This is a genomic window from Serratia sp. YC16 (assembly GCF_009707615.1).
Taxonomy (GTDB): domain Bacteria; phylum Pseudomonadota; class Gammaproteobacteria; order Enterobacterales; family Enterobacteriaceae; genus Serratia; species Serratia surfactantfaciens.
The window spans coordinates 569,530-683,947 of sequence record NZ_WLYN01000001.1 but is presented as its reverse complement, the minus strand read 5'-3'; the positions used below and the strand labels follow the sequence as shown (position 1 = coordinate 683,947).

Genomic DNA, 114,418 nt, shown 5'->3' with positions numbered 1-114,418 from the left:
CTGGCGGCAAATGAAAAGGGGCAAAGCGCGGTCAACGCTGCGCTGCCGGGCGGTAATAGAGCGCCGAGACGGTGTCGGCCACGTAGCGGGCCTGATGGCGGGCGTCGTCCAGCGCGCGATGCGGCATGCCTTCGAATGGGCGGGTCTTTTTCGGGTTAAAGCCGTGCAGTTCCGCCAGCGTGATCACCGTGCGCACGTCCTGTGTATCCCAGAATTTCCACGGGCAGGGCATTTCCAACTGCTGGAAGGCGTGTTCGAGGATCGCGCAATCGAACTCTTTGCCGTTGCCCCAGACTTTCACCGTGTCGGTGCTGTTCATATGGATAAAGCGGCTGAGGCTGCTCAGCACGCGTTTCAGGCTCTCGGTGCCGCCGAAGGCCTGCTTGCGCGCTTCATCGGACTGTTTCGCCCACCAGGCGACCGTATCCAGGCTGATGGTTCTGCCCGGTTGGTCTTTCTGACTGCTGACGGCGATTTCGAATTCGGCGCCCAGTTCCCCGGTGCGGGGATCGAAAAACACTGCCGCAACCACCAAAATGACGGCGCTGGGTTTTATATCCAGGGTTTCAATGTCTAACATCAGATGGTGCATCGGCGTTTCCGGTGGTGGGTGAGGTTGCCTAATCTTACTACAGAACGTGCGTTGATGCGGCTGGTGCGCACATGAAATCCTTTTAAAGCGCCGCGTTCAGGTTATGATGCTCGGGATACTCTTGTCTGGTTGGTCGCTATCGGTGAGAACGCTTATCTTTATTTTGTGCATGGTCGGCTACTTGCTGTTGCTGGGCTACCTTAGCGTGTTCGTCACAGACAAGATCTGTGAGAAGGCGGGTAACTACACCAAAATATGCCGCATCGTAGACATATCCGAGCCTCATATCCCCAAATAACGCCCTGTTTACCCCAGATAGTCGGTGGTAATCAGCGGGGTCAGAATCGCCGCCAGCGCCGTGAGCGCAGCCCACTGACGCCAGCCCAACCGCGCCAGCCAGTCATGCCGCTGCGGGGGCGTGGCCAGTTGCCCGACGGCCACGGAGCCGGTCAGCAACAGCGTCAGAATCAGCAGTACCAGGCTGCGGCTCAGCAGCGTAAACTCGACATGCAGCACATTGGCGTAATACAGACGCATCAGAATAAAATAGCTCAGCAAGATCCAGGCGAAAATGACGTTTTTCTTGAGCACCTGCTGCAGCATCAGCGCGAGGAACAGGCTGTGAAACAGCGACAGCAGCGGGGCTTCGAACGGATGCCGAACGCAGACGTTGTAAACCGCCATGTAGATGTTAAAAACCAGCAGGATATAGACTACGTAAATATACCAGCCGTAGATCACTTTAAGTTTTTTTGAGTTCGGCGGCAGGGAGAGTGCGTCCGGTTTCATTAAGGCCTCCTGATGACGCCACGCAAATGTTGCGAATGAGGGCGGTGCGCCGGCATCGTAATTTAAAATCCACAGGGTATATATCACCCGGGCGCTAAATGACGATTAAACACAGGATCGGCTTTATTTCCGCGTTGGCCGGGAACTCTTTTTCGCGCTCGGGGTCGATTGACGTGCGAATGTTCGGCGGTTTTTACATCACAGCGAAAGACGTAATACATTGATATGAAAGATTATAAAAACACTTCGGGTACAAAGATCCTGCTGCTGTTCAGCCTGGCGTTTTACACCCTGTTGCCACCGTTGTTGACGGCGGCCGTATTCAACCGTTTCAATCTTAATCCGTTCGCGATCGTCAAATTTTTTCACTTTAACCCGTTTTTGGCCGATCGGGGCATACCCGGTTACCAGACCTTCTGCTACTTGCTGATGCTGTGGTTGGGGGTGAATATTTTGCTGTGGTTGCTGGTATGGGGGGCGGTGCGGATGTATCGGCGCTGGCGAACGCCGCGCGGCTGATATTTTACCAAACGGAAAAAGTTGCGCAGGGAAATGACTTTACATTTAATAATGAGACGTATTATCATCCGTTTCGCCGGTGAGGGGAAAAGGGTTGTCTCCTTCTGTGCCCCCCAAGCCGGCACGACATTGCTCACATTGCTTCCAATTTTTTCATGCCAGCCTTCGTGCTGGCGTTTTTTTATTCCACGCCAGCAGCCGCAACCGCGGCGATCAATCTATTTTCATGAGCAGGCTGTTTAAAGCGAAAGCGCAGCGAGGCGTTAGAACAGCGAAAACAGCAACACGACCGGCAGACTCAACGGCCAGGTCAACCCGATGGTCAATGCGCTGATGCATCGAATCTTGACGGTGTCCCTGCTAACCAGATAGGTGAAAACCATAGAAACTAACAGACCAATAAAATAACAGTATTGCGTTGCAACCCACAGCGACGACATGAAACCCGATCCCAGTTGTATTTTTACGCGCGAATTCTAGGAGCTTGGCGGACGATAATCAATGACCCACGGCCGTTAATTCAAACCTTTATCCATAAGAATACATAATTTATTTCTATAAAGAACGTAGGGTTATTAACAGCTTTCTGTTTATTTCGAAAAGAAATCAACAATATAGTTACCGGTAACATTGATGGGTGAACAAGCCCGCACCAGAGTGAGACACGGTTAGGCAAGAAAAGGGGCGGTGAGTCACAGAGGAACGCGGTGAAACTGTAATTGATAAAAATTTATGATGTATTTGCGAAGGGCTTGGGTGAGAGGAAGCCGGGTTCGGTGGGCGCGTGTTCTTGCAGGTGCAGGGGGGCGTGTTGTTGGATGAAAGCATGACGCGATTCGGCGGTTTTGAGCGCACCGTGCGGATGCGCTGCCTGCCAGTCAGGAAGGGGCGTGGGTAGCCGCCGTAGGTTTAATGAATGTTAAGACCGTAGACGAACAGCCACGAAAACAGCAGCGCCAGCAGGCACGTCATCAATACGATGGAGATCATTTCCTTCACAACTTCATTCCTTTTCCCGGTGATTCAAATTTACTTCTCTTTGTTTTTGCGCGAGATTTTAGATCGTCATGGGTAAAAATCCTAGTTTTAATCCCATCTTTCGCTCGGCCATTGCGGCCTGCGCCGCTGCGGCCGTTCACGGCGATGCCGGAAAATCGGGCGTGTTAACCCGTCGTAGCTATTGTCGAACGTCGCGAGGCTGACTATATAAAATGGGGAGTGCACGCAGCGTCGCTGGCAGTACGGCGCCTGCGTAAAGGGCGCCTGCCTATCGGTGTACCGCGCTTCCCTATGAGATAAAGGAGTCGGCAATGAGCTTAAAACCAACTATCGTGCTGGTACATGGATTCTGGGGCGGTGCGGCGCACTGGAGTAAAGTCATTATCGCGTTGTCGCGCAGGGGATATTCGGCGATCCATGCGGTGGAAATGCCGCTAACGTCACTGGCCGAAGATGCGGAGCGCACGCGCAAGATGGTCGCGCAACAAGCGGGGCCGGTCTTGTTGGTCGGGCACTCTTACGGTGGGGCGGTGATCACGGAAATGGGCAACCAGCCCAACGTGATTGGGCTGGTCTATATCGCCGCGTTTGCGCCGGATGCCGGTGAAAGTCCCGGCGGCATTACGCAAGAACATCCTCCGGCGGCAGTCGCGAATTTGGCGCCGGACAGCGACGGTTACCTGTGGATCAAGGCCGACAAGTTCCATGAAAGCTTTTGCCAGGATCTGACTGCTGACGAGGCGCTGGTGATGGCGGTGGCGCAGAAGGCTCCGCTGGCCGGCACCTTTGGCAACGCTATCGGCGACCCCGCCTGGAAACATAAACCGTCATGGTATCAACTCTCCAGCGACGATCGCATGATAGCGCCGGAGAATCAGCGGCGAATGGCGCAGCGGTTGCAGGCCAGGAAAGTGTTGACCTTGAATGCCAGTCACGCCTCGCTGGCCTCCCACGCCGATGAGGTGGCGAGGTTGATTGACGAAGCGGCCGGTTCGAAATAACGCCAGGGCGGGAATGTTATCCGGGCTGTAAAGCGGTTCTGGTGGCAAATTGTTTCTGCGCATCCTGTTTGCGCCGGGTGAAAAACCGGCGCAAGCAGGTTGGCCGTCAGGGATAAACAGGGATATCGCTATCGTAGCTAATTATTAACAGCGCAATCAACACCACGACGGTGGCAATAATGGCGTAGATTTCCGCCTTGCGCATATCGCCCTAGCGTCCGTTAACGCCGATCATTTCGATGGCTGCGCGGTGCAACCGCTGGAAATAATCATCGGGTTGCTTTTCCGCCTCCTGAACAAGACAGCTGAGCAGGTTCTGTTTGGTTATCGGTTTGTTGGCGATCAGCGCCAGCAACACGCTTTTGCCGAGCAGGCAGCATATTTGCTTATGGTATTCGTCAACATCGTGCTGGTTGAGGCCATAGAGGGTGTAATCGATCATGATGTCTAACCTGCTGACCGGTAAAAGCCCGCCACGGCGGACAGAGAAGCCATAGAAAAATAAAGTAAGGCAAATTTCGCTTAGGAAAGGGCTTAAGCGATAAGATAACGATAACTGAATGGGAATATTCCCATCAAGCCGTGCGGACGCGGCGGCGAATGTTTAGGAATAACCTCAGAAGAAAGAATAATAGGCAGCGCCATTCGGGATAACGCGGCTTATTATTTCTCGGATGGCGGTCAAAAATTATACGCTCAGGCTCGGCGATATATCATGGCGAAAAAGAAACAGCCGGAAAACGTGGTTCTCCGGCTGTGGTGGCGTTATTGCAGATTATTCAAACGGTCTGTTTGCGAAACAGTTCGCGGAATACCGGATAGATATCGTCCGGTTCACGGATATGCTGCATGGCGAAGTTGTCGAATTTCGCCTGTAGATCCTCGTATTCGCGCCACAGCGTTTGGTGGGCGCGACGGGTGATTTCGATGTAGCTGTAGTAACGCACCATCGGCAGGAGCTTCTTCGCCAACAGCTCATGGCACAGCGGTGAATCGTCTGCCCAGTTGTCCCCGTCAGACGCCTGCGCGGCGTAGATATTCCACTGCGCCGGGTCGTAACGCTCTTCGACCACTTCACTCATCAGCTTCAGCGCGCTGGAGACAATGGTGCCGCCGGTTTCCTGCGAATAAAAGAACTCCTGCTCGTCCACTTCTTTCGCCTGAGTGTGATGGCGGATATACACCACGTCGACGTTTTTGTAGGTTCGGCTCAGGAACAGATAAAGCAGAATGTAAAAACGTTTCGCCATGTCTTTGGTGGCCTGATCCATCGAGCCGGACACGTCCATCAGGCAGAACATCACCGCCTGGCTGGAGGGCTCCGGCCGGCGCTCGTAGTTTTTGTAACGCAGGTCGAAGGTGTCGATAAACGGCACGCTTTCGATTTTCTTGCGCAGCTCGGCAATCTCTTTACGCAGCCGCTCCTCTTCCAGCAGTTGCACCGGCTCGGTGTTTTCCAGCTGGGTCAGCGCGTCTTCCAGCTCGTGCAACGCGCGTCTTTTGCCGGCGGTCATGGCGGTACGCCGCGCCAGCGAATTTTGCAGTGAACGTACGACGCTGATGTTGGCCGGCACACCGTTAGCGGTATAACCGGCGCGATGGGTTTTGAACTCGGTCAGCTGTTTGTACTGGTTCTTTTTCAGGTTGGGCAGGGCGAGATCTTCGAACAAGAGATCGAGATACTCATCTTTGGAGATCTGAAAAACGAATTCATCCTGGCCTTCACCGTCCTGGCTGGCGTTACCCTGGCCGCCGCCACCGCCCGATCCGCCCTGAGGCCGCTCGACGCGATCGTTCTGCACAAAGTGGTCGTTGCCCGGGTGAACCCGATGGCGCGTGCCACCGCGCCCCTGATGAAACATCGGTTCGTTGATATCGTCAGTGGGGATGGATACCGACTCCCCGCTGTCCACGTCGGTGACCGAACGCTTGTTGATGGCTTCGGCAATCGACTGTTTGATTTGCGACTTGTAACGGCGCAAGAAGCGCTGGCGATTCACCATGCTCTTGTTTTTGCCGTTCAGCCGTCGGTCAATGAAATAGGCCATACTTCCCCCAAACGACGTTGCCAACTCTTCATGTCCCAACCGCGACAGCGCAATGTGCAGCCCCTCCGTGGGCTGCGCTGCTACGGCCATGACTGCGGACATGGCCCTGATAATGCCGCTTACCTGAGGCGTTATGAGGATTTTCTGACCCGCAGATACCATTCACACAGCAGGCGCACCTGCTTGCGGGTATAACCTTTCTCCATCATGCGATCGACGAAGTCGTCGTGTTTTTTCTGCTCGTCCGTCGAGGTTTTGGCGTTGAACGAGATCACCGGTAACAGCTCTTCGGTATTGGAGAACATTTTCTTCTCGATCACGGTGCGCAGCTTCTCGTAGCTGGTCCAGTTCGGATTGCGGCCGTTGTTGTTGGCGCGGGCGCGCAGCACGAAGTTCACGATTTCGTTGCGGAAATCTTTCGGGTTGCTGATGCCGGCCGGTTTTTCAATTTTTTCCAGTTCGGCGTTCAGGGACTCGCGGTCGAACAGTTGACCGGTGTCGGGATCGCGATACTCCTGATCCTGGATCCAGAAGTCTGCGTAGGTCACGTAGCGGTCAAAAATGTTTTGGCCATATTCCGAGTAGGATTCCAGATAGGCGGTCTGGATCTCTTTGCCGATAAACTCGGCGTATTTCGGGATCAGATAGCCTTTCAGGTGTTCCAGGTATTTCTCCGCCAAATCTTGCGGGAACTGCTCGCGTTCTATCTGCTGCTCCAGCACATAGAACAGGTGAACCGGGTTAGCCGCCACCTCGGCGTGATCGAAGTTGAACACCCGCGAGAGGATTTTAAAGGCAAAACGGGTGGAGAGGCCGTTCATGCCTTCGTCAACCCCCGCATAGTCGCGGTACTCTTGATAGGACTTGGCTTTCGGATCGGTGTCTTTGAGGCTTTCGCCGTCGTACACGCGCATTTTCGAGTAAATGCTCGAGTTTTCAGGCTCTTTCAGCCGCGACAGCACGCTAAAGCGCGCCAGCGTTTCCAGGGTGCCCGGCGCGCACGGCGCGTGGGTCAACTCGCTGTGATCCAGCAGCTTATCGTAGATCTTGATCTCTTCCGACACGCGCAGGCAGTAAGGCACCTTGACGATATAGACGCGGTCGAGGAACGCTTCGTTGTTCTTGTTGTTGCGGAAGGTCACCCACTCGGATTCGTTGGAGTGCGCCAGAATAATGCCGTTGAACGGCAGGGCGGAGATGCCTTCGGTACCGTTGTAGTTGCCTTCCTGGGTTGCGGTCAGCAGCGGATGCAGCACCTTGATAGGCGCCTTGAACATCTCGACGAATTCCATAATCCCCTGGTTGGCGCGGCACAGGGCGCCGGAGTAACCGTAGGCGTCCGGATCGTTCTGCGCGTGGTTCTCCAGTTTGCGGATATCCACTTTACCGACCAGCGCCGAGATGTCCTGGTTGTTTTCATCGCCCGGCTCAGTTTTGGCGATGGCGATCTGTTCCAGAATGGAAGGGCGCACTTTCACCACTTTAAACTTGGTGATGTCGCCGCCGAACTCATGCAGACGTTTCGCCGCCCACGGCGACATGATGGTGCCGAGGTAGCGACTGGGGATATTGAACTCTTTTTCCAGGATCGTGGCGTCTTCCTGCGGATTGAACAGGCACAGCGGATGATCGTTGACCGGGCTGCGTTCGCCATTGGCGCTAAGGGTATAGATAGGCACGCGCTGCATCAACGCCTTCAGACGTTCCGCCAGCGAGGATTTACCGCCGCCCACCGGGCCCAGCAGATAAAGGATCTGTTTCTTCTCTTCCAGGCCCTGCGCGGCGTGTTTCAGGTAAGAGACGATCTGTTCGATGGCCTCTTCCATGCCGTAGAACTCTTCGAAGGCCGGATAGCGTGCGATCACGCGGTTGGAGAACAGGCGCGACAGGCGTGATTCTAGCGCAGTGTCGACCATCACAGGTTCACCGATAGCCATCAGCAGACGTTCGGCCGCGTTGGCATAGGCACTGCGATCTTGCCGGCAAATGGTAAGAAATTCCTGCAGTGTGAACTCTTCGTCCTTGGCAGCTTCATAGCGCTGGCGATAGTGGTCAAATATGTTCATGATGCCCGTCCTTTCGTTATTAGCACAGGTTAAAGAGAGCGTGTGATAGTGTTCTGGCTCCCGAAAGATGAGAATACGCCTAAGTACAGCAACCCGTATGCCAACTTGGTGCGCTTATTATCGCGAGTTGCGCTGTATGCCACTGGGCTCAGGATAAATTCACCTTCTGATTTAAGCTTAGTTTGCTTGCCGGAAAATTTCCTGCCGTAGAAAAAGCTTTTTTTAAGTCATATCAATGACTCAGTTATTACTCTGGGAGCCAAATGCCTTGTCTGGCGCGGCCTGCGGCTTGAATCGTCATCGTTCCGCCATGATTAATTCATAATTCCGCTATAAGTTATTCGATCTTGGTCGTTTTCTATTGTAAAGATTAGGCGCGTAACTAAATTTTCACATAAACTGTTGCGGCTATTAACCCTGTAATTTATGGAAAAAGAACCAGTGAAGATTTCAAAACTCAAAACGCTAGCAATTATCGCTTCCGCAATGGTTTGTGCGCAAAGTGCTCAGGCGGGAACCTGGTCACTCGGCGCTGCCGCGCTGGTTAGCCCGGACGCGTATCGTGGTTATCAGGACCGCGTTTATCCGGTGCCCGTCATCGACTATGAAGGTGACGACTTCTACTTCCGTACGCTGACCGCCGGTTACTACCTGTGGAAAGATCAGGAAAACCAGCTGAGCATCATGGGCTACTACACGCCATGGGGCTACCGTCCGGGCGACAGCGACGACGATCGCATGAAGCGTCTCGACAAGCGCCGCGGCACGCTGATGGCTGGCCTGGCCTATTCGCACAACGCCGAGTGGGGTACCCTCCGCACCACCTTTACCGGCGACACGCTGAACAACAGCAACGGGCTGGTGGGCGATGTGGCCTATCTGTACAAGTTTGATCTGGACGCGCTGACGCTGGTACCGGGCGTAGGCGTGATGTGGAACAGCAAGAACCAGAACAAATATTACTACGGCGTCAGCGCCAATGAATCCCGTCGCAGCGGCCTTGACAGCTACACCCCGGGCGATAGCTGGGCGCCGTACCTCGAGCTGAGCGCCAATTACCAGATCAACAAGAGCTGGAACGCCTTCTTCGTCGGTCGCTATGTGAAGTTGTCGGATGAAGTGAAAGACAGCCCGATGGTGGATAAATCCTACACCGGTTTGTTGATGACGGGTGTGAGCTACACCTTCTAATCATGCATTGCACGATTATTGTGCATCGCGTGCATCAAAAAGGGGCGCTGGCGCCCCTTTTGCACATCTGTAGTGCGCCGCCGCGCTCGGTGTATTAGGCCTTCTTGCGGCTGCGGAAGGTGACGCCCAATCGAGCAGGTTGTTCGCCGGCGGCGATCAGCGGTTTGCTCACGCGCCCGGTCTCTACGCAAACCATGGTCTTGTAACCGTCGTTCGGCATGTCCCCCATGCTGCAAGAGAGCTCTACGCCGGGGTTCCAGGCGATAACGTCGCTCATATGGTGGTGGTGAACCTCGATGGTGCGAGCGAGCGCCGGATCGCGGATCAGGCTGAAGGCCTCGGGGCGGGTATAGACGCGGTCGGTTTGGCCGACGAAGGTCACTTCACCGGTCTGGCGCGCTTCGGCGCCGCCCGCCACCTTATCGATATACGGCTCGCCCAGGCCCGCTACGCTGACTCGATCGATGTCGCCGACCTGGAAGTAGCTGTGCAGCGCCGCAGTGGCTTGATAATCGCCGTGCGATTCCAGTTCGATCTCGCACTCTGCACCCAGCTTGAAGCGGGCGATCAGCGTGAAGGCGTGCGGCCACAGTTTGCGGGTCTGTTCGTTGTCTTTCAACGTAAAGGTCAGGATGACGCCGTTGTCATCTTCATCGTGCGCCGTCAGGCTCCAGGGCTGGTTGCGGGCAAAACCGTGCGAAGGTTGCCCGGCTGGGCCGAACCACGGCCAGCAGATCGGCACGCCGCCGCGGATGGCCTTGCCTTTAGCGAAAGGGGTATTGCTGCTGAGCCAAATCACCGGCTGCTCGCCGCTGGGCTGCCAGGCCAGCAAATGGGCGCCCTGCAGCGCGACGGCTGCGCGCACTTTCGGATGCGACACCACAACCACACCCAGCTCGTCGAGTTGACGTTGGCTGATGTAAGGAGAAATCTGTTCGGAAACGGGCAGGGTGAAAATTTTCTCGTTCATTTCATTACCTTATTGTTTGCCGGAGAGACAAATAAAAAAGGGCGACAAAAATGTCGCCCTTATTATCAGCTTAACATCATGCCATTACTTGGAGATGTGAGCGATCAGATCCAGAACCTTGTTGGAATAACCGGTTTCGTTGTCGTACCAGGAAACCAGTTTCACGAAGTTGTCGTTCAGTGCGATACCGGCTTTGGCATCGAATACGGAAGTCAGCACTTCGCCGTTGAAGTCGGTGGAAACCACGTCGTCTTCAACATAGCCCAGAACGCCTTTCATCGAGCCTTCAGCGGCGTCTTTGATGGCTTTCTTGATTTCTTCGTAGGTAGCCGCTTTTTCCAGACGCACGGTCAGGTCAACAACGGATACGTTAGGAGTTGGTACGCGGAACGCCATACCGGTCAGTTTGCCTTTCAGCTCTGGCAGAACCACGCCAACCGCTTTCGCTGCGCCGGTAGAAGAAGGGATGATGTTCTGGGATGCGCCGCGGCCGCCGCGCCAGTCTTTGTGGGACGGGCCATCAACGGTTTTCTGAGTAGCGGTGGTCGCGTGAACGGTGGTCATCAGGCCTTCAACGATACCGAAGTTGTCGTTGATGACTTTAGCCAGTGGCGCCAGGCAGTTGGTGGTGCAAGAGGCGTTGGACACGATGTCCTGGCCAGCATATTTGTCAAAGTTAGCGCCGCGCACGAACATTGGGGTCGCATCTTTGGATGGGCCAGTCAGAACGACTTTCTTAGCGCCAGCGGTGATGTGTTTACGTGCGGTTTCGTCGGTCAGGAAGATACCGGTCGCTTCAGCAACCACGTCAACGCCCACTTCGTTCCACTTCAGGTTAGCCGGGTCTTTCTCTGCGGTAACACGGATGGTTTTGCCGTTAACAACCAGGTGGCCGTCTTTAACTTCTACCGTACCGTTGAAACGGCCGTGAGTAGAGTCATACTTCAGCATGTAAGCCATGTACTCTGCGTCCAACAGGTCGTTGATTGCAACGATCTCGATGTCAGAACGCTCTTGAGCAGCACGGAAAACAATGCGACCGATACGGCCAAAACCGTTGATACCTACTTTGATAGTCATATATTCCACCAGCTATTTGTTAGTGAATAAAAGGTTGGTTGTAAAATTACAAAAACCTTACCCAGCGTCAAGCGGAATCGTGTCAATTCTTGCGGCAAGTCAAACCGGAAGGGTGGTTTTGCACGCTTATTGCACAGTCCATTTGCGCTCGGCCTTATCCGTTATATGGGGACAAGCCGCCAAGTATAAAGTCAGCATGCGCAAGATGTGTGATCGTTATCACATATCATCGTGACGTGGCCTTTATGGGCTACAGTTTAGGCCAAAAAACCCTGCAGCGGTGTTAATTTTTTGTTATTATTAATCATTGTTTTCGTTGACATTATCCACATTCAGAGATAAGCACAAATGGCTAAAGAGACAACCCCCGGTCATCCGGTCACGGAACTGAATGAAATCCAACGTTATGTGACGCAACAGCGCGGCACCGAAGCGCCGTTCAGCGGCAAATTGCTGCACAATAAGCGTGAGGGCGTGTACCATTGTCTGTGTTGTAACCAGCCGCTGTTCTATTCCGAAACCAAATACGATTCCGGCTGCGGCTGGCCGAGCTTTTATGAGCCGGTTTCCGCCGATGCGATTCGTTATCTCGATGATAACTCTCATAATATGCATCGTGTTGAAATCCGCTGCGGCCACTGCGACGCGCACCTGGGGCACGTTTTCCCCGACGGTCCGCAACCGACCGGCGAGCGTTACTGCGTCAACTCCGCTTCGCTGAGCTTCACCGACGGTGAGAATGGCGACCAAACGGCCGGTTAAGTGGTAATTTAACCAACAAAATCGATTCAGCTAATTATTCATCCGTAAGCGAGAAGGGCTCTGATGGACGTGAAAGATCTGATTGCGGCGATGACGCCCGAGATATACCAGCGCCTGGTGCAGGCGGTTGAGCTGGGCAAGTGGCCGGACGGCGTGGCGCTGACGCCTGAGCAGAAGGAAAACAGCCTGCAGGCGGTGATGCTGTGGCAGTCGATGAACAACGTCGATCCGCAGCACATGAGCATCGGCACCGACGGGCAGATCGTGATGAAGAGCAAGCAAGAACTGAAGCAGCAGTTCGTTGCTGAGCCGCTGGTCAAACTCAAACCGCAGTAAGCTGTTCCTAAAGCGGGGCGATGTCGCCATCGCCCCGTCGATTTACCGTTTCTCGCTCTTAATCCCCAGCGATTCCGCCAGCTGTTGCGCCAGCCGGTTGTTGTCGTCCGCGCCGTATTCCCAGAACATCGCACCGCCCAATCCCTGGCTTTTGATGTATTCGGCTTTGATGGCCACCGAACGCGGGTTCTCGTAGGAGATAGCGAACAGCGGTTTGCCTGTGGCGGATTGCAGCGTCAGATAAGGCACTTTGGCGTCGTCATCCCAGTGCTCGCGGAAACGGCGCTGCGGATCGTTGAGCAGTTTGCTGACGATGTCGTGGTATTTAAAGTAAGTGTCTTTGCTGAGATCCAGCCCCAGCGCGTTGAACAGAGCGGTTTCTCGCGCACTGAAATAAGGCTGCGTCACCGGATGTTTGGCGGCGTCCGGCTTGTCCCAGTCGATGCCCGCTTCGGTCGCTCGTTTCGGCACCCGGCCATAAAAACCGATACCGAGGTTCATCTGCGCCGGTTTTAATCCGGCGGCAAGATAATGTTTTACCACGGAATCGGCGCTGTAGCGGTCGGCGGCGGCCACGGTTGGCCAGCGCTTTGAATCGTACAGGTTGGCATTGAAGTACTGCGTGCCGTAAGCCATGTCATAGGTCATCAGATTGATGTAGTTGAGGTGAGGGGCAATGCTTTTCACATCGACCCATTCCTGCGGGCTTTTGACGTTGGCACCGACGGCGATGGTCAGTAGTTTACCTTTACCCAGCGCCTGGTGAAGCTCTTTCAGCAGCAGGGTGAAGTTGTCGCGGTCTGCCGGCTGGCTTTCCACCAGCCCCCAGGCGCCGTTCACCGGGTATTCCCAGTCCAGGTCGATGCCATCCAACTGATGCTGTGCAATCACCTGCAGCGCGGAGCGGATGAATATCGCCCGGTTTTCTGCGGTGGCGGCCGCGCCGGAGAAGCCGCGAGCCCCCCAGCCGCCGACCGACAACAGGACTTTCAACTCGGGGTTCTGTTTACGCAACACCGGCAGCCGTTGCAGATCGGCCGTTACCTTCGGCGACAGGTAGATCTGGTGCCGGCGCGCGGGATCTTTCAACGCCGCATTGGTTTCATCCTTCTCACCGTTGTAGATCAGGCCAAACGAATAGTTGAGGTGGGTGATTTGCGTCACGTCCAGTTTGTCGATATCACCGCCGGGGCCGGCGGTGACGTCGCCACCGCCGTTGAAGTAGCCGACGGAGAGATAGCCTGCCTGCGCCGAGCCGACGCCGGCCATAGCCAACTGCACCGCTGCCAGCAAAGGCAGCAGTTTTCGGGTTAATTTCATGTTTGTCTCCTTGGGTCGGCAAGGCCGACCGTACCGCCAGCGGCGGTCACAATAAAGCCGGGCTCAGCGAGCCCCGGATGCGTATAACCGATTGACGTCAAAAGCGTCGCAGTCATAACAGCAAAAGCGTCTGTCGGTCACAAGCGGCTGGCGGAGAAGAAGGGCGGTATTGTGAGCGGCGTCGATATTTTCGCCGCCGCGCAAAAAGGGCGCCGATGGCACCCGAGAGGATTTAGCTGGCGAGGAACTGTGACAGGGTAACCAGTTGTGCGCCGGCGTGCGCCATGTCCTGCAGCGCCTTTTCGCTGTCGCCCGGCTGCAGATTAACGCCGCGGCAGCCGTCGACGATCACTTGCGTTGGATAGCCGGCAGCCAGCGCATCCAGCACGCTGAACTTCACGCAGTAATCGGTCGCCAGGCCCATGATCGCCAACTGTCGGACACCCTGCGATTGCAGCCAATCGTGCAGTTCGGTCTGCGCCCGGTGGCCGTTATCGAAGAACGCGCTGTAGCTGTCGATATCCGTATCCTGTCCTTTGCGAAAAACGGCATCGATGTGTTGCCGCTGCAACTGGGGATGAAAATCGGCGCCGTGGCTCCCTTGCACGCAGTGCACCGGCCACCACACCTGCGGCAGGCCTTCCAGCTCGCCGAGGGTGCCGACCTGCGCATGTGAATTCACCGCAAAGCTGCGATGATTGGCCGGGTGCCAGTCCTGGCTGGCCACCACCGGCTCACCGCGCGCCAAACAGGCGGCGATCGCCCGATTGGCGACCGGAATGACGGCGTCGCCCTCCGTGACCGCCAGCGCGCCGCCGGGGCAGAAATCGTTTTGCAGATCGATCAACAACAAGGCCGTTTTCATCGCCACTCCCTAGGTCAGTGGATTAACCGTTGATGCTCAGTTCGCCGCGCAGGTCTTGCTGCATCAGCGTGCGGATTTGTTCCGGCGTCAGCGGCTGGCTCAACAGATAGTGCAGTTTGGTCAGTGCGGCCTCCACCGTCATGTCGAAACCGCTGATCACCCCGGCGTGCGCCAACGCGTTGCCGGTGGCGTAGCCTTCCATATTGACGCGCCCGGAGATGCACTGCGTCAGGTTGACCACCACGATGCCGCGTTCGGACGCCGCGCGCAACTCGTCGATCAGCTCGGCTTTCTGCGGCGCGTTGCCGACGCCGTAGGAACGCAGGATAAGCGCTTTGACCGGCTGCAGCAGGAAGTTGCGCACCACCGCGCCGGAAATGCCCGGATAGATGGTGACCACGCCGATCGGCTGCGGCGTGATGTCGTGCACTTGCAGCGCGCCGTCACACGCCGGACTGTCGATGCCGTGCTGGCGGCGAATATGGATGCCGGCTTCCAGCAGCGGCGGCAGATTGGGGGAAGCGAAGGCGTCGAAGCCGTCGGCGTGCGCTTTGGTAGTGCGGTTGCCGCGGAACAGCTTGTTGTTGAAGAACAGGCTGACTTCATTCACCGGATGGTTGGCCGCCAGATACAGTGCGTTCAGCAGATTGGTTTGGCCATCGGAACGCAGTTCCGCCAGGGGAATTTGCGAACCGGTGACGATCACCGGTTTGGCCAGGTTTTCCAGCATAAAGGAGAGCGCCGAGGCGGTGAACGCCATGGTGTCGGTGCCGTGCAGGATCACGAAGCCGTCGTAGCGGTCGTAGTTCTGTTTGATATCGTCGGCGATGTGTTGCCAGTCTTCCGGCGTCATGTCCGAAGAGTCGATGAGCGGCGCATATTCATGAATGGTGAAATCCGGCATCTCCGGCCGATGGAATTCGGGCATCAGCGCCAGCTGGCGCTGCAGGTGGCCGGAAACCGGGATATAGCCGTGATCGGAACGCTGCATGCCGATGGTGCCGCCGGTGTAGGCGACGTAAATGGATTTCTTTTGCATGGTCATGATTTTAACAAAGATAAGATGGGCTGAATTATAGGGGCATGGCGGCAGAAAAAAAGCCCGGCGATGGCCGGGCTGCAGAATTATTTGTTAGCGGACTTCTCCGCAGGTCAGGCAGATCGCATAGCGGTTTTGCGGATCGTTCAGGTTATTGAACAAGCCCGGCTGTTCTTTCACCGCGTTGGCGACCGACGCCAGCGGGGCGGGCAGCATGGCCTGAATCGCCGCCGGCAGCATGCCGTGAATGGAAACGCCGAACTGGCTGAGCACCATATCGCTCAGGCTTGGGGTGTCGACGAACCAGTCGAGCTGCCACTGTTGCAGTTTCGCCAGCTCGGCGGCTTTCTTCACCGCGTCGTCGAAATCACCTAACTGATCGACCAGGCCGTTGGCCTTGGCGTCGCTGCCGAGCCACACGTGGCCTTGCGCGATTTGGTCAACCTGTTGCGGGGTCATCTTGCGCGATTTGGCGACCAGATCGAGGAAGTTCTTATACCCGTTTTCGATGTTCAGCTGCATCATCTGCGAGAACTCCTGCGGCAGCGCCTTGGTGACCGCGATGTCGGCCAGCGGCGAGGTCGCCACGCCGTCGGTGTGCACGCCCAACGTATCAAGGGTTTTCTCGTAGGTGTTGATGATGCCGAAAATGCCGATGGAGCCGGTCAGCGTGCTCGGGCTGGCGATGATGTAGTCGGCCGGCGTCGAGACCCAGTAGCCGCCCGATGCGGCCATGCCGCCCATGGAAACTACCACCGGCTTGCCGGCGGCGCGCACGGCGGCCAGCTCGGAGCGGATCACTTCGGACGCGCTGACGCTGCCGCCAGGGCTGTTGACGCGGAACACCACGGCCTTGATGGCCGGATCCAGGCGCGCCTGACGCAGTTCGGCGGCGGTGGTGTCGCCACCGACGTTGCCCGGCGTCTGCGGGCCGTCCATGATGGCGCCGTTGGCGAACACCACGGCGATCTTGCCGCCCTGGTTGGCATCCGGTTTCGGCTGGTAATCATAGATGCTGATGGCGTTGAAATCGTTCGCCTGTTTGTCCCAGCCAAAGGTTTTGACCAGCTGATTTTCAATCGCGGTGCGCGACGCCAGCTCATCCACCAGCTTATTGTCCAGCGCATAGCGGGCGGTATCGCCACCGGCAGCCTGCAGGCCGCTCAACACGCCGGCCGCGCCCGGGAACAGCTGCTGCGGCGTCAGTTGACGGTTGGCTGCCACGGTCTCCAGGTAATTCTGCCACAGGCCGCCAATCCAACGGCTGTCCGCTTCACGCGCCGCCGGCGACATATCGTCGCGGATCAGCGGTTCTACCGCCGATTTATAGGTGCCGACGCGGAAGATATTGGTGGTGACCTTAAGCATGTCCAGCAACGACTTGTAGTACAGGTTGTTGGTGGCAAAGCCGTGCAGATCGACCGCGCCCTGCGGCGACAGGTAGACCTTGTTGGCGTAGCTGGCCAGGTAGTACTGCGTCTGGTTGTAGCTGTCGCCGATGGCGAAGATCGGTTTGCCGCTGTCGCGGAATTCGCGCAGCGCCTTGCCGATATAACGTAGCGACGGCTGATCGGCGCCGGCGAAGTCATTCAGCTGCAACACCATGCCGGTAATGTTTTTGTCGTCTTTGGCCTTGCGGATGCTGTCCACCACGTCGAACAGCGAATTCTCCTGCAGACGGCTGCTGGAGGCGCCCAAGAGTTCGCGGCCCCATTGCCGCACCCGGTTGTTGACCGAAGGCTGATCGACCACTACGCCGCTTAAATCGACCAGCAGTGCGCCGCGCGCCGGAGCCGTCGAGGTGGAAGAACTTTGGAAGGATAGATAGATGCCGACCACAACCAGGATCAGCAATACCAGGAACAGGTTAAGGATCAGTTCCCTGATAAAATTCAGCAGACGCCATGTCCACCGGAAAATGCCGGCAATAATTTGCCACAATGTGCGCATGTGCTCTCCAACAAGAGTCGAGAATGTTCCGCTATCCTAATGAGCGGCCGGGTAAATGTCAGCTTTAAATCGTGGCACACGGACGCTATCGCCGAGGCTGTAACTCGTCGTTTAGCTATGTTAACGTGGCCGGAATGAAAATTGTTATCAGGAGTTTACGATGGATGCTCTGGATCTTTTATTGAATCGCCGCTCGGCTTCGCGCCTGGCGGAACCGGCGCCGGCGGGGGAAGTGCGCCAAAATATCATCAACGCGGGCCTGCGTGCGCCCGATCACGGCGCGCTGCAGCCGTGGCGTTTCGTGATGATCGAGAATCAGGGTCTGGAGCGCTTCAGCCAGCTGCTGCAGGCGGCGGCGAAGCAGGATCAACTGGACGACGCGGCGATCGAGAAGGCCACTAAAGCGCCGTTCCGCGCGCCGCTGATCATCACCGTCATCGCGCACTGCACCGAAGAGACCAAGGTGCCGCGCTGGGAGCAGGTGGTTTCCGCCGGTTGCGCGGTGCAGGCGATGCAGATGGCGGCGCTGGCGCAGGGCTTTAACGGTATCTGGCGCACCGGCGCCTGGACCGAGCATGCGCTGGTGCGCGAAGCCTTCGGTTGCCGCGAGCAGGACGAGATCGTCGGCTTCCTCTATCTGGGTACGCCGCAGCTGAAGGCCGCCACCAAGGTGACGCCGCCGAACAGCGCGCCTTTCGTCAGCTATTTCTGAGTTTGTTCCCCGCGGGGCGCGGTGAAAATGCGCCAAACCCCGCAAAATCGCATGGTTTCTGAGCAGGCCGTTCGCTTATCGGCGGCCCGCTCTTATCAATCCCCTCGGCAAGCGCTACCCTATGTTATCTTGAGTGCCGTTATCGAAGGGAGTGGACTATGACATCGCCAGCGATCCGTTTAACCCAGTACAGCCATGGCGCTGGCTGCGGCTGCAAAATCTCACCGAAAGTTCTCGAAACCATCTTGCACAGCGAGCGGGAAAAATTTGTCGATCCGCGCCTGCTGGTCGGCAATGAAACCCGCGACGACGCGGCGGTGTACGACATCGGCAACGGCGTCGGCATCATCAGCACCACCGACTTCTTCATGCCGATCGTCGACGATCCGTTCGATTTTGGCCGCATCGCCGCCGCTAACGCCATCAGCGACGTATACGCCATGGGCGGCAAACCGATCATGGCGATCGCCATTCTCGGCTGGCCGATCGCCAAACTGCCGCCGGAGGTGGCGCAGCAGGTGATCGACGGCGGGCGTTTCGCCTGCCAGCAGGCGGGGATCGCGCTGGCCGGCGGCCACTCCATCGATGCGCCGGAGCCCATTTTCGGCCTGGCGGTCACCGGCGTGGTCAATACCGAGCGGGTGAAGAAAAACAGCGCCGCACAGGCCGGGGCGAAACTCTATCTGACTAAACCGCTCGGCATCGGCGTGCTGACGACCGCCGAAAAACAAAGCAAGCTGCGCCCGGAGCATCAGGGCCTGGCGACGGAGGTGATGTGCCGCCTGAATAAACCGGGCGCCGACTTTGCCGAAGTGGCGGGCGTCACGGCGATGACCGACATCACCGGCTTTGGCCTGTTGGGCCACCTGAGCGAAGTTTGTCAGGGCTCCGGTCTGCAGGCGACGGTCTGGTTCGATCGGGTGCCGAAACTGCCGGACGTCGAGGCGTACATCGCCGAGGGCTGCGTGCCGGGCGGCACCGGGCGCAACTTCGACAGCTATGGCCATCTGGTGGGTGAGATGAGCGACCTGCAACGCCAGCTGCTGTGCGATCCGCAGACCTCCGGCGGCCTGCTGTTGGCGGTGCTGCCCGAGGCGGAAGCGCAGGTGTTGGCGATTGCCGAGCAGCATGGCATCACGCTCAACGCCATCGGCGAGTTGCATGCGGCCTCGGCCGGTAAGCCGCTGATCGAGGTCGAGTAGTGTCCAACGTGCAAGGAAGGCCGGACAGCGACGATTACCCACGCATTTTCCTGCAGGACGTGCCGCTGATTGACGTGCGTGCGCCGATTGAATTCCAGCAGGGCGCCTTCGCCCAGGCGCTGAATTTGCCGCTGATGGTCGACAGCGAGCGGCAGGCGGTCGGTACCTGCTATAAGCAGCATGGCCAGCAAGCGGCGATTGCGCTCGGCCACAGTCTGGTGAACGGCAAACTGCGCGAACAGCGCACTACCGCCTGGCTGACGGCCTGCGCAGAGCGGCCCGCAGGCTATATTTACTGTTTCCGCGGCGGGCTGCGCTCGCAACTGGTGCAGCAATGGTTGCATGAGGCCGGCGTGGACTACCCGCGCATCGTCGGCGGCTACAAGGCGCTGCGCAATTATCTGCTCGGCGTGCTGGCGCAAAGCGCCGAGCTGCCGATGGCCCTGGTCGGCGGCAATACCGGTAGCGGCAAGACGCTGCTGGTCAACGAACTGGCCGACGGCGTCGATCTGGAAGGCGCGGCGCGCCATCGCGGTTCATCTTTTGGCCGAACGCTGGCGGGCCAGAGCTCGCAGATAGATTTTGAGAATCGTCTGGCTGTGTTATTGCTGAAAAAACAGCATGGTGGCAGCCGCCGTTGGGTGCTGGAAGACGAAGGGCGGATCATCGGCAGCAACAATCTGCCGTTGCCGTTGTTCAATGGCATGCAGCAGGCGCCGGTAGCGGTGATCGACGATCCGTTCGACATTCGCCTCGCGCGCTTGCAAGCTGAATATATCGACGGCATGCGCGAACAGTTCGAACAAACCTATGGCGCAGAAGAGGGTTGGCGGCAATACAACGACTATTTGCACCATGGCCTGTTCGCCATACGCCGTCGTCTGGGGCTGGAGCGTTTCCAGCAGTTGACGCTGCGACTCGAAGCGGCGTTGCGGATACAGCGCCTCAGCGGCCAGGGCGACGCGCACCGCGAATGGTTGGCGCCCCTGTTGCAGCAGTACTACGATCCGATGTATTGCTATCAGTTGGAAAAGAAAGCCCAGCGGATCGTCTTCCGCGGGAACTATGCAGAAGTAAGAGAATTCTTGATGACGTTCAGCCAGAAAAACGGTGAATAATGCGACTGTTCATAGCCGAGAAACCGAGTTTGGCGCGCGCCATTGCCGACGTATTGCCCAAGCCGCATCGCCGCGGCGACGGTTATATCGCCTGCGGCAACAACGATGTGGTGACCTGGTGCGTCGGTCATCTGTTGGAGCAGGCCCAGCCTGATGCCTATGACAGCCGCTATGCGCGTTGGTCGTTGGCGGATCTGCCGATCATTCCTGAAAAATGGCGATTGCAGCCGCGCCCTTCGGTCAGCAAACAGCTCAATGCGATTAAAAAGTTGCTGCTCGAAGCCGATGAAGTGGTGCACGCCGGAGACCCGGACCGCGAAGGGCAGTTGCTGGTGGATGAGGTGCTGGACTATCTGGATTTGACGGCAGAAAAGCGCCAGAACGTGCGCCGCTGTCTGATCAACGATCTCAACCCGCAGGCGGTGGAGCGTGCTGTCGAACGCCTGCGCGACAACCGTGATTTCATTCCGCTGTGCGTGTCCGCACTGGCGCGTTCGCGCGCCGACTGGCTCTATGGCATCAATATGACCCGCGCCTATACGCTGCTGGGCCGCAATGCCGGTTACGACGGCGTGCTGTCGGTGGGCAGGGTGCAGACGCCGGTGCTGGGGTTGGTGGTGCGGCGCGACGAAGAGATAGAAAACTTTGTGCCGAAAGACTTCTTCGAGGTCAAAGCGCATATCGTCACGCCGAAAGAAGAGCGCTTTGTGGCGCTGTGGCAGCCCAGCGAATCTTGCGAGCCTTATCAGGATGAAGAGGGGCGTTTGCTGCATCGGCCGTTGGCGGAGCACGTGGTTAAGCGCATCGAAGGCCAACCGGCCCTGGTCACCGCCTATAACGATAAACGGGAATCAGATACCGCACCGCTGCCATTTTCGCTCTCTACGCTGCAAATCGAAGCGGCCCGGCGTTATAACCTCAGTGCGCAGCAGGTGCTGGATGTTTGCCAGCGGCTGTATGAAACCCACAAATTGATCACCTATCCGCGTTCCGACTGCCGTTACTTGCCGGAAGAGCATTTCGCCGGCCGTCACGCGGTGCTAAACGCAATCAGCGTACATCAACCTGAGCTGTACCCGCAGCCGGTGATCGACAGCGATCGCCGCAACCGCTGCTGGGACGATAAAAAGGTCGATGCCCACCACGCCATTATTCCCACCGCCCGCGCCGGCAAGGTCAACCTGACGCAGGATGAGCGGAACGTGTATGGGCTGGTGGCACGTCAGTACTTGATGCAGTTTTGTCCGGATGCGGTATTCCGCAAATGCGTGATCGAGCTGGATATCGCCGGCGGCAAATTTATCGCCAAGGCGCGTTTCCTGGCGGAAGCCGGCTGGCGTACGCTGTTGGGCAGCAAGGAGCGCGACGAGGAAAACGAAGGTGCGTCGCTGCCGGTGGTGGCTAAAGATGATGAGCTGCTGTGCGAGCGCGGTGAAGTGGTGGAACGCCAGACCCAGCCCCCACGGCCGTTTACCGACGCCAGCCTGCTGTCGGCCATGACCGGCATCGCGCGGTTCGTACAAGATAAAGCGCTAAAGAAAATCCTGCGAGCGACCGATGGTTTAGGGACGGAAGCGACGCGAGCGGGGATCATCGAATTACTGTTCAAGCGGGCGTTTCTGTACAAGAAGGGGCGCTATATTCACTCCAGCGAAACCGGGCGCGCGTTGATTCACTCGCTGCCGGATCTTGCTGCTCGTCCTGATATGACGGCCAACTGGGAGGCTACGCTGACGCAAATCAGCGAGAAATCCTGTCGTTATCAGGACTTTATGCAGCCGTTGGTCGGCACGCTGCAAGAGCTGATTTATCAGGCCAAGCAGAGCCGGGCGAGCATGGCGTTTCGTGGATTGCCACCGCCGCCTGCCAGCGGGGGCAAAAAACGCAGAAAAAGCGCCGGTAAGGCGCAGGAGAAGAGTGAATGAAGCACGGACTCATGGGATTGCTGGCCGCCGCTGCGCTGGCGTTTTCCGGCCAGGCCGCCGCCAACCGTGGCGATGTGGACGTGGTGTTGCCGGTCTCTCCAGAAATCTGGGGTACGGCGAAAAACGGCGTCAATCCGCCGCCGGCGCAGCCCTGCAACCGTTGCTGCGTCTACCAGAATCAAAACTATTCCGAAGGCGCGGTGCTCAAAGTGGAGGGGGAAGTGCTGCAGTGCGTGCGTGAGCCCAACACCATCGGCACCAACCCCTTGATTTGGGTGCGCCTGAAGAAGTGACGATGTAACCTATTGCCGCGCTCAGCGTGCATCGCTTTGCGCGGCGATATAGTCCGCCAGCAGTGGAACGTCGGCGGGCGCCAGAGTGAATTCCTGTGCCTGTTGCGGCGTGACCCAGACCAGCGCCGAGTGGCAACGCTGTTGCAGTTCGCCGGAGAAATCCACGACTCGCCAGGCGTGCAGCCGGATGACGCGTTCGCCTTGCTGCCACTGATTGCTGCCCACGTAGGCGTCGACACGGGCGCAAATCCCCAATTCTTCATCCAGCTCGCGCGCCAGCGCCTCTGGCTGGCTCTCGCCCGGCTCAACCTTGCCGCCGGGAAACTCCCACAGACCGGCCTGATCGCTGCCTGGGCCGCGCTGGGCCAGCAAAATGCGGCCGTTCTGTTCCAAAATAGCGGCTACCACGTCGATAATTTTCATTGGCTTCACAAAGTAAAACCCCGGCGAGCGCCGGGGTGATGGGTTACAGCGTAAATTCCGCCCAAACCGGCGCGTGGTCGGAAGGTTTCTCCATGCCGCGGGTTTGATAGTCGATGCCGGTGGCGATGCAGCGCGAAGCCAGCGGGGTGCTGGCCAGCAGCAGATCGATGCGCAGGCCGCGGTTGTCGTCGAAGCCTTTTGAGCGATAGTCGAACCACGAAAACTCGTCATTGCGTTCCGGGTTGGCGTGGCGATAGGTGTCCACCAGGCCCCAGTTCAGCAGGCGATCCATCCATGCGCGCTCTTCCGGCAGGAAGGAGCACTTACCTGTACGCAGCCAGCGTTTACGGCTGTCTTCGCCGATGCCGATGTCATAATCGCTGGGGCTGATGTTCATGTCGCCCATGATCAACACCGGGGATTCCGCCGACAGCTGTTGCTCCAGATAGTTTTGCAGGTCCTGATAGAAACGCGTTTTAGCCGGGAACTTGATCGGGTGGTCGCGGCTTTCTCCCTGTGGGAAGTAGCCGTTAATCACCGTCAGCGTACCCTGCGGGGTCGCCAGATCGGCCATGATGATGCGACGCTGCGCATCTTCTTCATCGGTCGGGAAGCCGCGGCGTACAGCCAACGGTTCCGCTTTGGTCAGCAGCGCCACGCCGTAATGGCCTTTTTGCCCGTGATAGAACACGTGGTAGCCGTGCTGGCTGACTTCTTCCAGCGGGAACATGTCGTCGTGAACTTTGGTTTCCTGCAGACCGATCACGTCGGGCTGGTGCTGCTCGATAATTGCCGCCAGCTGGTGCGGACGCGCGCGCAGTCCATTGATATTAAAAGAGACAAACTTCATGAGCGGTGCCGTTTTCACGAGAAAAATGTGCTGTGATAGTAGCAGAGTTTGGCGGGAAATGTAACGCAGACAGCGGCGGGCCCGCTGACTGCGCAGCCGGTTATTTCGCCCAGCGGTCGTAATTTTTAGGCTGATAGTCGTCAAACTGTTGCAGCAGCGTTTGCGCCGATTCGCTGATGTGCAGCGTACCGAGATAGTCGTGACGCATGAAACCCTGATCGGCGACATGTTCGAGGAACTGGCTCAGTGGGCGGTAAAACCCGTTAACGTTCAGCAGGCCGACCGGTTTGTTGTGATAGCCGATCTGTCCCCAGGTCCAGATTTCAAACAGCTCTTCCAGCGTGCCGATGCCGCCGGGCAGGGCGATAAAACCGTCCGCCAACGCCGCCATACGGGCTTTGCGCGTATGCATGTCAGGCACCACTTCCAACTCGGTCAGGCCGCGATGCGCCGTTTCCGCTTCAACCAGGCGCTCAGGGATAATGCCGACAGCTTCACCGCCTGCGGCCAGCACGGCGTCCGCCACGATGCCCATCAACCCTTTTTTGCCGCCGCCGTAGATCAACCGGCGCCCCTGTCCGGCCAGCAGTTGCCCCAGTTGACGGGCCTGCTCGGCATAAGCGGGGTTGACGCCTTCGCTGGCGCCACAAAAAACGCAAATATTGTTTCGCATCCACCTGTTCCTTACTGCACTAAAGAAGCCAGTGGTATAGCGAATTGTCGGCCGGAGTTCAAGTTACTGCTGGGAGTGTGGAGATAAAACATCAAGGTGAAAGCGGCGATAAAGGGAGATAAATTGAGTTTATTGATACGAGAGCTATTCACCCTGCGGGCCGCGCTGAAGCGCGTTGTCTCACTGCGTGAGACTCGAACCTTGTCGAAGCTTCTCATCCTTCCCCAGTACGGAGTATTATGGATGTGATGTGCTTTAAGTGGGTTTTGGAGTTTTGTGCAAGGAATGGTGGTGGGGGAAGGATTCGAACCTTCGAAGTCAGTGACGGCAGATTTACAGTCTGCTCCCTTTGGCCGCTCGGGAACCCCACCATGATATTCATGGATTTACTGATTTTTTAAGGAATGGGCTAAATTCCTGTTGTGTGCTTCTAAGGATTACTGCACTAAAGCACGTTGTCTCGCTACGCTCGGCTCGAACCTTGTCTAAGCTTCTCATCCTCCCCCTCGGCGTATAATGAGATTTCAGCTTTCGCTTCAAGTTCATCAACAAAGAGAAGATGGTGGTGGGGGAAGGATTCGAACCTTCGAAGTCAGTGACGGCAGATTTACAGTCTGCTCCCTTTGGCCGCTCGGGAACCCCACCATGATATTCATGGATTTACTGATTTTTTAAGGAATGGGCTAAATTCCTGTTGTGTGCTTCTAAGGATTACTGCACTAAAGCACGTTGTCTCGCTACGCTCGGCTCGAACCTTGTCTAAGCTTCTCATCCTCCCCCTCGGCGTATAATGAGATTTCAGCTTTCGCTTCAAGTTCATCAACAAAGAGAAGATGGTGGTGGGGGAAGGATTCGAACCTTCGAAGTCAGTGACGGCAGATTTACAGTCTGCTCCCTTTGGCCGCTCGGGAACCCCACCATGATATTCATGGATTTACTGATTTTTTAAGGAATGGGCTAAATTCCTGTTGTGTGCTTCTAAGGATTACTGCACTAAAGCACGTTGTCTCGCTACGCTCGGCTCGAACCTTGTCTAAGCTTCTCATCCTCCCCCTCGGCGTATAATGAGATTTCAGCTTTCGCTTCAAGTTCATCAACAAAGAGAAGATGGTGGTGGGGGAAGGATTCGAACCTTCGAAGTCAGTGACGGCAGATTTACAGTCTGCTCCCTTTGGCCGCTCGGGAACCCCACCATATTACATGGCTATTTAACTGGCCTTGCTTGCGAGAGCGCTGTCTCGGTAAGCGGGGCGCATCATATCAAATGAAGCGGATGTGTAAAGCATTGAAATGCAGAAAATGAATCGTTTGCCGTTTTTTTATTCTTGGCGGTGCATCCCTGAACGAAATGCACCGATTTATTGAGCGATTACAGAATAACGGTGCGATTGCCGTAGACGAAGACACGCTGCGCCAGTACCTGGTACAGCGCGCGGCTGAGCACATTTTTCTCGACGTCGCGGCCGGCGCGCATCATATCCTCGGCGGAGTAGGTGTGATCGACGTGGATCACGTCCTGCATGATGATTGGGCCTTCGTCGAGATTGTCGTTAACGTAGTGGGCGGTGGCGCCGATGATTTTCACGCCGCGCTCGTAGGCCTGGTGATAAGGACGCGCGCCGATAAACGCCGGCAGGAACGAATGGTGAATGTTGATCACCTGATTCGGATAATGTTGTACGAAGGCCGGCGTCAGTACGCGCATATATTTGGCCAGCACTACATAATCCGGCTGATATTGATCGATCCTGACCGTCATTTCGCGGTCGTGCTGTTCGCGCGTCAGGCCTTCGTGGCTCACCAGGTGGAAAGGAATGTCGAAACGCTCCACCAGCGATTGCAAGGTGTCGTGGTTGCCGATCACGGCGGCGATTTCAACGTCGAGACCGCCATAGGCGCTTTTCATCAATAGATCGCCCAGGCAGTGGGCCTCTTTGGTGACCAGCACCACGATGCGCCGGCGTCCGGTGCTGTGCAGCTCGCGCAGTGAACCTTCCGGCAGCGCGCTGTCCAGATCGGCCAGCAGCGTGTTGTCGTTGAAAATGCCTTCCAGCTCAGTGCGCATGAAGAAACGCCCGGTGCGGTGATCGACGAACTCATTGTTCTGGACGATATTGAGTTCGTGCTTGTAACAAATGTTGGTGATCTTGGCGATCAGCCCTTTGGCGTCCGGGCAGATGGTGCGTAACACTTTCCGTTGTACATTTTGGTGTGGCATGAGCTTGGGGATCCTGTCTGAACTGAATGGCCTGTCTGCGCAGGCATAAACGTGAAGCGCCGGCCGGCTAGCGCCCGCAGCACTTCTTATATTTTTTCCCAGAGCCGCAGGGGCAAATTGCATTTCTGCCGGGCTGGGGTTGGGTACCGTCGATATAATACCAACGTTGATCGCGGCGAAGGAAGCGTGAGCGCTCATGCATCGCCTTAGGGGCACCGCTGTCACCGTCGGTAAAACGGGCGATGAATTCGACGAAGCCCTCATCCGCTTCATGGCCGGCTTTCTCTTCCACGATCGTCAGGCCCAGCCATTCGGTGTTTTTAAAACTGTCGACGATGGCATTGCGCCACGCTTCGGCGCCGCAATCGGGGTGCCAGGTGGCGATCAGATAGTCGACGTTATGATTAACGTAGGCGGTGAAGCGTGAACGCATCAGCTGACCCGGGGTCGGCGCCGGCTGGCTGCCATTGATAAAAAGGGCGCAGCACGCGTTGTAGGTCAGTCCGCTGCCGCATGGGCATGATTCGGGCAAAATAACTCCTGAAAGACGAGGCAGAAAATGAATTTAGCGCATATGTTACCTAACAATATTCGTTGGTGACAATCTACCCTGAAAGCAGAGGCAACCCTTTACCGAGAGGATGGCGCTATGCGGCAAATCAAGATCGGACTGGCGCTGGGGGCAGGCTCGGCCAAAGGCTGGGCCCACATCGGCGTGATTAATGCGTTAAAGAAACTGGGGATTGAGGTCGATATCGTTGCGGGTTGCTCTGTCGGTGCGCTGGTGGGCGCGGCGTTCGCCAGCCATCGTTTGCCGGCGATGGAGCAGTGGGTGCGGTCGTTCAGCTATTGGGACGTGATCCGGTTGATGGATTTTTCCTGGCAGCGCGGCGGTTTGCTGCGCGGCGAACGCGTATTTAATGCCGTCGGGCAGCTGTTGAAGATCAATGACATCGCCGAGTGTGCGCTGAAGTTCGGCGCCGTGACGACCAACCTCAGCACCGGCCGCGAACTGTGGCTGACCGAGGGCGATATTCATCAGGCGGTGCGCGCTTCTTGCAGCATGCCCGGCCTGTTGGCGCCGGTGTGGGCCGACGGCTATTGGCTGGTGGATGGCGCGGTGGTGAATCCGGTACCGGTGTCGCTCTGCCGGGCGCTCGGCGCCGACATCGTCATCGCTGTCGATCTGCAGCATGACGCGCATCTGATGCAGCAGGACCTGTTCTCGGTACGCGGCGAGGACCAAAGTACGGATGATGCCCCCGCAGGCAATTGGCGCGGGCGTCTGCGAGAGCGGGTTGGCAGAATGCGGCAGCGCAAACCGACGACGGCGCCGACGGCGATGGAGATTATGGGCACGTCGATTCAAATGTTGGAAAATCGTTTGAAACGCACGCGGATGGCGAGCGATCCGCCGGACGTCTTGATCCAACCTTTCTGTCCGCAGATTTCGACGTTGGATTTCCATCGCGCCGAAGAGGCGATCGAGGCGGGGCTGCTGGCGGTGGAAAAACAACTGGATCGGTTGTTGCCGTTGATAAAAAATAGATAATTCTCGGTTCTCGGTTGGCAATGCACGGTCGGTCTGTTTCAGACGAGCATAAGTGACCTTTTTGAGCCACTATTACACTATGGAAAGGGACGAGGCTCGGCTGATGGCATTACCACTCACTCACAAGCGCATCTTGATCGTGGAGGACGAACAGGTGTTTCGTTCCGTGCTGGTCGGGTACTTGACCTCGCTGGGCGCAGAAACCGGCGAAGCGACCAACGGTTTACAGGCGCTGAGTGCCGTGGATGATTTCAAGCCGGATCTGATTCTGTGCGATCTCGCGATGCCGGAAATGGGCGGCATTGAATTTGTCGAGCACCTGCGCCTGCAGGGGGGGCAGATCCCGGTGCTGGTGATCTCGGCGACCGACAAGATGGCTGACATCGCCAAGGTATTGCGGCTGGGCGTGCAGGATGTGTTGCTGAAGCCGCTGACCGATCTGAATCGCCTGCGTGAAGCGGTGCTGGCGTGTTTATATCCCAATATGTTCACCTCCCAGGCCATTGAAGAGGTCGAGCTGTTTCAAGATTGGGATGCGTTGAGCAAAAATCCTTCCGAAGCGATTAAATTGCTTAAACAGCTGCAGCCGCCGGTACAACAGACCATTGCGCATTGCCGGATCAATTATCGGCAGTTGACCACGGGAGAGAATCCCGGCCTGGTATTGGATATCGCAGCGCTGTCAGAAAAGGATCTGGCGTTCTATTGTCTGGACGTCACCCGCGCCGGCGATAATGGCGTATTGGCGGCGTTGCTGTTGCGCGCATTATTTAATGGATTGCTGCAAGACCATCTGGCTAATCAACAACATCGCTTGCCGCAAATGTCGGCATTGTTAAAGCAGGTTAATCAATTATTGCGACAGGGGAAATTGGAGGGGCAATTCCCCCTGTTGCTGGGATATTATCACGCCGAAAATAAAAACCTGATTCTGGTTTCCGCCGGGCTGCACGCCAACGTCAATACCGGCGACAATCAAATTCAGCTGAGCAACGGCGTGCCGCTGGGTACGCTGGGCGCCACCTACATGAATCAGATCAGCCAACGCTGTACTGCCTGGCAATGTCAGGTATGGGGGAGCGGGGGCCGATTGCGGCTGATGCTCAGCGCTGAATAATCGGTGCCGAGTGGCGAGATCTTAAGCTATTCACTTATCGGTAATTAAACCGTTTATTTATTCCCCCGATTATCAGAGCGGGTAATAGTCCTAAATGTTTTCTATTTGTGTTCTGGCTAATGCTCGGCGCGCATAAGCTGGTATACTCCGAAGGTTTTTTTATATCGAGCCCAAGCTCATAAAATGAGCGCTTTAGCTTTAAGAGAGGAAATAATGCCTGCTGTAAATCGCAAAGTCAGAAAAGCCGTGATCCCGGTTGCAGGCTTGGGTACGCGGATGTTGCCGGCCACCAAAGCCATTCCAAAAGAAATGTTGCCGCTGGTTGATAAACCGCTGATCCAATACGTCGTCAATGAGTGCATTGCGGCAGGGATTAACGAGATTGTGCTGGTCACTCACTCCTCCAAGAACTCGATCGAAAACCATTTTGATACCAGTTTCGAGCTGGAAGCGATGCTGGAAAAACGCGTCAAGCGTCAATTGCTGGATGAAGTTCAGTCGATCTGCCCGAAAGGCGTTACCGTGATGCAAGTCCGTCAGGGGAACGCGAAAGGTTTGGGGCACGCAATCATGTGCGCTTACCCGATGGTGGGCGATGAGCCGGTCGCCGTGGTGTTGCCGGACGTGATCCTCGACGAATACAGCGCCGATCCGAAAAAAGACAATCTGCGCGAGATGTTGCAGCGCTTCGAAACCACCGGCGTCAGCCAGATCATGGTTGAACCCGTGCCGCATAAGGATGTCGGAAACTACGGCGTAGCCGACTGCAAGGGCGTCGATCTGCAGCCTGGTGAAAGCGCGCCGATGGTCAGCGTGGTCGAGAAGCCGTCACCGGATAAAGCGCCTTCCAACCTGGCGATCGTCGGTCGTTACGTGCTGTCCGCCGATATTTGGCCGCTGCTGGCGAAAACGCCTCCGGGCGCCGGCGATGAAATTCAGCTGACTGACAGCATCGAAATGTTGATGCAGCAGGAAACGGTGGAAGCGTATCACCTGAAAGGCGTGAGCCATGACTGCGGCAACAAGCTGGGTTATATGCAGGCGTTTGTAGAATACGGCATGCGTCATGCCAGCCTGGGCAAAGAATTTTCTCAGTGGCTGCAACAGGTTGTTGCCGCTGACAAGAAGTAATTGAATGATCTTTCGTCTTAATTTGAAAAACTAGGATTTTCACATGAAAGTAACAGTTTTTGGTATTGGCTATGTGGGTCTGGTGCAGGCCGCCGTGCTGGCTGAAGTCGGCCATGACGTGATGTGCATCGACGTCGACGAACGAAAAGTCGAAAACCTGAAAAAAGGTAATATCCCGATTTTTGAACCGGGTCTGACCCCGCTGGTGCAGCAAAACTATGAGGCCGGCCGCCTGCATTTCACCACCGATGCCAAAGCGGGCGTGGCGCACGGGAATATCCAGTTCATCGCCGTCGGTACGCCGCCGGATGAAGACGGTTCCGCCGACCTGAAATATGTCACTGCGGTGGCTCGCACCATTGCCGAGCACATGACCGATCGCAAAGTGGTGATCGACAAATCCACCGTACCGGTCGGTACGGCGGACAAGGTGCGCCAGGTGATGGCGGAAACGCTGGCGAAGCGCGGCAGCAATGTGCCGTTCGACGTGGTGTCTAACCCGGAATTCCTGAAGGAAGGCGCGGCGGTGGCAGACTGCATGCGTCCTGAGCGCATCGTCATCGGCACCGATAATAAAGATGTGATCGAACCTATTCGCGAGCTGTACGAACCGTTTAACCGCAATCACGATCGCATGATCATGATGGATATCCGCAGCGCGGAGCTGACCAAATACGCCGCTAACTGCATGCTGGCGACTAAAATCAGCTTTATGAACGAAATGTCCAATCTGGCGGAAATGCTGGGCGCAGATATCGAAAAAGTGCGTCAGGGCATCGGTTCCGACTCTCGCATCGGTTATCACTTCATCTACCCTGGCTGCGGTTACGGCGGCTCGTGCTTCCCGAAAGACGTGCAGGCGCTGATCCGCACGGCGGAGCAGATCGGTTACCAACCGAAGCTGCTGCAGGCGGTTGAGCAGGTCAACTACCAACAGAAAGACAAGCTGAACAGCTTTATCAAAGACTACTTCGGCAGCGATCTGAAGGGCAAAACCTTCGCGCTGTGGGGCCTGGCGTTCAAGCCGAATACCGATGACATGCGTGAAGCCTCCAGCCGCGTGCTGATGGAGCAACTGTGGGCCGCCGGCGCCACCGTTCAGGCTTACGATCCGGAAGCGATGAACGAAGTCCAACGCATCTATGGCCAACGTGATGACTTGAAGCTGATGGGTACCAAAGAGGCTGCGCTGCACGGCGCCGATGCTCTGGTGATCTGCACCGAATGGCAGAATTTCCGCGCACCGGACTTCGACGTGATCAAAAGTGAACTGAAGCAGCCGGTGATCTTCGATGGACGTAACCTGTACGATCCGGAGCGTTTGGAAAATCGCGGCTTTACCTACTACGCGATTGGCCGCGGCGCCTCGATTAAACCGGTTATTTAAGGAGTGGGCATGAAATTCCTGGTTACAGGCGCCGCAGGGTTTATTGGCTATCACGTTGCAGAGCGTTTGTTGACCGCCGGTCATCAGGTTGTCGGCATTGATAACCTGAACGACTATTATGACGTGGGCCTGAAAATGGCCCGTCTGGACAGACTGGCGGATAAGCCGGGATTCCGCTTTATTAAGCTGGATTTGGCCGATCGTGAAGGTATGGCGGCATTGTTTGCCGAGCATCAGTTCCAACGAGTCATTCATTTGGGAGCTCAGGCCGGCGTGCGTTATTCGTTGGTCAATCCGTTGGCTTATGCGGATGCTAACCTGATCGGCCATTTAAACGTTCTGGAAGGTTGCCGTCATAATAAAGTTGAGCATTTGCTCTATGCCTCTTCCAGTTCGGTATATGGCCTGAATCGCAAGCTGCCGTTTGCAACCGAAGATTCGGTTGATCATCCGGTATCACTGTATGCGGCAACTAAAAAGGCCAATGAGCTGATGTCGCACAGTTACTCCCATTTATACGGTCTCCCTACGACGGGGCTGCGCTTCTTTACCGTTTATGGTCCTTGGGGGCGTCCGGATATGGCGCTGTTCAAGTTTACCAAGGCTATATTGGCGGGGGAGAGCATCGATGTATATAACCACGGTGAAATGCACCGTGACTTTACTTACATCGATGATATCGCTGAGGCGATTGTACGGCTGCAGGCGGTTATTCCGCAGGCAGATCCGTCATGGACCGTTGAACAGGGATCGCCGGCGACCAGTTCCGCGCCGTATCATGTTTATAATATCGGCAATAACACGCCTGTTAAACTGATGGAATATATCCGTGCATTGGAGCTGGCATTGGGGGTGACTGCCCGTAAGAATATGCTGCCGATGCAACCTGGCGACGTGATGGATACCAGCGCGGATACGGAAGAGCTTTATCGTGACATCGGTTTTAAACCGGAAACCAGTGTTGAAGAGGGCGTAAAGCGCTTCGTTGACTGGTATAAGGCATTCTATCAGGTTCAATAATTGAACGTGGGTGTAAATGCGATAAAGGGGCCTTAGGGTCCCTTTTTTTCACTGAAATTTCATGCTAGAAGGAAAAGCGAATTAGGATATTTACTAAAAGGCGAGAGAGAGCGGGAGTCGAACGATAAGCTTTAAAATGAAAAGGCCCCCCGAAGGGAGCCTTTCAGATACGGACTGCGTCGCTATTACAGCAGGAAATCGTCCAGAGATTTACCTTGCTCTTCGATAGCTTTCTTGATCACCGCAGGAGTACGGCCTTGACCGGTCCAGGTTTTCAGTTCGCCGTTTTCGTCTTTATATTGGTATTTAGCCGGGCGTGCTGCGCGTTTTGCTTTACCAGCAGCCTTGTTGGCAGCCATAGTTTGCAGCAGTTCATTCGGGTCGATACCGTCAGCAATCAGCATTTCGCGGTATTGCTGCAGTTTACGAGTGCGTTCTTCGATTTCTGCTTGAGCCTGGCTGTCTTCTTCGCGACGTTCGTTCACAACAACTTCCAGTTTCTCGAGCATTTCTTCCAGCGTTTCCAGCGTGCATTCTCTTGCCTGGGCGCGCAGAGTGCGGATGTTGTTCAAAATCTTTAATGCTTCGCTCATTGTCCTAGTCTCAAATTATATTGGTGGGGGGCGTCTCGATAATAATAGAGTGCTCTTTTCTTTTCTGCAATAGCCAAATTGACATGAATACTCAAATTTACCTTTAAAGAAACCGTTAATCGGATCCGGACGACTAATAATAGGAAGGGCTGTTAACTATTACCCTCATCTTGCTTAAGCCAAAATTTCAGCAGACATGCTTTAAAAGATACGTGCCGCAAGGCTTTCCTCGATAAGTTATCGCCGCAATTTATATCAATATTACAATGAGTTCTGTGGGCTTAATCACGTCGTGGCACTGCAGACATTGTAAACAATAGGGGTATATTGGTAAAGATCACGTCAGGAAACGTCGGGGGGCTTGTGAAGGTGATTAAATGCCCGATATTGGCCGCAGTATAATAGCCAGAGCTGCCGTCACGGCTGCCGCGCCTGCGGTGGGTAAAGGGCGGCTGTGCATTAATGTGCGATAACCATTAGCAAGAATTAATAGTGATGACAGGCATACATTATCCTGTAAATAGCTGTAAAAAGAACATACCGACAGAACGATATGTTTCGCTTGAAAGCGCATTATTACGGCGAACGCAATATTCACTCGCTTTGGGCTGAGCCCGGGGCCGGGTTATGGTACACTTGCCGTCCTAATCAACATTTGAATATTTCTTATACCATCGGAGTTGCGGGGCCATGGCTCAACTTTATTTTTATTACTCTGCGATGAATGCCGGCAAGTCCACCGCGCTGCTACAGTCTTCATATAACTATCAAGAGCGTGGTATGCGCACGCTGGTGTTCACTGCGGAGATCGATCATCGCTTTGGCGTGGGCAAAGTCAGTTCGCGCATCGGCTTATCCTCGCAGGCCCAGCTTTATAACAATGACTCGATGTTGTACACCATGATTCAGCAAGAGCATCAGCAGCAGCCGGTGCACTGTGTGCTGCTGGACGAAAGCCAGTTCCTGACCAAAGCACAGGTTGAACAATTGTGCGACGTGGTGGATCAACTGGACATTCCCGTATTGTGTTACGGCTTGCGAACCGATTTTCTCGGCGAACTGTTTATCGGCAGCCAATATTTACTGGCCTGGGCCGATAAGCTGGTGGAATTGAAAACCATCTGCCACTGCGGGCGCAAAGCCAATATGGTGTTGCGGTTGGATGAGAATGGCAAGGCGATGCACGCCGGCGAGCAAGTGGTGATTGGCGGTAACGAGAGCTATGTCTCTGTCTGCCGCAAGCATTATAAAGAGGCGATTCACTCCCTGGAGTAGGGCCGAAAACGTCGCCAGGGCCGGCTGAGGCGCTTTGGCGGCGGGGTCAGAAAAACAGCGCGTCAGGCGCAATAAAAAACCCGCCGTTCGGCGGGTTTTTTCATCGGTTCACGGAACCGTTATTTCTTGGACTTTTTTACCGCAGCTTTGGCAGCTGCCGGTGCTGCCGCTTCCTCTTCTACCGTTTCACTGAATTCGCGGCCGTAGAAGGTATCCAGCATGATTTGCTTCAGTTCGGCAATCAGCGGATAGCGTGGGTTGGCGCCGGTGCACTGGTCGTCGAAAGCGTCTTCCGACAGCTTGTCGACCTTCGCCAGGAAGTCCGCTTCCTGCACGCCCGCCTCACGGATGGAGGTTGGGATGCCCAACTCTGTTTTCAGCTCATCCAGCCAGGCCAGCAGTTTCTCAATCTTCTGCGCGGTGCGGTCGCCCGGTGCGCTCAGGCCGAGGTGGTCAGCGATTTCAGCGTAGCGACGGCGCGCCTGAGGGCGGTCGTACTGGCTGAAGGCCGTCTGCTTGGTCGGGTTGTCGTTCGCGTTGTAGCGAATGACGTTGGAAATCAGCATCGCGTTGGCCAGGCCGTGCGGAATGTGGAACTCCGAACCCAGTTTGTGCGCCATGGAGTGACAAACCCCGAGGAAGGCGTTGGCGAAAGCGATACCGGCGATGGTGGCGGCGTTGTGCACGCGTTCACGGGCAACCGGGTTTTTCGCGCCTTCTTTGTAGCTGGCCGGCAGATACTCTTTCAACAGTTTCAGCGCCTGCAGCGCCTGGCCGTCGGAGTATTCGTTCGCCAGCACCGACACGTAAGCTTCCAGCGCGTGGGTCACCGCATCCAGGCCACCGAAGGCGCACAGGGATTTCGGCATGTTCATCACCAGGTTGGCGTCGACAATCGCCATGTCCGGGGTCAGCGCATAGTCGGCCAGCGGGTATTTCTGTCCGGTGGCGTCGTCGGTCACGACCGCGAACGGTGTGACTTCTGAACCGGTACCTGACGTGGTGGTGATGGCGATCATTTTCGCTTTCACGCCCATTTTCGGGAATTTGTAGATACGCTTGCGGATGTCCATGAAGCGCAGCGCCAGATCCTCGAAGTGGGTTTCAGGATGTTCGTACAGCACCCACATGATTTTCGCGGCGTCCATCGGCGAACCGCCGCCCAGCGCGATGATGACGTCCGGTTTGAAGGAGTTCATCTGCTCGGCGCCTTTACGCACGATGCTCAGCGTCGGATCGGCCTCTACTTCGAAGAACACTTCGGTTTCGATGCCGTGTGACTTCAGAACCTTGGTGATCTGGTCGGCATAGCCGTTGTTGAACAGGAAACGGTCGGTCACGATGAAGGCGCGTTTCGCCCCGTCGGTCGCCACTTCTTCCAGCGCGATAGGCAGCGAGCCACGGCGGAAGTAGATCGATTTCGGAAGTTTATGCCACAACATGTTTTCTGCTCGCTTCGCTACAGTTTTCTTGTTGATCAGGTGTTTAGGTCCGACGTTTTCAGAGATGGAGTTACCACCCCAGGAACCGCAACCCAGCGTCAGCGAAGGCGCGAGTTTAAAGTTGTACAGGTCGCCGATGCCGCCCTGAGAAGCCGGGGTGTTGATCAGGATGCGAGCCGTTTTCATTTTATCGCCGAAGTAGGCGACGCGAGCCGTTTGGTTATCCTGGTCTGTGTACAGGCAGGAGGTGTGGCCGATACCGCCCATGGCGACCAGTTTTTCGGCTTTGGAGACCGCGTCTTCGAAGTCTTTGGCGCGGTACATCGCCAGGGTAGGCGACAGTTTTTCATGCGCGAAAGGTTCGGTTTCGTCGACCAGTTTCACTTCACCGATCAGCACCTTGGTGTTGGCCGGCACTTTAATGCCTGCCATCTCGGCGATTTTCGGCGCGGATTGACCCACGATGGCCGCGTTCAGGCCGCCGTTTTTCAAAATGATGTCCTGCACCGCTTTCAGCTCTTTACCCTGCAGCAGGTAGCCGCCGTGGGAGGCGAAGCGTTCGCGCACCGCATCATAGACGGAGTCAACGACGATGACCGACTGCTCGGAGGCGCAGATGACGCCGCTGTCGAAGGTTTTGGACATCAGGATAGAGGCGACCACGCGTTTGATGTCTGCGGTTTCGTCTACTACCACCGGCGTATTACCGGCACCTACGCCGATCGCCGGTTTGCCTGAGCTGTAGGCGGCTTTCACCATGCCCGGGCCACCGGTGGCCAGGATCAGGTTGATGTCAGGGTGGTGCATCAGCTGGTTGGACAGCTCGACGGTAGGCTGATCGATCCAACCGATGATGTCTTTTGGCGCACCGGCGGCGATAGCGGCCTGCAGCACGATATCGGCGGCTTTGTTGGTGGCATTCTTCGCGCGCGGATGTGGCGAGAAGATGATGCCGTTGCGGGTTTTGAGGCTGATCAGCGCTTTGAAGATCGCGGTAGAAGTTGGGTTGGTGGTAGGGACGATACCGCAAATCAGGCCGATAGGTTCGGCGATGGTGATGGTACCGAAAGTGTCATCTTCAGACAGGATGCCACAGGTTTTTTCGTCTTTATAGGCGTTGTAGATGTACTCGGAAGCGAAGTGGTTTTTGATCACTTTGTCTTCGACGATACCCATTCCGGATTCTTCCACGGCCATTTTGGCCAACGGGATACGGGCATCAGCAGCGGCGAGGGCGGCAGCGCGGAAGATTTTGTCCACTTGCTCTTGAGTGAAGTTGGCATATTCGCGCTGGGCTTTTTTGACACGTGCGACAAGCTCGTTCAGTTCAGCGACATTCGTTACAGCCATAATGCTCTCCTGATAATGTTAAACTCTTTCAGTAAATAAGCCGTGCGAGCCACTAGTATAGTCATAACGCGGATAAACGGTGATTCGAATACCGGGGATTTCCCGCGTTATTTCTTCGCATGCTGCTGATTTGCTTAAAGAGCTTTACCCTACGCCAACCGGAGGGGCAGGCAGTGAGGAGAACGGAACCGGCGATGTGGCCACCTACTTTGTTCTACTCCCTGACTACGACTAAGAGCTTACCCACTGTTGGGTAGTTTATTTGTGATCTAAATCATGAAAAGTGCAAGCTGACACCTTTCAGCTTGCTGGTGTTGGGAATCATTCTTGATAACTGTGAGCGGTGACTCTTTTTTCAACATAAAAAATCAAAAGGCCATACATCACTTTAACAAAGGGCATTTGTTTCGTCTCATAACTTGCTGGCAGTCAAAAATGCTGCTCGGGCCGGATGGATTACCCGCGCCAATTCCATTACATTAGCGCGCATAGGCAGCACACCTTTTCATAGCGATTAATGCGGAGCCATCTGTGGGCCAATCTCTGTTGGATCTTTCCGGCTTTATCAAGTTCTTTGTCGGTCTGTTTGCGCTGGTCAACCCGGTCGGCATTTTGCCGGTGTTTATCAGCATGACCAGCTACCAGGCGGAAGCCGGGCGCAACAAAACCAACCTGACCGCCAACCTGTCGGTCGCCATCATTCTGTGGACGTCGTTGTTCCTGGGTGAAGGGATCTTGCGCATGTTCGGCATCTCTATCGATTCGTTTCGCATCGCCGGCGGTATTCTGGTGGTGACCATAGCCATGTCGATGATCAGCGGCAAGCTGGGGGAAGACAAACAGAACAAGCAGGAAAAATCGGAGAGCGCGATCCGCGAGAGCATCGGCGTGGTGCCGTTAGCGCTGCCGCTGATGGCGGGGCCGGGGGCCATCAGTTCCACCATCGTCTGGAGTTCCCGCTATCACAACTGGCAAAGCCTGCTCGGCTTCACGGTGGCGATCGCTTTGTTCGCATTTTGTTGCTGGCTGTTGTTCCGTGCCGCGCCGCTGTTGGTACGCTTGCTGGGGCAGACCGGCATTAACGTAATCACCCGTATCATGGGCCTGTTGCTGATGGCGCTTGGAATCGAATTTATCGTGACCGGCATTAAGGCGATATTCCCCGGTCTGTTGTGATAGCCGCGTTTAGCCGCGTCTCGCCTATTGGCGCGGCTAAAGTTAATTTTAAAATTTAAATTATTTATTAGTTCGCATTATTATAGTGCATGGAGTGAATAAAATTTAAGCCGTTGCACTCTTATGTTGCATAAATCTCATGTTGCTGCTCAAAAAAAACGCTAAGCATTATTTCAAACACTTTTCCTTCCCCATTTCTGCCATTTTTGCCCCCGTTCAACGGTCAAGCTGTTGTTAAATTAATCACATCATTCTGTGGGGCTTGTCTCACTTTCATCCAGGTGTTATTAGTGATTAACCGCCCCATTGGCAGGTGTTTGTTCTTTGAATGGCCAGATTGTTAACTGAATGTTTCTTTGTGTGGCGGTGAGATTGCACTAACGGTTTCAAATGAAATGGTTTTTGTTTTTTTATCTTTAAAATCAAAGTCATGAGATTGCCTTTACGCGGCCCCGATCTCAGGGGGCGGACGAGGCTTGGTGCGATAAAAGAGAATTGCTTAACATTTTCGTAAAATTTATTGGCTATGGAATTTGGCTTCTGCTAATTTCCGAGCAACTTTCCCGTGGTCAATTAACTGAAATGCGCCACAAAAACGGGAATGATTTTTGCTGGTATCCGTTTATTTAGAATTCTTATAAACACTTCACAAACTTCGATAAGCGATGCTTGTCGGTGAAAAGGAGCCTCGATTATGCAGCAAACCCTGAAGCGCACTTCTTTGACCTTGTTGATTAGCGGCGCGTTGAGCGTCGGCGCCGTAAATAGCAGTTTGGCGGCTGAGGTTCCAGCCGGCGTCCAATTGGCGCAGCAGCAGAATATTGTGATTAACAACGGCAGCGAAGTGGCTTCATTGGATCCGCATAAGGTCGAGGGGGTGCCGGAAAGCAATATCATTCTTAACCTGCTGGAAGGGCTGGTGAGCACCGACGCCAACGGGCATGTGGTGCCGGCGGCGGCGACCCGCTGGGAAAATCAGGATTATCGGCAGTGGACCTTCCACCTGCGCCCTGGCGCGGTGTGGAGTGACGGCAGCCCGGTGACCGCGCAAGACTTCGTCTACAGCTGGCAGCGTTTGGCCGATCCGAAAATCGCCTCGCCGTACGCCAGCTATCTGCAATACACCAAGGTCGAGAATATCGACGACATCCTGACCGGCAAAAAGAGCCCGCAGACGCTCGGCGTCAAGGCGTTGGACGACCAGACGCTGCAGGTGACCCTGAGCGAGCCGGTGCCGTATTTCATCAGCATGCTGAGTCACACGTCGCTCAAGCCGGTCAAGCGCGCGGTGGTGGAGAAATTTGGCGACAAATGGACGCTGCCCGCCAACTATGTCGGCAACGGCGCTTACCGCCTGAAAGAGTGGGTGGTGAACGAACGCATCGTACTGGTGCGCAGCCCGAGCTACTGGAATGACAAGCAGACGGTGATCAATCAGGCGACCTTCCTGCCGATCGCTTCGGAAGTCAGCGACGTCAACCGCTTCCGCAGTGGCGAGATCGACATCACCAACAGCGCCATCCCGCCGTATCTGTACGTCAAAATGAAACGCGAAGTGCCCGAGCAGCTGCACGTTAACCCTTATCTGTGCACCTTCTATTACGAGCTCAATAACCAGCGGGCGCCGTTCACCGATCCGCGCGTGCGCGCGGCGGTGAAAATGACGCTGGATCGCGACATCATCGCCAACAAGATCATGGGCCAGGGGCAGATCCCGGCCTACAGCTTTACGCCGACCTTCACGGAAGGCGCCAACTTCACTCAGCCGGCCTGGGCCGGCTGGAGCCAGGAACAGCGCAATGCCGAAGCCAAAAAACTGCTGGCGGAAGCGGGCTACAGCGACGCCAAACCGCTGAAATTCTCGCTGTTGTACAACACCTCCGATCAAAACAAACAGCAGGCGATCGCCGCCGCGTCGATGTGGAAGAAGAATCTCGGCGCCGACGTCACGCTGCGCAATCAGGAGTGGAAAACCTCGCTGGAAAGCCGCCATCAGGGGCAATACGACGTGGCGCGCGCCACCTGGTGCGGGGATTACAACGAACCGAGCGCCTTCCTGAATCTGGTGTTGTCCAACAGCAGCATCAATACCGTGTTTTATAAGAGCCCGGCGTTCGACGCCATCATGGCCGCGACGTTGAAGGCGCCGGATGAAGCTGCGCGCGCCGCGCTCTACCAGCAGGCGGAAGCGCAGCTGGATAAAGACTCCGCGTTGATCCCGGTTTATTACCGCGTCAGTGCGCGATTGATCAAACCGACGGTGGGCGGGTTCACCGGCAAAGATCCGCTGGACTATACCGACGTTAAGAATCTGTACATTATCAAGCAGTAAAAGGGGTATTCCTCGCGTCGAACCGCAGAGGAATATGGGGGAAGGCCGGCCGCCGCATTCGTTCCGCGGCGGCGGTAAAACAGAGTCCGCTAACGGGCAACGCAGGCTCCACGGAGAGCCTGTGATAATAAAAACTGGAGTCGATAAGCATGACCAACATCACGAAGAAAACTCTCATTGCCGCTGGCGTTATCGCCGCGCTGGGCATCACAGCAACCGCGGGCGCTTTCGCCGCTGACGTTCCTGCGGGCGTGCAGCTGGCCGACAAGCAAGAAATCGTCAAAAACAACGGTTCCGAAGTGCAGTCGCTGGATCCGCATAAAATCGAGGGCGTGCCGGAAAATAACGTCACCCGCGATCTGATGGAAGGCCTGGCGAACAACAGCCCGGACGGTTCTATCGTGCCAGGGGTTGCGGAAAGCTGGGATAACAAGGATTTCAAAGTCTGGACCTTCCACCTGCGTAAAGACGCCAAATGGTCCAACGGCAAGCCGGTGACGGCGCAAGATTTCGTCTACAGCTGGCAGCGCGTGGTCGATCCGAAAACCGCTTCGCCTTACGCCAGCTATCTGCAATACGCTCACGTAGAAAACGTCGATGACATCATCGCCGGCAAAAAAGACAAATCGACGCTGGGCGTGAAGGCCATCGACGACCACACCTTCCAGGTAACCTTGAGCGAGCCGGTGCCTTATCTGGTTGAAATGACCCCGCACTACGCCATGAAGCCGGTTTATAAAGACGCGGTGGAGAAGTTCGGCGAGAAGTGGACGCTGCCGGCCAACTACGTCAGCAACGGCGCCTATAAACTGAAAGACTGGATCGTCAACGAACGCATCGTGCTGGAGCGCAACCCGGAATATTGGGACAACGCCAAAACCATCATCAATAAAGTGACGTTCCTGCCTATTTCGTCGGAAGTGACCGACGTTAACCGCTACCGCACCGGTGAAATCGACATGACCTACAACAACATGCCGATCGAACTGTTCCAGAAGCTGAAGAAAGAGATCCCGAAAGAGGTGCACGTCGATCCTTATCTGTGCACCTATTACTACGAAATCAACAACCAGAAGGCGCCGTTCACCGATGCGCGCGTGCGTGAAGCGCTGAAGCTGGGCATGGACCGCGACATTATCGTCAACAAGGTGAAAAACCAGGGCGATCTGCCGGCCTACAGCTTTACGCCGCCATACACCGACGGCGCCAAGCTGACCCCGCCAGAGTGGTTCGGTTGGACGCAGGAAAAACGCAACGAAGTGGCGAAGAAACTGCTGGCGGACGCCGGCTACGGCCCGGGTAAACCGCTGACTTTCTCCCTGCTGTACAACACCTCCGACTTGCACAAGAAGCTGGCGATCGCCGCCGCCTCCATCTGGAAGAAAAACCTGGGCGTGGACGTGAAGCTGGTGAACCAGGAGTGGAAAACCTTCTTGGATACCCGCCATCAGGGTACCTATGACGTGGCGCGCGCCGGCTGGTGTGCCGATTACAACGAGCCGAGCTCGTTCCTGAACATGATGCTGTCCGACAGCAGCAGTAACACCCCGCACTACAAGAGCGCCGAGTTCGACAAGCTGATGGCGAACGTGTTGACCGCGAAGACCAAAGACGAGCGCGCCGATCTGTATCAGAAAGCGGAAGTTCAGCTGGATAAAGATTCCGCCATCGTTCCGCTGTATTACTACGTGAACGCCCGTTTGGTGAAACCTTACGTCGGTGGCTACACCGGCAAAGACCCGCTTGATAACGTGTACGACAAAAACCTGTACATCATCAAGCATTGATACGGTAAGAGCCGGCGGCGCAGCCGCCGGCCCATGTTGAGAATAATAAGCCGTCATCAGGCTGTCGCACAGGGTTAGGGCAATGCTTAAATTTATACTTCGTCGCTTGTTGGAAGCGATCCCGACACTATTTATCCTTATCACCATCTCATTCTTCATGATGCGTCTGGCGCCCGGCAGCCCCTTTACCGGGGAGCGCGCTTTGCCGCCGGAAGTCATGGCCAATATCGAAGCCAAATATCATTTGAACGATCCTATCTGGAAACAGTACGGTCATTATTTGGCGCAGCTTGCGCAGGGAGACTTCGGCCCATCCTTTAAATACAAGGACTATTCGGTCAACGATCTGGTCGCCAGCTCGTTCCCGGTTTCCGCCAAACTCGGCCTGGCCGCATTTTTGCTGGCGGTGGTGCTGGGCGTTAGCGCTGGCGTTATCGCCGCGCTGAATCAGAACACCAAATGGGACTATACGGTGATGGGGTTCGCCATGACCGGGGTGGTGATACCCAGTTTCGTGGTGGCGCCGCTGCTGGTGCTGATCTTCGCCATCACGCTGAAATGGCTGCCGGGCGGTGGCTGGAACGGCGGTGCGCCAAAGTTCATCATCTTGCCGATGGTGGCGCTGTCGCTGGCCTATATCGCCAGTATCGCCCGTATCACGCGCGGCTCGATGATCGAAGTGCTGCACTCCAACTTCATTCGCACCGCGCGCGCCAAAGGCTTGCCGATGCGCCGCATCATTTTCCGCCATGCGCTGAAGCCGGCGCTGTTACCGGTGCTGTCCTACATGGGCCCGGCCTTCGTCGGCATCATTACCGGTTCGATGGTGATCGAAACCATTTATGGTTTGCCGGGGATCGGCCAGCTGTTCGTTAACGGCGCGCTGAACCGCGATTACTCCCTGGTGCTGAGCCTGACCATTTTGGTGGGCGCCCTGACCATTCTGTTCAACGCGATCGTCGATGTGCTGTATGCGGTCATCGATCCGAAAATCCGTTATTAATCTGGAGCACGCGAATGATGTTGACTAAAAAGAACAGCGAAGCTCTGGAAAACTTCAGCGAGAAGCTGGAAGTGGAAGGGCGCAGCCTGTGGCAAGACGCGCGTCGGCGCTTTATGCACAACCGCGCGGCGGTCAGCAGCCTGTTCGTACTGGCGCTGATCACGCTGTTTGTGGTGCTGGCGCCGATGCTGTCGCAATTTGCCTATGACGATACCGACTGGGCGATGATGTCCGCGGTGCCGAGCTTCGAATCGGGGCACTATTTCGGCACCGACTCCTCCGGGCGCGATCTGCTGGTGCGCGTGGCGATCGGCGGGCGCATCTCGCTGATGGTCGGCGTGGCAGCGGCGCTGGTGGCGGTGATCGTCGGCACTCTGTACGGCGCGATGTCCGGCTATCTGGGCGGCAAGATCGATTCGGTGATGATGCGCTTGCTGGAGATCCTCAACTCCTTCCCGTTCATGTTTTTCGTGATCCTGCTGGTGACCTTCTTTGGCCAAAATATCCTGTTGATCTTCGTGGCGATCGGCATGGTGTCGTGGCTGGATATGGCGCGTATCGTGCGCGGCCAAACCCTCGGTTTGAAGCGTAAGGAGTTTATCGAAGCGGCGCTGGTGTGCGGCGTCTCCACGCGCAATATCGTGCTGCGGCATATCGTGCCGAACGTGCTCGGCGTGGTGGTGGTGTATGCGTCGCTGCTGGTGCCGAGCATGATCCTGTTCGAATCCTTCCTCAGCTTCCTGGGGCTGGGCACGCAAGAGCCGCTCAGCAGCTGGGGCGCCTTGCTCAGCGACGGCGCCAACTCAATGGAAGTTTCACCGTGGTTGCTGCTGTTCCCGGCGGGTTTCCTGGTTGTCACTCTGTTCTGTTTCAACTTTATCGGCGATGGCCTGCGTGACGCCCTCGACCCGAAAGATCGTTAAGGAGTGCAATCATGAGCACCATTGAACATCCTGAGTTGCAAACCGGCGTCGGCGTCAAAACCTCGCCGCTGCTGGACGTGAAAGATCTGCGCGTCACGTTCACGACCCCAGACGGCGACGTGACGGCGGTGAACGATCTGAACTTCGATCTGCGCGCCGGCGAAACGCTGGGCATCGTCGGTGAATCCGGTTCCGGCAAATCGCAGACCGCGTTCGCCCTGATGGGGCTGCTGGCCAGCAATGGCCGCATCGGCGGATCGGCCAAATTCAACGGCCGCGAAATCCTCAACCTGCCGGAAAATCAGCTCAACAAGCTGCGGGCAGAAGAGATTTCGATGATCTTCCAGGACCCGATGACCTCGCTTAACCCTTATATGCGCGTTGGCGAGCAGCTGATGGAAGTGCTGATGCTGCATAAGAAAATGAGCAAAAGCGAAGCCTTCGAAGAGTCGGTGCGCATGCTAGACGCGGTGAAAATGCCGGAGGCGCGCAAGCGCATGCGCATGTATCCGCACGAGTTTTCCGGCGGCATGCGCCAGCGCGTGATGATCGCCATGGCGCTGCTGTGCCGGCCGAAGCTGCTGATCGCCGACGAGCCGACCACCGCATTGGACGTGACCGTTCAGGCGCAGATTATGACATTGCTGAACGAGCTGAAGCGTGAGTTCAACACCGCCATCATCATGATTACCCACGATCTGGGCGTGGTGGCCGGCATCTGCAACAAGGTGCTGGTGATGTACGCCGGCCGCACCATGGAATACGGCAGCGCGCGTGAAGTGTTCTACCAGCCGAGCCACCCGTACTCTATCGGCCTGTTGAACGCGGTGCCGCGTCTCGACGCTGAAGGCGAGGCGTTGCTGACCATTCCCGGCAACCCGCCGAACCTGCTGCGGTTGCCGAAAGGCTGCCCGTTCCAGCCGCGCTGCCCGCATGCCATGGAACAGTGCGCGAGCGCTCCGCCGTTGGAGCAATTTGGGGAAGGGCGCCTGCGCGCCTGCTTTAAACCGGTGGAGGCGTTGGTATGACAGCGGTAACCGACAAGAAAGTGCTGCTCGAAGTGGCCGATCTGAAAGTGCACTTCGACATTCATGACGACAAGCAGTGGTTCTGGCAACCGCCGAAAACCCTGAAGGCGGTCGATGGCGTTACGCTGCGGCTGTTCGAGGGCGAGACCCTCGGCGTGGTCGGCGAATCCGGCTGCGGCAAATCCACCTTCGCGCGCGCCATCATCGGCCTGGTGAAGGCCACCAGCGGGCGCGTCGCCTGGTTGGGTAAAGATCTGCTGGGCATGAGCGACGCCGACTGGCGCAAAACCCGCAGCGATATTCAGATGATCTTCCAGGATCCGCTGGCTTCGCTCAACCCGCGCATGACCATCGGCGAGATCATCGCCGAGCCGCTGCGCACCTACTACCCGAAAATGCCGCGTCAGGAAGTGAAGGACAAGGTCAAGGCGATGATGCTGAAGGTCGGCCTGCTGCCTAACCTGATCAACCGTTATCCGCACGAGTTCTCCGGCGGCCAGTGCCAGCGCATCGGCATCGCGCGTGCGCTGATCCTCGAGCCGAAGCTGGTGATCTGCGACGAGCCGGTCTCCGCGCTGGACGTGTCGATTCAGGCGCAGGTGGTGAACCTGTTGCAGCAGCTGCAGCGCGAGATGGGCCTGTCGTTGATCTTTATCGCCCACGATTTGGCGGTGGTAAAGCACATTTCCGATCGCGTGCTGGTGATGTACCTGGGCCATGCGGTGGAGCTGGGCACCTATGACGAGGTGTACCACAATCCGCAGCACCCTTACACCAAGGCGTTGATGTCGGCGGTGCCGATCCCGGATCCGGACAAGGAGAAGGAAAAACAGATCCAGCTGCTGGAAGGGGAACTGCCTTCGCCGATCAACCCGCCGTCAGGCTGCGTGTTCCGTACCCGCTGCCCGATCGCCGGGCCGGAGTGCGCCAAAACGCGTCCGCTGCTGGAGGGCAGTTTCCGCCACGCGGTTTCCTGCCTGAAGGTCGACCCGCTGTAATGTGCCGTTAGCCGGCAACAAAAAGCCCCGCTGACTGAGCGGGGCTTTTTTTATCCGAGACGCCAGCGGCGAATCACTCTTTCCACAGAATGTGGCACAGCTTGTGGTCTTTCTCGCGGCAGATCAGCACGCGAGCGAACACGTCATTGATCGGCTCGCCGTCGCTGTCCGCCAGACCGATCACCACTTCGGCGAAGAAGTCCGGGTTCAGGTCGTAATCCACGTGCTCGCTCCAGTCTTCGGAGGGATCGTACAGTTCGGCGCCGCCGCGCTCTTCAAACTGCAGATTGAACAGCAGAATATCCGCCGGATCCAGATTGTCGCCGGCCAATTCAAGGAAGATATCGTAGGCCTGTTCCAGCGTTTCGTCTTCGGTAAGGCGGTTATTCAAATCCATAAAAAAATCCTGATAACAAATGATTTGGCGCTATTAAAGCACGCTCGCCGCGGCTTTTACAGCAGCGGGCTGAAAAAGTAGAACAGGCGCTCGACCAGGCGATGCCAGAACGGCCGCTTCAACCACTCTTTGGCGTTCAGCAGCTTGGAGCGGGCGATGTAATCTTCCTGCACGCAGGCCAGATCGCTGCCGAAGCCGTCGTCGTCGATCACCAGCGTGATTTCGAAGTTCAGCCACAGGCTGCGCATATCCAGATTGACGGTGCCGACCAGGCTGAGCTGGCCGTCCACCAGGACGCTTTTGGTATGCAGCAGGCCGCCTTCGAACTGATAGATTTTCACGCCGGCTTCCAGCAGCTCGGAGAAGAACGCCCGGCTGGCCCAGCGCACCATCATCGAATCGTTGTCGCGTGGCACGATGATGCTGACCTCGACGCCACGTAGGGCGGCGGTGCAGATGGCGTGCAGCAGATCGTCGCTCGGTACGAAATACGGCGTGGTCATGATCAGCTGCTCGCGCGCGGAATAGACCGCGGTCAACAGCGCCTGGTGGATCATCTCCTCGGGGAAGCCGGGGCCGGAGGCGATCACCTGAATGGTGTGGCCGCTCTCCTGCTCGAACGGCATGATGTTGACGTCCGGCGGCGGCGGCAGAATGCGCTTGCCGGTTTCAATTTCCCAGTCGCAGGCATAGACGATGCCCATGGTGGTGGCCACCGGGCCTTCCATGCGCGCCATCAGATCGATCCATTGGCCGACGCCCGCATCCTGCTTGAAGTAACGCGGGTCGACCATGTTCATGCTGCCGGTATAGGCGATGTAGTTGTCGATCAGCACCACCTTGCGGTGCTGGCGCAGATCCATGCGGCGCAGGAATACGCGCAGCAGATTGACCTTCAGCGCTTCGACCACTTCGATGCCGGCGTTGCGCATCATCGCCGGGTAGGGGCTGCGGAAGAATTGCAGGCTGCCGGCGGAATCCAGCATCAGGCGGCAGTGTACGCCGCGTCGGGCGGCGGCCATCAGCGACTCGGCCACTTGATCGACCAGGCCGCCGGGCTGCCAGATATAGAACACCATCTCGATGTTGTGGCGCGCCAGTTCGATGTCGCGGATCAACGCTTTGAGCGTGTCGTCGGTGGTGGTGAGCAGCTGCAGCTGGTTGCCCTTGACGCCGTCGATGCCCTGGCGGCGGTTGCACAGCTGGAACAGCGGCTCGGCGACCTCGCTATACTCGGTGGCGAAGATGCGGCGGCTCTCTTTCAATTCCTTCAGCCAGCGTGCGGTCGACGGCCACATGGCTTTGGCGCGCTCGGCCCGGCGTTTGCCCAGGTGCAGCTCGCCGAAGGATAAATAGGCTACGATGCCGAACAGCGGCAGAATATAGATAACCAGCAGCCAGGCCATGGCGGAGGGAACCGCACGGCGTTTCATCAAAATGCGCATCGTCACGCCGGCGATCAGCAGCCAGTAGCCGAACACCATGAGCCAACTGATTACGGTATAAAATGTTGTCATAAAGGCGAAAAATCCCGTTCGCAAACCACCAATGATGAGTGTACGCACAGATCGGTCAAGGCGAAACCTTTTATCGGCGCTTATGTTACATAAATATGATGAAGTTAAGGCACTTGCTGAAAATGAAAGGGCGGCTTTTGCCCGTGTGGCGTCCGCTGTGCCGCCGATAACGGCGACTTGGATCATGAGCCGAAAGGGCTATAATGCCCGCGGTTGGCATTAGACGAACGAGTGACGGAATTATGAGACGCAGTAGAAATGAAGTGGGCCGCTGGCGCATGTTGCGGCAGAGCCAACGCCGCCGGCATCGCTGGCTGGAGCGCCAGTCGTGCAGCAATCGCCATATCATCCGGGTGCGCCGCCGCCTGGACGATCAGCACCGGCGCGCGCTGCTGTTTGCGGTATCCTGCGAGTGGTAAAACGAAAACAGTCCCGTGAGGGACTGTTTTGTCATGGCGCCTGGGTTATTTGCCCAGATAGGCGTTGAGCATCCAGACCTGTTTTTCCTGTTCTTTGATGTAATCGCTCATCAGCGACGCGGTGCCTTCGTCGCCGGCATCGGCCGCCACCGTCAGCAGTTCGCGCTGCTGTTGCAGCAAGATTGAATACCCTTCCAACAGGCCGCGCAGCGTGCCTTTATCATCGGTCACGTTGGTGTGTTCCTTGATATCGGCGGTTTTCAGATAGTCGCTGTAAGCGTGACGCGGCTGCGAGCCCAGCGTCAGAATGCGTTCCGCCAGCTCATCCACCTTGGTCAGCAGATCGTTGTAAGTTTCTTCGAATTTTGCGTGCAGCTCAAAGAATTGCGGGCCGGTAATATTCCAGTGATAGCCGCGCACGTTCATATATAGCACCTGATAATTCGCCAACAGCGCATTCAGCGCTTCGGCGAGTTTTGCCGATTGTTTACTGTCGAGGCCGATATGGGTTTTCGCTGCTTTCTTCGCCGTTGCCATAATAATCTTCTCCTGATTATTCGTTCCAAGGATAGACAGAATTCATTTCCATAGCTGTTACAGTAACCGGATTTATCGCAGGGTTAAACACGATATCAGTCATCATTGCCATCGCTCAAACCGATGGCGATAAATCCGTCGAGCAAATTGCCGAATCAGTGTACGCAGGATCCGCAGGCGAAAAAAGCCGCTTTTATCGGTTACTTGCGCAGCGCCAGTTTTACCGCGCCGGCGCCCAGCGCCATCAACAGTGCGGCGGCGATCAACACCGTAATAAATGCGCGATCGAAGGCCAAACGCGCCAGCTGGGTCAGCTGCTGCGCGCGATCGGCCGCCATCCCGGCCGCCAGACGCAACGCTTCGTCGATGCTGTCGTAGGCCAAATCGCTGACCGGCAGTTCCGCCGGCAGCGCCAGACTGTGGCTGTAAACCGCCGTCATCAGCCCGCCGAGCAACGTTACGCCCAGCACGCCGCCCAGCTCATAGGAGACGTCCTCGATCGATGCGGCCATGCCGGATTTCTCCTCCGGCGCATTCAACATGATGGCGGTGGACGCGGCGGTGATCACGCCGCCGAGGCCAAAGCCCACCAACGCCAGGCTCACCAGCTGTGGCGCCATGCCGCTCTGGGACAGCAGGGCGAGGGCGGCGATGCCGAAAGCGGTCAGGGCGAAACCGCCGAGGATGATGCTGCGTTCGCCGTAGCGCGGCAACAGCAAACCGGCCATCGGCCCCGCCAACGCCGAAGCCAGCGGGATCGGCAAGATAAACAGCGCCGCCTGCAGCGGACTGAGGCCGAGCACCAGCTGCAAGCGTTGGCTGAGTACCAGCTCGACGCCGATCAGCGCCACCATCGACAGCAGCGCTACGCCGATGCCGCCGGCGAACAGCCGGTTGCGGAACAGGGAGAAATCGATCATCGGATTGGCGCTACGCTGCTGGCGGCGCACGAACATCGCCAGGAACAGCGCGCCGATCAGGGCCGCCGCGATCAAGGCGCCGATGTCTGGCGCCGGCTTGCTCAGCTCTTTCAGCGCGTAGATAGCGCCGACCAGGCCGATCATGATCTGTACCGAACCGACGATGTCAGAAGGGCGCGGGTTATCGCCGCCGCAGCGCGGGATCAGTTTCCACGCCAGCGGCCAGACCAGCAGCACCACCGGCACGTTGATCAGGAACACCGAACCCCACCAGAAATACTCCAGCAACAGGCCGCCGACCACCGGGCCGATGGCCGCGCCGCCGGAGGCCACCGAGGCCCAGATGCCGATCGCCAGCGCGCGCTCGCGTTCGTCGGTAAAGACGTGGCGCACGATGGACAGCGTGGCGGGCATCATCATCGCCGCGCCAACGGCGAGGAACACCCGTGCGGCGATCAGCCACTCGGCGGTTGGCGAGAAGGCGGCGCACAGCGAAGCGACGGCAAACACCGGCAGCCCGGCGAGAAACAGCCGCTTATGGCCGATGCGGTCGCTCAGCATCCCGGCACCGGGCAACAGTCCGGCCACCACCAACGGGTAGGCGTTGACGATCCACAGTTTCTGCGAGGCGCTGGCGTCCAACGCCTGGGTCAAGCGCGGCAGCGCGGTATATAACACCGTCATATCGATAACGATCAGGAAAAGGGCGCTGGCGATCAGGGCCAGGATCAGCCAGCGGTTCTTGGCGTACATAAGTCATTCATCCACTAAAGTGGGCGGCGCGAAGGCGCCGCCATTCCGGTAACCCTCCGGCGGCGCCGGGTGGTATACTGGTTGATAATATATATCCATACGTTCGTATTGAAAAGAAGGGTTTCTTAATGGGACGTCAACGCAGCATCGATCGCGATAAGGTTTTGGACACCGCCGAAGAGATCGTCGCCACTCAGGGCGCCGCCGGCTTGACCATCGACGCCGTCGCCAAAGCGATGGGGATCTCCAAGGGTGGGGTGCAGTATTGCTTCGGTAGCAAGGACGCCTTGATCGACGCCATGTTCGATCGCTGGGGCAGCGCCTATGAAGCGCTGTTCGCGGATATCGCCGGCGAGGACCCTTCGCCACAGACCGGCGTGCGGGCGCATATGTTGGCGACCCAAAGTTCGGATCAGACCGCCAGCGCCAAGGCTGCCGGGCTGATGGCGACGCTGATTCAAACGCCGGAGCATCTGGCGAGTACGCGCGAATGGTACCGCAGCCGCATCGCCGGACTCGATTTGGCGAGCGAAGAGGGCAAACGCGCGCGCCTGGCGTTTCTCGCCACCGAAGGCGCTTTTATGCTGCGTTATTTCGGTTTGATGGATATCGACCAGGCGGAGTGGGAAACGATGTTCGCCGATATGCAGGCGTTGATACTGGCGGACGGAGATAAATAACGAATGAATTAAGCGGCAGGTGTCAGCCTGCCGCAGGATAAGCCCGATTATTTATAGGCTATCGCATTGATGGTTTCGAAGGTGGTTTTGCCCTCGCGGCCAATAATGACGTAATACTTGCCGCCTTTTTCGTCCACCGCTTTCGACAGGCGCGCGTGATCGATCCCCACGGTGTCGTCGCCGTCTTGCGAAATGGTCACCGGACCAATCTCGGTATGTTTCGCCGCCTCTTCCCGGGTGATTTCAATCGCCGCCAGCGATGAGAAAGAGGTGAACGCCAGCAGTGCCAAGAGATATTTAGTTGCCTTCATAATTATTCCTTTTCGATTCGAAAATAAAAATGACCCGTAACTGCATCTGAACTACGGCTAAAGTGTAGATCAGCGGCGGCGGTTTGCTCTGCGGCGGCAATAATAAATCGCCGCTGACGGCTGCGCCTATCACACTGATAGTTAGTCAATGGGCAGCGGCAGGCGTATGTTTATCGAACAAGATATTCCCTCGAAGAACCTTTAAGCCAGCCACTCCGTGCTGGCTTTTTTTTGTTTACGTGCGGGCAGGCCCCCGGAGAGGGGGGCGAAGGGTTATTTACGGGCATCCAACAGCGATTGGGCATTCTCTGGGGTGACGACGGTCCACGGGATGTAGTAATGCTTCTGCGTGCCGCCTTCCCATTTCAGATCCTTGGCGTATTGTTTCCAGATATCCGACTGTGGTTGATAGCTTTCACCTTTCACGGCGCGCAATGCGACGTCGATGGAACCCTGCATCTGGCCTTTGGCGTCTTGCAGGATGGAGACCATTTCACCGGCCTGCACCGCATGAATCGCGTCGGAAACACCGTCCACGCCGGCGATCGCGAAGTCCTTCACATTCAGGCCGGCGCCTTTAATCGCTTCAATCGCGCCCAGCGCCATCTCGTCGTTCTGGCCAATCACGCCGTTGATTTTACCCCGATGTTTCTGCAGCCAGTTTTCCATCAGCGGCTGCGCTTCAGCGCGCGACCAGTTGGCCGTTTTGCGTTCAAGTACGGTGACCTGGCCGGCGCCGCACTCGGCAATCGCTTTGTCATTGCCCTTGCCGCGCTGGATCTCGCCGCTGCCGCCTTTCGGGCCTTCGATAATCACCACGTTCACCTTATGGTTCTTGCAGTCGAGTTTGTCCAGGACGGCTTTGGCCTCGAGATAGCCCCCCAGCTCATCGTTAGACACCACTTCAGAGGTCATCGCGTCCGTGTTCAGACGCGCGTTGGTGACCACCACCGGGATTTTGGCTTCGTTGGCATTGGTGACGATATCGATATTGGCCTCAAAATCCATGGGGTTGACGATAATGGCGTCGGCGCGCGTCTGGATCGCGGTGGCGGCCTGATCGTTTTGCACCGATGCATCATAGCGCCCATCGTAGAAGGTCAGCACGGCTTCGCCGCTTTTCACCGCCGGGTGTTCCTTGCCGAATCTTTCCATCAATTGCACGAATTCGGCTTTGTTGCCGTACATCAATACCGCGATTTTAACCGGGGCCGCCTGAGCAGCCGACAGGCTGCCGAACATCATGGCAGAGGCAAACAACGCTATCTTGGTCTTATTCATGGTTTTCTCCTGGTAGAGTTGGGTCTGATGTTATTAATCGCGCTGTTGCTTACGCGATGGGTCGAGCAAGACGGCAAGAACGATCAATGCGCCTTTGATAATTTGTTGGTAATACGATTGCACGCCAAGCAGATCGAGGCCGTTATTCATCACCCCGATGATCAGCACGCCGAAGAAGGTGCCGACCAGCGTACCGACGCCGCCCGCCATGCTGGTGCCGCCGATCACCACCGCGGCGATGGCGTCCAGCTCATAGCCTGCGCCGGCGTTGGTTTGCGCCGAACCGGTGCGCGCGGTGAGGATCAAACCGGCGATGCCGGCCAGCGCGCCGCACAGCGTATACACCAGTATCTTGATACGAGTGACGTTAATCCCTGAGGTGCGTGCGCTTTTCGGGTTGCCGCCGACGGCGTAGATGTAGCGCCCGAAGAGGGTTTTATTCAGCACCAGCCAGGCGAGGGCGAACAGCACGATGAAGATGATGACGGGCACAGGAACGCCGCCGACATAACCATTGCCCAACCAGCGGAAATCGCTGTTCAATTGCGAAACCGGATTGCCGTTGGTAGTCAGCATGGTTAAACCGCGCGCCGCAGAGAGCATGCCCATGGTGACGATAAAGGGTTGCAGCCGGTAGCGGGCTAACACGGTGCCGTTCACCAGGCCGCAGACGATGCCGATGCCCAGCGCCACAATCAGCGGTGCCATGACGGCGGTCGCGGTATCGCCGATAGCCAATCCGCTATTGTTGGTGGCGAAACGGGCGGCGACGATCCCGCTTAACGCCAACACCGAACCCACGGAGAGATCGACGCCGGCGGTGATGATGACGAAGGTCATGCCGATTGCCAGAATGCCGTTGATCGAGACCTGGCGCAGGACGATCAGGGTGTTTTCATTGCTGAGAAAATAATTGCTGCTCCAGGCCCCCTGGGCGACCTGATATTCGCCAATCAGCGCCACGGTCAGGCACAGGGCGAAAAAGGCGATGATAATGCCGTATTTGTGCATACGGCGCTTATTGCGGGTGAAAAATGACATTCCTGGTGATAAGGAGTGGGCGCTGCTCATTGTTATTCTCTCTCTGTTAAACCGCGAGTTTCATCAGTGCTGCCTGAGTCGCATGGGTTGCCGAAAGCTCGCCGGCCGACTGCCCGTCACGGAACACCAATATGCGATCGCTCATGCCTATGATTTCCGAAAGTTCGGAGGAAACCATGATGATCCCTTTGTTTTGCAAGGCGAATTCCGACATGAATCGATAGATCTCTTTTTTGGCGCCGACGTCGATGCCGCGCGTCGGCTCGTCGAGCAGCAAAACCTCCGGATCCAGCAGCGCCCAGCGGCCCAGCACCACTTTTTGCTGGTTGCCGCCGCTCAGGTTGCCCACCGGCTGCTCGCCGTCGTGGGTTTTAACGTTGAAGCGCTGGATCATGTCGCGGGTACGCGCTTGCTCCCGTTTCTCGCTGACAAATCCCATCCGGCTGATGTCGGCGAAAGAGGCGATATTGATGTTTTCGCTGACGGAGCGGCACAGCACCAGGCCGGTTTCCTTACGGTCTTCCGTTACATAGGCGATACCGCTGTCGATGGCTTCGCGCGGGGAGTGACGGCTCAGCGTTTTGTCGCCCAAGCGAATCGTGCCGCTGTCGGCATGCTGAACGCCGAAGATAAGATCGAGGAACTCGCTGCGGCCCGATCCCACCAGGCCGTAGATGCCCAGGATTTCGCCGTGCTTAAGCTGCAGGCTGATATCTTTGATCTTGTCGCGCCAACACAGGTTGTTAACTTCCAGCAACACCGCCTCGCCGGGTTGATTGAATTTGGCGAACTCGCTGTCGTACTCGCCGCCGATAATGTGTTCGATCAGCTGTTCACGGGTAATGTCGGCGATATAGCCTTCATGGATGTAGGCGCCATCGCGAAAAATGGTGTAGCTGTCCGCGATCTGGAAGATCTCTGACAAGCGGTGAGACACATAGATAATGCCTTTGCCTTTCGCCGCCAGTTGCTGCAGCGTCTGAAAGATTTTCTGCGCATCTTCTTCGCCAATCGCCGAGGTGGGCTCATCCATGATGATGATGTCGGCATTGGCATGCGACAGCGCCTTGGCGATCTCGACCAGCTGTTGCTCGGCGACGCTCAGATTGCGCATCTTTTCCCGGGCGTCGATCTTGAAATCCAGTTCATTGAGCAGGCTGGTCGTGCGCTGGTTGAGCGTCGCGAAGTCGACGAACCCCAGGCGCCTCGGCTCGCGGCCCAGCCAAATGTTCTCGGCCACCGTCAGGTCCGGGATCGCGCTCAACTCCTGTTGCACAATGGCGATGCCGGCGTTGAGGGCATCGCGGGGATGATCAAATTCGCAGCGTTGGCCATGGATAAAAATGTCGCCGCCATCGGGTTGAATAAAGCCCATCAGAATGCTGAGAAAGGTGGATTTACCCGCGCCGTTGCCGCCGCACAGGGCATGGATGGACCCGCGCCGCAGGCAAAACTCTGCATTTTTAAGCGCCACGACCGGGCCAAAGGCTTTCCTGACGCCGCTGACTTCCAGCAGGTAGGCGGGGGCTGACGTATGGGGATCTTGCGTCACAGTTGCACCTCCGGGTAGGTTCGTTGCAAACGCTGCAGGTACCGTTGATAAAGCGTCTCGTATTGCGTTTGTCGGTCGGCGTTTGGCGTCGCGCGCGTGGCTTCATCCAGTGAAACGAAGCGTTGGCACAGTTCAGCCAATAATTCGGCGGCGCTCTGGTTCGGGCGATCGGCCAACGATGTCGCCCACATCGCCTGAATGGCGCCGCCCAACGCGGCGGTCTCTTTGACTTTCAGACAGACCACCGGGCATCCCATCACGTCCGCGACGATTTGTCGCCAGGCGGCGCTGCGGGCGCCGCCGCCGGTGAGACGGATCTCGCGCGTTTCGATGCCCTGGCGGCGGAACAGCTCGATGCCATAGCGCAGGCCGTAGGTGGCGCTCTCTACTACGGCCAGGCAGAGGTTGGCACGGGTAAAATTGTCGCTATCCAGGTTATGCAGGCTGGCGCGCGCGTGGGGCAGCGGCGGAACGCGTTCGCCGTTGAAGAACGGCAGCATCTCGACGCCGCCGGCGCCCGGTGCGGCCTGCGCCAATAGGGCGTTGAAGCCGGCAAGATCTTCGTCCAGCAGCGTTTGCATCGCGGTGGTGGCCGAGGTGACATTCATGGTGCATATCAACGGCAACCACCCGTTGGTGCTGGAGCAGAAACCGGCAATCATGTCCGACTCCGCCACGACGGGCGCGGCGGACCAGGCGAATAGCGTGCCGGAAGTGCCCAGGCTCAGGGTGACGGCGCCGGCCTCGATGTTGCCGGCGCCGATGGCCGCCATCATATTGTCGCCGCCGCCGGTCGAGACCCTGGCGGTGGGGCTGAGGCCGAGCTTTTCCGCCGCGACAGGGCGCACTGTGCCGATGCAGCATTCCGCGCTTTTGAGCGGCGGCAGGGCTTGCCACAGGCGGCCGCTGTCGTCGATGAGATCGACGGCGGTTTTGCTCCAGCTGCGGGTGCGCACATCGAGCAGCCCGGTGCCGGAGGCGTCGCCGTATTCCGCCACGCGTTCCCCGGTCAGCCAGAAGTTTAAATAATCATGGGGCAGCAGCACGGTGTGCAGTTTTGCCCAGAGCGCCGGGTGGTGCGTCTTGAACCAAAGGATTTTCGACGCGGTGTAACCGGTGGCGACCCGCAGACCGAGTGTTTCCAGCGAGCCGTTGGCGCCGCCGAGCCGCTGCAGCAGCCGTTCGTTTTCCTCTGCGGTTTCGGTATCGCACCACAGCTTGACGCTGTGCAGCACGTTGCCTTGTGCGTCCAGCGGCACGAAGCCATGCTGCTGGCCCGAAACCCCCAACGCGTTAATCTCCCGTGCGTCGACGCCGGCGTTGGTCACCGCTTGTTGAAACGCGATGATCAGCGCGTCAACCCACCAGTCGGCCTCTTGTTCGCGCCGGCCGTTGGAATGGCTGATGAGGCGGTGAGGGGCGCTGCCCTCACCGAGGATCACGCCCTGTGCGCTGTCGACAATCACGACTTTCGTGCCTTGCGTACCGCAGTCTATGCCAGCATAGAGCGTCATAGGTTTACTCCATCTCCAGCATGATTTTGATGTCTGAGGCATGCCCCGCCGCCGCGCGTTCGAAGGCGGCCACGCTGTCGGAGAACTTGTAGGTCTGACTGATTAAAGGCTGGACGCGCAATTTGCCGCTGCTCAACAGCCGCAGCGTGCGCGGATACATGTTGGCGTAGCGGAAGATGGTCTTGAAGGTAATTTCCTTGGCCTGCGCCGCGACGATATCCATCGGCGCAGCGTCGATCGGCATGCCGACCAGCACCGCGGTCGCGCCCGGCGCCGCATGCTCAGCCAGCGTTGCGATAGCCGGTTTTGCGCCGCTGCATTCAAACACGACATCGGCGCCGTTGCCGCTGGTGAGCGCGGCCACTTTCCCCGCCAGGTCGCCGGTTTTGATATTGACGGCGTGCAACCCTTCGTAGCTGGCCGCCACCGCGAGTTTCTCGTCAAACAGGTCGCAAATAATGACGTCCGAACAGCCGCCCGCCAGTGCGGCAAGGGCCGTTACCACGCCGATCGGCCCGGCGCCGATCACCAGCGCGATGTCGCCGGGTTTAATCCCGGCTTTGGTGGCCGCTTGCATACCGATAGCCAAGGGCTCAACCATGGCGCCTTCAGCAAAACTGACGTTGTCCGGCAATTTGAACGTGAACGCGGCGGGGTGGATGACGGTTTCGCGCAGGCAGCCGTGCACCGGCGGCGTTGCCCAGAAGCGAACGGCCGGGTCAAGGTTGTAAATACCGGCGCGCGTTTGGGGCGAGTTGAGATCGGGAATGCCGGGCTCCATGCAAACGCGATCGCCGACGCTGAGGTGAGTGACATTTTCGCCAGTCGCAAGCACCACGCCGGAAGCTTCATGGCCGAGCACCATCGGGGCGTTAACCACGAACGGGCCAATGCGGCCATGCTGGTAATAGTGCACATCGCTGCCGCAGATACCTACGGAATGAATTTTAATCTGCACATCATCGGGCCCCAGCGCCTCGGCCAGCTGGACGTCCTCAATAGCGATTTGCCCCGCCTTGGCCAACACTAATGCTTTCATATTGCCTCCTGGTGAATCATTTTTATGGTAACGATATCATTTCAATGCGGCGATAGTGGGCCAAAGCGGGTGGTTAAACTGTGATCAATGTTGGAATTGCTCGACGAGAGTTAATTTTGCTGGGGGGTTGTTATTCAATATGGAGATGGCGGTCACAAAACCGGCGGGGCAATGACGGTTTTAATATCGGCGTGTTGATATCGATACCGTTACTTTGCAGGGAAAATGATGAACAAACAACAAAACGCCAAAGCCGCCACGCTGGAATATTTGCGCCAGGCGGACATTGTCCTGACGAAAGACGAGCAGCAACGTATTGAAATTGCAACCTTTGGTCTGGCTGACTATCCCGTGTCGGGATTGCAGCTGCTGACTTACGTCAACTCCCCCCGGTATTGTGCGAAAGAGTTGGTGCTCTTTCCGGGGCAGACCTGCCCAGAGCATTTGCATCCGCCTTTCGCCGGCACGCCCGGTAAGCAAGAGACTTTTCGTTGCCGTTGGGGGGAGGTATTTCTGTTTGTCGATGATGAAAACCTGACGCCCAACGATCGCGGCGGTGAGTTGGCATGTCGGGTGCCCGCAGGGGCGGAGCAGTGGTATACCTGCGATCGCTATATCCTTCTGCGGCCGGGTGAGCAATACACCATCGCCCCCAACACCCGGCACTGGTTTCAGGCGGGAAAGCAGGGCGCGGTGGTCTCCGAGTTCTCTTCCGAGAGCCGCGACGAGCTGGATATTTTTACCGATCCGCGCATTAACCGCCTTGCAGGCGTAAACCATTAGCGCCATGGGCAAAGTTCTGTCATGATGCCGAGAATGGTACAAAATGATATCTTCAAGCTAAGGAGCTGCATTTGGCAGTGGATCGAGGACGGAAAGCGACGCTGGCCAGCGTCGCCGCACAGGCGAATGTCAGCAAAATAACCGCTTCGCGGGCGTTTTCACAGCCGGACAAGGTCCATCCGGAAACGTTGAGGAGAATTCGCGAGACTGCCGCCGAACTCGGTTACGTGGTCAATGCCGCCGCGCGCAATCTGCGAGCGAAAAGCAGCAGAACCATCGGTATCGTCAATCCTGATATGGCCAACCCATTCTTTGGCGGCCTGACGCGCCTGATGACGCTCGAAGCGCAAAAAATGAGGTACGACACCCTGGTGTTCGACTCCTATGAGTCTCAGGAAAGCGAAGACAGAATCATCGACAAACTCATTGGCTACAACGTCGATGCGATCATTCTATCGGTCATTTCCAACGATCATTTGTACCAGCCTTCCTATCTGAAACGCTTGGAAACGCTCAATATCCCGGTGGTGCTGATCGATAGGGAATTGGACAGCCGCCATTGCAGCGGGGTGTATATCGATAACCTGGACTGCGGTCTCCAGGCGGGGCGTTGGCTGCTGGAACAGCAGGCGCAGCGGGTAGTGGTGGTCTCCGGGCCGGAGAATTCCAACGTGGCGCGTGACAGGGTCACTGGATTGCAAGCGGCTTTGCAAGGCAAAGTGGCGTCGCTGGAAGTGCTGTACGCCGATTTCTTTATGGATGTCGCCTGGCAAGAGACGAGCCGTTGGCTGGCCAACAACCGCGCCCCGGACTTTTTCGTCGGCTGCAACAACCAAATCTCCCTGGGCATCATCAAGGCCTGCATCGAACATCGGCTGCCGTTGATGCAGGAGGTGTCGCTGTTCAGCATCGATGAGGTTTCGCATGCCGGGATCTATGGTTTTCATTTCCCTTGCGTGTCGCATGATTTGCAGGAGATCGCCTGGCAGGCGTTGAATCTGGCGATTCGCCGCATTGCCGATCCTGAGATCAAGCCGGGCAAGGTGGTGGTGCGGGGCAAATTAGTCATCTGACGGCTGCCGCCTTTGTATGAGCGATAAATGCAACAGAAAGAGGCGGTACACCAGATAGACCGCTATGTTCGCGGGTCAAGAGCACAACATCCCTGCTATTGATGCAAGGTTCATCCACTCATAGAGTTACTTGGCTGTATATAAATACAGTAAAACTATGAGGATAACATGATGAATACTTGCCCTGATATCGCCACGCTACGAAACACTCTGCCTACCGCTGCAGGCGAATTGATCGCTGTGACTGCATACTACGGCGATTGGAACGTCAGCAATCGCCAGCCAACCGGTGGTGGCACCTTCGTCGCCAAAGCACAATCGACAGCGATGGATGACGGCGGTATGTTCATCCGCCCCAACGCCGGTTGGTTATGGGTACGCGTCCTGGATGTTGCCGGTACGGTGTCGCCCTATATGTTCGGTGCGAAAGGTGATGGTATTTCAGAGGATGCCGCTGCAATTCAGGCTGCTCACGACTATGCCAGTTCGCAGGCTGTCTCCAGCGGCTCACGCGTGTTGAAAAACGGTAATCTGCAGTTCGGTAGCGGGCAATTCAAATGCACGAAAACGCTGAACCTGGATTTGAAAACTGTTGATTACGATTTTTCCGGTGCGTTGCTGGATTTTAGCGCCATGACTCCGGGCGATAACGTCAAGCGGAAAGCCGCCATTCAATGGCAAAACAGCGCCGGATATACCCAAGGTAATCTCAGCGTGAAAAATCTGCGCATGATGGGACCTGGCCCCAATTCCTTTGTCGATGGCATGACGTTTTCTACTTCATTCTCGGCAAACTATGGACGCAATTCGTTGACCTTTATTGGCGGCGGTATCGAAGGTTTTGCTTATGGCATTACCGGCACCATCGATTTCTACTTTCTGCGTATGTACGGCTTTAGTTTCAATCACTGCGACATTTGCTACTACTTCCCGGACAATACTTTCAATTCCGGCGAAGAGATGAACTTCCACAGTTGCGTCTTCGGTCAGAGCAACTGTGGCGTGAAATTGATGGGAGGGTATAGTTATTTCTTCAACTGTTCCTTCGATTACATTTACGGTAAAAACGGGCCGCAAACCCCAACCAGTCATGTCGGAAAGTATATGCATATCGAGGGGGGGCAACATATTTTCCGTGATTGTCACGTTGAAGGTTATGGACCGCAAAATTACATCCTGAATATCCCGGATGCCAAAAGTTGCAAAGTCAACGTTATCGGCGGTCTGTTTACCTTCAAAGCCGGCGGCAGCCCAACGACCTATCCGACAACCTCCAATCCCTTCTATGTCGGCAGTCTGGCTAGGGTAGTCTTTGATAAGGTCAATATTGGCGAGATGCAGCAAGGCGGTGATGCTAACGTCAGCGGCTGGATTGATGGCACAGGTTCTGTCTCGCTGCACAACACGCAACTGCCCATTTCCTGGCCTTATCTGTTAACTCAGGTGCGAACCGATACCGCCGTACAGGACAATTGGCTGGATGGCACGACGTATAGCAACGGTAGCGACAAATGGACTGAGGAAGTTTGGGTTCTGCCGCCGGGAGGCGTTAATACGGTGCGTAAATCTCGCTACGGGTGGGGTACGACTAACAGCACCAATTTCAGCCTTATTCGCCAGGCCGGTTTCGTTTCATTGGGGCGCAACGCGGCCGCTGGTAATGGTGTGTTCCAGGCGGTGCTGGGAACCATCAGCCTGAAAGGTTACGGCAGCGTTATTCACCATGTTCGCGCCAACACTTACGCGGGTGATGGGCAACTCTGCCAGGTCAAAATCCTATGGGCGAAGCTGCGTGAATATGGTCCGCAACAAGACGTGGAACCCCAAATTCTCAAGCAGCAAACCGGTCACGTTTACACCTATCAATTTAGCGGCAATGAATCCGATCTGAAGAGCGTTATCATCCCAGGCCAAATGCAGGGTTATCCTACGCAGCCTCCCGCCTTCGAGCGAGCGCCGGACTGGGCTACGCACGCTTTCTTGCTTATTGACGTCACCGAAATGAAAAGCAACTTTGACCTGCGCATTACGGATGTTTACCTGCGACAGGTCTGACGCAGTTTCCTAACATTGACCGGTTCACGACATGTCGCACATCCCGTTATTACGGGGGGGTGCGACATGGAATGAGGACGGATCTTCAGTCCGCACCCAGCCCAAACAGCGCAGCCGCATTGCGATCCAAAATGGCGCTCGCTTCTTCCTCCGGCAATCCGGCACGCCGGATGTAGTCCACCGTGGTTTGAAACAGCTCGCCCGGCTGGAACGGAAAATCGGTGCCGAACAGCAGCCGCTCGGTGCCGAATGTCGCTGCTGCCGCTTGCAACGCAGGCACCTGATCGTGTCCTACCGTGTCGTACCACATGCGCAGGGCGGCGCGGCTCGGGGGTTCCGGCGTATCCGGCGCTTCCCACGCGACGGTTTGGTCGAGGCGTTCCAGCGTCATTGGCAGCAGGCCGCCCAGATGCGGAACGATGATTTTCATCTCCGGAAAGCGTAGAGGGATACCGTTGAGGATAAAGTGCATGGCGGCGATCGTGTCTTCGATCGGCGCACCGATCGACCAGGTCAAGGCGTAATCGGCGATCAGCGGCGAGTGCGCGCCGCGGCCGGCGGGATGAATGGCCAGCACGCTGCGGCGGCGGTTGAGTTCCTGATAGAGCGGCTCGAACAGCGGGTTGGCGATAGAGAGCCCGAGTATTGAGGTGGTGATGCAGGCGCCCAGCATGCCGAGCTGGGTCAAGGCTCTGTCCAGCTCGCGTAACGCAGCGTTGATGTGCGGCAGCGGCAAAGAAGCGATGGCCCGGAAGCGGGTGGGATAACGCGCTGCCAGCTCTGCATATTCATCGTTGATCCGGCGCGCGGCATCAACGGCCGCCTGTTCGTCTTCCAGGTGCGGCGACAGCGGCGTCGCCGACAAGATTTGCATGTCGATGCCGGCGCTGTCCAGCAGGGCGAAGCGGGCTGCCAGCTCGCGATCGCTGCGGCCGGCGCCCAATTGCCGATAGGCGGCGACTTCGTGCAGGCCATGAGATTGCAAAAGATCCAGATACTCTGTGCTCCACAGGTGAGCGTGAACATCGAGTCGCATCGGTCGATCTCCAGGAGTACGCGGCGATGCCGCGGGTTCAGAAGAGTATAGGCAGGCGGCGCTACAGCGCCCGAAGGGAAGGCATTTTTTCTACCGATGAGGGCGGACGAGAGCACACATTGATCCGGGAACGGTACGCCGCTCCCGGTCAGGTAATGAGGTCAGAATACCTGCTTGAACGGTTTCACCGTCACGTCGGCGTAGACGCCGGCGGCGATATAGGGATCCTGCTGCGCCCAGGCCTGGGCTTCCGCCAGCGAAGCGAACTCGGCGATCACCGTTGAACCGGTAAAGCCGGCGGCGCCGGGATCGTTGCTGTCGATGGCCGGGTTAGGGCCGGCGACCACCAGGCGGCCGGCGTCGCGCAGCGCCTGCAGGCGCGCCAGATGCGCCGGGCGCACCGCCAGGCGGTTTTCCAGCGAGTTGGGGACGTCTTGCGCGTAGATCAGATAAAGCATGTTTCACCTTTAAAATCATGGCTATAAAACGGTGCTATCAAGGTAGCGCAAAAGACGCGGCAGGGGAACGGCGCGCGGCGAATTTCCCGGCGGATTGGCGCTTATGCCTTGAAGCCGCTACTTTTTATTCGTATAGTGCGGCGCGCTTAAACTGATATGCCATTGAGGTGAGGATATGACGGAACTGGTAAGGGAAAAACTCGATTTGCCTGCGGGCAAAAGCAAACTGCTGCTGCATTCGTGCTGCGCGCCCTGTTCCGGCGAGGTGATGGAAGCGATCCAGGCGTCCGGGATCGAATACGCCATTTTCTTCTATAACCCCAACATTCACCCGCAAAAAGAGTATCTGTTGCGCAAAGAAGAGAATATCCGTTTCGCCGAGCAGCACGGGGTGCCGATTATCGATGCCGATTACGACACCGACAACTGGTTCGCTCGCGCCAAAGGGATGGAGCATGAGCCGGAGCGCGGCATTCGCTGCACCATGTGCTTCGATATGCGTTTCGAGCGCACGGCGCTGTATGCGCATGAGCATGGTTACGACACCATCTCCAGCTCGCTGGGTATCTCGCGCTGGAAGAACATGCAGCAGATCACCGACTGCGGCGTCCGGGCGGCGGAAAAGTATCCCGATCTGGTGTATTGGGATTACAACTGGCGCAAGAAGGGCGGTTCGTCGCGCATGATAGAGATCAGCAAACGCGAACGCTTCTATCAGCAGGAATACTGCGGCTGCGTCTATTCGCTGCGCGACACCAACCTGCATCGCAAAGCGCAGGGGCGGCCGCTGATTAAGCTGGGCGTGCTCTACTATGGCGATGAAGAATAACGCTTAATCACCGCAATCGACCCGCTACGGCGGGTTTTTTATTTTTAGCGCTCGGCCAAACGTTAATGAAGCGTGTTGATTCGGCGGTTAAAAAGCAACGGCCAGGTTAATATCCTTATGAGTTTGCTGGTTTTCGCTGCGGATACTGACGATTAAAGCGATAGTTTGCCTTTCGTTATTGAATATGATTGCTATTTGCATTTAAACTTGGCGAACCAGAGGAAACAGAATCATTATGCCGCTAAAAAAGATGTTCCTTAATCGCCGTATATCCGTGCCTTTTGTTTTGTCCGTAGGCTTGCACAGCGCCCTGGTGGCGGGGTTGCTTTACGCTTCGGTAAAGGAAGTGGTGGAGCTGCCGAAGCCAGAGGACGCGCCGATCAGCGTCATGATGGTCAACACCGCCGCGATGGCCGAACCGCCGCCACCGGCGCCGGCCGAGCCGGAACCGCCGCAGGTTGAACCTGAGCCGGAGCCAGAACCGGAACCCATTGTGGAGCCGCCGCCAAAGGCGATCGTGAAGCCGGAGCCGGTCAAGCCGAAACCGAAGCCTAAGCCAAAGCCGAAGGTAGAAAAACCGGTTAAATCGGAGCCGAAGAAAGTCGAGCCGCGCGAGCCGTCGCCGTTCAACAACGATTCGCCGGCCAAGCCGATCGACAAAGCGCCGGTGAAACAGGCGCCTGCCGCGCCGGTGCAGGGCAACTCGCGCGAGGTTGGGCCAAGGCCGATCAGCCGCGCTAACCCGCTCTATCCGCCGCGAGCCCAGGCTTTGCAGATCGAAGGTAATGTGCGGGTACAGTTCGATATCGACAGCGACGGCCGGGTGAGCAACGTGCGCATCCTGTCGGCGGAACCGCGCAATATGTTTGAGCGTGAAGTGAAGCAGGCGATGCGCAAATGGCGGTATGAAGCCAAGGAAGCGAAAGATCGCACCGTGACTATCCGCTTCAAGCTGAACGGCACGACCGAATTGAACTGAGTTCGGTCACCATCAAAGAAAAAAAGGGTCGCCTCGGCGACCCTTTTTGCATTTGCGGTATCTCCGCCGGCTTACTCTTCGAAGCCGACGCGGAAATTAATTTTACCGTCTGGCAACGCGCGCGAGTTGCCTTCCGCATCGACTGCCACATAGGTGAACACCGCTTCTGTCGCGCGATAGCGCTGACCGATCGGAGCGGAAGAGACTTTCTTTACCCACACTTCGATATTGATGGTGATCGAGCTGCGCCCGGTGCGGATGCAGTGCGCATAGCAGCAAACCACGTCGCCTACCGCCACCGGTTTCAGGAAGGTCATGCCGTCTACGCGTACGGTCACCACGCGCCCTTCGGCGATCTCTTTTGCCTGGATGGCGCCGCCGATATCCATTTGCGACATCAGCCAGCCGCCGAAGATATCGCCGTTGGCATTGGTATCAGCCGGCATCGCCAGCGTGCGCAGCACCAGCTCGCCGCTGGGTAAAGGTCGTTGTTGTGTCATAGCAGTCTGCTTTTAAAAGGAGGGAATCACTTCATACTGCCCGCGGCAAGCGCCGCAGGCATTAACAAATTTGTAACTATTTTTTCTGTTCTGCCGGCATGTGCCGGTAAATATAGATACCGCTAAGCAGGGTGAATACCAGCGTCAACACCGTCAGGCCAAAGACTTTGAAATTGACCCAGACGCTTTGCGGCAGCCAGAAAGCGACATAGATATTCGCCAGGCCGCAGGCCAGGAAGAAGACCGCCCAGGCCAGGTTGAGGTTGCTCCACACTTTGTCCGGCAGCGTCAGCTCTTTGCCCAGCATGCGTTGAACCAGCGGCTTTTTGAGCACCCACTGGCTGATCAGCAGCGCCAGCGCGAACAGCGCGTAAATCACCGTCACTTTCCACTTGATGAACAAATCGTTGTGGAACACCAGCGTCAGGGTGCCGAACACCAACACCATCAGGAAGGTGATCAGCGTCATCTTCTCAACCTTGCGGTATTTCACCCAGGTGAACACCAGCGCCAGTGCGGTGGCGACGATCAACGCGCCAGAGGCGACGTAAATGTCGTACAGTTTGTAAAAAGCGAAAAAGACAATCAACGGGAGAAAATCAAGAAACTGCTTCATAAATCAATCCATCATCTGTTCATCGGCCGACTATACCGGATTCAGCGGGCTCTGTGTACCGCCGGACGTTGCCGATTATCGGCGTTTGGCCGGCGGATTTCTGCCGCGAAAGCAGGAATTTGCATAAACTTACGCAAGAAAGCACGGTTGCATTGCCAGAGCCGGCCGCAGGTCGCATAGTAAGTGTCATAATAACCAGATAATTTACCGCGGAAAACAGCATGCAGTGGAAATCTCTCCAGGCCCTGACGCCTGGTTTGACGCATTTATTGGGGTATCAACGCGGTTGGCTCAAGCCGGATATTCGCGCCGGTCTTTCCGTTGCCGCCGTCGCCTTGCCGGTGGCCATCGCCTACGCCGAGCTGGCCGGCGTCAGCCCGGTAGTCGGGCTCTATTCCTGTATCTTGCCGATGGTGGCCTATGCGCTGTTCGGTTCGTCACGCCAGCTGATCGTCGGGCCCGACGCCGCCACCTGTGCGGTGATCGCCGCGGTGGTGACGCCGCTGGCGGCGGGCAATATGGAACGCCATTGGCAACTGACCATCATGATGACCGCCATGATGGGGGGATGGTGCCTGCTGGCCAGCCGGTTCAAGCTGGGGGCGTTGGCGGATCTGCTGTCGCGGCCGATCCTCAGCGGGCTGCTGAACGGCGTGGCGCTGACCATTATCGTCGATCAAATCGGCAAGGTGTTGGGGTTCACGGTGCATCAGGCGCAGCTGATCGAACGCATCTACGCGCTGCCGAGTAACCTGCTGCACAGCGATTGGCTGACGATGGCGGTGTCGCTGCTGACGTTGGTGACGCTGCTTGGATTCAAAAAATGGCGGCCTAACTGGCCGGCGCCGCTGTTCGCCATCGTGCTGGCGGCGTTCGTTACCTGGGCCGGCGGCTTGCAGCAGCATGGCGTGGTGACGGTGGGTGGCTTCAGCGGCGTGTTGCCGATCGTCCAGTGGCCGGACTTTCAGCCTGGTTTGCTGCGCGACATGGTGATCCCGGCGCTCAACCTGGCGGTGGTGAGCTTTGTCAGCATGATGCTTACTGCCCGCAGCTTCGCCGCCAAGAACGGTTATGAGGTCAACGCCGACGCCGAGTTTCGCGCGTTGGGGCTGGTGAATATCGTTTCGGCGCTGTCGCAAGGTTTCGCCATCAGCGGTGCGGACTCGCGCACCGCGGTGAATGACTCCAACGGTGGCAAGAGCCAGCTGGTGTCGATCATCGCCGCAGCGGTAATCGCCTTCGTCTTGCTGTTCCTGATGGCGCCGCTGCAGTTTATTCCGGTGGCGGGATTGGGCGTGGTGCTGATGTATGCGGCCTGGTCGCTGCTGGACATTCGCGGCATCTGGGTCTTGCGCCGTCGCAACGCTCAGGCTTTCCGCCTGGCGCTGTTTACCTTCCTCAGCGTGCTGCTGGTGGGGGTGATCAGCGGTATCGGCTTGGCGGTCTTGCTCGGATTGATGCAGTTTCTGCGCACCGTCTTCCGGCCGACGGAACAGCTGCTGGGGGTCAACGACGAAGGCATGATCCATTCCATGGGCAACAACAATGGCGTGAAGGCGGTGCCTGGCGTCATGATGTACCGCTTCAATTCGCCGCTAACCTATTTCAACGTGGCGTATTTTAAACGCCGCATCCTCAATTTGGTCGACGGCACGCCGTTCCAGCCGCGCTGGGTGGTGGTGGACGCGGTGGCCAGCTTTACCCATGCCGACATCAGCGTACTGGCGTCCATCGACGAACTGAAACGCGACCTATTGCAGCGTAACGTTAAGCTGGTACTGGCGGGGCGCCGCACCGAACTGACGCGCTGGTTCCGCATCAACCGATTGGGGCGTGACAAAGAGCTGATTTTGGTGCCGGACCTGTATCTGGCGCTGAAGCTGATTCAGAGTAAGGAGCAGGCGGAAGCCGCCACGGCGGGGTAAACAAAAAAAGGGGCGCGCCGAAGCGTGCCCCTTGGGTTTTGGTGGCGCCGGCCTTAGCCGCGCAGCAGCATATACAGACGGAACAGATAGATCAGCAGCAGGGCGGATACCAGGTTGCTCAACGCGGTCAACACTACGCTGGCGACGTTCGGCGTCAGCACCGACAGATGGCTCACCAGGAACAGCACCAGCAGCTTGGCCGCCAGCCACAGCATCATCGCCGGCACAATCACGCGCGCATTGGCGAAGGCCAGTTTGCTGCTCAACTTGAGCGAAGCGAACACGCCTTTTTTGTCGACGGAGGCGATCACCGGCGCCAGCGCGAAGGCGATCGCCATGATCACGCCCGGCACCACAAACAGCGTCAGGCCGAGCTGGATCAGCAGGGTGCAGATAAACAGCAGCAGCAACAGGCGAGGCAGATCGGGCGCCGAAGCGCCGAGCGCGCGCAGGGCGCTGGTGCGTTGCCCTTGCGACACCAGACGGATCAGCGTCAGCATCCCGCCGACCAGCAGCACGTTGCCGACCAGAGCGGAGAAGGTGGCGGCGGCCGACACTTTCAGCAGCACCATCTGCTGTTCCGGCGTCATCTGCTGGATCACTTCCTGAATGCCCATGCCGGTAGACGAGGCGAAATCGCTGGTGGTGGCCGCGAGCGTCGCCAACTGTTCGGCATCGGGGCTGAAGGCCTGATTCAGCAGCACGGAGATAAACGCCGTCAACAGCGCCAGCATCAGGATGCTGGCCAGTTGGTTGCGTAAAAAGTTAAAACTGTCACGGTACAAAGCGTTGGCCGTGATAGGCATGCAGACTCCTTGGCGTCGGGAAAACAGAGATAAATCAGTGGGTGATTGTACCCTGTTCCACGCCGCTGTGGCACCCCGCGAATTGCACTACGCCTATTTCTTCAACGATCGTCGTCTCAGGCAGCGAAAGCGGCAAGGGCACCGGCAACGGCGGCAGGCCGTAGCGTTCGCGAGCGCGATCGCAGGCTTCGTTGCGCAGGCCGTTTTCACCGGACTGATCGAACTCTCTGCACGGGCTGGGCCGATTGAGGTAGATCGAGCAGGACACGGCGGTGCCGATCTCGCCGTCCAATGCGGTACAGCGTGGGGACTTGCTGTTGGTCCCCTGCATGCAGCGTAGGAACGGGGTCAAAGGCTCCGTTAGGGAAAGAGGGACGGTGCCGCCGCCGTCTTCGGCTTCGGCCCAATAGAATGACACTCGAAAATAACCGCAGCATGCGCCGCAGCTGACACAGGGATTAAGGATTTCGCTCATCTTGATTGCCCGCCGACTCCTTACGGCACCAACCAAAACCAACACGGAAAACGAAATTACCTCAGCCGCATTTTTCTCCGCAACTGAAATTTGAACATGTAGATAATTTGCAACAAAATCGATTTTTTGATGCAGATCAATCCTTGATTTATTAAGCGGTTAGGTAACCTTGTTTTTAGTAGGATTTTAAATTTTTACACATAAGATGTGATCTCGATGGGATCACAAATACCCGAAAGTAGGTATATTCCTCCCCGAGAGATTAACCACACAAATGGAATGGATAATGAAAAAGACAACTCTGGTGGTATTGGCGACGATGATGGCGCCTATGTTGGCAAGTGCGCATCAGGCTGGTGATTTCCTGTTCCGCGCGGGTACCGCGACGGTACGCCCGAATGCGGGGTCGGACAACGTGCTGGGCTTAGGTTCGCTGGATGCGAAAAACAACACTCAGCTCGGCCTGACCTTCGGGTATATGGTGACGGACAACATTGGCGTTGAGCTGTTGGCCGCAACCCCGTTCCGCCACAAGGTGACGCTGGGCGGCACCGATCTGGCGACCGTTCACCAACTGCCGCCAACGCTGATGGCGCAATACTACTTCGGCGACAAGCAGGACAAACTGCGTCCTTACCTGGGCGTCGGCGTTAACTACACCACCTTCTTCGACGAGAAGTTCAACGACTACGGTAAAAGCGCCGGGTTGAGCAACCTCGATCTGAAAGACTCCTGGGGTGTGGCGGCGCAGGCCGGTCTGGATTACAACCTGGATGAACACTGGATGCTGAACATGTCGGTGTGGTGGATGAACATCGAAACCAAAACTCGCTTCAACGATGCGAATGGTGGGCACCACAGCTTCGATACGCGTCTGGATCCGTGGGTGTTCATGTTCGGGGCGGGTTACCGCTTCTGATCAAAGCCGTAAGCAGGGAGGCGCAAGGCCTCCCTGTCGGTATTATTTAAGCTGCATTACGTTGTCAACGGATTTCACGCCGGCAACGCCGCGAGTAACCTGCACCGCACGGTTGGCGTCATCGCTGGACGTCACGAAACCGCTCAGCTGAACGCGTCCTTTAAAGGTTTCCACGCTGATCTCGCGCGACTTAATGTTTTTATCCGCCAGCAGCGCCGATTTCACTTTGGTGGTGATCACCGTGTCATCGATATAGCCGCCCGTTCCCTCAGATTTTGCCGTCGGCGCGCAAGCGCTCACCGCGACCGCCACAACGGCTGCCATGCACAAGGCCGAAAGGGTTTTAAAAAGCTTCATAAATTACTCTCCATGCAATGTTATGGTTAAAACTCGCGACGGTGTATCGCCACTGCGAGCGCATTCCCCAAATCAAACGAAGAAATGCATAGCGAACAAAGTTCATTGTGAGACAAGACGGCGGTTTGTTCAAATTTTTGCGGTAAATAAATGGAACAAACTTTGAAGGGAAACAAGCTGTTAAAGCGAGCGCCGGCAGGGCGCTCGCCAAAGAGGATCATGCCCGGGTGGCGTGCTTCATCGCGCTGACGAAGGTCGCCAGTTTAGCCAGCATCTCCGCCGGGTTGGCATGGTGCTGTTCGATGATTTTGACGATGGCCGAGCCGGAGATCGCGCCGGCGGCGCCGGCCTGCAGCGCGGCCTTCACCTGCTCCGGTTCGGAGATGCCAAAGCCCTGCAGCGGCGGCGCGGCGTGGTACTCGCGCAGCTTGTTCACCAGATGATGCAGCGGCAGCTGCGCCCGGCTTTCGGTGCCGGTTACTCCGGCGCGCGACAGCAGGTAGGTATAGCCGCGGCCGTGCGAAGCGATTTCACGCAGCAGCTCGTCATCGGCGTTCGGTGGGCAGATGAAGATCGGCGCGATACCGTGGCGCGCGGCGGCGGCGCGGAACGGCGCAGACTCTTCAAACGGCACGTCGGCGACCAGCACCGAATCCACGCCCACTTCGGCGCAGCGTTGGTAAAACGCATCGATGCCTTTATGGAACACCAGATTGGCATACATCAGCAGGCCGATAGGAATGGTCGGGTGCTTTTGGCGGATGGCCGCCAGCATCTCGAAGCACTGGGTCGGGGTGACGCCGGCGGCGAAGGCGCGCAGCGTCGCGTTCTGGATCGTCGGCCCGTCCGCCAGGGGATCGGAGAAGGGGATGCCCAGCTCCAGCGCGTCTGCGCCGGCTTCAATCAGGGTGTCGATAATCTGCAGTGACAGCGCCGGGTTGGGATCGCCCAGCGTGACGAACGGGACGAATGCGCCTTCCTTGCTGCTTTCCAGACGCGTGAACAGTTGCTGATAACGTTCCATCAGATTTCTCCCCGTGCTTTCAAAATGTCGTGAACGGTAAATATGTCTTTGTCGCCGCGGCCGGACAGGTTGACCACCAGGATCTGCTCTTTCTGCGGCGTTTCACGGATCATTTTCAGCGCGTGCGCCAGGGCGTGCGAAGATTCCAGCGCCGGGATGATGCCTTCATGGCGCGACAGCGCCTTGAACGCTTCCAGCGCTTCGTCGTCGGTGATTGACACGTATTCTGCGCGGCCGATGCTGTTCAGGTAGGCGTGCTGTGGCCCGACGGACGGGAAGTCCAGCCCGGCGGAGATCGAATAGGACTCTTCAATCTGGCCTTCGTCGGTTTGCATCATCGGCGCTTTCATGCCGAAGTAGATGCCGACGTGGCCATGCTTGAGCGGCGCGCCGTGCTGACCGGTTTCGATGCCCAGACCGGCGGGTTCCACGCCGATCAGGCCCACTTCGGCGTCATCGATAAAATCGGCGAACATGCCGATGGCGTTGGAGCCGCCGCCGACGCAGGCGATGACCGCATCCGGCAGACGGCCTTCACGCTCCAGCACCTGCGCTTTGGTTTCTTCGCCGATCATGCGCTGGAATTCACGCACGATGGTGGGATACGGGTGCGGACCGGCGGCGGTGCCGAGCATATAGTGCGCGGTTTCATAGCTGCCGGACCAGTCGCGCAACGCTTCGTTGCAGGCGTCTTTCAGCGTGGCGGAGCCGCTGTGCACCGGGATCACTTCCGCACCCATCAGCCGCATGCGGAACACGTTCGGCGACTGGCGCTCGACGTCTTTGGCACCCATATAGATGCGGCATTTCAGGCCGAGCAACGCGCAGGCCAGCGCGGAGGCGACCCCGTGTTGACCGGCGCCGGTTTCCGCGATGATCTCGGTTTTGCCCATGCGTTTGGCCAGCAGGGCCTGGCCCAGCACCTGGTTGGTTTTGTGCGCGCCGCCGTGCAGCAGATCTTCACGCTTCAGATAGAGCTTGGTGTTGCTGCCGGCGGTGAGGTTTTTGCACAGCGTCAACGCCGTTGGGCGGCCCGCATAGTTCTTCAACAGATCGATAAATTCTGCCTGAAACGCCGGATCGCGCTGAGCGCTGACAAAGGCTTCTTCCAGTTGTTTCAAGGCCGGCATCAGAATTTGCGGCACGTATTGGCCACCAAATTCGCCGAAGTAGGGGTTAAGCAGCGTCATGAGAGTTCCCGTTATTATCCGTTATTAGTGTAGAGCCATATTCAGTAGGCGCGTAGGGTTTGGAAAACCGATGCCAGGCGCGCGGGATCTTTGATGCCCGGTTCGCTCTCCACGCCGGAGTTGAAGTCCAGACCGGCGCAGCCGAGCTTGGCCGCTTCAACGCAGTTGTCTGCGCGCAGGCCGCCCGCCAGCATGACGTTAGTCAGGTCTTCGCCTTGCAATACCGACCAGTCGAAGCGTTGGCCGGTGCCGCCTGCGCCGTTGTCCAGCAGATAGCGATCGACATGCTGCAGATCGCGCACCGGCACCCGATCTTTCACGCTCAGCGCTTTCCAGATGCGGCAATCGGCCGGCAAACGGGCGCGCAGGGCGCTGATATAGGCCTGGTCTTCCGCACCGTGCAGCTGAACCGCCTGCAAGCCGAGACGCTCAACGGTCAACGCCACGGTATCGACCTGGGCGTCGCAGAATACGCCGACGTACTTCAGCGGCGCGCCGGAGATCACTTCACGGGCGCGGGTGATATCCACATAGCGCGGTGAACGGCCGACGAAAATCAGCCCGCCGTAGATGGCGCCGGCCTGATAAGCGGCGGCGGCGTCCTGCGGGCGAGTCAGTCCGCACACTTTGTTGTCACCGAGGATCACGCGGCGCACGGCGGCGCGCAGATCGGGTTCCGACATCAACGCGCTGCCGATCAGGAAGCCGTTGGCGTAGTGGCTCAGCTCGCGAATCTGCCCGTAGTTGTTGATGCCCGATTCGCTGATCACCGTCACGCCGTGCGGCACGCGCGGCGCCAACTGACGGGTGCGGTTCAGGTCGATGCTCAGATCGCGCAGGTCGCGGTTATTGATGCCAACCACCCGCGCTTCCAGCGCGACCGCACGCTGCAGCTCTTCTTCACTGATCACTTCGGTCAGCACGCCCATATTGAGGCTGTGGGCCACCGCCGCCAGTTGGCGGTACTGTTCGTCGGTCAACACCGACAGCATCAGCAGGATGGCGTCGGCCTGATAGTAGCGCGCCAGGTAAATCTGATACGGATCGATGATAAAGTCTTTGCACAACACCGGCTGGCTGACGGTTTGACTGACCAGCGGCAGGAAGTCGAAGCTGCCCTGGAAGTATTTCTCGTCGGTCAACACCGAGATCGCCGAGGCGAAATCTTTATAGACCGAGGCGATCTCCACCGGATCAAAGTTCTCGCGAATCAGTCCCTTGGAAGGCGAGGCCTTCTTGCATTCGAGAATGAAAGCCGTCCGGGTGCCCTGCAGCGCGTGGTAGAAGCTGCGTTCGCTCGGTACGATGTCATTCTGAAAGCCGGCCAGGGGCTGTTGCTGTTGTCGCGCCGCGATCCATTGCGCTTTGTCGCGGACAATCTTGTGTAGCACGGTTTCCTGCATCATTTATCCTCTTGCCGCCAGTGCGATGACACGCTCATAGGCCTGCCCGCTGTTGATCATATCCAGTGCCTGCCGCGCATTTTGGCGCAGGTCTTCATGTCCGAATAACTTCAGAAGCAACGCGACGTTGGCCGCGACCGCCGCGGCGTGCGCCGGCTCGCCTTTACCTTGTAACAGCCGCGCCAAAATGTCACGGTTTTCTTCCGGCGTGCCGCCCAGCAAGGCTTCCAGCGGATAGGTTTCCAATCCGAAGGACTGCGGCGTGAGCTGGTAGCTGCTGATTTCGCCGTTGTTCAATTCCGCCACGTGCGTCGGGGCGTGGATCGCCACCTCGTCCATGCCGCCGCCGTGGACCACCGCCGCGCGCTGATAGCCCAGCACGCGCAGGGTTTCGGCGATCGGCAGCACCAGTTCCGGGCTGTAAACGCCGATCAGCGCCAGCGGCGGACGCGCCGGGTTGATCAGCGGGCCCAGCACGTTGAACAGCGTGCGGGTCTTCAGCTGCTGGCGCACCGGCATGGCGTGACGAAAGCCGGTGTGGTACTGCGGCGCGAACAGGAAGCACACGCCGAGATCGTCCAGCGCCTTGCGCGCTTCTTCCGCCGGCAGATCCAGGCGGATGCCGAACGCCGCCAGCAGATCCGAGGAGCCGGAGCGGCTGGAGACGCTGCGGTTGCCGTGCTTGGCGATCTTCGCGCCGCACGCCGCCGCCACGAAGGCGCTGGCGGTGGAAATATTGATGCTGTTGGTGCCGTCGCCGCCGGTGCCGACGATATCGGCGAACAGATAGTCAGGGCGCGGGAACGGCTGAGCGTCGTCCAGCAGCGCTTTGGCGGCGCCGGCGATCTCTTCCGGGCGTTCGCCGCGGACCTTCATGCTGATCAACGCCGCCGCCAGTTGGCTCGGCTCCAGTTCGCCGCGCACGATGGCGCTGAACAGCTGTTGGCTTTCCTGCTGGCTCATCGACTCGGCGCGGTACAGTTTCTCAAGAATAGGTTGCATCGTCGTGTTCCTTATATTACTTCGCCAGCGCCCAGGCCAGGGTCTGCTCAAGCAGGCGCGCGCCGTGGGTGGTCAGAATCGATTCCGGGTGGAACTGGAAGCCGCACACGCGGCGGCGGTCGTCGCGCACCGCCATCACCATCTCGCCGAAACGGGCGTTGACGGTGAGGTCGGCCGGGATGTTGCTGCCGACCAGCGAGTGGTAGCGCGCCACCGGCAGCGGATTGACCATGCCGGCGAACATGCCTTCACCGTCGTGAACGATCGCCGAGGCTTTGCCGTGCAGAATTTCACCCGCCTGGCCGACCTGGCCGCCGTAGGCTTCGACGATCGCCTGGTGGCCGAGACAGATGCCGATGATCGGCAGTTGGCCGCGCAGACGCTGCAGCAGTTCCGGCATGCAGCCCGCTTCGGAAGGGGCGCCGGGGCCGGGCGACAGCATCAGCACCGGCTGTTCCATCTGTTGCAGACGCTCGATGATCACCTCGGCGGCGATCTGATTACGGTAAATCACTACCTGGTGGCCACTGGCGCGCAGCTGATCGACCAGGTTGTAGGTAAAGGAATCGACGTTGTCGAGCAGCAGGATATCGGCCATCAGAACACCTCCTTGGCATGGTGCGCAGTGGCGATGGCGCGCAGCACGGCACGGGCTTTATTACGGGTTTCGTCGGCTTCCGCCTGCGGGATGGAATCCAGCACTACGCCGGCGCCGGCCTGCACGGTGGCGATGCCGTCTTCAACGTAGGCGGAGCGAATGACGATGCAGGTATCCAGATCGCCGGTGGCGGTGAAGTAGCCCACCGCGCCACCGTAGCTGCCGCGGCGCGTGCCTTCGGAGGCGGCGATCAGCTGCATCGCCCGTACTTTCGGCGCGCCGCTGAGGGTGCCCATGTTCATGCAGGCCTGGTAGGCGTGCAGCACGTCGAGATCGGCGCGCAGAGTGCCCACCACGCGGGAAACCAGATGCATGACGAACGAATAGCGGTCTACTTTGGTCAGGTCGGCCACGTAGCGGCTGCCGGCCTGGCAGATGCGCGCCAGATCGTTGCGCGCCAGATCGACCAGCATCAGGTGCTCGGCCAGCTCTTTGTGGTCGGTGCGCATTTCCAGCTCGATGCGGCTGTCGAGATCCAGATCCAACGAACCGTCGGCACGGCGACCGCGCGGGCGGGTGCCGGCGATCGGGTAGATTTCAATTTGGCGATTGCCCGCATCGTATTTCAGCGCGCTCTCCGGCGAAGCGCCGAACAGGGTGAAGTCATCATCCTGCATGAAGAACATGTACGGGCTGGGGTTGTTGTCTTTTAAGGTCTGGTAGGCCGCCAGCGGCGCCGGGCACGGCAGGGAGAAGCGGCGCGACGGCACCACCTGGAAAATCTCGCCGTGACGGATCGCTTCCTGCAGCTCGCTGACCACCGCGCCGTACTCTTCGTCGCTCTGGTTACAGCTCAGCTGCATGTTCTCCAGCTTTTGGTGCGGGATCGGCTGCGGGGTTTGTTGCAACTCGGCCTGCAGCTGTTCCAGACGCTGCTGCAGGCGCTGTGTCTCGCTCGCTTGTTCGCTGAAAACGCTGGCCTGCAGGCGGGCCGAGCCGCGCTGGTGATCCAGCACCAGCAGAGTTTCCGCCAGATAGAAGCAGAAGTCCGGGCAACGCTGATCCTGGCGCAGCGCCGGCAGGTTTTCGAAACCGGCGACCAGGTCATAGGCGAACAGGCCGCCCAGCATCACGGCTTCGCGCTCGTCCGCCGGAGAGTCGACCAGCGTCAGCAGCGTGCGCAGCGCGTCGAACACCGACAGTGAACGCAGGCGGGCGTCTTCGTCCTGCACCGCGTCGATCGTCGGGAAGGTCAGCTCGCGGCCGTTAGGGCGTGCCTGATTGCGCACCTCGGGCGGCAGCGCTTCGTCCAGCAGCGGCAGCAGCGCCGCGCCGTTGGCGGTCAGCGCCTGCACGCTGACGGTGTGGCCCAGCGCGGTGATGCGCAGCGCGCTGTCGATCACCAACAGGCTCTGCAGATTCTGTTTGCTGTTGATTTCCGCCGACTCCAGCAGCAGGGTGGCCGGCCGCGCGCCGCACAGCTGGTGGAAAATGGTGGTGGGGTCGCCCCGGTAGCTGGCTTGCGCCTTCAGCAGTGTCAGTTGTGGTTTAGTGTTCATCATCGGTGGTTCCAGTGAATTCTGTCCATAAAAAAGCCCGCATCAAGTGCGGGCTCAGGAAATCTGCATTGTCAGATGACAGCTATGCGCGATTACACCGCCCGCAAGAGGGAGGTACGCCACCAACCGTGAAGAGAAATGTATTTGTTCATTTGCAGACTCTCTCTGTTAACTCTCATCCGACACGGCCGTTGCCGTGAACTTGTGTACTAGTTAACTGGTTCGGCGAGGCAAAGTCAACCCTCTTTTTGCACAATGTTTTAGCGGTCAGCGTGAATTCTATTCATCCTCCGCCTGACGCCTACGGCTGGGGGGAAGAATAGATTTCCGTCCGGCCGCCGATCGCGGGTATGATAGAAAGCCAAGCCATTGCCGGATAGCCGTTTTGACAGACAGTAACCCTCAATCCACCGCTTTTACTCTGTACGATCTCCACAGCCACACGACCGCCTCCGATGGCTACCTGACGCCGACGCAGCTGGTGCAGCGCGCGGTTGAGATGCGCGTGGGCGTGCTGGCGATCACCGATCACGATACCACCGCCGGGCTGGCCGAGGCCGCCGCCGCCATTGCGGCACAGGCGTTGCCGTTACGCTTGGTCAACGGGGTGGAGATCTCGACGCTGTGGGAAAATCATGAGATCCATATCGTTGGGCTGGGCATGGACGTCGCGCACCCGGCGCTGGTGTCGCTGTTGGCGGCACAAACCGAACGCCGCAACCAACGGGCGCAAGAGATCGGCGTGCGGCTGGGTAAAGCGCGCATTCCCGACGCCTATGCCGGTGCCCAGCGGCTGGCGGGCGACGGCGCGGTAACCCGTGGTCATTTCGCCCGTTACCTGGTGGAGATCGGCGTGGCGGACAATATGGCGCAGGTGTTCAAGAAATACCTGGCCAAGGGCAAAACCGGCTATGTGCCGCCGCAGTGGTGTACAATAGAACAAGCCATTGATGCGATTCATCAATCGGGCGGCCAGGCGGTGATGGCGCATCCGGGCCGTTACGATCTGACCGCGAAGTGGTTGAAGCGTCTGTTGGCGCATTTCGCCGAACACGGCGGTGACGCCATGGAAGTGGCGCAGTGTCAGCAGGCGCCGCACGAGCGCACGCAGCTGGCCAAATACGCGCAGGATTACCGCCTGTTGGCCTCGCAAGGCTCTGATTTTCATCAGCCTTGTTCGTGGATCGAGCTGGGGCGCAAGCTATGGTTGCCGGGCGGCGTCGAGCCGGTGTGGCGCGATTGGCCGCAGTCGGGCGAGGCGGTCTGATTTTACGCGCGTGGCGACGCGCGCGGGCATCATTTTAGGAGCAAGTCATGAGTCAGCTTTTTTATATTCACCCAGACAACCCGCAGCCGCGCTTGATCAACCAGGCGGTAGAGGCGCTGCGCAAGGGTGGGGTGATCGTCTATCCCACCGATTCCGGCTATGCGCTGGGCTGCATGCTGGAAGAAAAGGCGGCGATGGAACGCATTTGCCGCATCCGCCAATTGGACGGCAACCACAACTTTACCTTGATGTGCCGCGATCTGTCCGAGTTGTCGACCTATGCGCACGTTGACAATACGGCGTTCCGCCTGATCAAAAACAATACGCCAGGCAACTACACCTTCATTCTGAAAGCGACCAAAGAAGTGCCGCGCCGCCTGATGAATGAAAAACGCAAAACCATCGGTCTGCGCGTGCCGTCGAACCCGATCGCACTGGCGCTGCTGGAGGCGTTGAACGAGCCGATGATGTCCACCACCCTGATGCTGCCGGGCAATGATTTTGCCGAGTCGGATCCGGAAGAGATCAACGATCACTTGGGTAAGGTGGTCGATCTGGTGATCCACGGCGGCTTCCTCGGCCAACAGCCGACTACGGTTATCGATCTGACCGAATCCTCGCCAGAAGTGGTGCGCGAAGGGGCGGGCGACGCGGCGCCTTTCCGCTGATGTAAATTGTTGCCACCTTGCCCATTATCTGAAAATCGGCCGAAACGACGCGACTTCGCGTGAAAGCCGCTATTCTTGAATACTTCAGAATTGATAATGGGCAGGATGCGCAACAATGATTAAACAGGTTTCTTTTTTAGCGGCCTTATTATTTTCCTCAATGGCAAATGCGGGTTTTTATTCAGGCAGCGCCTTGCTGTCGGAATCCGGCGGTTACGTAAAAAATAAAAGCGGCGAAGCCACCGTGGCGGAAGCGTTGAATGGCGGCATGTTTATGGGATACGTCGCCGGCGTATTCGATACCTATTCCATGCAGGGCAATCGCAATATCTGCCCGGCGGCCGGGATGAGCATTGGCGTAGCTGCCGACGCGGTAATGCAATATTTAAACGAACATCCTGAGCAGCTGCATTATTCCGCGCCGTCGGTGATTATGCTGGCGCTGACAGCTGCCTATCCCTGCGTGCGTCATTAATTTCTTATTCCAATTGGTGCGCATTTTTTCATAAGGTGCGCTCGAGTTCTTTTCCGCACGAACTTCAATAGATCAATGCCTGCTGCGCTGTCACCTTATCATCCCGAGAGTCCCCGAACGGGTCGGGGAGAGACGCGCAGGAGGTAACATGACCGTATTTCACAGCGCCAACGTGACGCTCGACTATCAGGATATCGGCTCAGGGCCGATAACGCTGGTGTTGCTGCCCGGCTGGTGTGAACCGAAAACCGTGTTCGAGCCGTTCATCGCTCTGGCGGCCGAGCGTTACCGGGTGATCAGCATCGATTGGCGCGGCCACGGCCTGTCGTCAAAAGCGGCGGAGATGTCGCTGACGGCGGACGATCTGCTGGAAGATGCGCGTCAGTTGTTGACGGCGCTGCATTTGGACAACGTGGTCACTCTGTCGGTGGCGCACGCCAGCTGGCTGGCGGTGGCGTTGGCCGAGGCGTTGCCACAGCGCGTGCGCGGCATGGTGTTTCTCGACTGGATCATGACGCCGCCGGAGCCGGCTTTCTTTACGGCGGTAAGCCGCATGCAGCAGCCGCAACAATGGCAGGCGGCGCGAGACGCCTTGTTTGACTTCTGGCAGGGAGGAGTCAACCATGTTGAGGTCAAACGCCACCTGGAGGTCGAGATGGCGCAGGAGGATTACCGGCTTTGGCGCGCCGCCGGCGTGGCCATCGAACAGGCCTATCGGCAATTCGGTTCGCCGCTGCAACGCCTGGCGGGGATGAGCGCGCCGCTGCCGTGCCGCCATATTTACTCGTTGGATCGCCGTGACGACTACCTGCGGCAGCAGCAGATGTTTGCCGCCGAGCAGCCGTTTTTCTCCGTGGTGCGTTTAGGCGAGGCGCGCACCCATCTCGGCATTCTGGAACGGCCTGACGCGGTGCTGTGGGCGGTGGAGGATTTTTTGGCGTATTGAACGCCGCCTGAGGGTGCCCCCGCCGATAAAGTGGGTTTCAACACCTTAGAAAGCCTGTATAATGCGCGGTTCGATCCTGATAAACGTATTATTACCGCTGTGGCGGTCAGCCGCGGCGGTTATCCCCCCGACGCCTGTGAAGGCGACATTAGAGGTTGCTCAATGAGCGAAAAGTTACAGAAAGTTTTAGCGCGCGCCGGGCATGGCTCGCGTCGTGAAATCGAAACCATGATTGAAGCCGGGCGCGTCAGCGTCGACGGCAAGGTCGCCAAACTGGGCGATCGCGTTGAAGTGACGCCGGCGATGAAAATTCGTCTGGACGGTCATGTCCTGTCGATCAAAGAATCCGAAGAGGTGGTTTGCCGCGTGCTGGCTTACTACAAGCCGGAAGGCGAGCTGTGTACCCGCAGCGATCCTGAAGGCCGCCCGACGGTGTTCGATCGCCTGCCGAAGCTGCGCGGTTCGCGCTGGGTGGCGGTAGGGCGGCTGGACGTCAACACCTCCGGTCTGCTGTTGTTCACCACCGATGGTGAACTGGCCAACCGTCTGATGCACCCGAGCCGCGAAGTGGAACGCGAGTACGCGGTACGTGTGTTCGGCCAGGTCGACGATGCGAAAGTGAAACAGCTGAGCAAGGGCGTGCAGCTGGAAGACGGCCCGGCCGCCTTCCGCACCATCAGCTTCCAGGGTGGTGAAGGTCTCAACCAGTGGTACAACGTGACCCTGACCGAAGGCCGTAACCGTGAAGTGCGCCGCCTGTGGGAAGCGGTGGGCGTGCAGGTAAGCCGTCTGATCCGCGTGCGCTACGGCGACATTGACCTGCCGAAAGGCCTGCCGCGCGGCGGTTGGGCTGAGCTGGACCTGGCGGCGATCAACTACCTGCGTGAGCTGGTTGAATTGAAACCGGAAACGGTCAGCAAGATGCCGGTCGAGCGTGAGCGCCGCCGCGTGAAGGCTAACCAGATCCGTCGCGCGGTCAAGCGTCACTCGCAGGTAGCCGGCAGCGGCCGCCGCAGTGCGCCGGGCAGCAAGCCGGGTAAACCGAGCAAGCCGAGCAAACGCAGTTAATCCCTCATTCTGGCCCCGTTCGGGGCCAGAACTTGGTGTTACCAATCGATCCCCTGTTGCGCCTTCACACCCGCGTCGAACGCGTGTTTCACCGGCCGCATCTCCGTGACCGTATCCGCCAGTTCCAGCAGATCGCGATGGCATCCGCGCCCGGTCAGGATCACCGTTTGGTGCGCAGGACGCCCCAGCAGCGCTGCCTTCAGCTCCTCCAGTTCCAGATAGCCGTAGGTCAGCATGTAGGTCACTTCGTCCAGCAACACCAGATCCAGGCTGCTGTCGGCCAGCATGCGCTTGCCGTGTTGCCACACCGCCTGGCAGGCGGCAGTATCGTCGGCCTTGTTCTGCGTTTCCCAGGTGAAGCCGGTGGCCATCACCTGAAACTCAACGCCGTGTTGCTGCAGCAGATTCTTTTCGCCATTGGGCCATTCGCCCTTGATGAACTGAATCACACCGGCGCGCATGCCGTGACCCACCGCACGAGTGACGGTGCCGAAAGCGGCGGTGCTCTTGCCCTTACCGTTGCCGGTAAACACCAGCAGCAGGCCGCGCGTTTCCTGCGCGGCGGCGATGCGCGCATCGACCTGTTCTTTCAGGCGTTGCTGGCGCTGTTGATGACGATCTTCCGCCATGAAAACCCTCCTTATTATTCGGCCGCGCCGGGTTTACGATTCGGCTGAGCGTCGAAGCTCATGCCAGTTTTGCGGCGGCTGTCTTCGCCCATCAGATACAGATACAGCGGCATGATGTCGGCCGGGGTTTTCAGCTTGTTCTTGTCTTCGTGCGGGAAGGCGGATGCGCGCATTTTGGTGCGAGTTCCCCCCGGATTGATGCAGTTTACCCGCAGATTGCGATTTTTGTATTCATCGGCCAACACCTGCATCATACCTTCGGTGGCGAACTTCGATACCGCATAGGCGCCCCAGTCGGCGCGGCCGGTGCGCCCGACGCTGGAGCTGGTGAACACCAGTGAACCGGCGTGGGATTTCAGCAGCAGCGGCAGCAGCGCCTGAGTCAGCATAAAGGTGGCGTTGACGTTAACCTGCATCACCTCTTGCCACATGGTCATCGACAGATCGGCCATCGGTGCGATGTCGCCGAGCAGGCCGGCGTTGTGCAGCACGCCGTCCAGCCGTGGGAGCTGGCGCGCCAGATCGTCGGCGATTTGCCGGCATTGCTCCGGCGTGGCGTGCAGCAAGTCCAGCGTCACTACCAGCGCCGGGGCGCCGCCCTGGGCCGCGATCTCTTGTTGAACCGCCTGCAGTTTGCTTTCGGTGCGCCCCAGCAGAACCAGCTGGGCGCCAAAACGTGCGTAGGTCAGCGCCGCTTCGCGGCCGATGCCGTCGCCGGCGCCGGTGACCAAAATGATACGTTGTTCGAGCAGATCTTGTTTGGGTTGGTAATGCACGATAAATCCTCGCCTGGGTGGCTGTTCTCCCGCTGATAATGGGGAGCAAGGGTGAAACGCGCGGCCGGGGCGGGAGCGAAGGCTCGACCGCCTGCGGGCCGCGCAGCGAATCTGTCTCATCGTATTGATGAATAATGGGTGTTATATGCCTTAATCCGTGCGCATTTTCAATGCGTAGCTGGCTGAAATGGCATTCTTTTGTAACAAAAGCGGTGCGGCGGTGGCTTGGTTCGGTGGCCAATCGTCCCCATAGTGACGTGCAGGACGCAACGAATTTTCATTTAGCCGCGACAGCAGCCGCCGTGGTTGGCTAAAATGGAAAGAAGCATACTAACAACCTGTAAATAAAGGCGGAATCTGTGGAGTTTATATCTGTTTATGGCCTGTTTCTGGCCAAGGTCGCCACGGTGGTGCTGGCCATCGCCGCGTTGGCCATACTGGCGGTCAGTTTGGGGCAACGCAAGAGCCGCCAAAAAGGGGAGCTGCAGCTGACCGATCTCGGCGAACAGTATCGCGAGATGCAACGCGATATGCGTCTGGCGCGCATGGATGCCGCCGAGCAGAAGGTGTGGCTGAAACAGTTCAAGAAGCAGACCAAGGCCGACGACAAGCTGAAAAAGCAGCGCGCCAAGTCCGGCGCGGTTGAAGTGAGCAAGCCGTGCCTGTATGTGCTGGACTTCAAGGGCAGCATGGACGCGCACGAGGTGACGTCGCTGCGGGAAGAGATCTCGGCGGTGCTGGCGGTAGCCACGGCGCAGGATGAGGTGCTGCTGCGTCTGGAAAGCCCGGGCGGGGTGGTGCACGGCTACGGTCTGGCGGCCTCGCAGCTGGAGCGCCTGCGCAAGGGCGGCATTCGCCTGACGGTGGCGGTGGATAAAGTGGCGGCCAGCGGCGGCTACATGATGGCCTGCGTCGCGGATCGCATCGTGGCAGCGCCGTTCGCCATCATCGGTTCCATCGGCGTGGTGGCGCAGATCCCTAACTTCCATCGCCTGTTGAAGAAGAACGACATCGATGTGGAGCTGCACACCGCCGGGCAGTTCAAACGCACGCTGACGCTGTTCGGTGAAAACACCGAGCAGGGGCGCGAGAAGTTCCGCGAAGATCTGAACGAAACGCATGAGTTGTTCAAGCGCTTCGTGCATGAGCAGCGCCCGTCGCTGGACATCGATAGCGTCGCCACCGGTGAGCACTGGTTCGGTTCGCAGGCTAAAGAGAAGGGATTGATCGACGCCATCGGCACCAGCGACGATTTGCTGATCGCCGAACTGGATAATCACGAGGTGGTCGCCGTGCGCTATGCGCGCCGCAAACGTCTGATGGATCGTTTCACCGGCAGCGCGGCGGAGAGCGTCGATCGCTTGCTGTTGCGTTGGTGGCAGCGTGGGGAAAAACCGCTGCTGTAACGGCGTGAGTGTATGGATCAACGGGGGCCTGGCGCCCCCGTTTTCATTTCTCAATCGACCAGATGGTATTTTTCCGAAAGCAGATGCGCCAAATGTTTAAACATATTAAATACGGCGGTGGTTTTGGCGGTGGGCAGCCCGTCGGCATCTAAAAAGTATTCGCCGCGGAAAACTAAAACGCCGTTTTTTTGTTCAACGTCGGTGGCGATCATGCCGTGCAGATAATCTTCGTGTTGGCGGATGATGTTATTTGCTTCCGCCAGCAGGGCCTCGCGGCCGATAGGTGCAGTATTTGTGTACATTTATTAGACTCCAAACAAAAAACGCTGCGCATATTCTAACGCCGGTTCGCTTTTATCCGCAAACCGACTAAGGTTTATTTGCCGTCTGGATGGCCATGGGTGGCCGCCGGTTGGCGAAATCGGTCTTTCCGTGCTAATTAGGTTGCGTGACGCTTTTTATCAGGTACAGTGTGGGATTTTGCGGCGTCGGGTGGAAGGTTTTGTTTACGCTATGAATAAAACTCGCACAGCCATACTTCTGGGGCATGAGTGAATAGCAGGCAGGATCAACAACTTGCGTTCAGGTTGAGCAGTTGGGCAGCCAAAAGAAAAAAATCTGTTGATCTCTTGCCAGACTGCCGCAATATAAAAAAGAGACACGAATTGCCGCGGCACGGCGAGATAAAAGACTTCTTTTTAGAAGAAATAAATTTAGGTAAAGGTAAATATGGGTAAAGCTCTCGTAATAGTTGAGTCCCCGGCAAAAGCCAAAACTATTAATAAATATTTAGGAAATGACTACGTGGTGAAGTCCAGCGTCGGTCATATCCGTGATTTGCCGACCAGTGGCTCAGCCAGCAAAAAGAGCGCTGACTCAACCGAAGACAAAGCCAAGAAAAAAGTTAAAAAAGATGAGAAGGCGGCGCTGGTAAATCGCATGGGCGTCGACCCTTACCACGGTTGGAAAGCGCATTACGAAATCCTGCCGGGTAAAGAAAAAGTGGTCGCTGAGTTAAAATCGTTGGCGGAAAACGCCGACCACATTTATCTCGCAACCGACCTTGACCGCGAAGGGGAAGCCATCGCCTGGCACCTGCGGGAAGTGATCGGTGGGGATGACAAACGCTTTAGCCGCGTGGTGTTTAACGAAATCACCAAAAACGCGATCCAACAGGCGTTCAAACAGCCGGGCGAGCTGAACATTGATCGCGTCAACGCGCAGCAGGCGCGCCGGTTTATGGACCGCGTGGTGGGCTATATGGTCTCGCCGCTGCTGTGGAAAAAAATCGCCCGCGGCCTGTCCGCCGGCCGCGTGCAGTCGGTGGCGGTACGCCTGGTGGTTGAGCGTGAGCGCGACATCAAGGCTTTCGTGCCGGAAGAGTACTGGGAGCTGCATGCCGATCTGCTGGCGAAGGGTGAAACCGCGCTGCAGATGGAAGTGACCCACGCGCACGACAAACCGTTCAAACCGGTCAACCGCGAGCAGACTCACGCCGCGGTCAAACTGCTGGAAAAAGCCCGCTACACGGTGCTGGATCGCGAAGACAAACCGACCAGCAGCAAGCCGGGCGCGCCTTTCATTACCTCCACGCTGCAACAGGCCGCCAGTACCCGCCTGAGCTTCGGCGTGAAGAAAACCATGATGATGGCGCAACGGCTGTATGAAGCCGGTCACATCACCTATATGCGTACCGACTCCACCAACCTGAGCCAGGACGCGCTCAACATGGTGCGTGGCTATATCGGCGACAACTTCGGCGACAAATACCTGCCTAAGGCGCCAAACCAGTACAGCAGCAAAGAGAATTCTCAGGAAGCGCACGAAGCGATCCGTCCTTCGGACGTGAACGTGCTCGCCGAGCAGCTGAAAGACATGGAAGCGGACGCGCAGAAGCTGTATCAGCTGATTTGGCGCCAGTTCGTCGCCTGTCAGATGACGCCGGCGCAATACGATTCCACCACGCTGACGGTGAAAGCCGGCGATTATCAGCTGCGCGCCAAGGGCCGCACGCTGCGCTTTGACGGTTGGACCAAGGTGATGCCGGCGCTGCGCAAGGGCGATGAAGATCGCACGCTGCCTTACGTCGAAATCGGCAGCGAACTGGATCTGCAGAAACTGATCCCGAGCCAGCACTTCACCAAGCCACCGGCGCGTTACAGCGAAGCTTCGCTGGTGAAAGAGCTGGAAAAACGCGGTATCGGCCGCCCGTCCACCTACGCCTCCATCATCTCGACCATTCAGGATCGTGGTTATGTGCGGGTGGAAAGCCGCCGCTTCTATGCCGAAAAAATGGGTGAGATCGTCACCGATCGTCTGGAAGAGAACTTCCGCGAGCTGATGAACTATGACTTCACCGCCCGCATGGAAGACGGCCTCGATGAGGTCGCCAACAACCAGGCCGAGTGGAAAGCGGTGCTGGACGAGTTCTTCGTCGACTTCAGCGAACAGCTGGAAACGGCGGAGAAGGATCCGGAAGAAGGCGGCATGCGGCCTAACCAGATGGTAATGACCAGCATCGACTGCCCGACCTGCGGCCGCAAGATGGGCATTCGCACCGCCAGCACCGGCGTGTTCCTCGGCTGTTCCGGCTATGCGCTGCCGCCGAAAGAGCGCTGCAAAACCACCATCAACCTGGTGCCGGAAGCGGAAGTGCTCAACATCCTTGAAGGCGACGACGCGGAAACCAACGCGCTGCGCGCCCGTCGCCGCTGCAAGAAATGCGGTACCGCGATGGACAGCTATCTGATCGATAACCAGCGTAAGCTGCACGTGTGCGGTAACAACCCGGCGTGCGACGGCTATGAGATCGAAGAGGGCGAGTTCCGCCTCAAAGGTTACGACGGTCCGGTCGTTGAGTGCGACAAGTGCGGTTCCGAAATGCACCTGAAAATGGGGCGTTTCGGCAAGTACATGGGCTGCACCAACGAGAACTGCAAAAACACCCGCAAGATCCTGCGTAACGGCGATGTTGCGCCGCCGAAGGAAGATCCGGTGCCGTTGCCGGAGCTGCCGTGCGAGAAGTCCGACGCCTATTTCGTGCTGCGTGACGGCGCGGCCGGCGTGTTCCTGGCGGCCAACACCTTCCCTAAATCGCGTGAAACCCGCGCGCCGCTGGTGGAAGAGCTGGCTCGCTTCAAGGATCGCCTGCCGGAGAAGCTGCGCTACCTGGCCGATGCGCCGGTGGCGGATGCCGAAGGCAATAAAACGCTGGTGCGTTTCAGCCGCAAAACCAAGCAGCAGTATGTCTCTTCCGAGAAAGACGGCAAGGCGACCGGCTGGTCCGCGTTTTACGTGGACGGCAAGTGGGTTGAAGGCAAGAAGTAAGGCCGCATTCCGCCTGCAAGAAGAAAAACCAGCCCTGGCGGCTGGTTTTTTTATTGGTGAAAAGAGGAGAACGGATCTATGCTTTGCTGCTTTTATCCCTCCACCGCCGCCGTTTCACGTTGATACCAATGCAAAATAATCGTTATCATAGTGTGACGCGGATCTATACTTGAAGCTGCAACGTGGTATAGTGGTTATATAAAAAGTTTTTTTATTATTAAAGCTTATTAACAACGGCGTTTTCTTCACCATCAGGGTAAAACACGGTGTTTATGGCTTGTGAGTTTCAGCATACCGGGGCGACACCGATATACCTGGCTGCGGGTAAGCCGCAGTGTTTAACCTAGGATGGTATAAGATATGAAATTGCAGCAGCTTCGTTACATTGTGGAAGTGGTTAACCACAACCTGAATGTCTCCTCAACGGCAGAAGGGCTCTATACCTCGCAACCCGGCATCAGTAAACAAGTGCGCATGCTCGAAGACGAGCTGGGCATCCAGATTTTCGCCCGCAGCGGCAAACACCTGACCCAGGTCACCCCGGCAGGCCAGGAAATCATTCGCATCGCGCGTGAAGTGCTGTCCAAGGTGGACGCCATTAAAGCCGTGGCCGGTGAACACACCTACCCGGACAAAGGCTCGCTGTACGTCGCCACCACGCATACTCAGGCACGCTATGCTTTGCCTAACGTGATCAAGGGCTTTATCGAGCGTTACCCGCGCGTCTCGCTGCACATGCATCAGGGCTCGCCGACGCAGATCGCCGAAGCGGTCTCCAAGGGCACCGCCGATTTCGCCATCGCCACCGAAGCGCTGCACCTGTACGACGATCTCATTATGTTGCCGTGCTATCACTGGAACCGTGCGGTAGTGGTGAAACCCGATCATCCTTTGGCGGGCAAAAGCAGCATCAGCATTGAAGAGTTGGCGGCTTATCCGATCGTCACTTACACCTTCGGTTTCACCGGCCGTTCGGAGCTGGATACCGCCTTCAACCGCGCCGGCCTGACGCCGCGCATCGTCTTTACCGCCACCGACGCCGACGTGATCAAAACCTACGTGCGCCTGGGATTGGGGGTAGGGGTTATCGCCAGCATGGCGGTGGATCCGGTGCAGGATCCGGACCTGGTGACGGTGGATGCGCGCGATATCTTCACTTACAGCACCACCAAGATTGGCTTCCGCCGCAGCACCTTCCTGCGCAGCTACATGTACGACTTCATTCAGCGCTTCGCGCCGCACCTGACGCGCGACGTGGTCGACAGCGCGGTGGCGCTGCGCTCCAATGAAGAGATCGAAGCCATGTTCAAAGACATCAAGCTGCCGATCAAATAATCCCCCGCGTTGACGACATCAAACCACACCCGGACAGGCCAGCGCCTTTCCGGGTTTTTTATGAGCAAGCGCCTGCGACATAAACCGCCCCATTCGCAAATTGCGCTAATCCAATCTTGACCAGGGGAACGCGCTGCGGTGCTCTTGCGCCAGACCAAAGTCCCTCTGCCATTTCCATTAAGTTTCTGAATAGCCCTCATTCTGCGTTGAGGCGGCCTGTGTCTTGCTGGTTAGGAATCCTCCGAAAATGAGGCGTTTTTGTTCTGGCAAAGAGTTTTTTTTCTCTCGGAAGTTAAAGTGATGCTAACCAATTGTCACCGGAGCCGCTTATCTCATGACCAGCCGTATCTCTGTCCAATTGCCCGTTGAGGGCCTGCTTTTTTGGAAGCTGGCGGGCCGTGAAGCCTTGTCCGAGCCGTTTGCGCTGACGCTGACCTTGCTGGGCCGCGATGCCCGTATTAATCGCAGCGAGCTGTTGGGGCAACCGGTCACGGTGACTCTGCCGACGGGGCTGCTGTCAGCGGATCGCCATATCAATGGCAAGGTGACCCGCGTGGCCGTCAGCGCCGTCGAGTTAAGTGGCACGCGTTATGCCGTGTATACGCTGACGGTGGAATCGGATCTATGGCCGATGAAGCGCGATCGCAATCTGCGCATCTTCCAGGGCCAGACGGTGCCGCAAACGGTGCGTGCTTTGCTCAGCGAATATCAGGTGAACGTAGAGGATAAACTCACCGGTCACTATCGGGTGTGGGATTACTGCGTTCAGTATCAGGAGAGCAGTCTCGACTTCATCAGCCGCCTCATGGAGCTGGAGGGGATCGTTTACCACTTTCGCCATGAGGCGGGCCGTCACACGTTGGTGCTGACGGATGCGGCAGGGCAGTATCAGCCGTTTAGCGGCTACGAGACGATTCCCTACCATCAGACTCCGTCTGGCGGCAGCACCCTCGAACAGGGCATCGGGCAATGGGCACCGGAAGACAGCGTGACGCCTGGCATTTACGGCCTGGACGACTATGACTTCCGCAAGCCGAACGCCTGGCTGTTCCAGGCACGCCAAAACCCGGCCTCGCCGATGCCGGGCAGCATCGACGTCTACGATTGGCCGGGCCGCTATGTCGAACACGCTGATGGGGAGTTCTACGCACGCGTGCGCCAGGAGCGCTGGCAGGTGGAACATCAACAGATACACGGCACCGCAACGGCGATTGGAGTGGCGCCGGGCTACACCTTTACCCTGATCAACGCCCCGTTTTTCAGCGATAACGGCGAATACCTGACGACGGCCGCCGATTACACGTTCTCCGAGAACCGCTACGCCAGCGGCGAAGAAGGCGAAACGGTACATCGCATCGACTTTACGGTTATCCCGGCCGCCACCGTTTTTCGCCCGCTGACGGTGACGCCGTGGCCGCGCACCTATGGCCCGCAAACGGCCAGGGTGGTAGGGCCCGCCGGCGAGAATATCTGGACGGACAAATACGGCCGGATAAAAGTGAAGTTTCACTGGGATCGCCGCGCCAAAGGGGATGACACCAGTTCGTGCTGGGTAAGGGTCTCGAGCGCTTGGGCGGGGCAAGGGTTCGGTTCGGTACAAATACCGCGCGTCGGGGATGAAGTGGTGGTGGACTTTATCAACGGCGATCCGGACCGGCCGATTGTCACCGGGCGCGTCTACAATGAAGCGAGCATGCCGCCGTGGGTGTTGCCGGCGGCGGCGACGCAAATGGGCTTTATGACCCGCAGTAAGGACGGCAGCCGGGACAATGCCAGCTATCTGTTTTTCGAAGATAAGGCGGGCAGCGAGGCTGTAGAGCTGCATTCCGAAAAGGATATGAAGGTTTCGGTGGAAAATGACCAGCAGGTCAATATCGACGGCAACCGGACGACAACTATCCTCAAGCAACAGCAAGACGAAGTGACGGGCAACGCCACCTTCCACTACAAAGGCCAGCGCACCACCACGGTGGATCAAAAAGAAACCGGCTATTTTAATGGCGGCGTCGCAACGGAGATCAAGGCGGGGCGGACGTTCGACATTAAAGACGGCGGCGACAAGGTTACGATCAAAGGCGACCGCACCAGCGATATCGACGGGAATGAAAGCCACCATGTCACCGGCAAACTGACCGAGACTCTGGATAAAGGGCGGGAGGTTAAGATCGGTGCCGGCGGCCATAAAGAGGACGTTACCGGCGGCGTCACACGCGAGATCAAAGGCGGCGTCAATGAATCGATCAAAGACGGCGTTACCACCAACATCAATAGCGGCGACTGGACGCAAAACGTCAACGCGGGAACCATTACGATTTACAGCCCGCATCAAATCAAGATTGTCAGCGGTGAAAAGATCAGCCTGGAAGCGCCGGAGTCCGTGTTCAATCCCAAGTTGCACAGCCTGACCGTGACCGCCTTCAGCGAAAGTATCACCGGCAACAGCGTATCGGCATCGGCGATAACCAGCAGCATCGTTGGCGTGTCCAACAGCCTGACAGGCTTGTCAAATTCTTATAAGCTGAAAGAGTTTTCAAAGACGGCGTTTAAAACGGAAACGAACGGTGTGGTGGTGAATATCGAGGTGACCAATATCAGCAACAGAACGCTGAATGTAACGAATAACTCGTTGTTTATAATTACATAAAATGGAGCAGCACACTTATGTCTCTGGCTGATATGTCGAAGTACTTCCTGTATGCGGGGATCGCCACCCCTGTCGTGATGGGTATTTTCTTTTACTGTATTTTTAAAAATAACGGCGGTAACTCGAGCGAGATGTCCGCGGTTAAAAACTATCTCAGCAAGGACAGCTGGCAAGGCGAGATTATCGCCTCGCGCCTCGAGTCCTGTCGGCAAACCAACACCCGATACGGTAATGATTTTTTCTTTGACGTCGATTTTTATCTGCCGGGCGACACCCGCCTTCACACCGCCAAAGCCCTGGTTCAACCTGGCCAGATGCATCTGCTGCACAAAGGGATGGGCATCCAGGTGAAGAAGGGCCGTAAGAATCAGCTGGCGGTGGTGGGCATGGATTTCCCCGCTGAACCATTGTAAACCTGCCTTTTCGTGCTAAAGCGCCGCATCGTTGCGGCGTTTTTGTTGGCGCGCTGTCTAACCCCTTGGCCGTGTTGATCCTTTCTTCCCGTTGATTGTTCCCGCCTATCGTTGTGTGCAAAACGTGTTGTTATCAAATCGTTAACTTATCTTTGTGGTATCTTTAAACAAGACCTCAGTAATTACCCTGTTTTACTCACAATAAGAAATGGAGGAGCTATGTCGTCCGATCTTCGTGAAACAAGTATGGATAAGCTGGTTGCGCTGAATAGCGAGTATTACTATTACAGTCTGCCGCTGGCAGCGAAGCAGCTGGGTGATATCGACCGGTTGCCAAAATCGATGAAAGTGCTGTTGGAGAACCTACTGCGCCATGTGGATGGTGACACCGTGCAGGTTGACGACCTCAAGGCCATCGTCGCCTGGCTGCAAACCGGCCATGCTGACCGTGAGATCGCCTACCGTCCTGCGCGCGTGCTGATGCAGGATTTTACCGGCGTCCCGGCGGTGGTCGATCTGGCGGCGATGCGCGAAGCGGTGCGGCGGCTGGGCGGCAACGTCGACCAGGTGAACCCGCTGTCGCCGGTGGATCTGGTGATTGACCACTCGGTCACCGTCGATGAATTCGGCGATGACAACGCCTTTGAAGACAACGTGCGTATCGAGATGCAGCGTAACCACGAGCGCTACACCTTCTTGCGTTGGGGGCAGAAAGCCTTCAACCGCTTCCGCGTGGTGCCGCCGGGCACCGGCATCTGTCACCAGGTTAACCTCGAATACCTTGGCCAAACGGTCTGGCACAGCGACGAAAGCGGCCGCCGCGTGGCCTATCCGGATACGCTGGTGGGCACCGACTCCCACACCACCATGATCAACGGCCTGGGCATCCTCGGTTGGGGCGTCGGCGGCATCGAAGCGGAAGCGGCGATGCTGGGCCAGCCGGTGTCGATGCTGATCCCCGACGTGGTCGGCTTCAAGCTGACCGGTAAGCTCAGAGAGGGGATTACCGCCACTGACCTGGTGCTGACCGTCACCCAAATGTTGCGCAAGCACGGCGTGGTCGGCAAGTTCGTCGAGTTCTACGGCGACGGCCTGGCCGATCTGCCGCTGGCGGACCGTGCGACCATCGCCAACATGTCGCCGGAATTCGGCGCCACCTGCGGCTTCTTCCCGGTGGATGACGTTACGCTCGGCTATATGAAACTCAGCGGCCGCAGCGCCGAACAAATCGCGCTGGTAGAGGCTTACGCCAAGGCGCAGGGCATGTGGCGCCATCCGGGTGATGAACCGGTCTTCACCAGCTCGCTGGCGCTGGACATGTCGACGGTGGAAGCCAGCCTCGCCGGACCGAAACGCCCGCAGGATCGCGTCGCGCTGCCGAATGTGCCGCAGGCGTTCAAGGCCGCTACCGAACTGGATATCGGTGGGCACAAGGCCAAGGCCGACAGCAAAACCTTTACGCTGGACGGGCAGCAGCACGAACTGCGCGACGGTGCGGTGGTGATCGCGGCGATCACCTCTTGCACCAACACCTCCAACCCGAGCGTGATGATGGCGGCCGGCCTGCTGGCGAAAAACGCCGTCAAGAAGGGGCTGCGCAGCAAGCCCTGGGTAAAAACCTCGCTGGCGCCGGGCTCCAAAGTGGTGACCGACTATTTCGACAGCGCCAAACTCACTGCCTATCTGGAAGAGTTGGGTTTCAACCTGGTGGGGTATGGCTGTACCACCTGCATCGGTAACTCGGGTCCGCTGCCGGATCCGATCGAACAGGCGATCAAAGAGGGCGATCTGACCGTGGGCGCGGTGCTGTCAGGCAACCGTAACTTCGAAGGGCGCATCCACCCGCTGGTGAAAACCAACTGGCTGGCCTCGCCGCCGCTGGTGGTGGCCTATGCGCTGGCGGGCAGCATGAAGATTGATCTGAGCAAAGAGCCGCTCGGCGAGGGCAACGACGGTCAACCTGTTTACCTGAAGGACATCTGGCCGAGCAGCCAGGACATCGCTCAGGCGGTGGAAGAGGTGCGCACCGAGATGTTCCACAAGGAATACGGCGAAGTGTTCGACGGCGACGCCAACTGGCAGGCGATCCAGGTGACCGGTTCGGCGACCTATCAGTGGCAGGAAGACTCGACCTATATCCGCCATCCGCCGTTCTTCAGCACCATGAAGGTGAAGCCGGATCCGGTGCAAGACATCAAGGATGCGCGCATTCTGGCGATACTGGCCGACTCGGTGACCACCGACCACATTTCGCCGGCGGGGAATATCAAGCGCGACAGCCCGGCGGGGCGTTATCTGAGCGAGCACGGCGTGGCACCGCAGGATTTCAACTCCTACGGTTCGCGCCGCGGCAACCATGAAGTGATGATGCGCGGCACTTTCGCCAATATCCGTATCCGCAACGAAATGGTGCCGGGCGTGGAGGGCGGTTATACCCGTCATATTCCGTCGCAGCAGCAGCTGTCTATCTACGACGCCGCGATGCAGTATCAGCAAGAGAAGGTGCCGCTGGCGGTGATTGCCGGTAAAGAGTACGGTTCCGGCTCTAGCCGTGACTGGGCGGCGAAAGGACCGCGCCTGCTGGGCGTGCGGGTGGTGATCGCCGAATCCTTCGAACGCATTCACCGCTCCAACCTGATCGGCATGGGCATTTTGCCGCTGGAGTTCCCACAGGGGGTGACGCGCAAAACGCTGGGGCTGACCGGGGACGAGCAGATCAGCGTCGGCGGCCTGCAACAGCTGCAGCCGGGCCAGACGGTGCCGGTGCACATCACCTATGCCGACGGGCGCAAGGCGGTGATTGACACCCGTTGCCGTATCGATACTGGCAATGAGCTGACCTACTACGAAAACGACGGTATCCTGCACTATGTGATCAGGAAGATGCTGTAAATCGAGCAATAAAAAGGGCGCCGCAAGGCGCCCTGATTGTTTCCGCCGCGGCGGCGATCACTTCTGGTCGAGCAAATGGCCCATTTTGGCGGCCTTGGTCGCCAGATAGTGTTCGTTCTTCGGGTTGCGGCCGACGATCAGCGGCACGCGTTCGCTGATGTTGATACCGGCTTCGGTCAGGATCTCGACCTTTTTCGGGTTGTTGGTCAGCAAACGCACCGCGTCGACGCCCAGCAGTTTGAACATGTCGGCGCACAGGGTGAAGTCGCGTTCGTCGGCGGCGAAGCCGAGCTGGTGGTTGGCTTCCACGGTGTCTGCGCCCTTATCCTGCAGGGCGTAGGCGCGGATCTTGTTCAACAGGCCGATGTTGCGGCCCTCCTGGCGATGATAAAGCAGGATGCCGCGGCCTTCTTCAGCGATCTGCTCCAGCGCGGCTTCCAGTTGAAAACCGCAGTCACAGCGCAGGCTGAATAAAGCGTCGCCGGTCAGACATTCGGAATGCACGCGTGCGAGCACCGGCGCTTCGCCGGAAATGTCACCGAATACCAGCGCCAGATGGTCATGCCCGGTCGCCAGTTCTTCGAATCCTACCATCAGGAAATCGCCCCAAGGTGTCGGCAGTTTTGCCTCTGCCACCCGTTTAAGCTGCATGTCACTCTCCACAAAAGCGTACGATTCAATCATTGTCGCGCATCCTAAGTCCGGTTCAGTACATTGACCAAGACTAAAACGTGCTACGCCGATCTCTATTTCGTTAATTATCGGCTATTTTGCCACAACTTCTTGCCGGGCGGTGCTCAGCAAACCAGCAGATGGCGTTTTCTGGCCACCTATTATTGCGATAGGTTGCCTATCTGTTTAATTTTTAGCGTGTTATCAATATTGCACTCTTGTTACACTGCTGCCTGATTCACGCAGAGGAAAATGGCAATGTATGAGATAGCAAAACGCACGGCGGGCGGCGCGCTGCTGTTGTTGTTGATGCCGCTGGCAGTCTGGGTATCCGGCTGGCACTGGCAACCCGGCGGCAATGAGCCGCTGCTCAAAGCGCTGTACTGGGTGACCGAAACCGTAACCTCGCCGTGGGGCATTCTGACCAGCGTTATCCTCTGCGGCTGGTTTTTGTGGTGTCTGCGCTTTCGGCTGAAGGCGGCCATCGGTTTGGCGATCCTGCTTTTCGCCGCGCTGGTGATCGGGCAGGGGGTGAAGTCGTTAATCAAGGATCGGGTGCAAGAACCGCGGCCGTTTGTAGTATGGCTGGAGCAAACCCACGGCGTGGACGGCAAATATTTTTATTCGCTGCACCGCAAAGAGCGCAGCGCGCTGGTGCGCGAGCAGCTGCAGGATCAAACTGTGGTGCCGAACTGGCTGCGCAAGCACTGGCAGTTTGAAACCGGCTTCGCGTTTCCGTCGGGGCACACCATGTTCGCCGCCACCTGGGCTCTGTTGGGAGTAGGGTTGCTGTGGCCGCGTCGCCATTATAAAACCGTCGCGCTGCTGATGGTGTGGGCAACGGGGGTGATGGGCAGCCGTCTGCTGCTGGGAATGCATTGGCCGCGCGATCTGGCGATGGCTACGCTGATCAGTTGGCTGCTGGTGGTGGTCACCTGCTGGCTGGCGCAGCGCTGGTTCGGCCCGCTGACGCCGCCGCCACAAGAGCAGCAGGAAATCGCGGCGCGCAAGCCGGAGCCGTGATGGTTATGTGACCATGTCACATGCAACGCGGCGCCCGATCGGCGCCGCATTAACCGCTTACATTTTCCCGCCATTGCAATCTGCGCCGCCGCCCCCATATCCTTATAAATTCGACGTTTTGAGAAGCTTTCTCATCAATTTGATCGCTAAAGCCGTTGACTGCCGAATATGCCAGCAGATATGTGGTTTTATCGTGCCGCAGGGTTTCCCTGCCGCAACGGGAAATGCTAACTTAAGGGTTAGGGACGCCACGTTTTGGCATCGTTCATCCGATTCACTCGGCATCGCGGGAAAGAATGTGAAATATTTGCTGATTTTTTTGTTGGTTCTGGTGATCTTCGTGATTTCCGTCACTCTGGGTGCGCATAACGATCAGGTGGTCAATTTTAACTATCTGGTCGCGCAGGGCGACTATCGCGTATCGACCCTGTTGGCCACGCTGTTTGGCGCCGGTTTCGTGCTCGGCTGGATCATTTGCGGCCTGTTTTACCTGCGCACGCGCATTGCGCTGGGCCGCGCCGAGCGCAAGATCAAAAGGCTGGAGCTGCAGCTCGAGCAGCCCGCTGAACCGGCGGCTCAGCCCGTTGTCAGCAAGGAATAATCCTCTATGTTAGAACTGCTGTTTCTGTTGCTGCCCGTGGCTGCCGCGTACGGTTGGTACATGGGGCGCAGAAGCGCTCAGCAGGACAAACAGCAAGAAGCCAACCGCCTGTCGCGTGAATACGTGGCAGGGGTGAACTTTCTGCTTTCCAACCAGCAGGACAAGGCGGTCGATCTGTTCCTCGATATGTTGAAAGAGGACAGCAACACCGTTGAGGCTCACCTGACGCTGGGCAACCTGTTCCGTTCGCGCGGCGAAGTCGACCGCGCTATCCGTATCCATCAGGCATTGATGGAAAGCGCCTCCCTGACCTTCGAACAACGTCTGTTGGCAGTACAGCAGCTGGGCCGCGATTATATGGCGGCCGGGCTGTACGATCGGGCGGAGGATATGTTCAGCCAGTTGACCGACGAAGCGGATTTTCGTGTCTCTGCGCTGCAGCAGCTGCTGGTGATCCATCAGGCCACCAGCGATTGGCAAAAAGCGATCGACGTGGCGGAAAAGCTGGTCAAGCTGGGCAAAGAGAAACAGCGCGTCGAAATTGCGCACTTCTATTGCGAGCTGGCGCTGCAGGCGATGGGCAGCGACGATCTCGATCGGGCGATGAGCCTGCTCAAGCGTGCGGACGCCGCCGACAAACAGTGTGCGCGCGTGTCCATCATGTTCGGGCGCATCTACATGGCGCAAAACGACTACGCCAAAGCGGCGGAATCGCTGCAGCGCGTATTGAGCCAGGATAAAGAGCTGGTCAGCGAGACGCTGCCGATGCTGCAGGAGTGCTACCGGCATCTGCCGGAACAGCAGCACAACTGGGCGGATTTCCTGAAACGCTGTGTGGAAGAGAACACCGGCGCCACCGCCGATCTGATGCTGGCCGAAATCATCGAGCAGCACGAAGGGCGCGACGTGGTGCAGGTCTATATCAACCGTCAGCTGCAGCGCCATCCCACCATGCGGGTGTTCTATCGGCTGATGGATTACCACCTGGCAGACGCTGAAGACGGCCGAGCGAAAGAGAGTCTACTGCTGTTGCGCGATATGGTCGGCGAGCAAATTCGCACCAAACCGCGTTACCGCTGCCACAAATGTGGCTTCACCGCGCACTCGCTCTATTGGCATTGCCCGTCGTGCCGCGCCTGGTCGTCGGTTAAACCGATCCGCGGTCTGGACGGGCAATAACGCGGCGGCGAGACAAAACAAAACGGGGCGATAAATCGCCCCGTTTTTTTATGTTCATCACTTACTTTTTCTTGCCGCCTTTGGCGCCGGTTTTCAACAGCTGACGCAGTTTCTTCAGCTCTTTCTGGCTCAGCGGCTGTTCAATCTCTTCTTCGGTGCTTTGATTGTCGATCTCGCCGTGGTGCAGCTCATCCGCTTTCTTGGTGGGTTTTTCAGCCTTGGCGGCGGGCTCGCTGAAGCTGCTTTCCAGGCGTTGGCACACTTCTACGCTCAACGAAAATTCGTTTTCAGCGGCGGCGGCGCGGATTTTTTCCTTCAGTTCCAGAGGAATTTTAATGGTAAGTGTCGATATCTCGCTCATTTTGAAAGCCTTTCTGCAGGAAGATGCCTTCAAGCTAAGCCACTGACGATCGGGTGTCTAGTGTGTAATAAAAATTTAATATTTCTGTAACAAAATGGGGCGGGGGAAATGCGGTTTTTTTCAGGCGGTAAACAGAGGCAGGGCCCGAACGGTCGGGCCCTGTACCGGAAACATTATTTGTAGATGATCGCGGTGCCGCTCAACATGTTGTTACCACCGGCGGAGATGATACGGTAGCTGCTGGCGCCCTGGGCATCGGCTTTAGCGGCCAGTTTTTTCTCCAGGCTGCTGAGGGTCGTTGCGTGACCTGCGGAAACGACGCCGGTGGCGGTCAGGTTATCGGCCTGCTGGCTGCTGATCGGTTCAGCGGCGAAGGTGGCGAAAGAGGTCAGTGCAATAGCGGCAGCGGCTGCAAAATATTTGATGGTTTTCATAGGTGACTCCAGTCTGTTTATTTAGGAAGGAAGCCGTTCGCTTCCGATGTGGTGAATAATAAAGCATCCGTGCCGATTGAAAATCTGATAATGCTGAGCAAGTCTTTCAAAATATCTGATTAACAATTTACGCATCTTTACGGCGTTTTACGCTGCGTAGTTTATTGCTGACGGGCGTTCGTTGACGCGCCATGACAAAGACGGGAGGTAACATGACAGAGCGTAGGTGCGCGCTGCGGCTGGGATTTCTGGTCCCCGGCATGTAGAATGCGGCGGTCAGTTTCGCGGGTGAGTCCCTGATTATGTCCATTTTACAGAAGGTAGAAGAAATGAAGTCTAAAAATAACACTAATAACAATGACTTAAAATCATCTCCAATCGTTGTGGCGTTAGATTACGCCGATAAGAACGCTGCGCTGGCGTTCGCCGACCGTATCGATCCGCAAGACTGCCGCTTGAAAGTGGGCAAAGAAATGTTCACGTTGTTTGGGCCGCAGCTGGTGCGCGATCTGCACGGGCGCGGCTTCGACGTGTTTCTCGACCTGAAATTCCACGATATTCCCAATACCACGGCGCATGCGGTGGCCGCAGCGGCGGAGCTGGGCGTTTGGATGGTTAACGTGCACGCCAGCGGCGGCGCGCGCATGATGACCGCCGCTAAAGAAGCACTGGTGCCTTACGGCGCGGATGCGCCGCTGCTGATCGCCGTTACGGTGCTGACCAGCATGGAAGCGGAAGACCTGCGCGGCATCGGCATCGAGACCAGCCCGGCGGAGCACGCCGAGCGCCTGGCGCGCCTGACCCGCGACTGCGGGCTGGACGGCGTGGTGTGTTCGGCGCACGAAGCGCAGCGCCTGAAGGCCGCCTGCGGGCAGGCTTTCCAACTGGTGACGCCGGGGATCCGCCCTGAAGGCAGCGCGGCGGGCGATCAGCGCCGCATCATGACGCCGGTGCAGGCGCAGGCCGCCGGCGTGGACTACATGGTGATTGGGCGTCCGATCACCCAATCTGCCGATCCGGCCGCGACGCTGCGCGCGATCCGCGCCTCTTTGGCCTGAGGAAGCGATGATGAATGACGATAACAGCCGTCTGGTGTATTCCACGGACACCGGTCGCATTAAGCAGGAAGAGGTTAAACCGCAACGCGCCAAGGGCGACGGCATCGTGCGCATCCAGCGTCAGACCAGCGGCCGCAAGGGGAAGGGCGTGTGCCTGATCGCCGGCGTCGATCTGGATGATGCCGCGCTCGACAAGCTGGCGGCGGAATTGAAAAAGAAATGCGGCTGCGGCGGTTCGGTGAAAGAAGGTGTCATCGAGATCCAGGGCGATAAGCGCGACCTGCTTAAACAGTTGCTGGAAGCCAAAGGCATGAAGGTGAAGCTGGCGGGCGGCTGAGGCGAATCGCCATGCCGCAGTGCAATGCCGCGGCATGGCTTGAGGTTGTTGCTGCCGGGGGTTAGCCCGTTAACGGCAAAAGAACCATAGACTTAAAGTAAAACAGACCTGAAATCATCGTTATTCTGGTTAATACGTCAAAGCGCAGATGCGCTTTTGCCAGCCTGTCGGCGGAAGACTATCGGTCAGGTTTATTTGCCAACCTGGTGACCGATGATACCCCCTACCGCAGCCCCACCCAGCGTGCCCAACGCGCTGCCGTTGGTCAGCACCGCACCGCCGACTGCACCGGCGCCGGCACCGATAGCGGTGTTGCGATCGCGTTTGGACATGTTGGAACATGCGCTGAGTGAAAACGCCAGAGTCAGAGCCAGAGCGGCGGTGGCGAAACGTTTATTGATAATCATCATAATGACTTCTCCTTAGCATTGGCTATATGGAAGTGCCCTGTAAGTATAGGCGTTAACCATAGATCAGGCCTGCCGTTGGTTCCCATACAGTATCGATATAAAAAATGGCATCTTTTGTTAACGGCCGAATAATTAGCAGGTTACGGCCCAAAAGTTACCGAAGCTGAGTATAGGTTTCTCGGGAAGGATAAACAGGTAAATAGTCTTAAAAACCCGCTGTGCAAGGGGAAAGGCGCGCGGTGTGGCCCGCGCGGCGCGATAGGTGCGGTGGCGGCCGCGTTACTCGTTGACCAACTCAAGCTGCACGCCCTGGCGTTTCAGCTGATGTTGATACTCCAGCGCCAAACGTGAATCGGTGATCACCCGGCTGATCTGTCCCGGCTGCGCCAGCGGGTTGGGTTGGATTTGGCCGAATTTGCTGGAGTCCGTCAGCACGATATTCTCCACGCCCTTGGTCAGCACTGCGCTGACCACATCGGCGCGCATCATGTCGCGGCCGGTAAAGCCGGTTTCGGCCTGAAAGCCGTCAATGCCGATAAATGCCTTGTTGAAATGCACCTGTTGAATGCACAGCCGCGTCAGCGGGCCGACCACGGTCTCGCTTTTCTTCTGGTACATGCCGCCCAGCACGATGACGTCGCAGTCGGTTTCTTTGAGCAGGTTGGCGATGTAATGGCTGACGGTGATAAGCGTAATGCGCTTGCGTTCGGCGATGTAGCGGGCCAGCAGGGCATTGGTGCTGCCGCTCTCGATAAAGATCGTCTCGCCGTCATTGACCTGCGCGGCGGCGTACTGCGCCAACCGCTGCTTGAGGGTGAAATTGGACATCATGCGGGCGTCGACGTCGTCGCTCTCTAACGCCACGGCAGAGCCGTGCACCCGTTTCAGATAACTGCGCTTTTCCAGCAGGTTGAGATCCTGCCGGATAGTGACTTCCGAGACGCCCGAGGCGCGCGCCAGTTCATTGACGCTGATCCGCCGGCGATCGTTAACCAACTGCAATATGGTCTGTTGTCGTAAATTCATATCGGCCTGATGATGCGGCCACCAAGGCGCGGCCGCTAAGAGTCAAAGGTTTAAAGAGTATGTTCTGTGCGCGCAATAATATCATCCTGCGCCTCAGGGGATAATGCGGTAAAGAAGGCGGAATAGCCAGCTACGCGAACCACTAAATCACGATATTGGTCAGGGTGTTGCTTCGCCGCCAGCAGCGTTTCGCGCGACACGATATTGTACTGCACATGCCAGCCTCGGTAGTTCTCGAAGAAGGTGCGCAACATCAGCATCAGCTTTTCCCGATCGCGCGGGTTGTCCAGCGTCGCCGGGTTCAGCTTTTGATTGAGCAGCACGCCGCCGAGGATCGCCTCGGTCGGCAACTTGGCGAGCGAATTGAACACCGCCGTCGGCCCCAGGTGATCGGTACCTGACGCTGGGCTGGCGCCTTCCGCCAGTGGCGTGTGCGCCTTGCGTCCATCGGGCGTGGCCGCAGTGGCGGCGCCGAAGGGCACGTTGGCCGAGATCGACGAAGTGCCGGCGTAGTAACCACCGCCGATCGGCCCGCGGCCGAAGCGGGTGTTGCGATACTGCTTCAGTTCTTCGATATAGGTTTGGTAGGCGCGCACCAGCAGCCGATCGACCTCGTCCACGTCGTTGCCGTATTTAGGCGCGGCGTTGAGCAGCCGCTGGCGCAGCTGTTCGCCATCCAGCCCGGCGAAGTCGTCGGCCAGCGCCGCCGCCAGCTGTTGCTGGCCGATCGCCCCCTGGTCAAACACCAGTTTGCGCACCGCCGCCAGGCTATTGCCCAGGTTGGCGATGCCGACCTGCAGGCCGGAAACCCAATCGTATTTGGCGCCACCTTGCTTGATGCTTTTACCGCGTTCGATGCAGTCATCCACCAGCGCGGAACAGAGGATATCGTGGGCATTCTCTTCCAGCACGCTGTCCACCACGCATTCGATCTCGATCGACTTGCGCGTGTAGTAGCGGATTTGCCGGTCCCAGGCGGCTAAGACCTGCTCGAAATCGGCGAAGTTTCCTTTGGATAGCGCCTGTGCCTGCGGCAGGAAGATCTGCCCGGAGGTCGCGTCGCGGCCCTGTTCCAGCGCCGCCAGCAGCACGCGGGCGAAGTTGATGAAGCTCATGCCGGTGCAGCGATAGCCCCATTTGCCGCCGACGGCGGTCTCGATGCAGCCGATGGCGGCGTAGTCGTAAGCGTCTTGTGGCTCAACCCCCAGCCTGATGAATTCGGGAATGACGATTTCGTCGTTGTTGAACGCCGGCATGCCGAAACCGCAGCGGATCACCTGCACGCAGGCGTCGAGGAAGTCGCCGCTCATCCCGGCATGGTAACGTACGCTGAGGTTGGGCTGGGTGGAGCGCAGGCGGCCGCAGGACTCGAGAATGGCGTAGGACAGCGGGTTGACCGCATCGCACGGCCGCCCGTCGATCAGCTTCTGTCCGCCGATGGTGACGTTCTGGTACAGCGGGCTGCCGGCGGAAGCCTTGGAATGCGAGCCGGAGCGGATCTTGTTGACCTCCAGCAGCTTCAGCCAGCAGCTGTGCAACAGCTCGATGGCGTCTTCCCGCGCCAGCTTTTGCTCCAGCTCCACGTCACGCCGATACCAGGGATAGAGGTATTGATCGAGGCGGCCGAAGGAAACCGAATGGCCGTTGGATTCGATCTGCAACGTCAGCTGGATGAAATAGCACAGCTGCAGCGCCTGCCAGAAGGTTTGCGGCGGGCGATGGGCGATCTGTTCACAGTTATCCGCGAGGGCCAGCAGTTCGGTGCGCCGCCAGTCGCGCGGTTCGTTTTGCGCCATGTCGCGCGCCAGGCGGGCGAAGCGCAGGATGTGCTCGCTCAGCGCCGCCAGCACGATGTCGATGGCGTTGAGAAACTGCGCTTTGTGCAGATCTTCCCACTCGGTCAGGTGCAGACGGCTGCGGCGCGCGTTCACTTTTTCACGCAGGCCGTCGAGACCTTTCTCCAGCAGCAGCGGGAAGTTAACCGCCAGGTGGGCGTCGCCGGAGGTCATGTTGCCCTCGGCCTTGATGATGCCGGTGGCCAGCAGCGCCTTTTGCTCGTCGGTGAACATGCCGTAGCAGCGATCCTGCACCGTTTGGCCGCGCCACCAGGGGCACAGGCGATGCAAAATCGCCTTGTTCTCTTCGCTGACCGAAAAACCGGCGCCCGGCCGGTCGGCTAGCTGGTCGATCTCGTTCTCTACCCAGCCGACGGTGTATTCGGGGAAGATCGGCGCGGCGCGCAGCTCGCTGGCCTGGTTGCCGACGATCAGCTCGTCGTTAGCGATCCAGATGGTGCGCTTCGCCAGATGGTTAGCCAGCGCCAGCGCGCGACGTACCGGCAGTGGCCGATCCTGATGCTGTTGATAGGCTTCGGTATAGTGCTGCGCACGCTCGGTGCACACCGGCGGTTTGACGATGTGAATCAGCGCTTTCTTGTGCGCCTGGATGCGGGCGCTTAGGGTGGTCAAATCCAACGTGGTCATGGCGTTATCCTCGCAAAATGGCGGTCAGGCCTTTGGCGCCGGCATAGGCTTCGGCGAAGGCCAGCAAATCCGGCGCGTCCAGCGGCGTGCGGGCGGCGCGGTAGGGCTCTCCGAGCAGGTGATACTTGTTGATGCCCAGCGTGTGGTACGGCAGAAAGTGGATCTCCGATACGCCGATCTCGTCGGCGGCGAAGTCGACGAGCGCGCGGACTGAGCGGCGATCGGCGTTGAAATCGGGGATCAGCGGCACGCGCACGGTCATCTGCACGCCATGCGCCGCCAGACGGCGGAAGTTGTTCAGTACCCGGCGGGCGGAGCCGCCGGTCCAGGTTCTGAAGCGCGCTTCGTCGGTGTGCTTGAGATCGGCCAACAGCAGGTCCAGCCACGGCAGCGAAGGGGTGATGTAACGCCACGGCACGTGCAGACAGGACTCGACGGCGGTGTGAATGCCGGCCTCGCGGCCGCGCCGCAGCAGCTCTGCCGCCACCTCCGGTTGCATAAAGGGTTCGCCGCCGGACAGCGTTAAACCGCCACCGGTACGCAGATAGAAAGGCTTATCCCGCATCACCTCGGCCATGATATCGTCGGGATTGATCGCGCTGCCGCACAGGCTGAGTGCGCCGGTCGGGCAGACGGTGGCCAGGGCCGCATAATCCTCGGCGTTGATGTGCTCGCGTTGCAGCGTCAGCGCGCCGTTCGAAGTGGGCTGCAGGCCTTGTGGGCAGCGCGCGGCGCACAGCGTGCAGCCGCTCAGACACAGGCGCTGGTCAAACAGCAGATCCGCATGGCGCGAGCGGCTTTCTGGATTCTGACACCAACGGCAGCTCAGCGGGCAGCCTTTTAAAAAGACCACGCTGCGAATGCCGGGGCCGTCATGGGTCGAATAGCGCTGCAGATTAAAGAACATGAGTCACCCGTTTGGCGTTGCTGAATCTTTCGCCATTAAAGATGTTTCGAATGAAAGTTGAATTGATTTTGGTCAAAGGTTGGCGGGGTTTTTACCCTATGATGATCAGAGTTTGAATCCGCCCACAGAACAAGACACAGGAGTCCGTGATGGAGCTTTATCTCGATACCGCCGATGTGACTGCGGTAAAACGCCTGGCGCGCATTCTGCCGTTGCACGGCGTCACCACCAACCCGAGCATCGTGGCGAAAGAAGGCAAGCCGATCTGGGAAGTGCTGCCCGCGCTGCGCGACGCCCTCGGCGGCACCGGCAAGCTGTTTGCGCAGGTGATGGCGACCGATGCAGAGCGTATGGTGGCTGAGGCGGCGCTGCTCAGCCAGCGTGTGCCGGGGCTGGTGGTGAAGATCCCGGTGACCGCCGAAGGATTGGCGGCGATCAAGAAACTCAAAACGATGTCCATCCCGACGCTGGGCACTGCGGTATACGGCGCCGGGCAGGGGCTGTTGGCGGCATTGGCCGGGGCGGAATATGTGGCGCCTTATGTCAACCGCGTGGATGCGCAGGGCGGCGACGGTATCGAAATGGTGCACGAGCTGCAGCAGCTGTTGAGCCTGCACGCGCCGTCGGCGCAGGTGCTGGCCGCCAGCTTCAAGACGCCGCGCCAGGCGTTGGAATGTCTGCTCGCGGGCTGTCAGGCCATCACGCTGCCGGTGGACGTGGCGGAGCAGTTCCTGAATGCGCCGGCCGTACAGGCCGCGGTCGAGAAGTTCGAGCAGGATTGGCAGGGGGCTTTCGGCAGCAGCCTGCTGAACTGATGGCCTGCGCCTATTCCTCGGTGCTCACACTATTATCGCTAAAGGGTGGCGGCTACGCGCCATCCTCCTTTCATTATCCATTATCGGCTTTCCTTTCACTTAATTGTCGCTGAACTGTTTATTTTCCGCATGATCTCTCTTTCGGGAAAAATCGATTGATTTTTGCCCTTATCGGCTCATAATTCGTCACTAAAGCAGTGTCATTACAATTATTTAAATTATTTATAATATTTCACTCATAAATTTATTGAAATAATAATGATGGGGAGCCAAGGATGCGCTCAAATTACGTTCGTGCTGTGCCTTGTTTTATTCGCTATGGTCTGTCGGGATTGTTGCTCGGCGCCGTGCCGTTTTTTTCCGCCTCTGCGGCTGAGGCTTTCAGCCAGGGCGCGGCGGCTATTGATGCCCGTGAGCAGCTGCGTCAGCAAGAGCGAGAACGCGCCCTGCAGAACCAAAACACCCCTCAGGCCGATGCGCGCGTGGCTGCCCCTGAGCGGGTGCTGCCCGATTATCCTCCTCACGAAAAACCCTGTTTTACCATCAACCGGTTGGTGCTCGTCGGCGAGTCGGCCGAACGCTTTCAGTGGGCGCTTGCGGCCGCCAACGATGCCAAAGGCCGTTGCCTGGGTGGGCGGGGGATCGTGCTCGCTATCAACAAGGTGCAAAATGCCATTTTGGCCAAAGGCTACGTCACAACTCGGGTGATGGCGCAGGAGCAGGATCTGACTCAGGGCACGTTGACACTGACGTTGCAACCCGGGCGTATTGGCGACGTCCGCTTTGATGAGCCGGTTTCCTGGCGTGGACGGTTGTGGAACGCCGTTCCGGCCTCGCGCGGCGATCTTCTTAACCTGCGCGATATCGAGCAGGGGCTGGAGAACTTCAGGCGGGTGCCCAGCGCCAATGCCGACATTAAAATCGTGCCCGGCACCCAGGAAGGCACCAGCGATCTGCAGGTCAACTGGCACGAGGGGCGCCCGGTGCGGCTCAGTCTGGGGTTGGACGACAGCGGCTCCAAAAGCACCGGGCGCTATCTTGGCTCGGCCACCCTGGCTATTGATGCCCCGTTTGCGCAAAATGACCTGTTCTACGCCAACATCGGCAAGGATTTATTCCAACACGGGCCGTTCGGCAACCGTTCGCATACGCTGAACTATTTCTTCCCGGTGGGATATTGGGCCTTCTCGGCCAACTATAACGACTACACCTACCATCAGAACATCCCCAACGCCAATGAGGTGCTGCGCTACAGCGGCAAGAGCGACAACTTTCAGTTGACCGTTTCCCGGTTGCTGTACCGCGACCAATCGCACAAGACCACGCTCAACCTGCGCGGCTATCGCAAGCACTCGACCAACTATGTGGAAGACATCGAAATGACCCAGCAAAAGAGGCGGACAGCGGGCTGGGAGATTGGACTGAACCAGCGCAGTTACCTCGGGCGCAATACGCTGGATGCGTCGGTAGCTTGGCGGCGCGGCACCGGCGCCCTGGGAGCGCTGCGCGCGCCGGAGGAAGCCAATCACAACGGCTCGGCGCGTACCGGCATCCTGCTCGGGGATGCGGGGTTCAACATGCCGTTCTCCTGGGGTGAGCAGCCCTGGCGGCTGTATACCAGCGTGCGCGGCCAGTGGAGCCCGAACGCGCTGACGCCGCAGGAGCGGATGGCCATTGCCGGGCGCTACACGGTGCGCGGTTTTGACGGCGAGCAGATGCTGTCTGGCGAAAAAGGCCTGGTCTGGCGTAACGACATCGCCTGGAATGTGTTTGCCCGCGGTCACGAACTCTATCTGGCCGCCGACTACGGGCGGGTGGACGGCCCGAATACGCGAGGCTTGCCGGGGCGGCAATTGGCGGGCAGCGCGCTTGGGGTGCGCGGCGCCTTGTGGGGGCGACTCAGCTATGACCTGTTCGCCGGCGTTCCTTTGTACAAGCCTGCGGGTTTCCACACCTCGGGTGCCACGGCCGGCTTCAGCGTTAACCTGGAAATCTGAACGCGGGCCAAGCGGTAGTGGCGGCTTGCCTGACGTTGACCGTAACGGATTGATATTGATCACGGATGTGACCCATGAATAAACATTGCTATCGCCTTATTTTCAGTCGCACTCACGGGGAACTGCGGGTGGTTTCCGAACTGGCCCGCAGCTGCAGCACCGAATCGGGGCAAAGCCGCAGTGCGTGCGCCCCCCGCCTGTGGGTGACGGTGCGGCGCTCAGTGTGGATGCTGGGGCTGACCTTGTTCGCCGGTCCGACGATGGCTGACGGCATTGTGGCGGACGGTGCCGCCAATCCTTCCCTGCGGCCGGAGGTTATCGCTACGCAAAATGGGCTGTCGCAGGTCAATATCACGGCCCCCAATCAGGCCGGGATATCGCATAACCAATATCAACAGTTCGATGTTGACGCCAAAGGCGCCATCCTCAATAACTCGGCGGTGATGACATCGACCCAGATGGCAGGGATGATCCAGGGCAACCCGAACCTCACCCCCAACGCCGCGCCGGCCAGAGTAATCCTCAACGAAGTCAACAGCAATAACCCCAGCCAACTGCGCGGCTTTTTGGAAGTGGCCGGCGGCAAGGCGCAGGTGATCGTGGCTAACCCGGCGGGGATCGTGTGCAACGGTTGCGGTACGATCAACGCCGGGCGCATGACGCTGACGACCGGCAAACCGCAGATGAACGCCGACGGCAGCATGGCAGGTTATCAGATCGAACGCGGCGTGGTGCGCGTTGAGGGCGGCGGCCTCAACGGCGATGCCCGTCACGATACCGAATATGTAGACATTATGGCACGCGCGGTCGAGATCAACGCCGGCGTTTGGGCCAAAGAGAGCGTGTCGGTGGTGGGCGGCCGCAACCGGGTGAGCGCAGACGGCAAAACGGTGACGACGCTGGCGGATGACGGCGGCGCCAGACCGGCGCTGGCAATAGACATGGGCCAGATGGGGGGCATGTACAGCGGCAGCATTCGCATGATCGGCACCGAGGCTGGCGTCGGCGTGCGCAACCAGAATGGGCAAGTGCAGGCAGGCAAAACGCTCACCGTCAGCAGCGAAGGCAAGCTCAGCTGGCGGTCTGATGCGCCGGATGCCGCCACGCAGTCCGGCGGCGACACCAAACTGGCGGCGAAAGGCGACATCGAGTATCGCGGCAAATTGCACAGCGGCGGTCAGTTGGCCGTGCAGAGCCGGGAGGGGACGTTGACGCAGTCCGGCACGCTGGCGGCGGCCGGGGATGTGCGGCTTGACGCCGCGCACGGCATTCAAAGCAGCGGCCATCTGCTGGCGGGGAGTAATGCCGACAGCACGCTGGTCCATGATGCCAATCTGCAGCTTGATAGCCAGGGCGACATTCGTGCCCGCGGCAGCTTACTGAGCAAAAAGGCGGTTAACGTCAGCGGGCGCCGCGTTGATCTCAGCGGTGCGCAGGTGGCGGCGGCCCATGCCTCGCTGGCGGCCCGGCAGGGCGGCGTGGCGTTGCGCCAATCGACCGTCGATAGCGGGGAGTTTACCGTGAACACCCCGGGTGATGTGGACGCCCGGCAGGCTCAGATCAAAACCGGGCGCTGGCAGGTTGATGCCAACAATGTGTTTGGCCAGGGGGCCGTCTGGTCCCAAACCGGCGGAGGCGAAAGTCGTTTCAGCCTGGGCGGTGAGCTGAATAACAGCGACGGTACCATTGAGAGCCGCCAGCTTGATCTCAAGGCGGCGGCGTTGATCAACCAGCGCGGCCGTCTGGTGGCGCTGGGCGACGCGGCGCAGCACTGGCGGATCGGCGGCCTGCTCGACAACAGCGACGGTGAATTGGGTGGCAACGGCGATCTGCGGCTGGATGCCGGCAGGCTTGATAACCAGGGCGGTAAGGTAACAACGCCGGGTCAGTTGGTGGTTCAGACGGGCGGTGCGATCAACAACGCCGGCGGCGGCCTGTTCGCCGGCCAGGCGCTGGAGCTCGAAGCGGGCGGCGAACTGAACAACCAGTCCGGAACGGTGGACGGCAGCCGGGTGCGGCTGACGGCGCAGCATCTGAATAACGCGCAAGGCAAGCTCGTCAGCCAGCGCAATCTCGATCTGACCGCCGGCCGCGTGGGCAACCGGGGCGGCCTTATCGGCGCAGGAGAGAAACTGGATCTTCACGCCGGTGACTGGGACAACCGCGGCGGTACGGTGCAAGGTGAAACGGCCGTTACGGCAACGGCAACTACCCTCAGCAACGACGGTGGCAAGCTGCTGTCCGGCCAAGCGTTAACGCTGAACACCATGGGGCCGGCGACTAACCGCGCGGGTGAAATCAGTGGCGCGGCGCTGATGGTGAACACCGGCCGGCTCGATAATACGCAGGGCAAGGTGATTGGCCTGCAGCGGCTTGAGCTGCACGCTCGTCAGGGATTGGACAATGCCCAGGGGCTGCTGGGTGCCGGCCAGACATTGACCGTGCGCACCGATGGCGCGCTGAATAACCGCCACGGCACGATCTCGGGGCACGGGCAAACCCACATAGCGGCTGGGAGTGTGCACAACGAGGCCGGAAAGGTGCTGGGCGGGCAACAACTGGTGCTGAACAGTGCGGCAGAGTTGGTGAACCGCGAGGGCGAAATCAGCGGGGAATCGCTCACGCTGGCGGCACAGCAGGTGGATAACGGCCAGGGCAAAGTGGTGGCTCGTCAGGGGCTGGAATTGACGACGCAACGGGAACTGAACAACGCGGCCGGCTGGCTTGAGGCCGGCAACGCCCTCGTCGTGCAGGCCGGCGGTGACTGGGATAACCGCGGTGGCGGCGCACAAGGCGGTCGGCAGGTTGCTGCCTCGGTGCGCACTCTCGACAATACCGGCGGCAGCCTGCAGTCCGGCGGCGATCTCCGTTTGGATGCCGCAGGCGATGTCCGCAATCAAACCGGTAAGCTGACCGCACAGCGATCGTTGGCGGTTAATGGCGGCGCCGCCAGCCTGTTTGACAACGACGGCGGGTCGTTGCAAAGCGGCGGCGATCTGTCGCTGCAGGGGGGCCAGTTGGCCAACCGCGCTGCGGGGGTGGTCTTCAGCGAGCAAGGGCTTGTCCTGAACCTGGCCGGCGGCTGGGATAACCAAGGGGGCACGTTTACCGGCAATGGGCGCACCGAGGTACGCGCCGCCGGCCTGAACAATGCCCAGGGGGCGATCAATGCGCTGGGCAGCCTGGATATGCAATTCACCGGCGCGCTGGATAACCGCCGGGGCAGGATTTTTAGCACGTTATCCCAGGTCCTCACGGCGCAAGACATGTTCAACGCCGAGGGCTGGATGGGCAGCCAGGGCGGCTGGCACGCCGTCAGCGGCGGTTTTGACAACGCGCAAGGCAGCGTACAAAGCCAGCAGGATGCGCAGCTGTCGGCGGGCTGGCTGAACAATGCCAAAGGGGGGCTGCAGTCGGCGGCGGATTTGGTGCTGCGCGTTGCGCAGGATGTCGATAACCGTGGCGGTAAGGTCTCGGCGCAGGGGGCACTTGCTGTTATGGGGGCCAAAGACGGCGAACACGCCGGCGCCATCAATAACGCCGGTGGTCAGTGGCTGGCTGGCGAGGGGCTGAGTATCGCCGCCCGTGCACTCGACAATACGCAGGGCGGGCTGCTCTACAGCCAGAAACAACAACGCCTTGCGCTGAGCGACGCGCTGAACAACCGCGATGGGAAAATGCAAAGTGGCGAGGCGCTTCAACTCGACGCGCAAACGCTGAACAATGTCGGCGGTCAGATCGAGGGCCAGCAACAGGTGGCGCTGCGTATTCTCGGCATGTTTGATAATACCGGCGGCGCGGTGCGCAGCAATGGTGAACAGCGGGTGTCGGCGGCTGGCATTGTGAACCGTCAGGGCATATTCAGCAGCCGGAGCGGCCTTGATCTGGCCACGGCGCGGCTGGACAATACCGGCGGCACGCTCATCAGCCAGGGAACGGGCGCCTACCGCATCGGTATGCTCAACAACCAACAGGGCAAGGTGCACAGCGGTGGGGCGCTCACGCTCGACGGCGCCCAGGTGAATAATCAGGGTGGGCAGCTGGTTTCGACCCAGCGGTTGACGCTCAGAGCTGCAGAGATAGACAACAGCGCTCAAGGAGCGCTGAGCAGCCAGGCGGTGTTGGAGGTGCAGACTGAGCGCCTGAACAACCGCGACGGCGGCCTGATCCTCGGCTCTGCCCAGACCGACATCGCTGCGCGCGACATCGACAACACTGCTGGGCGGCTTCAGAGCGTCGGTTCGCTCACGCTCACGAACGTGGCCTCTCTGGACAACCGCCAGGGGCAACTCCTCGCCAACGGCGATCTTGGCATTAACGCCGGCCTGTCGCCGGCCGATTCGCCGCTGGTATTGCTTAACCAGGGCGGGCGGCTGGAGAGCGCCGGCCAACTTACCCTGCATGCGCGCACGCTGGATAATCAACGCGGCGACTTGGTGGGATTGCAGGCGCTGAACCTGTCTGCGCAGCAGGACTATACCCGCCAGGCCGGCGAAACGATCAGCAGTAACGGCACGGTGACGTTCTCCCTGAACGGCGCCTTTATCAACCTGGTGGACTGGTTGCTGCCGGGCAATCTGGTGCTCAATGCGGCCAGCATCGCCAATCCGGCATCGCTGGTGGGCAAGACGCTACAGCTGACGACCGGAACGTTGCAAAACACCGG

General features: G+C 58.1%; 103 protein-coding genes, 4 tRNA genes, 1 other RNA gene and 1 other annotated feature (1 of these 109 cut by a window edge). Of the genes, 51 read left to right on the top strand and 57 right to left on the bottom strand.

Annotated elements, in window-relative coordinates; all coding sequences use genetic code 11:
• Nucleotides 1–31 precede the first annotated feature (31 nt).
• Together GKN89_RS03130 and GKN89_RS03125 are read right to left on the bottom strand one after the other, a co-directional pair.
• On the bottom strand, nt 32–592 hold the full coding sequence (locus GKN89_RS03130; RefSeq protein ID WP_019452775.1) for a 3'-5' exonuclease: 561 nt from the start codon (nt 590–592) through the stop codon (nt 32–34).
• 306 nt (nt 593–898) lie between these two features.
• Nucleotides 899–1,381 carry a hypothetical protein gene (locus tag GKN89_RS03125; RefSeq protein ID WP_063918468.1) on the bottom strand — a complete coding sequence of 161 codons (483 nt, stop codon included), beginning with the start codon at nt 1,379–1,381 and terminating at the stop codon, nt 899–901.
• Between the two features lie 225 nt (nt 1,382–1,606).
• On the opposite strand from GKN89_RS03125, the gene GKN89_RS03120 reads away from it, so the two are divergent.
• Nucleotides 1,607–1,900 carry a hypothetical protein gene (locus GKN89_RS03120; RefSeq protein WP_063918467.1) on the top strand — a complete coding sequence of 98 codons (294 nt, stop codon included), beginning with the start codon at nt 1,607–1,609 and terminating at the stop codon, nt 1,898–1,900.
• 263 nt (nt 1,901–2,163) lie between these two features.
• On the opposite strand, the gene GKN89_RS03115 is transcribed toward GKN89_RS03120, so the two are convergent.
• Nucleotides 2,164–2,340, bottom strand: a complete 177-nt coding sequence (locus tag GKN89_RS03115; RefSeq protein WP_025159799.1) for a GhoT/OrtT family toxin — start codon at nt 2,338–2,340, stop codon at nt 2,164–2,166.
• Nucleotides 2,341–3,210: 870 nt separating this feature from the next.
• Between GKN89_RS03115 and GKN89_RS03110 the strand changes: the two genes are divergently transcribed.
• A complete protein-coding gene (locus GKN89_RS03110) occupies nt 3,211–3,900 on the top strand; it encodes an alpha/beta hydrolase (RefSeq protein ID WP_063918466.1) in 690 nt (229 codons plus the stop codon).
• Nucleotides 3,901–4,111: 211 nt separating this feature from the next.
• Here the strand turns inward: GKN89_RS03110 and GKN89_RS03105 are convergent, their stop codons facing one another.
• From GKN89_RS03105 to yeaG, 3 genes are all read right to left on the bottom strand, one after another.
• Nucleotides 4,112–4,342 carry a hypothetical protein gene (locus GKN89_RS03105; RefSeq protein WP_019452768.1) on the bottom strand — a complete coding sequence of 77 codons (231 nt, stop codon included), beginning with the start codon at nt 4,340–4,342 and terminating at the stop codon, nt 4,112–4,114.
• Between the two features lie 337 nt (nt 4,343–4,679).
• A complete protein-coding gene (locus GKN89_RS03100) occupies nt 4,680–5,948 on the bottom strand; it encodes a YeaH/YhbH family protein (RefSeq protein WP_154746326.1) in 1,269 nt (422 codons plus the stop codon).
• Nucleotides 5,949–6,079: 131 nt separating this feature from the next.
• Nucleotides 6,080–8,014 (bottom strand): protein kinase YeaG, encoded by a 1,935-nt coding sequence (gene yeaG, locus GKN89_RS03095; RefSeq protein WP_019452766.1) that lies wholly within the window; start codon nt 8,012–8,014, stop codon nt 6,080–6,082.
• A 426-nt stretch (nt 8,015–8,440) separates the two neighbouring features.
• Here yeaG and GKN89_RS03090 point away from each other — a divergent pair, with 426 nt between their 5' ends.
• Nucleotides 8,441–9,205, top strand: a complete 765-nt coding sequence (locus tag GKN89_RS03090; RefSeq protein ID WP_015378103.1) for a MipA/OmpV family protein — start codon at nt 8,441–8,443, stop codon at nt 9,203–9,205.
• Nucleotides 9,206–9,299: 94 nt separating this feature from the next.
• Here GKN89_RS03090 and GKN89_RS03085 read toward each other — a convergent pair whose 3' ends face one another.
• Together GKN89_RS03085 and gapA are read right to left on the bottom strand one after the other, a co-directional pair.
• Nucleotides 9,300–10,175 carry a D-hexose-6-phosphate mutarotase gene (locus GKN89_RS03085; RefSeq protein ID WP_019452765.1) on the bottom strand — a complete coding sequence of 292 codons (876 nt, stop codon included), beginning with the start codon at nt 10,173–10,175 and terminating at the stop codon, nt 9,300–9,302.
• A gap of 84 nt (nt 10,176–10,259) precedes the next feature.
• Nucleotides 10,260–11,255: a glyceraldehyde-3-phosphate dehydrogenase gene (gene gapA / locus GKN89_RS03080; RefSeq protein WP_004932222.1), complete on the bottom strand. Its 996-nt coding sequence runs from the start codon at nt 11,253–11,255 to the stop codon at nt 10,260–10,262.
• A gap of 348 nt (nt 11,256–11,603) precedes the next feature.
• Between gapA and msrB the strand changes: the two genes are divergently transcribed.
• Nucleotides 11,604–12,017: a peptide-methionine (R)-S-oxide reductase MsrB gene (gene msrB / locus GKN89_RS03075; protein ID WP_019452764.1), complete on the top strand. Its 414-nt coding sequence runs from the start codon at nt 11,604–11,606 to the stop codon at nt 12,015–12,017.
• 63 nt (nt 12,018–12,080) lie between these two features.
• Nucleotides 12,081–12,353, top strand: coding sequence for a YeaC family protein (locus tag GKN89_RS03070; RefSeq protein WP_004932218.1), 273 nt, complete (start codon nt 12,081–12,083; stop codon nt 12,351–12,353).
• 42 nt (nt 12,354–12,395) lie between these two features.
• On the opposite strand, the gene GKN89_RS03065 is transcribed toward GKN89_RS03070, so the two are convergent.
• The 4 genes from GKN89_RS03065 to sppA form a co-directional block, all read right to left on the bottom strand.
• Nucleotides 12,396–13,673 carry a glycoside hydrolase family 18 protein gene (locus tag GKN89_RS03065; protein ID WP_154746325.1) on the bottom strand — a complete coding sequence of 426 codons (1,278 nt, stop codon included), beginning with the start codon at nt 13,671–13,673 and terminating at the stop codon, nt 12,396–12,398.
• Between the two features lie 232 nt (nt 13,674–13,905).
• On the bottom strand, nt 13,906–14,538 hold the full coding sequence (gene pncA / locus GKN89_RS03060; RefSeq protein WP_074054038.1) for a bifunctional nicotinamidase/pyrazinamidase: 633 nt from the start codon (nt 14,536–14,538) through the stop codon (nt 13,906–13,908).
• Between the two features lie 22 nt (nt 14,539–14,560).
• Entirely contained in the window at nt 14,561–15,577 is a 1,017-nt protein-coding gene (ansA, locus tag GKN89_RS03055; protein WP_025159798.1) for an asparaginase, read from the bottom strand.
• 93 nt (nt 15,578–15,670) lie between these two features.
• Complete coding sequence (sppA, locus tag GKN89_RS03050; protein WP_154746324.1) at nt 15,671–17,527, bottom strand: signal peptide peptidase SppA; 1,857 nt, start codon at nt 17,525–17,527, stop codon at nt 15,671–15,673.
• 160 nt (nt 17,528–17,687) lie between these two features.
• On the opposite strand from sppA, the gene GKN89_RS03045 reads away from it, so the two are divergent.
• The 5 genes from GKN89_RS03045 (at nt 17,688) to GKN89_RS03025 (ending at nt 22,777) form a co-directional block, all read left to right on the top strand.
• Nucleotides 17,688–18,239 (top strand): NAD(P)H nitroreductase, encoded by a 552-nt coding sequence (locus GKN89_RS03045; protein WP_154746323.1) that lies wholly within the window; start codon nt 17,688–17,690, stop codon nt 18,237–18,239.
• A gap of 158 nt (nt 18,240–18,397) precedes the next feature.
• Nucleotides 18,398–19,441, top strand: coding sequence for a selenide, water dikinase SelD (selD, locus tag GKN89_RS03040; RefSeq protein ID WP_019452758.1), 1,044 nt, complete (start codon nt 18,398–18,400; stop codon nt 19,439–19,441).
• On the top strand, nt 19,441–20,559 hold the full coding sequence (gene mnmH, locus GKN89_RS03035) for a tRNA 2-selenouridine(34) synthase MnmH (RefSeq protein WP_370520149.1): 1,119 nt from the start codon (nt 19,441–19,443) through the stop codon (nt 20,557–20,559). Before selD ends, mnmH begins: the two co-directional genes overlap by 1 nt.
• Nucleotides 20,559–22,484 (top strand): DNA topoisomerase III, encoded by a 1,926-nt coding sequence (locus GKN89_RS03030; protein WP_154746322.1) that lies wholly within the window; start codon nt 20,559–20,561, stop codon nt 22,482–22,484. The genes mnmH and GKN89_RS03030 overlap by 1 nt, the downstream gene beginning before the upstream one ends.
• Entirely contained in the window at nt 22,481–22,777 is a 297-nt protein-coding gene (locus GKN89_RS03025) for a YnjH family protein (RefSeq protein WP_063918458.1), read from the top strand. Before GKN89_RS03030 ends, GKN89_RS03025 begins: the two co-directional genes overlap by 4 nt.
• Nucleotides 22,778–22,798: 21 nt before the next feature.
• On the opposite strand, the gene GKN89_RS03020 is transcribed toward GKN89_RS03025, so the two are convergent.
• From GKN89_RS03020 to GKN89_RS02975, 10 genes are all read right to left on the bottom strand, one after another.
• Nucleotides 22,799–23,200: a pyrimidine (deoxy)nucleoside triphosphate diphosphatase gene (locus tag GKN89_RS03020; protein ID WP_019452754.1), complete on the bottom strand. Its 402-nt coding sequence runs from the start codon at nt 23,198–23,200 to the stop codon at nt 22,799–22,801.
• Between the two features lie 43 nt (nt 23,201–23,243).
• The gene (gene xthA / locus GKN89_RS03015) at nt 23,244–24,050 is read right to left on the bottom strand and encodes an exodeoxyribonuclease III (protein WP_019452753.1); all 807 of its coding nucleotides are present in this window, start codon (nt 24,048–24,050) and stop codon (nt 23,244–23,246) included.
• A gap of 100 nt (nt 24,051–24,150) precedes the next feature.
• Nucleotides 24,151–24,723, bottom strand: coding sequence for a TIGR00730 family Rossman fold protein (locus GKN89_RS03010; RefSeq protein ID WP_019452752.1), 573 nt, complete (start codon nt 24,721–24,723; stop codon nt 24,151–24,153).
• Nucleotides 24,724–24,835: 112 nt separating this feature from the next.
• Nucleotides 24,836–24,959: non-coding RNA, RtT sRNA (locus tag GKN89_RS03005), on the bottom strand.
• 50 nt (nt 24,960–25,009) lie between these two features.
• Nucleotides 25,010–25,094: transfer RNA gene (locus GKN89_RS03000), tRNA-Tyr, on the bottom strand.
• Between the two features lie 189 nt (nt 25,095–25,283).
• A tRNA-Tyr gene (locus GKN89_RS02995) sits at nt 25,284–25,368 on the bottom strand.
• A gap of 189 nt (nt 25,369–25,557) precedes the next feature.
• A tRNA-Tyr gene (locus tag GKN89_RS02990) sits at nt 25,558–25,642 on the bottom strand.
• 189 nt (nt 25,643–25,831) lie between these two features.
• Nucleotides 25,832–25,916, bottom strand: a tRNA-Tyr gene (locus tag GKN89_RS02985).
• Nucleotides 25,917–26,092: 176 nt separating this feature from the next.
• Nucleotides 26,093–26,941 (bottom strand): formyltetrahydrofolate deformylase, encoded by an 849-nt coding sequence (gene purU, locus GKN89_RS02980; protein WP_154746321.1) that lies wholly within the window; start codon nt 26,939–26,941, stop codon nt 26,093–26,095.
• Between the two features lie 67 nt (nt 26,942–27,008).
• Complete coding sequence (locus GKN89_RS02975) at nt 27,009–27,473, bottom strand: YchJ family protein (protein WP_154746320.1); 465 nt, start codon at nt 27,471–27,473, stop codon at nt 27,009–27,011.
• Between the two features lie 117 nt (nt 27,474–27,590).
• Between GKN89_RS02975 and rssA the strand changes: the two genes are divergently transcribed.
• From rssA to GKN89_RS02950, 5 genes are all read left to right on the top strand, one after another.
• Nucleotides 27,591–28,493: a patatin-like phospholipase RssA gene (gene rssA / locus GKN89_RS02970; RefSeq protein ID WP_154746319.1), complete on the top strand. Its 903-nt coding sequence runs from the start codon at nt 27,591–27,593 to the stop codon at nt 28,491–28,493.
• Nucleotides 28,494–28,596: 103 nt separating this feature from the next.
• Nucleotides 28,597–29,610, top strand: a complete 1,014-nt coding sequence (gene rssB / locus GKN89_RS02965; protein WP_154746318.1) for a two-component system response regulator RssB — start codon at nt 28,597–28,599, stop codon at nt 29,608–29,610.
• 213 nt (nt 29,611–29,823) lie between these two features.
• Entirely contained in the window at nt 29,824–30,741 is a 918-nt protein-coding gene (gene galU / locus GKN89_RS02960) for a UTP--glucose-1-phosphate uridylyltransferase GalU (protein WP_154746317.1), read from the top strand.
• Between the two features lie 43 nt (nt 30,742–30,784).
• Nucleotides 30,785–32,128, top strand: coding sequence for a UDP-glucose/GDP-mannose dehydrogenase family protein (locus GKN89_RS02955; RefSeq protein WP_025159795.1), 1,344 nt, complete (start codon nt 30,785–30,787; stop codon nt 32,126–32,128).
• Nucleotides 32,129–32,137: 9 nt separating this feature from the next.
• Nucleotides 32,138–33,148, top strand: a complete 1,011-nt coding sequence (locus GKN89_RS02950; protein WP_019452745.1) for an NAD-dependent epimerase — start codon at nt 32,138–32,140, stop codon at nt 33,146–33,148.
• A 185-nt stretch (nt 33,149–33,333) separates the two neighbouring features.
• Here GKN89_RS02950 and hns read toward each other — a convergent pair whose 3' ends face one another.
• Entirely contained in the window at nt 33,334–33,741 is a 408-nt protein-coding gene (hns, locus tag GKN89_RS02945; protein WP_004932170.1) for a histone-like nucleoid-structuring protein H-NS, read from the bottom strand.
• A 690-nt stretch (nt 33,742–34,431) separates the two neighbouring features.
• Between hns and GKN89_RS02940 the strand changes: the two genes are divergently transcribed.
• Nucleotides 34,432–35,016, top strand: a complete 585-nt coding sequence (locus GKN89_RS02940) for a thymidine kinase (protein ID WP_154746316.1) — start codon at nt 34,432–34,434, stop codon at nt 35,014–35,016.
• 119 nt (nt 35,017–35,135) lie between these two features.
• Here GKN89_RS02940 and adhE read toward each other — a convergent pair whose 3' ends face one another.
• Nucleotides 35,136–37,808, bottom strand: a complete 2,673-nt coding sequence (gene adhE / locus GKN89_RS02935) for a bifunctional acetaldehyde-CoA/alcohol dehydrogenase (RefSeq protein ID WP_019452743.1) — start codon at nt 37,806–37,808, stop codon at nt 35,136–35,138.
• 531 nt (nt 37,809–38,339) lie between these two features.
• Here adhE and GKN89_RS02930 point away from each other — a divergent pair.
• The 7 genes from GKN89_RS02930 to oppF all read left to right on the top strand — a co-directional run bounded on the left by GKN89_RS02930 (nt 38,340) and on the right by oppF (nt 47,055).
• Complete coding sequence (locus GKN89_RS02930) at nt 38,340–38,984, top strand: YchE family NAAT transporter (RefSeq protein ID WP_015378089.1); 645 nt, start codon at nt 38,340–38,342, stop codon at nt 38,982–38,984.
• A gap of 694 nt (nt 38,985–39,678) precedes the next feature.
• Nucleotides 39,679–41,316 carry an ABC transporter substrate-binding protein gene (locus GKN89_RS02925; RefSeq protein ID WP_154746315.1) on the top strand — a complete coding sequence of 546 codons (1,638 nt, stop codon included), beginning with the start codon at nt 39,679–39,681 and terminating at the stop codon, nt 41,314–41,316.
• Between the two features lie 149 nt (nt 41,317–41,465).
• Nucleotides 41,466–43,103 carry an oligopeptide ABC transporter substrate-binding protein OppA gene (gene oppA, locus GKN89_RS02920; RefSeq protein ID WP_019452741.1) on the top strand — a complete coding sequence of 546 codons (1,638 nt, stop codon included), beginning with the start codon at nt 41,466–41,468 and terminating at the stop codon, nt 43,101–43,103.
• Nucleotides 43,104–43,185: 82 nt separating this feature from the next.
• Nucleotides 43,186–44,106: an oligopeptide ABC transporter permease OppB gene (oppB, locus tag GKN89_RS02915; RefSeq protein WP_004932150.1), complete on the top strand. Its 921-nt coding sequence runs from the start codon at nt 43,186–43,188 to the stop codon at nt 44,104–44,106.
• Nucleotides 44,107–44,120: 14 nt separating this feature from the next.
• On the top strand, nt 44,121–45,029 hold the full coding sequence (oppC, locus tag GKN89_RS02910) for an oligopeptide ABC transporter permease OppC (protein ID WP_019452739.1): 909 nt from the start codon (nt 44,121–44,123) through the stop codon (nt 45,027–45,029).
• An 11-nt stretch (nt 45,030–45,040) separates the two neighbouring features.
• The gene (locus tag GKN89_RS02905) at nt 45,041–46,057 is read left to right on the top strand and encodes an ABC transporter ATP-binding protein (protein ID WP_063918453.1); all 1,017 of its coding nucleotides are present in this window, start codon (nt 45,041–45,043) and stop codon (nt 46,055–46,057) included.
• On the top strand, nt 46,054–47,055 hold the full coding sequence (gene oppF / locus GKN89_RS02900) for a murein tripeptide/oligopeptide ABC transporter ATP binding protein OppF (protein WP_019452737.1): 1,002 nt from the start codon (nt 46,054–46,056) through the stop codon (nt 47,053–47,055). The genes GKN89_RS02905 and oppF overlap by 4 nt, the downstream gene beginning before the upstream one ends.
• Before the next feature lie 73 nt (nt 47,056–47,128).
• Here the strand turns inward: oppF and GKN89_RS02895 are convergent, their stop codons facing one another.
• Both GKN89_RS02895 and cls read right to left on the bottom strand, forming a co-directional pair.
• Nucleotides 47,129–47,452 (bottom strand): HI1450 family dsDNA-mimic protein, encoded by a 324-nt coding sequence (locus GKN89_RS02895; RefSeq protein ID WP_004932139.1) that lies wholly within the window; start codon nt 47,450–47,452, stop codon nt 47,129–47,131.
• A gap of 56 nt (nt 47,453–47,508) precedes the next feature.
• Entirely contained in the window at nt 47,509–48,969 is a 1,461-nt protein-coding gene (gene cls / locus GKN89_RS02890; protein WP_025159793.1) for a cardiolipin synthase, read from the bottom strand.
• 242 nt (nt 48,970–49,211) lie between these two features.
• Here cls and GKN89_RS02885 point away from each other — a divergent pair, with 242 nt between their 5' ends.
• Nucleotides 49,212–49,388 (top strand): YciY family protein, encoded by a 177-nt coding sequence (locus GKN89_RS02885; protein WP_025159792.1) that lies wholly within the window; start codon nt 49,212–49,214, stop codon nt 49,386–49,388.
• 45 nt (nt 49,389–49,433) lie between these two features.
• On the opposite strand, the gene GKN89_RS02880 is transcribed toward GKN89_RS02885, so the two are convergent.
• Entirely contained in the window at nt 49,434–49,925 is a 492-nt protein-coding gene (locus GKN89_RS02880; RefSeq protein WP_019452735.1) for a Dps family protein, read from the bottom strand.
• Nucleotides 49,926–50,125: 200 nt separating this feature from the next.
• The gene (gene smfY / locus GKN89_RS02875; protein ID WP_019452734.1) at nt 50,126–51,598 is read right to left on the bottom strand and encodes a multidrug efflux MFS transporter SmfY; all 1,473 of its coding nucleotides are present in this window, start codon (nt 51,596–51,598) and stop codon (nt 50,126–50,128) included.
• Between the two features lie 128 nt (nt 51,599–51,726).
• Between smfY and GKN89_RS02870 the strand changes: the two genes are divergently transcribed.
• Nucleotides 51,727–52,278 (top strand): TetR/AcrR family transcriptional regulator, encoded by a 552-nt coding sequence (locus tag GKN89_RS02870; protein WP_154746314.1) that lies wholly within the window; start codon nt 51,727–51,729, stop codon nt 52,276–52,278.
• 47 nt (nt 52,279–52,325) lie between these two features.
• Here GKN89_RS02870 and GKN89_RS02865 read toward each other — a convergent pair whose 3' ends face one another.
• The 6 genes from GKN89_RS02865 to GKN89_RS02840 form a co-directional block, all read right to left on the bottom strand.
• Nucleotides 52,326–52,589, bottom strand: coding sequence for a hypothetical protein (locus tag GKN89_RS02865; protein ID WP_019452732.1), 264 nt, complete (start codon nt 52,587–52,589; stop codon nt 52,326–52,328).
• A 273-nt stretch (nt 52,590–52,862) separates the two neighbouring features.
• The gene (locus GKN89_RS02860; protein ID WP_019452731.1) at nt 52,863–53,870 is read right to left on the bottom strand and encodes a substrate-binding domain-containing protein; all 1,008 of its coding nucleotides are present in this window, start codon (nt 53,868–53,870) and stop codon (nt 52,863–52,865) included.
• 33 nt (nt 53,871–53,903) lie between these two features.
• Nucleotides 53,904–54,941, bottom strand: a complete 1,038-nt coding sequence (locus tag GKN89_RS02855; protein WP_043128958.1) for an ABC transporter permease — start codon at nt 54,939–54,941, stop codon at nt 53,904–53,906.
• Between the two features lie 16 nt (nt 54,942–54,957).
• The gene (locus GKN89_RS02850) at nt 54,958–56,463 is read right to left on the bottom strand and encodes a sugar ABC transporter ATP-binding protein (RefSeq protein ID WP_370520147.1); all 1,506 of its coding nucleotides are present in this window, start codon (nt 56,461–56,463) and stop codon (nt 54,958–54,960) included.
• The gene (xylB, locus tag GKN89_RS02845) at nt 56,460–57,977 is read right to left on the bottom strand and encodes a xylulokinase (protein ID WP_063918450.1); all 1,518 of its coding nucleotides are present in this window, start codon (nt 57,975–57,977) and stop codon (nt 56,460–56,462) included. The genes GKN89_RS02850 and xylB overlap by 4 nt, the downstream gene beginning before the upstream one ends.
• Before the next feature lie 4 nt (nt 57,978–57,981).
• Entirely contained in the window at nt 57,982–59,016 is a 1,035-nt protein-coding gene (locus tag GKN89_RS02840; RefSeq protein ID WP_154746313.1) for an NAD(P)-dependent alcohol dehydrogenase, read from the bottom strand.
• Nucleotides 59,017–59,244: 228 nt separating this feature from the next.
• On the opposite strand from GKN89_RS02840, the gene GKN89_RS02835 reads away from it, so the two are divergent.
• From GKN89_RS02835 to GKN89_RS02825, 3 genes are all read left to right on the top strand, one after another.
• Entirely contained in the window at nt 59,245–59,799 is a 555-nt protein-coding gene (locus tag GKN89_RS02835; protein ID WP_019452726.1) for a D-lyxose/D-mannose family sugar isomerase, read from the top strand.
• Nucleotides 59,800–59,870: 71 nt separating this feature from the next.
• Nucleotides 59,871–60,872, top strand: coding sequence for a LacI family DNA-binding transcriptional regulator (locus tag GKN89_RS02830; protein ID WP_154746312.1), 1,002 nt, complete (start codon nt 59,871–59,873; stop codon nt 60,870–60,872).
• 168 nt (nt 60,873–61,040) lie between these two features.
• On the top strand, nt 61,041–62,927 hold the full coding sequence (locus tag GKN89_RS02825) for a hypothetical protein (protein WP_154746311.1): 1,887 nt from the start codon (nt 61,041–61,043) through the stop codon (nt 62,925–62,927).
• 85 nt (nt 62,928–63,012) lie between these two features.
• On the opposite strand, the gene GKN89_RS02820 is transcribed toward GKN89_RS02825, so the two are convergent.
• Together GKN89_RS02820 and GKN89_RS02815 are read right to left on the bottom strand one after the other, a co-directional pair.
• Nucleotides 63,013–63,963 (bottom strand): amidohydrolase family protein, encoded by a 951-nt coding sequence (locus tag GKN89_RS02820; protein ID WP_154746310.1) that lies wholly within the window; start codon nt 63,961–63,963, stop codon nt 63,013–63,015.
• A gap of 161 nt (nt 63,964–64,124) precedes the next feature.
• Nucleotides 64,125–64,421 carry a YciI family protein gene (locus tag GKN89_RS02815; protein ID WP_004932096.1) on the bottom strand — a complete coding sequence of 99 codons (297 nt, stop codon included), beginning with the start codon at nt 64,419–64,421 and terminating at the stop codon, nt 64,125–64,127.
• Nucleotides 64,422–64,596: 175 nt separating this feature from the next.
• Here GKN89_RS02815 and GKN89_RS02810 point away from each other — a divergent pair, with 175 nt between their 5' ends.
• Both GKN89_RS02810 and tonB read left to right on the top strand, forming a co-directional pair.
• Nucleotides 64,597–65,250: an epoxyqueuosine reductase QueH gene (locus GKN89_RS02810; RefSeq protein ID WP_019452723.1), complete on the top strand. Its 654-nt coding sequence runs from the start codon at nt 64,597–64,599 to the stop codon at nt 65,248–65,250.
• A gap of 235 nt (nt 65,251–65,485) precedes the next feature.
• A complete protein-coding gene (gene tonB, locus GKN89_RS02805) occupies nt 65,486–66,229 on the top strand; it encodes a TonB system transport protein TonB (RefSeq protein ID WP_063918445.1) in 744 nt (247 codons plus the stop codon).
• Nucleotides 66,230–66,300: 71 nt separating this feature from the next.
• On the opposite strand, the gene yciA is transcribed toward tonB, so the two are convergent.
• Entirely contained in the window at nt 66,301–66,729 is a 429-nt protein-coding gene (gene yciA, locus GKN89_RS02800) for an acyl-CoA thioester hydrolase YciA (RefSeq protein WP_154746309.1), read from the bottom strand.
• Between the two features lie 76 nt (nt 66,730–66,805).
• Nucleotides 66,806–67,345 (bottom strand): septation protein A, encoded by a 540-nt coding sequence (locus GKN89_RS02795; protein WP_019452719.1) that lies wholly within the window; start codon nt 67,343–67,345, stop codon nt 66,806–66,808.
• Between the two features lie 221 nt (nt 67,346–67,566).
• Here GKN89_RS02795 and GKN89_RS02790 point away from each other — a divergent pair, with 221 nt between their 5' ends.
• Nucleotides 67,567–69,270, top strand: coding sequence for a SulP family inorganic anion transporter (locus tag GKN89_RS02790; RefSeq protein ID WP_154746308.1), 1,704 nt, complete (start codon nt 67,567–67,569; stop codon nt 69,268–69,270).
• Between the two features lie 53 nt (nt 69,271–69,323).
• Here the strand turns inward: GKN89_RS02790 and GKN89_RS02785 are convergent, their stop codons facing one another.
• Entirely contained in the window at nt 69,324–70,076 is a 753-nt protein-coding gene (locus GKN89_RS02785; RefSeq protein ID WP_019452717.1) for a YciC family protein, read from the bottom strand.
• A gap of 34 nt (nt 70,077–70,110) precedes the next feature.
• Entirely contained in the window at nt 70,111–70,551 is a 441-nt protein-coding gene (locus GKN89_RS02780) for a YkgJ family cysteine cluster protein (RefSeq protein WP_025159790.1), read from the bottom strand.
• Between the two features lie 286 nt (nt 70,552–70,837).
• Between GKN89_RS02780 and ompW the strand changes: the two genes are divergently transcribed.
• Nucleotides 70,838–71,470 (top strand): outer membrane protein OmpW, encoded by a 633-nt coding sequence (ompW, locus tag GKN89_RS02775; RefSeq protein ID WP_019452715.1) that lies wholly within the window; start codon nt 70,838–70,840, stop codon nt 71,468–71,470.
• A 42-nt stretch (nt 71,471–71,512) separates the two neighbouring features.
• On the opposite strand, the gene GKN89_RS02770 is transcribed toward ompW, so the two are convergent.
• From GKN89_RS02770 to GKN89_RS02740, 7 genes are all read right to left on the bottom strand, one after another.
• The gene (locus GKN89_RS02770; protein WP_019452714.1) at nt 71,513–71,827 is read right to left on the bottom strand and encodes a BON domain-containing protein; all 315 of its coding nucleotides are present in this window, start codon (nt 71,825–71,827) and stop codon (nt 71,513–71,515) included.
• A 217-nt stretch (nt 71,828–72,044) separates the two neighbouring features.
• Complete coding sequence (trpA, locus tag GKN89_RS02765) at nt 72,045–72,851, bottom strand: tryptophan synthase subunit alpha (protein WP_063918443.1); 807 nt, start codon at nt 72,849–72,851, stop codon at nt 72,045–72,047.
• Entirely contained in the window at nt 72,851–74,041 is a 1,191-nt protein-coding gene (gene trpB / locus GKN89_RS02760) for a tryptophan synthase subunit beta (protein ID WP_049242960.1), read from the bottom strand. The genes trpA and trpB overlap by 1 nt, the downstream gene beginning before the upstream one ends.
• A gap of 41 nt (nt 74,042–74,082) precedes the next feature.
• On the bottom strand, nt 74,083–75,444 hold the full coding sequence (trpCF, locus tag GKN89_RS02755) for a bifunctional indole-3-glycerol-phosphate synthase TrpC/phosphoribosylanthranilate isomerase TrpF (RefSeq protein ID WP_154746638.1): 1,362 nt from the start codon (nt 75,442–75,444) through the stop codon (nt 74,083–74,085).
• 3 nt (nt 75,445–75,447) lie between these two features.
• Entirely contained in the window at nt 75,448–76,446 is a 999-nt protein-coding gene (trpD, locus tag GKN89_RS02750; protein ID WP_015378066.1) for an anthranilate phosphoribosyltransferase, read from the bottom strand.
• A 16-nt stretch (nt 76,447–76,462) separates the two neighbouring features.
• Nucleotides 76,463–77,044 carry a gamma-glutamyl-gamma-aminobutyrate hydrolase family protein gene (locus tag GKN89_RS02745; RefSeq protein ID WP_063918442.1) on the bottom strand — a complete coding sequence of 194 codons (582 nt, stop codon included), beginning with the start codon at nt 77,042–77,044 and terminating at the stop codon, nt 76,463–76,465.
• Entirely contained in the window at nt 77,044–78,606 is a 1,563-nt protein-coding gene (locus GKN89_RS02740; RefSeq protein WP_019452709.1) for an anthranilate synthase component 1, read from the bottom strand. The genes GKN89_RS02745 and GKN89_RS02740 overlap by 1 nt, the downstream gene beginning before the upstream one ends.
• A 24-nt stretch (nt 78,607–78,630) precedes the next feature.
• Nucleotides 78,631–78,734: a sequence feature (Trp leader region), on the bottom strand.
• Nucleotides 78,735–78,988: 254 nt separating this feature from the next.
• Here GKN89_RS02740 and GKN89_RS02735 point away from each other — a divergent pair.
• The 5 genes from GKN89_RS02735 (at nt 78,989) to rluB (ending at nt 83,027) form a co-directional block, all read left to right on the top strand.
• Nucleotides 78,989–79,870: a PHP domain-containing protein gene (locus GKN89_RS02735; RefSeq protein ID WP_063918441.1), complete on the top strand. Its 882-nt coding sequence runs from the start codon at nt 78,989–78,991 to the stop codon at nt 79,868–79,870.
• 47 nt (nt 79,871–79,917) lie between these two features.
• Complete coding sequence (locus GKN89_RS02730; RefSeq protein WP_063918440.1) at nt 79,918–80,538, top strand: L-threonylcarbamoyladenylate synthase; 621 nt, start codon at nt 79,918–79,920, stop codon at nt 80,536–80,538.
• Between the two features lie 115 nt (nt 80,539–80,653).
• A complete protein-coding gene (locus GKN89_RS02725) occupies nt 80,654–81,013 on the top strand; it encodes a Rap1a/Tai family immunity protein (protein ID WP_019452706.1) in 360 nt (119 codons plus the stop codon).
• A 148-nt stretch (nt 81,014–81,161) separates the two neighbouring features.
• Nucleotides 81,162–81,959, top strand: coding sequence for an alpha/beta fold hydrolase (locus GKN89_RS02720; RefSeq protein ID WP_154746307.1), 798 nt, complete (start codon nt 81,162–81,164; stop codon nt 81,957–81,959).
• A gap of 162 nt (nt 81,960–82,121) precedes the next feature.
• Nucleotides 82,122–83,027 carry a 23S rRNA pseudouridine(2605) synthase RluB gene (gene rluB, locus GKN89_RS02715; RefSeq protein ID WP_063918438.1) on the top strand — a complete coding sequence of 302 codons (906 nt, stop codon included), beginning with the start codon at nt 82,122–82,124 and terminating at the stop codon, nt 83,025–83,027.
• Nucleotides 83,028–83,065: 38 nt separating this feature from the next.
• Here the strand turns inward: rluB and cobO are convergent, their stop codons facing one another.
• Complete coding sequence (cobO, locus tag GKN89_RS02710) at nt 83,066–83,656, bottom strand: cob(I)yrinic acid a,c-diamide adenosyltransferase (protein ID WP_019452703.1); 591 nt, start codon at nt 83,654–83,656, stop codon at nt 83,066–83,068.
• 14 nt (nt 83,657–83,670) lie between these two features.
• The gene (locus GKN89_RS02705) at nt 83,671–84,432 is read right to left on the bottom strand and encodes a YciK family oxidoreductase (protein WP_019452702.1); all 762 of its coding nucleotides are present in this window, start codon (nt 84,430–84,432) and stop codon (nt 83,671–83,673) included.
• Nucleotides 84,433–84,791: 359 nt separating this feature from the next.
• Between GKN89_RS02705 and sohB the strand changes: the two genes are divergently transcribed.
• Nucleotides 84,792–85,838 (top strand): protease SohB, encoded by a 1,047-nt coding sequence (sohB, locus tag GKN89_RS02700; RefSeq protein WP_019452701.1) that lies wholly within the window; start codon nt 84,792–84,794, stop codon nt 85,836–85,838.
• Nucleotides 85,839–85,888: 50 nt separating this feature from the next.
• On the opposite strand, the gene GKN89_RS02695 is transcribed toward sohB, so the two are convergent.
• Nucleotides 85,889–86,140, bottom strand: coding sequence for a YciN family protein (locus GKN89_RS02695; protein ID WP_019452700.1), 252 nt, complete (start codon nt 86,138–86,140; stop codon nt 85,889–85,891).
• A 427-nt stretch (nt 86,141–86,567) separates the two neighbouring features.
• Between GKN89_RS02695 and topA the strand changes: the two genes are divergently transcribed.
• From topA to acnA, 5 genes are all read left to right on the top strand, one after another.
• Nucleotides 86,568–89,165 carry a type I DNA topoisomerase gene (gene topA, locus GKN89_RS02690; protein WP_025159788.1) on the top strand — a complete coding sequence of 866 codons (2,598 nt, stop codon included), beginning with the start codon at nt 86,568–86,570 and terminating at the stop codon, nt 89,163–89,165.
• Nucleotides 89,166–89,525: 360 nt separating this feature from the next.
• Entirely contained in the window at nt 89,526–90,500 is a 975-nt protein-coding gene (gene cysB / locus GKN89_RS02685; RefSeq protein ID WP_004930690.1) for an HTH-type transcriptional regulator CysB, read from the top strand.
• A gap of 334 nt (nt 90,501–90,834) precedes the next feature.
• Nucleotides 90,835–93,144, top strand: a complete 2,310-nt coding sequence (locus GKN89_RS02680) for a type VI secretion system Vgr family protein (protein WP_074054077.1) — start codon at nt 90,835–90,837, stop codon at nt 93,142–93,144.
• A 17-nt stretch (nt 93,145–93,161) separates the two neighbouring features.
• Nucleotides 93,162–93,557, top strand: coding sequence for a hypothetical protein (locus GKN89_RS02675; RefSeq protein ID WP_154746306.1), 396 nt, complete (start codon nt 93,162–93,164; stop codon nt 93,555–93,557).
• A 219-nt stretch (nt 93,558–93,776) separates the two neighbouring features.
• Nucleotides 93,777–96,449: an aconitate hydratase AcnA gene (gene acnA, locus GKN89_RS02670; protein ID WP_154746305.1), complete on the top strand. Its 2,673-nt coding sequence runs from the start codon at nt 93,777–93,779 to the stop codon at nt 96,447–96,449.
• 57 nt (nt 96,450–96,506) lie between these two features.
• Here the strand turns inward: acnA and ribA are convergent, their stop codons facing one another.
• Complete coding sequence (ribA, locus tag GKN89_RS02665) at nt 96,507–97,100, bottom strand: GTP cyclohydrolase II (protein WP_019452695.1); 594 nt, start codon at nt 97,098–97,100, stop codon at nt 96,507–96,509.
• Between the two features lie 279 nt (nt 97,101–97,379).
• Here ribA and pgpB point away from each other — a divergent pair, with 279 nt between their 5' ends.
• From pgpB to lapB, 3 genes are all read left to right on the top strand, one after another.
• Nucleotides 97,380–98,144, top strand: coding sequence for a phosphatidylglycerophosphatase B (gene pgpB, locus GKN89_RS02660; protein ID WP_019452694.1), 765 nt, complete (start codon nt 97,380–97,382; stop codon nt 98,142–98,144).
• Between the two features lie 298 nt (nt 98,145–98,442).
• Nucleotides 98,443–98,745 carry a LapA family protein gene (locus tag GKN89_RS02655; RefSeq protein ID WP_004930650.1) on the top strand — a complete coding sequence of 101 codons (303 nt, stop codon included), beginning with the start codon at nt 98,443–98,445 and terminating at the stop codon, nt 98,743–98,745.
• A 6-nt stretch (nt 98,746–98,751) separates the two neighbouring features.
• Nucleotides 98,752–99,924 (top strand): lipopolysaccharide assembly protein LapB, encoded by a 1,173-nt coding sequence (lapB, locus tag GKN89_RS02650; protein ID WP_019452693.1) that lies wholly within the window; start codon nt 98,752–98,754, stop codon nt 99,922–99,924.
• A gap of 61 nt (nt 99,925–99,985) precedes the next feature.
• On the opposite strand, the gene GKN89_RS02645 is transcribed toward lapB, so the two are convergent.
• Both GKN89_RS02645 and GKN89_RS02640 read right to left on the bottom strand, forming a co-directional pair.
• On the bottom strand, nt 99,986–100,285 hold the full coding sequence (locus tag GKN89_RS02645) for an Arc family DNA-binding protein (protein WP_019452692.1): 300 nt from the start codon (nt 100,283–100,285) through the stop codon (nt 99,986–99,988).
• A 173-nt stretch (nt 100,286–100,458) separates the two neighbouring features.
• Nucleotides 100,459–100,719 carry a YdgH/BhsA/McbA-like domain containing protein gene (locus GKN89_RS02640; RefSeq protein ID WP_019452691.1) on the bottom strand — a complete coding sequence of 87 codons (261 nt, stop codon included), beginning with the start codon at nt 100,717–100,719 and terminating at the stop codon, nt 100,459–100,461.
• Nucleotides 100,720–101,048: 329 nt separating this feature from the next.
• Between GKN89_RS02640 and pyrF the strand changes: the two genes are divergently transcribed.
• Together pyrF and yciH are read left to right on the top strand one after the other, a co-directional pair.
• Nucleotides 101,049–101,777 carry an orotidine-5'-phosphate decarboxylase gene (gene pyrF, locus GKN89_RS02635; protein ID WP_195933982.1) on the top strand — a complete coding sequence of 243 codons (729 nt, stop codon included), beginning with the start codon at nt 101,049–101,051 and terminating at the stop codon, nt 101,775–101,777.
• 10 nt (nt 101,778–101,787) lie between these two features.
• On the top strand, nt 101,788–102,114 hold the full coding sequence (gene yciH, locus GKN89_RS02630) for a stress response translation initiation inhibitor YciH (protein ID WP_019452689.1): 327 nt from the start codon (nt 101,788–101,790) through the stop codon (nt 102,112–102,114).
• A gap of 191 nt (nt 102,115–102,305) precedes the next feature.
• Here yciH and osmB read toward each other — a convergent pair whose 3' ends face one another.
• From osmB to GKN89_RS02610, 4 genes are all read right to left on the bottom strand, one after another.
• Nucleotides 102,306–102,524 carry an osmotically-inducible lipoprotein OsmB gene (gene osmB / locus GKN89_RS02625; RefSeq protein WP_004930634.1) on the bottom strand — a complete coding sequence of 73 codons (219 nt, stop codon included), beginning with the start codon at nt 102,522–102,524 and terminating at the stop codon, nt 102,306–102,308.
• A gap of 279 nt (nt 102,525–102,803) precedes the next feature.
• Entirely contained in the window at nt 102,804–103,550 is a 747-nt protein-coding gene (locus GKN89_RS02620) for a DNA-binding transcriptional regulator YciT (protein ID WP_154746303.1), read from the bottom strand.
• 50 nt (nt 103,551–103,600) lie between these two features.
• Complete coding sequence (locus GKN89_RS02615) at nt 103,601–106,033, bottom strand: formate C-acetyltransferase/glycerol dehydratase family glycyl radical enzyme (protein WP_154746302.1); 2,433 nt, start codon at nt 106,031–106,033, stop codon at nt 103,601–103,603.
• 4 nt (nt 106,034–106,037) lie between these two features.
• Complete coding sequence (locus GKN89_RS02610; RefSeq protein WP_154746301.1) at nt 106,038–106,940, bottom strand: glycyl-radical enzyme activating protein; 903 nt, start codon at nt 106,938–106,940, stop codon at nt 106,038–106,040.
• 149 nt (nt 106,941–107,089) lie between these two features.
• Between GKN89_RS02610 and fsa the strand changes: the two genes are divergently transcribed.
• The 3 genes from fsa to GKN89_RS02595 form a co-directional block, all read left to right on the top strand.
• Nucleotides 107,090–107,755 carry a fructose-6-phosphate aldolase gene (gene fsa, locus GKN89_RS02605; RefSeq protein WP_154746300.1) on the top strand — a complete coding sequence of 222 codons (666 nt, stop codon included), beginning with the start codon at nt 107,090–107,092 and terminating at the stop codon, nt 107,753–107,755.
• 275 nt (nt 107,756–108,030) lie between these two features.
• Nucleotides 108,031–109,752, top strand: a complete 1,722-nt coding sequence (locus tag GKN89_RS02600; protein WP_154746299.1) for a ShlB/FhaC/HecB family hemolysin secretion/activation protein — start codon at nt 108,031–108,033, stop codon at nt 109,750–109,752.
• A gap of 74 nt (nt 109,753–109,826) precedes the next feature.
• A protein-coding gene (locus GKN89_RS02595) for a hemagglutinin repeat-containing protein (RefSeq protein ID WP_154746298.1) crosses the window boundary here: on the top strand, nt 109,827–114,418 show its 5' portion. 6,220 nt of this gene lie beyond the right edge of the window; only the first 4,592 of its 10,812 coding nucleotides appear in the window; it begins with the start codon at nt 109,827–109,829; the stop codon falls past the right edge of the window.

Excerpts from the sequence above, each read along its gene's own strand:
- msrB (WP_019452764.1), top strand. The coding sequence starts at position 11,604 with ATGGCTAAAGAGACAACCCCCGGTCATCCGGTCACGGAACTGAATGAA.
- GKN89_RS02870 (WP_154746314.1), top strand. The coding sequence starts at position 51,727 with ATGGGACGTCAACGCAGCATCGATCGCGATAAGGTTTTGGACACCGCC.
- GKN89_RS02770 (WP_019452714.1), bottom strand. The coding sequence starts at position 71,827 with ATGAAGCTTTTTAAAACCCTTTCGGCCTTGTGCATGGCAGCCGTTGTG.
- GKN89_RS02720 (WP_154746307.1), top strand. The coding sequence starts at position 81,162 with ATGACCGTATTTCACAGCGCCAACGTGACGCTCGACTATCAGGATATC.
- rluB (WP_063918438.1), top strand. The coding sequence starts at position 82,122 with ATGAGCGAAAAGTTACAGAAAGTTTTAGCGCGCGCCGGGCATGGCTCG.
- tonB (WP_063918445.1), top strand. The coding sequence starts at position 65,486 with ATGCCGCTAAAAAAGATGTTCCTTAATCGCCGTATATCCGTGCCTTTT.
- smfY (WP_019452734.1), bottom strand. The coding sequence starts at position 51,598 with ATGTACGCCAAGAACCGCTGGCTGATCCTGGCCCTGATCGCCAGCGCC.
- trpB (WP_049242960.1), bottom strand. The coding sequence starts at position 74,041 with ATGACGCTGCTTAACCCCTACTTCGGCGAATTTGGTGGCCAATACGTG.
- GKN89_RS03100 (WP_154746326.1), bottom strand. The coding sequence starts at position 5,948 with ATGGCCTATTTCATTGACCGACGGCTGAACGGCAAAAACAAGAGCATG.
- pncA (WP_074054038.1), bottom strand. The coding sequence starts at position 14,538 with ATGAAAACGGCCTTGTTGTTGATCGATCTGCAAAACGATTTCTGCCCC.
- lapB (WP_019452693.1), top strand. The coding sequence starts at position 98,752 with ATGTTAGAACTGCTGTTTCTGTTGCTGCCCGTGGCTGCCGCGTACGGT.
- ompW (WP_019452715.1), top strand. The coding sequence starts at position 70,838 with ATGAAAAAGACAACTCTGGTGGTATTGGCGACGATGATGGCGCCTATG.
- GKN89_RS02880 (WP_019452735.1), bottom strand. The coding sequence starts at position 49,925 with ATGGCAACGGCGAAGAAAGCAGCGAAAACCCATATCGGCCTCGACAGT.
- cls (WP_025159793.1), bottom strand. The coding sequence starts at position 48,969 with ATGACAACATTTTATACCGTAATCAGTTGGCTCATGGTGTTCGGCTAC.
- yciA (WP_154746309.1), bottom strand. The coding sequence starts at position 66,729 with ATGACACAACAACGACCTTTACCCAGCGGCGAGCTGGTGCTGCGCACG.
- GKN89_RS03115 (WP_025159799.1), bottom strand. The coding sequence starts at position 2,340 with ATGTCGTCGCTGTGGGTTGCAACGCAATACTGTTATTTTATTGGTCTG.
- GKN89_RS02680 (WP_074054077.1), top strand. The coding sequence starts at position 90,835 with ATGACCAGCCGTATCTCTGTCCAATTGCCCGTTGAGGGCCTGCTTTTT.
- GKN89_RS02645 (WP_019452692.1), bottom strand. The coding sequence starts at position 100,285 with ATGAGCGAGATATCGACACTTACCATTAAAATTCCTCTGGAACTGAAG.
- GKN89_RS03010 (WP_019452752.1), bottom strand. The coding sequence starts at position 24,723 with ATGCGAAACAATATTTGCGTTTTTTGTGGCGCCAGCGAAGGCGTCAAC.
- ribA (WP_019452695.1), bottom strand. The coding sequence starts at position 97,100 with ATGCAGCTTAAACGGGTGGCAGAGGCAAAACTGCCGACACCTTGGGGC.
- trpA (WP_063918443.1), bottom strand. The coding sequence starts at position 72,851 with ATGGAACGTTATCAGCAACTGTTCACGCGTCTGGAAAGCAGCAAGGAA.
- osmB (WP_004930634.1), bottom strand. The coding sequence starts at position 102,524 with ATGATGATTATCAATAAACGTTTCGCCACCGCCGCTCTGGCTCTGACT.
- purU (WP_154746321.1), bottom strand. The coding sequence starts at position 26,941 with ATGCCACACCAAAATGTACAACGGAAAGTGTTACGCACCATCTGCCCG.
- GKN89_RS02745 (WP_063918442.1), bottom strand. The coding sequence starts at position 77,044 with ATGGCCGATATCCTGCTGCTCGACAACGTCGATTCCTTTACCTACAAC.
- GKN89_RS02815 (WP_004932096.1), bottom strand. The coding sequence starts at position 64,421 with ATGCTTTATCTGATCTACGCGCAAGACGTCCCCAACTCGCTGGAAAAC.
- hns (WP_004932170.1), bottom strand. The coding sequence starts at position 33,741 with ATGAGCGAAGCATTAAAGATTTTGAACAACATCCGCACTCTGCGCGCC.
- GKN89_RS02795 (WP_019452719.1), bottom strand. The coding sequence starts at position 67,345 with ATGAAGCAGTTTCTTGATTTTCTCCCGTTGATTGTCTTTTTCGCTTTT.
- GKN89_RS02925 (WP_154746315.1), top strand. The coding sequence starts at position 39,679 with ATGCAGCAAACCCTGAAGCGCACTTCTTTGACCTTGTTGATTAGCGGC.
- trpCF (WP_154746638.1), bottom strand. The coding sequence starts at position 75,444 with ATGCAGGAAACCGTGCTACACAAGATTGTCCGCGACAAAGCGCAATGG.
- GKN89_RS03020 (WP_019452754.1), bottom strand. The coding sequence starts at position 23,200 with ATGAAAATTATCGACGTGGTAGCCGCTATTTTGGAACAGAACGGCCGC.
- GKN89_RS02940 (WP_154746316.1), top strand. The coding sequence starts at position 34,432 with ATGGCTCAACTTTATTTTTATTACTCTGCGATGAATGCCGGCAAGTCC.
- oppB (WP_004932150.1), top strand. The coding sequence starts at position 43,186 with ATGCTTAAATTTATACTTCGTCGCTTGTTGGAAGCGATCCCGACACTA.
- GKN89_RS02675 (WP_154746306.1), top strand. The coding sequence starts at position 93,162 with ATGTCTCTGGCTGATATGTCGAAGTACTTCCTGTATGCGGGGATCGCC.
- GKN89_RS03125 (WP_063918468.1), bottom strand. The coding sequence starts at position 1,381 with ATGAAACCGGACGCACTCTCCCTGCCGCCGAACTCAAAAAAACTTAAA.
- yeaG (WP_019452766.1), bottom strand. The coding sequence starts at position 8,014 with ATGAACATATTTGACCACTATCGCCAGCGCTATGAAGCTGCCAAGGAC.
- cobO (WP_019452703.1), bottom strand. The coding sequence starts at position 83,656 with ATGGCGGAAGATCGTCATCAACAGCGCCAGCAACGCCTGAAAGAACAG.
- fsa (WP_154746300.1), top strand. The coding sequence starts at position 107,090 with ATGGAGCTTTATCTCGATACCGCCGATGTGACTGCGGTAAAACGCCTG.
- yciH (WP_019452689.1), top strand. The coding sequence starts at position 101,788 with ATGAATGACGATAACAGCCGTCTGGTGTATTCCACGGACACCGGTCGC.
- pgpB (WP_019452694.1), top strand. The coding sequence starts at position 97,380 with ATGTATGAGATAGCAAAACGCACGGCGGGCGGCGCGCTGCTGTTGTTG.
- GKN89_RS03090 (WP_015378103.1), top strand. The coding sequence starts at position 8,441 with ATGGAAAAAGAACCAGTGAAGATTTCAAAACTCAAAACGCTAGCAATT.
- oppC (WP_019452739.1), top strand. The coding sequence starts at position 44,121 with ATGATGTTGACTAAAAAGAACAGCGAAGCTCTGGAAAACTTCAGCGAG.
- GKN89_RS02840 (WP_154746313.1), bottom strand. The coding sequence starts at position 59,016 with ATGAAAGCATTAGTGTTGGCCAAGGCGGGGCAAATCGCTATTGAGGAC.
- sppA (WP_154746324.1), bottom strand. The coding sequence starts at position 17,527 with ATGCGCACATTGTGGCAAATTATTGCCGGCATTTTCCGGTGGACATGG.
- GKN89_RS02780 (WP_025159790.1), bottom strand. The coding sequence starts at position 70,551 with ATGAGCGAAATCCTTAATCCCTGTGTCAGCTGCGGCGCATGCTGCGGT.
- GKN89_RS02895 (WP_004932139.1), bottom strand. The coding sequence starts at position 47,452 with ATGGATTTGAATAACCGCCTTACCGAAGACGAAACGCTGGAACAGGCC.
- GKN89_RS02725 (WP_019452706.1), top strand. The coding sequence starts at position 80,654 with ATGATTAAACAGGTTTCTTTTTTAGCGGCCTTATTATTTTCCTCAATG.
- GKN89_RS03070 (WP_004932218.1), top strand. The coding sequence starts at position 12,081 with ATGGACGTGAAAGATCTGATTGCGGCGATGACGCCCGAGATATACCAG.
- GKN89_RS03110 (WP_063918466.1), top strand. The coding sequence starts at position 3,211 with ATGAGCTTAAAACCAACTATCGTGCTGGTACATGGATTCTGGGGCGGT.
- adhE (WP_019452743.1), bottom strand. The coding sequence starts at position 37,808 with ATGGCTGTAACGAATGTCGCTGAACTGAACGAGCTTGTCGCACGTGTC.
- GKN89_RS02865 (WP_019452732.1), bottom strand. The coding sequence starts at position 52,589 with ATGAAGGCAACTAAATATCTCTTGGCACTGCTGGCGTTCACCTCTTTC.
- galU (WP_154746317.1), top strand. The coding sequence starts at position 29,824 with ATGCCTGCTGTAAATCGCAAAGTCAGAAAAGCCGTGATCCCGGTTGCA.
- GKN89_RS02885 (WP_025159792.1), top strand. The coding sequence starts at position 49,212 with ATGAGACGCAGTAGAAATGAAGTGGGCCGCTGGCGCATGTTGCGGCAG.
- GKN89_RS02905 (WP_063918453.1), top strand. The coding sequence starts at position 45,041 with ATGAGCACCATTGAACATCCTGAGTTGCAAACCGGCGTCGGCGTCAAA.
- GKN89_RS02695 (WP_019452700.1), bottom strand. The coding sequence starts at position 86,140 with ATGTACACAAATACTGCACCTATCGGCCGCGAGGCCCTGCTGGCGGAA.
- gapA (WP_004932222.1), bottom strand. The coding sequence starts at position 11,255 with ATGACTATCAAAGTAGGTATCAACGGTTTTGGCCGTATCGGTCGCATT.
- GKN89_RS03045 (WP_154746323.1), top strand. The coding sequence starts at position 17,688 with ATGGATGCTCTGGATCTTTTATTGAATCGCCGCTCGGCTTCGCGCCTG.
- rssA (WP_154746319.1), top strand. The coding sequence starts at position 27,591 with ATGCGGCAAATCAAGATCGGACTGGCGCTGGGGGCAGGCTCGGCCAAA.
- cysB (WP_004930690.1), top strand. The coding sequence starts at position 89,526 with ATGAAATTGCAGCAGCTTCGTTACATTGTGGAAGTGGTTAACCACAAC.
- GKN89_RS03120 (WP_063918467.1), top strand. The coding sequence starts at position 1,607 with ATGAAAGATTATAAAAACACTTCGGGTACAAAGATCCTGCTGCTGTTC.
- GKN89_RS02610 (WP_154746301.1), bottom strand. The coding sequence starts at position 106,940 with ATGTTCTTTAATCTGCAGCGCTATTCGACCCATGACGGCCCCGGCATT.
- ansA (WP_025159798.1), bottom strand. The coding sequence starts at position 15,577 with ATGCAAAAGAAATCCATTTACGTCGCCTACACCGGCGGCACCATCGGC.
- oppF (WP_019452737.1), top strand. The coding sequence starts at position 46,054 with ATGACAGCGGTAACCGACAAGAAAGTGCTGCTCGAAGTGGCCGATCTG.
- GKN89_RS02740 (WP_019452709.1), bottom strand. The coding sequence starts at position 78,606 with ATGATGAACACTAAACCACAACTGACACTGCTGAAGGCGCAAGCCAGC.
- GKN89_RS02615 (WP_154746302.1), bottom strand. The coding sequence starts at position 106,033 with ATGACCACGTTGGATTTGACCACCCTAAGCGCCCGCATCCAGGCGCAC.
- GKN89_RS02790 (WP_154746308.1), top strand. The coding sequence starts at position 67,567 with ATGCAGTGGAAATCTCTCCAGGCCCTGACGCCTGGTTTGACGCATTTA.
- topA (WP_025159788.1), top strand. The coding sequence starts at position 86,568 with ATGGGTAAAGCTCTCGTAATAGTTGAGTCCCCGGCAAAAGCCAAAACT.
- GKN89_RS02855 (WP_043128958.1), bottom strand. The coding sequence starts at position 54,941 with ATGAGCAGCGCCCACTCCTTATCACCAGGAATGTCATTTTTCACCCGC.
- GKN89_RS03030 (WP_154746322.1), top strand. The coding sequence starts at position 20,559 with ATGCGACTGTTCATAGCCGAGAAACCGAGTTTGGCGCGCGCCATTGCC.
- GKN89_RS03105 (WP_019452768.1), bottom strand. The coding sequence starts at position 4,342 with ATGATCGATTACACCCTCTATGGCCTCAACCAGCACGATGTTGACGAA.
- GKN89_RS02640 (WP_019452691.1), bottom strand. The coding sequence starts at position 100,719 with ATGAAAACCATCAAATATTTTGCAGCCGCTGCCGCTATTGCACTGACC.
- GKN89_RS02810 (WP_019452723.1), top strand. The coding sequence starts at position 64,597 with ATGACGGAACTGGTAAGGGAAAAACTCGATTTGCCTGCGGGCAAAAGC.
- GKN89_RS03085 (WP_019452765.1), bottom strand. The coding sequence starts at position 10,175 with ATGAACGAGAAAATTTTCACCCTGCCCGTTTCCGAACAGATTTCTCCT.
- trpD (WP_015378066.1), bottom strand. The coding sequence starts at position 76,446 with ATGCAACCTATTCTTGAGAAACTGTACCGCGCCGAGTCGATGAGCCAG.
- GKN89_RS02600 (WP_154746299.1), top strand. The coding sequence starts at position 108,031 with ATGCGCTCAAATTACGTTCGTGCTGTGCCTTGTTTTATTCGCTATGGT.
- GKN89_RS03130 (WP_019452775.1), bottom strand. The coding sequence starts at position 592 with ATGCACCATCTGATGTTAGACATTGAAACCCTGGATATAAAACCCAGC.
- GKN89_RS02730 (WP_063918440.1), top strand. The coding sequence starts at position 79,918 with ATGAGTCAGCTTTTTTATATTCACCCAGACAACCCGCAGCCGCGCTTG.
- GKN89_RS02785 (WP_019452717.1), bottom strand. The coding sequence starts at position 70,076 with ATGCCTATCACGGCCAACGCTTTGTACCGTGACAGTTTTAACTTTTTA.
- GKN89_RS02620 (WP_154746303.1), bottom strand. The coding sequence starts at position 103,550 with ATGAATTTACGACAACAGACCATATTGCAGTTGGTTAACGATCGCCGG.
- pyrF (WP_195933982.1), top strand. The coding sequence starts at position 101,049 with ATGAAGTCTAAAAATAACACTAATAACAATGACTTAAAATCATCTCCA.
- GKN89_RS02820 (WP_154746310.1), bottom strand. The coding sequence starts at position 63,963 with ATGCGACTCGATGTTCACGCTCACCTGTGGAGCACAGAGTATCTGGAT.
- rssB (WP_154746318.1), top strand. The coding sequence starts at position 28,597 with ATGGCATTACCACTCACTCACAAGCGCATCTTGATCGTGGAGGACGAA.
- oppA (WP_019452741.1), top strand. The coding sequence starts at position 41,466 with ATGACCAACATCACGAAGAAAACTCTCATTGCCGCTGGCGTTATCGCC.
- selD (WP_019452758.1), top strand. The coding sequence starts at position 18,398 with ATGACATCGCCAGCGATCCGTTTAACCCAGTACAGCCATGGCGCTGGC.
- GKN89_RS02835 (WP_019452726.1), top strand. The coding sequence starts at position 59,245 with ATGAACAAACAACAAAACGCCAAAGCCGCCACGCTGGAATATTTGCGC.
- GKN89_RS03065 (WP_154746325.1), bottom strand. The coding sequence starts at position 13,673 with ATGAAATTAACCCGAAAACTGCTGCCTTTGCTGGCAGCGGTGCAGTTG.
- GKN89_RS02950 (WP_019452745.1), top strand. The coding sequence starts at position 32,138 with ATGAAATTCCTGGTTACAGGCGCCGCAGGGTTTATTGGCTATCACGTT.
- GKN89_RS02955 (WP_025159795.1), top strand. The coding sequence starts at position 30,785 with ATGAAAGTAACAGTTTTTGGTATTGGCTATGTGGGTCTGGTGCAGGCC.
- xthA (WP_019452753.1), bottom strand. The coding sequence starts at position 24,050 with ATGAAGTTTGTCTCTTTTAATATCAATGGACTGCGCGCGCGTCCGCAC.
- GKN89_RS02825 (WP_154746311.1), top strand. The coding sequence starts at position 61,041 with ATGATGAATACTTGCCCTGATATCGCCACGCTACGAAACACTCTGCCT.
- GKN89_RS03025 (WP_063918458.1), top strand. The coding sequence starts at position 22,481 with ATGAAGCACGGACTCATGGGATTGCTGGCCGCCGCTGCGCTGGCGTTT.
- GKN89_RS02860 (WP_019452731.1), bottom strand. The coding sequence starts at position 53,870 with ATGAATAAGACCAAGATAGCGTTGTTTGCCTCTGCCATGATGTTCGGC.
- acnA (WP_154746305.1), top strand. The coding sequence starts at position 93,777 with ATGTCGTCCGATCTTCGTGAAACAAGTATGGATAAGCTGGTTGCGCTG.
- xylB (WP_063918450.1), bottom strand. The coding sequence starts at position 57,977 with ATGACGCTCTATGCTGGCATAGACTGCGGTACGCAAGGCACGAAAGTC.